This is a genomic window from Rhodococcus cercidiphylli, assembly GCF_033042225.1.
Lineage (GTDB): Bacteria > Actinomycetota > Actinomycetes > Mycobacteriales > Mycobacteriaceae > Rhodococcoides.
In genome coordinates this window covers 519,045-634,387 of record NZ_JAWLKE010000001.1, presented here as the reverse complement: position 1 = coordinate 634,387, position 115,343 = coordinate 519,045, and the positions used below count along the sequence as shown (strand labels likewise).

108 protein-coding genes, 4 tRNA genes and 2 pseudogenes (1 of these 114 only partly in view) are annotated in these 115,343 nt (G+C 65.7%); 40 read left to right on the top strand and 74 right to left on the bottom strand.

Annotated features, from left to right (window positions below; all coding sequences use genetic code 11):
- From R3P95_RS03055 to R3P95_RS02980, 16 genes are all read right to left on the bottom strand, one after another.
- Positions 1-93, bottom strand: the 5' end (the start) of a protein-coding gene (locus tag R3P95_RS03055) for a primosomal protein N' (RefSeq protein ID WP_283347154.1). 1,875 nt of this gene lie to the left of the window's left edge; only the first 93 of its 1,968 coding nucleotides appear in the window; its start codon is at positions 91-93; the stop codon falls past the left edge of the window.
- A 147-nt stretch (positions 94-240) separates the two neighbouring features.
- Positions 241-1,455 carry a methionine adenosyltransferase gene (gene metK, locus R3P95_RS03050; RefSeq protein ID WP_037189390.1) on the bottom strand — a complete coding sequence of 405 codons (1,215 nt, stop codon included), beginning with the start codon at positions 1,453-1,455 and terminating at the stop codon, positions 241-243.
- A gap of 181 nt (positions 1,456-1,636) precedes the next feature.
- Positions 1,637-2,887 carry a bifunctional phosphopantothenoylcysteine decarboxylase/phosphopantothenate--cysteine ligase CoaBC gene (gene coaBC / locus R3P95_RS03045; protein WP_317547271.1) on the bottom strand — a complete coding sequence of 417 codons (1,251 nt, stop codon included), beginning with the start codon at positions 2,885-2,887 and terminating at the stop codon, positions 1,637-1,639.
- 23 nt (positions 2,888-2,910) lie between these two features.
- Complete coding sequence (gene rpoZ, locus R3P95_RS03040) at positions 2,911-3,216, bottom strand: DNA-directed RNA polymerase subunit omega (protein ID WP_032377808.1); 306 nt, start codon at positions 3,214-3,216, stop codon at positions 2,911-2,913.
- Positions 3,217-3,288: 72 nt separating this feature from the next.
- Positions 3,289-3,900 (bottom strand): guanylate kinase, encoded by a 612-nt coding sequence (gmk, locus tag R3P95_RS03035; RefSeq protein ID WP_094641892.1) that lies wholly within the window; start codon positions 3,898-3,900, stop codon positions 3,289-3,291.
- A gap of 5 nt (positions 3,901-3,905) precedes the next feature.
- Complete coding sequence (mihF, locus tag R3P95_RS03030; protein ID WP_008716579.1) at positions 3,906-4,226, bottom strand: integration host factor, actinobacterial type; 321 nt, start codon at positions 4,224-4,226, stop codon at positions 3,906-3,908.
- Between the two features lie 209 nt (positions 4,227-4,435).
- Positions 4,436-5,263, bottom strand: coding sequence for an orotidine-5'-phosphate decarboxylase (gene pyrF, locus R3P95_RS03025; RefSeq protein ID WP_188078620.1), 828 nt, complete (start codon positions 5,261-5,263; stop codon positions 4,436-4,438).
- Positions 5,260-8,601: a carbamoyl-phosphate synthase large subunit gene (gene carB, locus R3P95_RS03020; protein ID WP_317547270.1), complete on the bottom strand. Its 3,342-nt coding sequence runs from the start codon at positions 8,599-8,601 to the stop codon at positions 5,260-5,262. Before carB ends, pyrF begins: the two co-directional genes overlap by 4 nt.
- A complete protein-coding gene (gene carA, locus R3P95_RS03015) occupies positions 8,601-9,731 on the bottom strand; it encodes a glutamine-hydrolyzing carbamoyl-phosphate synthase small subunit (RefSeq protein ID WP_317547269.1) in 1,131 nt (376 codons plus the stop codon). The genes carB and carA overlap by 1 nt, the downstream gene beginning before the upstream one ends.
- Entirely contained in the window at positions 9,728-10,234 is a 507-nt protein-coding gene (locus R3P95_RS03010; protein WP_317547268.1) for a PH-like domain-containing protein, read from the bottom strand. The genes carA and R3P95_RS03010 overlap by 4 nt, the downstream gene beginning before the upstream one ends.
- A gap of 4 nt (positions 10,235-10,238) precedes the next feature.
- Entirely contained in the window at positions 10,239-11,555 is a 1,317-nt protein-coding gene (locus R3P95_RS03005) for a dihydroorotase (protein ID WP_317547267.1), read from the bottom strand.
- Complete coding sequence (locus tag R3P95_RS03000; protein ID WP_149405845.1) at positions 11,552-12,565, bottom strand: aspartate carbamoyltransferase catalytic subunit; 1,014 nt, start codon at positions 12,563-12,565, stop codon at positions 11,552-11,554. The genes R3P95_RS03005 and R3P95_RS03000 overlap by 4 nt, the downstream gene beginning before the upstream one ends.
- On the bottom strand, positions 12,562-13,149 hold the full coding sequence (pyrR, locus tag R3P95_RS02995; RefSeq protein ID WP_094641904.1) for a bifunctional pyr operon transcriptional regulator/uracil phosphoribosyltransferase PyrR: 588 nt from the start codon (positions 13,147-13,149) through the stop codon (positions 12,562-12,564). Before pyrR ends, R3P95_RS03000 begins: the two co-directional genes overlap by 4 nt.
- Positions 13,150-13,288: 139 nt before the next feature.
- Complete coding sequence (gene nusB / locus R3P95_RS02990; RefSeq protein ID WP_149405846.1) at positions 13,289-13,843, bottom strand: transcription antitermination factor NusB; 555 nt, start codon at positions 13,841-13,843, stop codon at positions 13,289-13,291.
- 1 nt (position 13,844) lies between these two features.
- The gene (efp, locus tag R3P95_RS02985) at positions 13,845-14,408 is read right to left on the bottom strand and encodes an elongation factor P (RefSeq protein ID WP_027496978.1); all 564 of its coding nucleotides are present in this window, start codon (positions 14,406-14,408) and stop codon (positions 13,845-13,847) included.
- A 76-nt stretch (positions 14,409-14,484) separates the two neighbouring features.
- Positions 14,485-15,588: a M24 family metallopeptidase gene (locus R3P95_RS02980; RefSeq protein WP_317547266.1), complete on the bottom strand. Its 1,104-nt coding sequence runs from the start codon at positions 15,586-15,588 to the stop codon at positions 14,485-14,487.
- Between the two features lie 106 nt (positions 15,589-15,694).
- Here R3P95_RS02980 and R3P95_RS02975 point away from each other — a divergent pair, with 106 nt between their 5' ends.
- A complete protein-coding gene (locus R3P95_RS02975; RefSeq protein ID WP_317547265.1) occupies positions 15,695-16,354 on the top strand; it encodes a B-4DMT family transporter in 660 nt (219 codons plus the stop codon).
- A 90-nt stretch (positions 16,355-16,444) separates the two neighbouring features.
- Here R3P95_RS02975 and aroB read toward each other — a convergent pair whose 3' ends face one another.
- From aroB to R3P95_RS02910, 13 genes are all read right to left on the bottom strand, one after another.
- Complete coding sequence (gene aroB, locus R3P95_RS02970; protein WP_317547264.1) at positions 16,445-17,557, bottom strand: 3-dehydroquinate synthase; 1,113 nt, start codon at positions 17,555-17,557, stop codon at positions 16,445-16,447.
- 14 nt (positions 17,558-17,571) lie between these two features.
- Positions 17,572-18,123, bottom strand: a complete 552-nt coding sequence (locus R3P95_RS02965) for a shikimate kinase (protein WP_068050563.1) — start codon at positions 18,121-18,123, stop codon at positions 17,572-17,574.
- Positions 18,120-19,307, bottom strand: a complete 1,188-nt coding sequence (gene aroC / locus R3P95_RS02960; RefSeq protein WP_149405850.1) for a chorismate synthase — start codon at positions 19,305-19,307, stop codon at positions 18,120-18,122. The genes R3P95_RS02965 and aroC overlap by 4 nt, the downstream gene beginning before the upstream one ends.
- Before the next feature lie 12 nt (positions 19,308-19,319).
- Positions 19,320-19,892, bottom strand: a complete 573-nt coding sequence (locus tag R3P95_RS02955) for a prepilin peptidase (protein ID WP_262498336.1) — start codon at positions 19,890-19,892, stop codon at positions 19,320-19,322.
- Positions 19,893-20,030: 138 nt separating this feature from the next.
- Positions 20,031-20,870, bottom strand: coding sequence for a shikimate dehydrogenase (locus R3P95_RS02950; protein WP_394855374.1), 840 nt, complete (start codon positions 20,868-20,870; stop codon positions 20,031-20,033).
- Positions 20,845-22,251, bottom strand: coding sequence for an endolytic transglycosylase MltG (locus R3P95_RS02945; protein ID WP_317547263.1), 1,407 nt, complete (start codon positions 22,249-22,251; stop codon positions 20,845-20,847). The genes R3P95_RS02950 and R3P95_RS02945 overlap by 26 nt, the downstream gene beginning before the upstream one ends.
- Complete coding sequence (gene ruvX / locus R3P95_RS02940) at positions 22,248-22,778, bottom strand: Holliday junction resolvase RuvX (protein WP_068050567.1); 531 nt, start codon at positions 22,776-22,778, stop codon at positions 22,248-22,250. The genes R3P95_RS02945 and ruvX overlap by 4 nt, the downstream gene beginning before the upstream one ends.
- A gap of 5 nt (positions 22,779-22,783) precedes the next feature.
- Positions 22,784-25,453: an alanine--tRNA ligase gene (gene alaS, locus R3P95_RS02935; protein WP_317547262.1), complete on the bottom strand. Its 2,670-nt coding sequence runs from the start codon at positions 25,451-25,453 to the stop codon at positions 22,784-22,786.
- Positions 25,454-25,496: 43 nt separating this feature from the next.
- Positions 25,497-26,804 carry a replication-associated recombination protein A gene (locus R3P95_RS02930; RefSeq protein ID WP_262498356.1) on the bottom strand — a complete coding sequence of 436 codons (1,308 nt, stop codon included), beginning with the start codon at positions 26,802-26,804 and terminating at the stop codon, positions 25,497-25,499.
- A gap of 148 nt (positions 26,805-26,952) precedes the next feature.
- Positions 26,953-28,122, bottom strand: a complete 1,170-nt coding sequence (locus R3P95_RS02925) for a protein kinase family protein (RefSeq protein ID WP_317547261.1) — start codon at positions 28,120-28,122, stop codon at positions 26,953-26,955.
- A gap of 155 nt (positions 28,123-28,277) precedes the next feature.
- Positions 28,278-29,177 (bottom strand): transglutaminase family protein, encoded by a 900-nt coding sequence (locus R3P95_RS02920; protein ID WP_317547260.1) that lies wholly within the window; start codon positions 29,175-29,177, stop codon positions 28,278-28,280.
- Complete coding sequence (locus R3P95_RS02915; RefSeq protein ID WP_394855373.1) at positions 29,177-31,870, bottom strand: circularly permuted type 2 ATP-grasp protein; 2,694 nt, start codon at positions 31,868-31,870, stop codon at positions 29,177-29,179. Before R3P95_RS02915 ends, R3P95_RS02920 begins: the two co-directional genes overlap by 1 nt.
- Positions 31,871-31,998: 128 nt before the next feature.
- On the bottom strand, positions 31,999-35,388 hold the full coding sequence (locus R3P95_RS02910) for a transglutaminase family protein (RefSeq protein ID WP_317547331.1): 3,390 nt from the start codon (positions 35,386-35,388) through the stop codon (positions 31,999-32,001).
- A 206-nt stretch (positions 35,389-35,594) separates the two neighbouring features.
- On the opposite strand from R3P95_RS02910, the gene R3P95_RS02905 reads away from it, so the two are divergent.
- Both R3P95_RS02905 and R3P95_RS02900 read left to right on the top strand, forming a co-directional pair.
- Positions 35,595-36,215 (top strand): RDD family protein, encoded by a 621-nt coding sequence (locus tag R3P95_RS02905; RefSeq protein ID WP_317547258.1) that lies wholly within the window; start codon positions 35,595-35,597, stop codon positions 36,213-36,215.
- A 126-nt stretch (positions 36,216-36,341) separates the two neighbouring features.
- On the top strand, positions 36,342-37,451 hold the full coding sequence (locus tag R3P95_RS02900) for a hypothetical protein (RefSeq protein WP_317547257.1): 1,110 nt from the start codon (positions 36,342-36,344) through the stop codon (positions 37,449-37,451).
- 67 nt (positions 37,452-37,518) lie between these two features.
- Here R3P95_RS02900 and aspS read toward each other — a convergent pair whose 3' ends face one another.
- Positions 37,519-39,303 carry an aspartate--tRNA ligase gene (gene aspS, locus R3P95_RS02895; RefSeq protein WP_149405856.1) on the bottom strand — a complete coding sequence of 595 codons (1,785 nt, stop codon included), beginning with the start codon at positions 39,301-39,303 and terminating at the stop codon, positions 37,519-37,521.
- Positions 39,304-39,473: 170 nt separating this feature from the next.
- Between aspS and ypfJ the strand changes: the two genes are divergently transcribed.
- A complete protein-coding gene (gene ypfJ, locus R3P95_RS02890; protein WP_149405857.1) occupies positions 39,474-40,397 on the top strand; it encodes a KPN_02809 family neutral zinc metallopeptidase in 924 nt (307 codons plus the stop codon).
- A 25-nt stretch (positions 40,398-40,422) separates the two neighbouring features.
- Here ypfJ and R3P95_RS02885 read toward each other — a convergent pair whose 3' ends face one another.
- Positions 40,423-41,451: an Rv2578c family radical SAM protein gene (locus R3P95_RS02885; RefSeq protein ID WP_269594187.1), complete on the bottom strand. Its 1,029-nt coding sequence runs from the start codon at positions 41,449-41,451 to the stop codon at positions 40,423-40,425.
- Between the two features lie 124 nt (positions 41,452-41,575).
- Here R3P95_RS02885 and R3P95_RS02880 point away from each other — a divergent pair, with 124 nt between their 5' ends.
- Positions 41,576-42,046, top strand: coding sequence for a DUF3237 domain-containing protein (locus R3P95_RS02880; protein WP_317533092.1), 471 nt, complete (start codon positions 41,576-41,578; stop codon positions 42,044-42,046).
- A gap of 7 nt (positions 42,047-42,053) precedes the next feature.
- Here the strand turns inward: R3P95_RS02880 and R3P95_RS02875 are convergent, their stop codons facing one another.
- The 3 genes from R3P95_RS02875 to R3P95_RS02865 are packed head-to-tail and all read right to left on the bottom strand — an operon-like array spanning position 42,054 to position 44,663.
- Positions 42,054-42,707, bottom strand: a complete 654-nt coding sequence (locus tag R3P95_RS02875) for a hypothetical protein (RefSeq protein ID WP_094688713.1) — start codon at positions 42,705-42,707, stop codon at positions 42,054-42,056.
- Complete coding sequence (gene hisS, locus R3P95_RS02870; RefSeq protein ID WP_269594190.1) at positions 42,697-43,968, bottom strand: histidine--tRNA ligase; 1,272 nt, start codon at positions 43,966-43,968, stop codon at positions 42,697-42,699. The genes R3P95_RS02875 and hisS overlap by 11 nt, the downstream gene beginning before the upstream one ends.
- 2 nt (positions 43,969-43,970) lie before the next feature.
- Complete coding sequence (locus tag R3P95_RS02865; RefSeq protein ID WP_094641933.1) at positions 43,971-44,663, bottom strand: MBL fold metallo-hydrolase; 693 nt, start codon at positions 44,661-44,663, stop codon at positions 43,971-43,973.
- Positions 44,664-44,854: 191 nt separating this feature from the next.
- Here R3P95_RS02865 and R3P95_RS02860 point away from each other — a divergent pair, with 191 nt between their 5' ends.
- Together R3P95_RS02860 and R3P95_RS02855 are read left to right on the top strand one after the other, a co-directional pair.
- Positions 44,855-45,718 carry a peptidylprolyl isomerase gene (locus R3P95_RS02860; RefSeq protein WP_317547256.1) on the top strand — a complete coding sequence of 288 codons (864 nt, stop codon included), beginning with the start codon at positions 44,855-44,857 and terminating at the stop codon, positions 45,716-45,718.
- Positions 45,715-46,512, top strand: coding sequence for a peptidylprolyl isomerase (locus R3P95_RS02855; RefSeq protein WP_317547255.1), 798 nt, complete (start codon positions 45,715-45,717; stop codon positions 46,510-46,512). The genes R3P95_RS02860 and R3P95_RS02855 overlap by 4 nt, the downstream gene beginning before the upstream one ends.
- 71 nt (positions 46,513-46,583) lie before the next feature.
- Here the strand turns inward: R3P95_RS02855 and R3P95_RS02850 are convergent.
- The 12 genes and pseudogenes from R3P95_RS02850 to R3P95_RS02795 form a co-directional block, all read right to left on the bottom strand.
- Positions 46,584-48,839 (bottom strand): annotated as a pseudogene (locus tag R3P95_RS02850) (RelA/SpoT family protein); the annotation flags it as partial.
- Between the two features lie 297 nt (positions 48,840-49,136).
- Entirely contained in the window at positions 49,137-49,676 is a 540-nt protein-coding gene (locus R3P95_RS02845; protein ID WP_149405864.1) for an adenine phosphoribosyltransferase, read from the bottom strand.
- Positions 49,673-51,376 carry an ABC transporter substrate-binding protein gene (locus tag R3P95_RS02840; protein WP_317547254.1) on the bottom strand — a complete coding sequence of 568 codons (1,704 nt, stop codon included), beginning with the start codon at positions 51,374-51,376 and terminating at the stop codon, positions 49,673-49,675. Before R3P95_RS02840 ends, R3P95_RS02845 begins: the two co-directional genes overlap by 4 nt.
- 23 nt (positions 51,377-51,399) lie before the next feature.
- Positions 51,400-52,581: a protein translocase subunit SecF gene (gene secF, locus R3P95_RS02835; RefSeq protein ID WP_394855372.1), complete on the bottom strand. Its 1,182-nt coding sequence runs from the start codon at positions 52,579-52,581 to the stop codon at positions 51,400-51,402.
- A gap of 1 nt (position 52,582) precedes the next feature.
- The gene (gene secD, locus R3P95_RS02830) at positions 52,583-54,385 is read right to left on the bottom strand and encodes a protein translocase subunit SecD (protein ID WP_317547253.1); all 1,803 of its coding nucleotides are present in this window, start codon (positions 54,383-54,385) and stop codon (positions 52,583-52,585) included.
- A 163-nt stretch (positions 54,386-54,548) separates the two neighbouring features.
- Positions 54,549-54,959 (bottom strand): preprotein translocase subunit YajC, encoded by a 411-nt coding sequence (gene yajC / locus R3P95_RS02825; protein ID WP_094641939.1) that lies wholly within the window; start codon positions 54,957-54,959, stop codon positions 54,549-54,551.
- Positions 54,960-55,097: 138 nt separating this feature from the next.
- Positions 55,098-56,126, bottom strand: coding sequence for a Holliday junction branch migration DNA helicase RuvB (ruvB, locus tag R3P95_RS02820; protein WP_052047563.1), 1,029 nt, complete (start codon positions 56,124-56,126; stop codon positions 55,098-55,100).
- Between the two features lie 54 nt (positions 56,127-56,180).
- Complete coding sequence (gene ruvA, locus R3P95_RS02815) at positions 56,181-56,786, bottom strand: Holliday junction branch migration protein RuvA (RefSeq protein WP_068050592.1); 606 nt, start codon at positions 56,784-56,786, stop codon at positions 56,181-56,183.
- Positions 56,783-57,400 carry a crossover junction endodeoxyribonuclease RuvC gene (gene ruvC / locus R3P95_RS02810; protein ID WP_037189428.1) on the bottom strand — a complete coding sequence of 206 codons (618 nt, stop codon included), beginning with the start codon at positions 57,398-57,400 and terminating at the stop codon, positions 56,783-56,785. Before ruvC ends, ruvA begins: the two co-directional genes overlap by 4 nt.
- A gap of 107 nt (positions 57,401-57,507) precedes the next feature.
- Positions 57,508-58,266, bottom strand: a complete 759-nt coding sequence (locus R3P95_RS02805; protein ID WP_094641944.1) for a YebC/PmpR family DNA-binding transcriptional regulator — start codon at positions 58,264-58,266, stop codon at positions 57,508-57,510.
- Positions 58,267-58,353: 87 nt separating this feature from the next.
- On the bottom strand, positions 58,354-58,956 hold the full coding sequence (pdxT, locus tag R3P95_RS02800) for a pyridoxal 5'-phosphate synthase glutaminase subunit PdxT (protein ID WP_094641946.1): 603 nt from the start codon (positions 58,954-58,956) through the stop codon (positions 58,354-58,356).
- Positions 58,953-59,804 carry an acyl-CoA thioesterase gene (locus R3P95_RS02795; protein ID WP_094669040.1) on the bottom strand — a complete coding sequence of 284 codons (852 nt, stop codon included), beginning with the start codon at positions 59,802-59,804 and terminating at the stop codon, positions 58,953-58,955. The genes pdxT and R3P95_RS02795 overlap by 4 nt, the downstream gene beginning before the upstream one ends.
- A gap of 80 nt (positions 59,805-59,884) precedes the next feature.
- Between R3P95_RS02795 and R3P95_RS02790 the strand changes: the two genes are divergently transcribed.
- The gene (locus R3P95_RS02790) at positions 59,885-60,496 is read left to right on the top strand and encodes a nucleoside/nucleotide kinase family protein (RefSeq protein ID WP_317547251.1); all 612 of its coding nucleotides are present in this window, start codon (positions 59,885-59,887) and stop codon (positions 60,494-60,496) included.
- Positions 60,497-60,506: 10 nt separating this feature from the next.
- Here R3P95_RS02790 and pdxS read toward each other — a convergent pair whose 3' ends face one another.
- The 9 genes from pdxS to R3P95_RS02745 all read right to left on the bottom strand — a co-directional run bounded on the left by pdxS (position 60,507) and on the right by R3P95_RS02745 (position 68,681).
- On the bottom strand, positions 60,507-61,448 hold the full coding sequence (pdxS, locus tag R3P95_RS02785; RefSeq protein WP_394855371.1) for a pyridoxal 5'-phosphate synthase lyase subunit PdxS: 942 nt from the start codon (positions 61,446-61,448) through the stop codon (positions 60,507-60,509).
- 178 nt (positions 61,449-61,626) lie between these two features.
- Complete coding sequence (locus R3P95_RS02780) at positions 61,627-62,652, bottom strand: NUDIX hydrolase (RefSeq protein ID WP_149405868.1); 1,026 nt, start codon at positions 62,650-62,652, stop codon at positions 61,627-61,629.
- Complete coding sequence (locus R3P95_RS02775) at positions 62,652-63,776, bottom strand: glycosyltransferase family 4 protein (RefSeq protein ID WP_317547250.1); 1,125 nt, start codon at positions 63,774-63,776, stop codon at positions 62,652-62,654. The genes R3P95_RS02780 and R3P95_RS02775 overlap by 1 nt, the downstream gene beginning before the upstream one ends.
- Positions 63,773-64,678, bottom strand: coding sequence for a phosphatidylinositol mannoside acyltransferase (locus tag R3P95_RS02770; RefSeq protein WP_149405870.1), 906 nt, complete (start codon positions 64,676-64,678; stop codon positions 63,773-63,775). Before R3P95_RS02770 ends, R3P95_RS02775 begins: the two co-directional genes overlap by 4 nt.
- Complete coding sequence (gene pgsA, locus R3P95_RS02765) at positions 64,675-65,358, bottom strand: phosphatidylinositol phosphate synthase (RefSeq protein WP_068050599.1); 684 nt, start codon at positions 65,356-65,358, stop codon at positions 64,675-64,677. The genes R3P95_RS02770 and pgsA overlap by 4 nt, the downstream gene beginning before the upstream one ends.
- A 25-nt stretch (positions 65,359-65,383) precedes the next feature.
- The gene (locus R3P95_RS02760; RefSeq protein WP_032397953.1) at positions 65,384-65,926 is read right to left on the bottom strand and encodes an HIT family protein; all 543 of its coding nucleotides are present in this window, start codon (positions 65,924-65,926) and stop codon (positions 65,384-65,386) included.
- A gap of 2 nt (positions 65,927-65,928) precedes the next feature.
- Complete coding sequence (thrS, locus tag R3P95_RS02755) at positions 65,929-67,989, bottom strand: threonine--tRNA ligase (RefSeq protein ID WP_317547327.1); 2,061 nt, start codon at positions 67,987-67,989, stop codon at positions 65,929-65,931.
- A gap of 102 nt (positions 67,990-68,091) precedes the next feature.
- The gene (locus R3P95_RS02750; RefSeq protein WP_317547326.1) at positions 68,092-68,493 is read right to left on the bottom strand and encodes a TIGR02611 family protein; all 402 of its coding nucleotides are present in this window, start codon (positions 68,491-68,493) and stop codon (positions 68,092-68,094) included.
- Between the two features lie 116 nt (positions 68,494-68,609).
- Positions 68,610-68,681 (bottom strand) — tRNA-Val (locus tag R3P95_RS02745).
- Positions 68,682-68,923: 242 nt separating this feature from the next.
- Between R3P95_RS02745 and R3P95_RS02740 the strand changes: the two genes are divergently transcribed.
- The 7 genes from R3P95_RS02740 to R3P95_RS02710 all read left to right on the top strand — a co-directional run bounded on the left by R3P95_RS02740 (position 68,924) and on the right by R3P95_RS02710 (position 71,299).
- A tRNA-Gly gene (locus tag R3P95_RS02740) sits at positions 68,924-68,995 on the top strand.
- 17 nt (positions 68,996-69,012) lie between these two features.
- Positions 69,013-69,083, top strand: a tRNA-Cys gene (locus R3P95_RS02735).
- Positions 69,084-69,120: 37 nt separating this feature from the next.
- A tRNA-Val gene (locus R3P95_RS02730) sits at positions 69,121-69,195 on the top strand.
- A 126-nt stretch (positions 69,196-69,321) separates the two neighbouring features.
- Positions 69,322-69,606, top strand: a complete 285-nt coding sequence (locus tag R3P95_RS02725; protein ID WP_317547249.1) for a hypothetical protein — start codon at positions 69,322-69,324, stop codon at positions 69,604-69,606.
- Positions 69,599-70,306, top strand: coding sequence for an alpha/beta hydrolase family protein (locus R3P95_RS02720; RefSeq protein ID WP_317547248.1), 708 nt, complete (start codon positions 69,599-69,601; stop codon positions 70,304-70,306). Before R3P95_RS02725 ends, R3P95_RS02720 begins: the two co-directional genes overlap by 8 nt.
- Before the next feature lie 16 nt (positions 70,307-70,322).
- Positions 70,323-70,775, top strand: a complete 453-nt coding sequence (locus tag R3P95_RS02715; protein WP_094641980.1) for a hypothetical protein — start codon at positions 70,323-70,325, stop codon at positions 70,773-70,775.
- Complete coding sequence (locus tag R3P95_RS02710; protein ID WP_317547247.1) at positions 70,772-71,299, top strand: GNAT family N-acetyltransferase; 528 nt, start codon at positions 70,772-70,774, stop codon at positions 71,297-71,299. Before R3P95_RS02715 ends, R3P95_RS02710 begins: the two co-directional genes overlap by 4 nt.
- Before the next feature lie 7 nt (positions 71,300-71,306).
- On the opposite strand, the gene zapE is transcribed toward R3P95_RS02710, so the two are convergent.
- Positions 71,307-72,320: a cell division protein ZapE gene (gene zapE, locus R3P95_RS02705; RefSeq protein ID WP_094641984.1), complete on the bottom strand. Its 1,014-nt coding sequence runs from the start codon at positions 72,318-72,320 to the stop codon at positions 71,307-71,309.
- Between the two features lie 34 nt (positions 72,321-72,354).
- Between zapE and R3P95_RS02700 the strand changes: the two genes are divergently transcribed.
- The 6 genes from R3P95_RS02700 (at position 72,355) to R3P95_RS02675 (ending at position 77,989) form a co-directional block, all read left to right on the top strand.
- Positions 72,355-73,143, top strand: coding sequence for a pyrimidine reductase family protein (locus tag R3P95_RS02700; protein WP_269594204.1), 789 nt, complete (start codon positions 72,355-72,357; stop codon positions 73,141-73,143).
- 46 nt (positions 73,144-73,189) lie between these two features.
- On the top strand, positions 73,190-74,752 hold the full coding sequence (locus R3P95_RS02695; protein ID WP_317547246.1) for an alpha/beta hydrolase: 1,563 nt from the start codon (positions 73,190-73,192) through the stop codon (positions 74,750-74,752).
- Between the two features lie 63 nt (positions 74,753-74,815).
- Positions 74,816-76,054, top strand: a complete 1,239-nt coding sequence (locus tag R3P95_RS02690; protein ID WP_068050607.1) for a glycosyltransferase family 87 protein — start codon at positions 74,816-74,818, stop codon at positions 76,052-76,054.
- A gap of 27 nt (positions 76,055-76,081) precedes the next feature.
- Entirely contained in the window at positions 76,082-76,510 is a 429-nt protein-coding gene (gene msrB / locus R3P95_RS02685) for a peptide-methionine (R)-S-oxide reductase MsrB (RefSeq protein ID WP_068050608.1), read from the top strand.
- Positions 76,511-76,630: 120 nt separating this feature from the next.
- Positions 76,631-77,443, top strand: coding sequence for a polysaccharide pyruvyl transferase family protein (locus R3P95_RS02680; protein WP_317547245.1), 813 nt, complete (start codon positions 76,631-76,633; stop codon positions 77,441-77,443).
- Between the two features lie 87 nt (positions 77,444-77,530).
- Positions 77,531-77,989 (top strand): MaoC family dehydratase, encoded by a 459-nt coding sequence (locus R3P95_RS02675; RefSeq protein WP_045195371.1) that lies wholly within the window; start codon positions 77,531-77,533, stop codon positions 77,987-77,989.
- Here the strand turns inward: R3P95_RS02675 and R3P95_RS02670 are convergent.
- Genes R3P95_RS02670 through hemE form a run of 5 tightly spaced genes read right to left on the bottom strand, consistent with a single transcriptional unit; the run spans position 77,967 to position 84,145 of the window.
- On the bottom strand, positions 77,967-80,288 hold the full coding sequence (locus R3P95_RS02670) for a molybdopterin-dependent oxidoreductase (protein ID WP_317547244.1): 2,322 nt from the start codon (positions 80,286-80,288) through the stop codon (positions 77,967-77,969). The two genes, R3P95_RS02675 and R3P95_RS02670, sit on opposite strands and share 23 nt — an antisense overlap.
- 30 nt (positions 80,289-80,318) lie before the next feature.
- Entirely contained in the window at positions 80,319-81,023 is a 705-nt protein-coding gene (locus tag R3P95_RS02665; RefSeq protein WP_317547242.1) for an HAD family hydrolase, read from the bottom strand.
- The gene (gene hemQ, locus R3P95_RS02660) at positions 81,020-81,715 is read right to left on the bottom strand and encodes a hydrogen peroxide-dependent heme synthase (RefSeq protein WP_032397941.1); all 696 of its coding nucleotides are present in this window, start codon (positions 81,713-81,715) and stop codon (positions 81,020-81,022) included. Before hemQ ends, R3P95_RS02665 begins: the two co-directional genes overlap by 4 nt.
- 4 nt (positions 81,716-81,719) lie before the next feature.
- The gene (locus R3P95_RS02655; RefSeq protein WP_317547241.1) at positions 81,720-83,075 is read right to left on the bottom strand and encodes a protoporphyrinogen oxidase; all 1,356 of its coding nucleotides are present in this window, start codon (positions 83,073-83,075) and stop codon (positions 81,720-81,722) included.
- Positions 83,072-84,145, bottom strand: coding sequence for a uroporphyrinogen decarboxylase (hemE, locus tag R3P95_RS02650; protein WP_269594247.1), 1,074 nt, complete (start codon positions 84,143-84,145; stop codon positions 83,072-83,074). Before hemE ends, R3P95_RS02655 begins: the two co-directional genes overlap by 4 nt.
- A 125-nt stretch (positions 84,146-84,270) precedes the next feature.
- On the opposite strand from hemE, the gene R3P95_RS02645 reads away from it, so the two are divergent.
- The 9 genes from R3P95_RS02645 (at position 84,271) to R3P95_RS02605 (ending at position 93,273) form a co-directional block, all read left to right on the top strand.
- Positions 84,271-84,870, top strand: coding sequence for a DUF3000 domain-containing protein (locus tag R3P95_RS02645; protein ID WP_149405878.1), 600 nt, complete (start codon positions 84,271-84,273; stop codon positions 84,868-84,870).
- 40 nt (positions 84,871-84,910) lie between these two features.
- Entirely contained in the window at positions 84,911-86,191 is a 1,281-nt protein-coding gene (locus tag R3P95_RS02640) for an HRDC domain-containing protein (RefSeq protein ID WP_094688727.1), read from the top strand.
- A gap of 72 nt (positions 86,192-86,263) precedes the next feature.
- Complete coding sequence (locus tag R3P95_RS02635; RefSeq protein WP_068050622.1) at positions 86,264-87,490, top strand: thiolase family protein; 1,227 nt, start codon at positions 86,264-86,266, stop codon at positions 87,488-87,490.
- On the top strand, positions 87,487-89,592 hold the full coding sequence (locus R3P95_RS02630; protein ID WP_269594211.1) for a 3-hydroxyacyl-CoA dehydrogenase NAD-binding domain-containing protein: 2,106 nt from the start codon (positions 87,487-87,489) through the stop codon (positions 89,590-89,592). Before R3P95_RS02635 ends, R3P95_RS02630 begins: the two co-directional genes overlap by 4 nt.
- A gap of 97 nt (positions 89,593-89,689) precedes the next feature.
- Positions 89,690-90,550, top strand: coding sequence for an RNA polymerase sigma factor SigJ (gene sigJ / locus R3P95_RS02625; protein WP_317547239.1), 861 nt, complete (start codon positions 89,690-89,692; stop codon positions 90,548-90,550).
- A gap of 93 nt (positions 90,551-90,643) precedes the next feature.
- The gene (locus R3P95_RS02620; RefSeq protein ID WP_317547237.1) at positions 90,644-91,198 is read left to right on the top strand and encodes an SDR family oxidoreductase; all 555 of its coding nucleotides are present in this window, start codon (positions 90,644-90,646) and stop codon (positions 91,196-91,198) included.
- A 7-nt stretch (positions 91,199-91,205) separates the two neighbouring features.
- Positions 91,206-91,382 carry a hypothetical protein gene (locus R3P95_RS02615; RefSeq protein WP_317547235.1) on the top strand — a complete coding sequence of 59 codons (177 nt, stop codon included), beginning with the start codon at positions 91,206-91,208 and terminating at the stop codon, positions 91,380-91,382.
- A gap of 222 nt (positions 91,383-91,604) precedes the next feature.
- Complete coding sequence (locus R3P95_RS02610; RefSeq protein WP_149405882.1) at positions 91,605-93,002, top strand: sugar porter family MFS transporter; 1,398 nt, start codon at positions 91,605-91,607, stop codon at positions 93,000-93,002.
- Between the two features lies 1 nt (position 93,003).
- On the top strand, positions 93,004-93,273 hold the full coding sequence (locus R3P95_RS02605) for a YciI family protein (protein ID WP_300518421.1): 270 nt from the start codon (positions 93,004-93,006) through the stop codon (positions 93,271-93,273).
- On the opposite strand, the gene R3P95_RS02600 is transcribed toward R3P95_RS02605, so the two are convergent.
- On the bottom strand, positions 93,243-94,610 hold the full coding sequence (locus tag R3P95_RS02600; protein ID WP_317547233.1) for a glycosyltransferase 87 family protein: 1,368 nt from the start codon (positions 94,608-94,610) through the stop codon (positions 93,243-93,245). The two genes, R3P95_RS02605 and R3P95_RS02600, sit on opposite strands and share 31 nt — an antisense overlap.
- Before the next feature lie 214 nt (positions 94,611-94,824).
- Positions 94,825-96,705, bottom strand: coding sequence for a 1-deoxy-D-xylulose-5-phosphate synthase (gene dxs, locus R3P95_RS02595; protein WP_149405885.1), 1,881 nt, complete (start codon positions 96,703-96,705; stop codon positions 94,825-94,827).
- Between the two features lie 179 nt (positions 96,706-96,884).
- On the opposite strand from dxs, the gene glsA reads away from it, so the two are divergent.
- Positions 96,885-98,711: a glutaminase A gene (gene glsA / locus R3P95_RS02590; protein ID WP_149405886.1), complete on the top strand. Its 1,827-nt coding sequence runs from the start codon at positions 96,885-96,887 to the stop codon at positions 98,709-98,711.
- Positions 98,712-98,753: 42 nt separating this feature from the next.
- On the opposite strand, the gene R3P95_RS02585 is transcribed toward glsA, so the two are convergent.
- Both R3P95_RS02585 and R3P95_RS02580 read right to left on the bottom strand, forming a co-directional pair.
- Entirely contained in the window at positions 98,754-99,512 is a 759-nt protein-coding gene (locus R3P95_RS02585; RefSeq protein WP_094642011.1) for an anti-sigma factor, read from the bottom strand.
- Positions 99,509-100,264 carry a sigma-70 family RNA polymerase sigma factor gene (locus R3P95_RS02580; protein WP_149405888.1) on the bottom strand — a complete coding sequence of 252 codons (756 nt, stop codon included), beginning with the start codon at positions 100,262-100,264 and terminating at the stop codon, positions 99,509-99,511. Before R3P95_RS02580 ends, R3P95_RS02585 begins: the two co-directional genes overlap by 4 nt.
- 181 nt (positions 100,265-100,445) lie before the next feature.
- On the opposite strand from R3P95_RS02580, the gene R3P95_RS02575 reads away from it, so the two are divergent.
- Positions 100,446-101,414 carry an ATP-binding cassette domain-containing protein gene (locus R3P95_RS02575; RefSeq protein ID WP_317547231.1) on the top strand — a complete coding sequence of 323 codons (969 nt, stop codon included), beginning with the start codon at positions 100,446-100,448 and terminating at the stop codon, positions 101,412-101,414.
- Positions 101,411-102,250 carry an ABC transporter permease gene (locus R3P95_RS02570; RefSeq protein ID WP_068050632.1) on the top strand — a complete coding sequence of 280 codons (840 nt, stop codon included), beginning with the start codon at positions 101,411-101,413 and terminating at the stop codon, positions 102,248-102,250. Before R3P95_RS02575 ends, R3P95_RS02570 begins: the two co-directional genes overlap by 4 nt.
- 24 nt (positions 102,251-102,274) lie before the next feature.
- Here R3P95_RS02570 and R3P95_RS02565 read toward each other — a convergent pair whose 3' ends face one another.
- On the bottom strand, positions 102,275-102,796 hold the full coding sequence (locus tag R3P95_RS02565; RefSeq protein WP_317547230.1) for a CGNR zinc finger domain-containing protein: 522 nt from the start codon (positions 102,794-102,796) through the stop codon (positions 102,275-102,277).
- Positions 102,797-102,821: 25 nt separating this feature from the next.
- On the opposite strand from R3P95_RS02565, the gene R3P95_RS02560 reads away from it, so the two are divergent.
- Entirely contained in the window at positions 102,822-102,983 is a 162-nt protein-coding gene (locus R3P95_RS02560) for a hypothetical protein (protein ID WP_179272008.1), read from the top strand.
- Positions 102,984-102,996: 13 nt separating this feature from the next.
- Here the strand turns inward: R3P95_RS02560 and R3P95_RS02555 are convergent, their stop codons facing one another.
- Positions 102,997-104,268 carry a class I SAM-dependent RNA methyltransferase gene (locus R3P95_RS02555; protein WP_317532447.1) on the bottom strand — a complete coding sequence of 424 codons (1,272 nt, stop codon included), beginning with the start codon at positions 104,266-104,268 and terminating at the stop codon, positions 102,997-102,999.
- The gene (locus tag R3P95_RS02550; RefSeq protein WP_317532446.1) at positions 104,265-106,262 is read right to left on the bottom strand and encodes an APC family permease; all 1,998 of its coding nucleotides are present in this window, start codon (positions 106,260-106,262) and stop codon (positions 104,265-104,267) included. The genes R3P95_RS02555 and R3P95_RS02550 overlap by 4 nt, the downstream gene beginning before the upstream one ends.
- 176 nt (positions 106,263-106,438) lie before the next feature.
- On the opposite strand from R3P95_RS02550, the gene R3P95_RS02545 reads away from it, so the two are divergent.
- Together R3P95_RS02545 and R3P95_RS02540 are read left to right on the top strand one after the other, a co-directional pair.
- Positions 106,439-107,104, top strand: coding sequence for a potassium channel family protein (locus tag R3P95_RS02545; RefSeq protein ID WP_037190085.1), 666 nt, complete (start codon positions 106,439-106,441; stop codon positions 107,102-107,104).
- Between the two features lie 49 nt (positions 107,105-107,153).
- Complete coding sequence (locus R3P95_RS02540; RefSeq protein WP_068050636.1) at positions 107,154-107,813, top strand: potassium channel family protein; 660 nt, start codon at positions 107,154-107,156, stop codon at positions 107,811-107,813.
- Here the strand turns inward: R3P95_RS02540 and R3P95_RS02535 are convergent.
- Entirely contained in the window at positions 107,787-108,440 is a 654-nt protein-coding gene (locus R3P95_RS02535) for a DUF3159 domain-containing protein (protein WP_068050641.1), read from the bottom strand. The two genes, R3P95_RS02540 and R3P95_RS02535, sit on opposite strands and share 27 nt — an antisense overlap.
- 121 nt (positions 108,441-108,561) lie before the next feature.
- Positions 108,562-108,939: an OB-fold nucleic acid binding domain-containing protein gene (locus R3P95_RS02530; RefSeq protein WP_068050637.1), complete on the bottom strand. Its 378-nt coding sequence runs from the start codon at positions 108,937-108,939 to the stop codon at positions 108,562-108,564.
- Between the two features lie 107 nt (positions 108,940-109,046).
- Between R3P95_RS02530 and R3P95_RS02525 the strand changes: the two are divergent.
- Positions 109,047-109,785: pseudogene (locus R3P95_RS02525) on the top strand (alpha/beta fold hydrolase).
- Here R3P95_RS02525 and R3P95_RS02520 read toward each other — a convergent pair.
- Positions 109,767-110,609 carry a DUF3710 domain-containing protein gene (locus tag R3P95_RS02520; RefSeq protein WP_094669061.1) on the bottom strand — a complete coding sequence of 281 codons (843 nt, stop codon included), beginning with the start codon at positions 110,607-110,609 and terminating at the stop codon, positions 109,767-109,769. The pseudogene R3P95_RS02525 and the gene R3P95_RS02520 sit on opposite strands and share 19 nt — an antisense overlap.
- A 64-nt stretch (positions 110,610-110,673) precedes the next feature.
- Positions 110,674-111,141: a dUTP diphosphatase gene (dut, locus tag R3P95_RS02515; protein WP_068050643.1), complete on the bottom strand. Its 468-nt coding sequence runs from the start codon at positions 111,139-111,141 to the stop codon at positions 110,674-110,676.
- Positions 111,142-111,346: 205 nt separating this feature from the next.
- Here dut and R3P95_RS02510 point away from each other — a divergent pair, with 205 nt between their 5' ends.
- Positions 111,347-111,811: a DUF3093 domain-containing protein gene (locus R3P95_RS02510; protein WP_317547325.1), complete on the top strand. Its 465-nt coding sequence runs from the start codon at positions 111,347-111,349 to the stop codon at positions 111,809-111,811.
- A 72-nt stretch (positions 111,812-111,883) separates the two neighbouring features.
- Here R3P95_RS02510 and R3P95_RS02505 read toward each other — a convergent pair whose 3' ends face one another.
- A complete protein-coding gene (locus tag R3P95_RS02505) occupies positions 111,884-112,186 on the bottom strand; it encodes a DUF4193 domain-containing protein (RefSeq protein ID WP_019664051.1) in 303 nt (100 codons plus the stop codon).
- Positions 112,187-112,730: 544 nt separating this feature from the next.
- Between R3P95_RS02505 and cei the strand changes: the two genes are divergently transcribed.
- A complete protein-coding gene (cei, locus tag R3P95_RS02500; RefSeq protein ID WP_068050645.1) occupies positions 112,731-113,411 on the top strand; it encodes an envelope integrity protein Cei in 681 nt (226 codons plus the stop codon).
- A gap of 15 nt (positions 113,412-113,426) precedes the next feature.
- Here cei and R3P95_RS02495 read toward each other — a convergent pair whose 3' ends face one another.
- On the bottom strand, positions 113,427-114,314 hold the full coding sequence (locus R3P95_RS02495; RefSeq protein ID WP_373455163.1) for an inositol monophosphatase family protein: 888 nt from the start codon (positions 114,312-114,314) through the stop codon (positions 113,427-113,429).
- A 187-nt stretch (positions 114,315-114,501) separates the two neighbouring features.
- On the opposite strand from R3P95_RS02495, the gene ppgK reads away from it, so the two are divergent.
- Positions 114,502-115,323, top strand: coding sequence for a polyphosphate--glucose phosphotransferase (gene ppgK, locus R3P95_RS02490; protein WP_149405894.1), 822 nt, complete (start codon positions 114,502-114,504; stop codon positions 115,321-115,323).
- Positions 115,324-115,343 lie beyond the last annotated feature (20 nt).

The following is a 115,343-nucleotide window of genomic DNA, read 5'->3' as shown; positions in this document are numbered from 1 at the left end:
CACCCGAACTCGGACACCCGGCTGAGCATCATTGCTCACCTCTTCGGGCACGAGGTAGTCGAACTCGCGGTCGAGATGCGGCAGCGGCAACATCGGAAGAATGCGCGCGATCGGGAGATCCGACGCCGCCACCCGCGCTACTCCCGCCACCGCACCTCCTCCTCGATTCTCACCCCACACTCGATGTCGGAGCACCGAGTCGGTGCGAGCAGGGTACGTGCAGAACGGTCGAAACCGAACTCAGAGTCCGGCAGCCTCCCGGAGCTTGCCGGCGCGGTCGGTGGACTCCCACGGAAGATCGATGTCGGTGCGGCCGAAGTGACCGTACGCCGCGGTGGGCGCGTAGATCGGTCGCAGCAGGTCCAGATCACGAATGATGGCACCGGGACGCAGGTCGAACACCTCGCTGATCGCCGCCTGAATGCGCGCGGGATCGGTCTTCTCGGTGCCGAACGTCTCGACGAACAACCCGACCGGGGCCGCCTTGCCGATGGCGTACGCCACCTGGACCTCGATGCGATCGGCGAGACCGGCAGCAACAGCGTTCTTCGCCACCCAGCGCATCGCGTACGCAGCACTGCGGTCCACCTTGGACGGGTCCTTGCCGGAGAACGCACCGCCACCGTGCCGTGCCATGCCGCCGTAGGTGTCGACGATGATCTTGCGGCCGGTCAGTCCGGCGTCGCCCATCGGTCCACCGAGGACGAACTTTCCGGTGGGATTGACCAACAGACGCACGTTGGACGTGTCCAGTGTCGGCACGTCCAACTCGGCGAGCACCGAGCCCAGCACCTTCTCCCGAATGTCGGGGGTGAGCAGGTTGTCGAGATCGATGTCGGCTGCGTGCTGAGTCGAGATCACGACGGTGTCGAGGCGAACGGCATTGTCACCGTCGTATTCGATCGTCACCTGCGTCTTGCCGTCCGGACGCAGGTACGGCAGCACTCCGCTCTTGCGGACCTCGGTCAGTCGCCGAGAGAGCCGGTGCGCCAACGCGATCGGCAGCGGCATCAGCTCGGGAGTGTCGGTGTTGGCGTAGCCGAACATCAACCCCTGATCCCCCGCGCCCTGACGGTCGATCTCGTCGTCGGACAGTCCCTCGACTCGGGCCTCGTGCGAGTGATCGACGCCCTGAGCGATCTCGGGAGACTGCGCGCCGATCGCGACGTTGACACCGCACGAATTTCCGTCGAACCCCTTGGCCGACGAGTCGTACCCGATCTCGAGCACCTTCTCGCGCACGATCTTGGGGATGTCGGCGTATGCGGTGGTGTTGACCTCACCCGCGACATGCACCTGGCCGGTCGTGACCAGAGTCTCCACGGCCACACGGGCACGCGGATCCTCCGTCAGCAGAGCATCGAGAATGGAATCGCTGATGGCGTCACAGATCTTGTCGGGGTGACCCTCTGTGACGGACTCGCTGGTGAAAAGCCGACTACCGGACTTGCTCACGGACTTCCTCTCGACGCATGTTCCTGCCCGACCCGACGCCTCGCGCCGGTCGGGCACTCCACGAAAATTGACGTTCCTTCGGTGTTATCGCCCCTGCCGGAGCCGCGCAAACCTCTACGGCACTACACGTGGTGCCCAGCACGGTAGCCGGTACGACATCGATCGTGCACTCTCGGCATCGTCACGAATTCGACTTCGGTCGAGTACTCCGCGCATCGAGCATCTGCGCCACAGAATCCAGCACGCGGCTCGCGAGGAGTGCTTTCGAGCCCTCGCCCAGCGCCGCTTCGGAACCGTCGGAACCGAGCAGCCAGCCGTCGTTGTGGTCGACCTCGAACGCCTTGCCGTCCCCGACGGCGTTGACCACGAGCAGGTCGCAGCCCTTGCGTTCGAGCTTGGCCCGCGCGTACGTCAGCACGTCTCCGTTCGCGTCCCCGGTCTCGGCGGCGAATCCGACGATGACCGTCGACGGTTCGAGTTCACCGTCGCGGCGAGCGGACACGAGGCCGGCGAGTATGTCGTCGTTGCGGACCAGCGGGATCGACGACGGTTCGTCGGCCCCCTTCTTGATCTTGCTGCCCGCGATGGATTCGGGGCGGAAGTCGGCGACCGCGGCCGCCATCACCACGGCGTCGACACCGACGGCAAGTTTGCGAACGGCCTCCTGCATGTCCGACGCCGTCTTGACGTGCACCACGTCGACCGCGGCCGGAGCGTCGAGGTCGCTGGTGTACCCGGCGACCAACGTCACCTGGGCTCCTCGTTGCGCTGCCACTCGCGCGAGCGCATATCCCTGCTTGCCCGAGCTTCGGTTGCCCAGAAAACGAACCGGATCGAGAGGCTCGCGAGTGCCCCCGGCAGAGACCAGAACACGGCGTCCTTCGAGATCCCGAGGGAGCGCATCCCCTCGCTCGGTCACCAGCATGGAGAGCGCGAAGATCTCGTCCGGCTCCGGCAACCGACCCGACCCGGTGTCTCGCCCGGTCAGACGCCCCGATGCCGGTTCGATCACGTGTGTTCCGCGAGAACGAAGGGTCGCGACGTTGGCGACCGTGGCGGGGTGCTCCCACATCTCGGTGTGCATCGCCGGGGCCACGACCACCGGACACCGCGCCGTGAGCAGGGTGGCCGTCAGAAGATCGTCCGCACGTCCCCCGGCGATGCGGGCCATGAGGTCCGCGGTGGCGGGCGCGACGACGACGAGGTCTGCCTCCTGACCCAGGCGCACATGCGGAACTTCCGGCACATCCGCGAACACCCCGGTGTGTACCGGTTGGCCGGACAACGCCTCGAATGTCGCGCGCCCGACGAACTCCAGGGCGGATGCGGTCGGAATCACCCGGACCTGGTGCCCGCTCTCGGTGAAACTACGGATGAGCGAACAACTCTTGTAGGCGGCGATACCTCCGCCGACTCCGACGACAACGTGCAAGTCAGATGTCCTCTGTGAGGTTCTTATTCGCCTTCGGTGTGCTCGAGCAGGTCCGCGTGGATCTCGCGGAGAGCGATCGACAGCGGCTTCTCCTGCAGACCCGGCTCGACCAGCGGTCCCACGTACTCGAGGATGCCGTCGCCGAGCTGGTTGTAGTAGTCGTTGATCTGGCGGGCACGCTTGGCTGCGTAGATCACGAGGGCGTACTTGGACGAGGTGCGGGCGAGCAGCTCGTCGATGGGCGGATTGGTGATGCCGAGCGGCGTGTCGTAGGCCGGCAGAGCGCTGCGTCCGTCGAAGTCGGAAACGGCCGCTGAAATGCTGCTCACTGATGATCTCCTGAAATTGCATCGTTGGTGCTACGAACTAGCTGGTCGGGGCCTCGTGCGCCGTGAAAATGGTCAGCTGTTGCCGACCGACGACCTACCGACCAACAAGGATACCAACTGTTCGCACGAATGGTCGACATCGGTATTGACAACCACCGTGTCGAACTCGTCCTGTGCGGCCAGTTCCACCCGTGCGGTCTCCAATCTCCGCTCGGTGGCCGCGCTCTCCTCGGTCGCGCGCCCGACCAGACGAGAGACGAGGTCGTCCCACGTCGGTGGAGCCATGAACACCAGCATCGCCTCGGGCTTGGACACCCGCACGGCACGGGCACCGGCCAGATCGAGCTCGAGCAACACCGGGCTACCCGCCTCCAGTGCAGCTTCCACCGGTGCGGCCGGAGTCCCCGACCGTTGCAGACCACCGTGAATGCTCGCCCACTCGAGCAACTCGTCGTCGGCGATCATCCGATCGAACTCATCGGCCGACACGAAGTGGTAATCCTGACCGTCCACCTCACCGGGCCGCGGTGCTCGCGTCGTGACCGACACGCTGAACACCAGCTCGGGCAGCGCAGCACGCACGAGCCGAACGACACTGGACTTGCCGACGCCGGAGGGGCCGGACAACACCACCAACCGGCCGCGCTCGATCTCCGGGACCGAAGTCGCCGCAGTGTCACTCACCGTCGTCAGGCCTCGAAATCGAACTTCGTCAACAGCGCCTTGCGCTGCCGATCTCCGAGACCGCGCAGTCGACGGGTGGGCGCGATCTCCAATTCCGTCATCAGCTCCGCGGCCTTGACCTTGCCCACCTTCGGCAGGGCCTCGAGCAACGCGGAGACCTTCATCTTTCCGAGAATCTCGTCCGTCTCGGCATCTGTGAGCACCTGCTTGAGATCGGTGCCGCCGCGCTTGAGGCGCTCCTTGAGCTCGGCGCGCGCTTTCCTGGCGATCGCTGCCTTCTCGAGGGCAGCGGCACGCTGCTCGGGCGTCAACTGGGGAAGGGCCACTGTCGGTTCCTCCGTCTTCTCGTTCTGGGCGATACGACGTGCACGATCACTGTCGGCACGTCGACCATCGATGTTCCACTGCCACGGACCACGTTCATCGGCGCTCCGCACCGGCGATCCGCACTGTTCGTCGGCAGCGCTAGCGACCGTACCGACGACTGCCGCTCACCGCTAACCCGCCCCCGAATGCCGGAGCGCGGCAGCATCGACTATGCGAGACCGGCTTCGATCTCGTCGCGCAACCGCGTCGCCGCGTCGCGCAATGCCGTCACCGACGGGCCTGCCGCCAGGACACCCCGAGAGGAGTTGGGAAGCAACAGCTCACGCGAATCGCGGAAGATCTCCGCAAGATCTGCAACCGTTGCTCCCTGCGCTCCCAGACCCGGCGCGAGGATGGGTCCGGTGTAGTTCGACAGGTCGAGACCGTGATCACGAGTGGCACCGACGACCAAGCCCACCGTGTCGGCATCGACGCGGTTGCGCTTCCCCGCCGCGTCGACGATCGACTGAGCCACCGTCTCGCCGTCCGAGGTCGCCGCCTGCTGCAGCGCCGAGCCCTCCGCATTCGAGGTCCGAGCCAGCACGAACAGACCGCGCCGGTGTCGCACCGCTCGATCGACGGTCTCCCCCAGTGAATCGAAGCCCAGGTACGGCGACACCGTCACAGCATCCGAGGACAACGGAGAATCGGGTTCCAGCCAGGCCTGCGCGTACGCATCCATCGTGGTTCCGATGTCGCCGCGCTTCGCATCGGAGATCACCATGGTGCCCGCATCCCGAAGCACACCGACAGTGCGTTCGAGCACCGCATACCCGGCAGATCCGTACGCCTCGAAGAACGCCACCTGAGGCTTGACGATGGCCACTTCGCCGACGAACGCCTCGACGCACAGCTCGGCGAACACCTCGAGACCGTCCGCCGAGCGAGGCAGGTCCCACGCCTCGAGCAGCGCCGGGTGCGGATCGATTCCGACACACAGTCGACCACGGGCCGCAACCGCGGCGCGCAACCGATCCGACCAGGTGTGATGGCTCACTCCACTCCCAGCCCCTGCTTCAGACCGGCGTGCAGGTCTTGCAACGAGCGAACACCGATTCCTCCGGCGATGCCGGCTTCGATGCCCTGCACTGCTGCCGACGCACCCTGCACCGTGGTGATGCATGGAATGTTCTGCGCAACTGCCGCGCTACGGATCTCGTACCCGTCGACGCGGGGGCCGGAGTTGCCGTACGGGGTGTTGATCACCATGGCGATGTCACCGGCGAGAATCCGGTCGACGATGGTCCGCTCCCCTGCGGGCACGTCCTCACCGGACTGCTTGTAGACCTGCTCGCATTTGATTCCGTTGCGCCGCAACACATCTGCGGTTCCTTCGGTCGCAAGGATCGTGAAGCCCAGATCCGCCAGTCGCTTCACCGGGAAGATCAGTGATCGCTTGTCCTTGTTGGCCACCGATACGAACACCGCGCCACCCGCAGGCAACGAGCCGTACGCCGCAGTCTGACTCTTGGCGAAAGCGGTACCGAAATCGAAGTCGATTCCCATCACCTCGCCGGTGGACTTCATCTCCGGGCTCAGCAAGGTGTCCACTCCGGTCCCGTCCGCGCGGCGGAACCGGTTGAACGGCAACACTGCTTCCTTGACGGCGATCGGGGATCCGGCCGGGACGGTGCCACCGTCCCCGGTCTCGGGCAGGATTCCCGCGGTCCGGAGTTCGGCGATGCTCTCCCCGAGCATCACTCGGGCGCAGGCCTTCGCGAGCTGTACGGCAGTCGCCTTGGACACGAACGGAACCGTACGGCTCGCGCGAGGATTGGCTTCGAGGACGTACAGGATGTCGTCCTTGAGTGCGTACTGCACGTTGAGCAGACCGCGTACGCCGATGCCCTTCGCGAGCGCCTCGGTGGACCGTCGGACGTTCTCGATGTCGGTCTTGCCCAGCGTGATCGGCGGCAACGCACAGGCCGAGTCGCCGGAGTGGATACCGGCCTCCTCGATGTGTTCCATGATGCCGCCGATGTAGACCTCGGTGCCGTCGCACAGTGCGTCGACGTCGATTTCGACTGCGTCTTCGAGGAACCGGTCGACCAGCACCGGACGGTCGTCCGAGATCTCCGTCGCGTTGGAGATGTACGTGGCCAGCGATGCCTCGTCGTACACGATCTCCATGCCGCGTCCGCCGAGCACGTAGGACGGGCGCACCAGCACCGGGTAACCGATTCCGGCGGCGATCTCACGGGCTCCGTCGAACGTCGTTGCGGTGCCGTACTTCGCTGCCGGCAATCCGGCTGCGTCGAGCACCTTGCCGAACTCGCCCCGGTCCTCGGCGAGATCGATGGCCTCGGGCGACGTTCCGACGATCGGGACACCCGCGGCCTTCAGTCGCTTGGCCAGTCCGAGCGGGGTCTGACCGCCGAGCTGGACGATGACGCCTCGCACCGTGCCAGACGCGGCCTCGGCCCGGTACACCTCGAGGACGTCCTCGAAGGTCAGTGGCTCGAAGTACAGGCGGTCGGCGGTGTCGTAGTCGGTGGAGACGGTTTCCGGGTTGCAGTTGACCATCACCGTCTCGTACCCGGCCTCGGACAGTGTCTGCGCCGCGTGCACACAGCTGTAGTCGAATTCGATGCCCTGACCGATGCGGTTGGGACCCGAGCCCAGGATGAGCACCTTGGGGCGGTCCGGCTGCGGGGCCACCTCGGACTCGGCCTCGGGGTCGAGTTCGTAGGTGCCGTAGTGGTACGGCGTCTTGGCCTCGAACTCGGCGGCGCAGGTGTCGACGGTCTTGTAGACCGGATGCACACCGAGCTCGGTACGCAGCGCACGTACTCCGTCCTCACCGTCGAGTTCGGGGCGCAGAGCCGCGATCTGGCGGTCGGACAGACCGTGATACTTCGCCTGCCGCAGCAGCGCCTCGTCGAATTCGGCCGCCTCGCGGACCTGGACGCCGAGTTCGTGGATCTGCTGGAACTGGTCGAGGAACCAGGGGTCGATCTTGGTCGCCTCGAAGAGCTGCTCGAGGGTGGCGCCCATCGCGAACGCCTTCTCGATCCCGTACATCCGGCCGTCCTGAGGAACGGACAGGTCCGCCAGCAGCGCATCGAGGCTCTCTGCCCCGACCTCGGGGCCGGTCCAGTACCCCGCGCGCTTGGTTTCGAGCGAGCGCATCACCTTGCCGAATGCCTCGGTGAAGTTGCGGCCGATGGACATCGCCTCGCCGACGGACTTCATCGTCGTGGTCAGCGTGCCGTCGGCTCCGGGGAACTTCTCGAACGCGAACCGCGGTGCCTTGACGACCACGTAGTCCAGGGTCGGCTCGAAGCACGCCGGGGTCTCGCGGGTGATGTCGTTGACGATCTCGTCGAGGGTGTAGCCGATGGCCAGCTTGGCGGCCATCTTCGCGATCGGGTAACCGGTTGCCTTCGATGCCAGTGCCGACGAGCGCGACACGCGGGGGTTCATCTCGATGACGACGAGGCGGCCGTCCGCCGGATCCATCGCGAACTGGATGTTGCAGCCACCGGTGTCGACGCCCACCTCACGCAGGATGTCGATGGAGAGGTCGCGCATCTTCTGGTACTCGCGGTCGGTGAGCGTCATGGCCGGGGCGACGGTCACCGAGTCGCCGGTGTGCACGCCCACTGGGTCCACGTTCTCGATGGAGCACACGATGACCACGTTGTCGCGGCCGTCGCGCATGAGCTCGAGCTCGTATTCCTTCCAGCCGAGGATGGACTCCTCGATGAGGACGTTCGCCGTGGGCGAGGCGGCCAGCCCGCCGCCGGCGATCCGGGTCAGATCCTCGTCGTTGTATGCCAGTCCCGAACCCAGACCACCCATCGTGAACGACGGCCGGACGACAACCGGGAAGCCGAGCTCGGCAACGGTCGCACGGACCTCGTCCATCGTGTAGCAGACGGCCGACTTGGCGGATTCGCCGCCGACCTTGGCCACGATGTCCTTGAACTTCTGGCGATCCTCGCCGCGCTGGATGGCGTCGAAGTCGGCACCGATCAGCTCGACGCCGTACTTGGCGAGAATGCCCTGATCGTGCAGTGCGACAGCGGCATTGAGTGCTGTCTGCCCACCGAGCGTGGCGAGCACGGCCTGGATGGGGTGACCCTGCTCGGCCTCGCGGGCGAAGATCTTCTCGATGAATTCCGCGGTGATCGGCTCGACGTAGGTGGCGTCGGCGAACTCGGGGTCGGTCATGATCGTCGCGGGGTTGGAGTTGACGAGGCTGACGCGCAGGCCTTCCTCGCGCAGCACTCGGCAGGCCTGGGTGCCGGAGTAGTCGAACTCACAGGCCTGACCGATGACGATCGGGCCGGATCCGATGACCAGGACGTGGTTCAGGTCTGTGCGGCGTGGCATTACTTCTTCTCCTGAAGGACGCTGGTGAAACGGTCGAAGAGGTAGGCGGCGTCGTGTGGACCGGCCGCGGCCTCGGGGTGGTACTGCACGGAGAAGGCGCTACCGCTGATCAGTTCGACGCCTTCGACGGTGCCGTCGTTGGCGCAGGTATGGCTGATGCGGGCGCGGCCGAAGTCGGTGTCGAACTCCTCGCCCGCTTCGCCTTCGAGTGCGAATCCGTGGTTCTGCGCGGTGATCGCGATGCGTCCGGTGGTGTGCTCGATGACCGGGATGTTCATGCCGCGGTGGCCGAACTTCATCTTGTAGGTGCCACGGCCCAGTGCCCGCCCGAAGATCTGATTTCCGAAGCAGATACCGAACAGCGGCAGCTCACGTTCGAGTACCTGCCTGGTCAACGCGACGCTGGTGTCCGCCGTGGCCGGGTCGCCCGGTCCGTTGGACAGGAAGACACCGTCCGGGTTCAGTTCCAGAACCTGCTCGATGGTGGTGTTCGACGGCACCACGTGCACGCGGATACCGCGCTCGGCGAACATCCGCGGAGTGTTGGTCTTGATACCGAGATCGACTGCGACGACGGTGAACCGAGCATCACCGGACGGCTCGATGGTGTAGCCGGCTCCGGTGGTCACTTCACCGGCGAGGTCGGCACCGAGCATGGACGGCTGACCGACCACCTGCTCGAGCATCTCCTCCGAGGTGCCGAGCGCGTCGCCGGAGAACACTCCCGCTCGCAGCGAGCCGCGGGTGCGCAGGTGCCGTACCAGGGCGCGTGTGTCGATTCCGGCGATGCCCACCACGTTCTGGGCCTCGAGCTGATCCTGCAGAGTTCCGGTCGAGCGCCAACTCGAGGTGCGGCGCGCCGGATCTCGAACGACGTATCCGGCGACCCAGATCTTGTTGGGATCCTGGGCGCTGGCGGCTTCACCGTCCTCCTGGTTCCAGCCGGTGTTGCCGATCTGCGGCGCGGTCGCGACGACGATCTGTCGGTGATAGCTCGGGTCGGTCAGTGTCTCCTGGTAACCGGTCATTCCGGTACAGAACACGGCCTCGCCGAGGGTGCGCCCCTGTGCGCCGAATGTGGTGCCGCGGAATGTCCGGCCGTCCTCCAGAACAAGAACTGCGCTGCTCACGCGGTTTCCTCCTTGGTTTCTCCGGTGGAACTCGCTGTCCACACCGGGTAGATCTGCTTGTCGTCGGCCCGGAAGCCGGTGTCTATCTCGGTCCCCGTCGGGAGCTCCCAACGAATGACCAGAAGCCCGTCCTTGGTCATGACCTTGCCCGCCAACCCGCGCTCGGTGCGGATCGCACGAATCGATTCCGCTGGAATCCAGATGGGAGATTCACCGTCTCGATCGAGCAGAATGCCCTTCTCGTACCGCGACAGTTCGCCGGTCGCGCGATGGCCGATGTCGCCGACGGCGATGCGGTCCTGCCAGCTCGGCGCGATGGTGCTGCCGACGTACAGGCCGGTGGCCGGCTCGATGTGAGTGGCACCCAGATTTTCGGGCACGGCCGGGAATTCACCGATTCGCTCTTCCTGACGCTTCTGCCGTCCTCGCCAACCCCAGAAGATCAGGGCGATCATCAGCGCCCAGAACAGGACGAATCCGATGACGATGAGAACTCTGTCCACGGCTCTACTCTCCCGCTCTGTTCGCCACGACTCCGTCGCGGACGGTGATTCGTCCGCGCAACACCGTCGTGGTCACCTTCGAGGAGAAGGTCATGTCCTCGAACGGCGTGTTGTGTGCGACGCTGGCCAGCTTCTTGCCCGAGACCGTCCAGCTCGAATTCGCATCCACCAGCGTCAGATTGGCGATCTCACCGACCTCGATGGGTCGACCCTGATCGGCCAGTCCGACGATTTCGGCGGGACGCTCGCTCATCACCCGCGCCACGCCGCGCCAATCGAGCAGGCCCGGGGTCACCATCGTGTCGACGACGATCGACAGTGCGGTTTCGAGCCCGAGCATCCCGGGACGGGCGATCGAGAACTCGCAGCACTTGTCCTGTTCGGCATGCGGAGCGTGATCGGTTGCCACACAATCGATCACACCGTCGGCGAGGCCCTTCCGCAGGGCGTCGACGTCGGATTTCTCGCGCAGCGGCGGATTCACCTTGTTGATCGCGTCGTACGTCTCGAGCCGTGAGTCGTCCAGCAGCAGGTGATGCGGGGTGACCTCGGCAGTGATCGAAATACCCTGTCCACGTGCCCATTTCATCAGCTCGACGGTGCCCGCGGTGGACGCGTGGCAGATGTGCACCCGCGCACCCGCATCACGGGCCAGCAGGGCGTCGCGCGCGACGATCGATTCTTCTGCCGCGCGTGGCCAACCGGCCAGTCCGAGCCGCGCCGCAGTGGGCCCCTCGTGTGCGACGGCACCGACGGTGAGCCTGGGCTCCTCGGCGTGCTGAGCGATGAGGACACCGAGCGAACTCGAGTACTCCAACGCCCGACGCATGATCAGTGGATCGTCGACGCAGTGGCCGTCGTCCGAGAACATCTTGACCCGGCCGATTCCCGCTGCCATCGTGGCCATCTCGGCGAGTTGCTTGCCCTTCAATCCGACGGTGATGGCTCCGACCGGGTGGACGTCGACGAGGCCGACTTCCTGTCCCCGACGCCACACGTGATCGGTGACCACCACCGAGTCGGCAACCGGATCGGTGTTCGCCATCGCGAACACCGCGGTGTAGCCACCCAGAGCCGCTGCCGCCGAACCGGATTCGATCGTTTCGGTGTCCTCGCGGCCGGGCTCGCGCAGGTGCGTGTGCATGTCGACGAACCCGGGCAGCAGAATCTGGCCGCGGGCATCGACCACCTCGGCACCGTCGGCGTCGAGGTCCGCACCGATTCCGGCGATCTCTTCGCCGGTGATCAGAACGTCGGTCTCGGGGCCCTCGCCGTACAGCAGCACGCCGCGGAGCAGGACTGAGGTCGCAGGTGCGTTCACGATGCACCCCCGTCCGAACCGACCAGCAATCGGAACAGCACCGCCATCCGCACGTGAACTCCATTCGTAACCTGTTGCAGAACTGCAGTTTTCGGAGAATCGGCCACCGAGGACGCGATCTCCATACCGCGAAGCATCGGACCCGGGTGCAGGACGACGGCGTGCTCGGGCAGCAGGTCGAGGCGGCGCTGCGAGAGCCCGTACGTGATGGAGTACTCACGAGCGGAGGGGAAGAACCCGCCGTTCATTCGCTCGGCCTGCACTCTGAGCATCAGCACCGCGTCCAGACCGGGCAGTTCGGCGTCGATATCGTGCGAGACCCGTACCGGCCAGCCGGTCACTCCGACGGGCAGCAGCGTCGGTGGCGCGATCAGCACCACTTCGGCACCGAGCGTGGCCAGCAGGATCGCATTCGAGCGCGCCACCCGGCTGTGCAGGATGTCGCCGACGATCGCCACCCGACGGCCGGCGATGTCCCCGAGTCGTTGACGAACCGTCAGGGCGTCGAGCAGGGCCTGGGTGGGGTGTTCGTGGGTACCGTCGCCTGCGTTGATCACCGCCGGGCCGCCACCAGGAGTGGAGCCTGCGGAACGACCATCGAGGCCAGGAGTGGAGCCTGCGGAACGACCATCGAGGCCAGTTCCCTGATCGGCGGTCCATTGTGCGATCTGGTGTGCAGCACCCGATGCCGGGTGTCGGACGATGAGGGCGTCGGCACCGGCGGCGCGCAACGTCATCGCGGTGTCGCGGAGCGACTCCCCCTTCGACACCGACGAGCTGCTGGCGCTGACGTTGATGACATCGGCGCTCATCCACTTGCCTGCGACCTCGAACGAGACGCGGGTGCGCGTCGAGTTCTCGAAGAACACCGTCATGATGGTGCGTCCGCGCAGTGTCGGTAGTTTCTTGACCTCGCGGCCGAGAAGCGCCTGCTCGAATCGTTCGGCTTCGTCGAGAATCTCGGTGGCCGATTCGGCCGTCAGGTCGGCGACCGAGAGCAAGTGCTTCATCGAGCGGATCCTCCCTCGGACAGGCTGACCCCGTCGCGGCCGTCGTGTTCGGAGAGCAGCACCGACACGTCCTCGGTGCGCGCTGTGGGGACGTTCTTGCCGACGTAGTCCGCACGAAGCGGAAGTTCACGATGGCCGCGGTCGATGAGGACCGCCAGCTGCACCGCACGGGGGCGACCGAGGTCACGCAGTGCGTCGAGCGCGGACCGTACGGTTCGCCCGGAGAACAGTACGTCGTCCACCAGTACGACCAGTGCGTCGTCGACGCCGCCTGTGGGCACCGAGGTGCGCTCGAGTGGTCGGTGCGGCTTGTTCCGCAGATCGTCGCGGTAGAGAGTGATGTCGAGGGACCCGAGCGGAGGCCGCACGCCCGAAAATGCCTCGATACGTTCTGCGAGTCGTTCCGCCAGCGTGGTCCCACGCGTGGGGATGCCCAGTAGCACCACGCGCGGCGAGTCCGCGGCGTCGAGGGCCGTCTTCTCGATGATCTGATGGGCCATGCGGGAGATGGTGCGTCCCACATCGGCCGAGGACAGCAATTCGCGAACGGCGGGGTTCGCGGACGAGCTTTCGGGCGCAGGCAAACTACGACCTCCTTCTCCGCCTCTCTGGACGGATCGTTAAAGGATGTCTGACAAGAACTGCGTAGAGCCTAGCAACGCTCTGCGAACCGAGACCAGCAGGCTCGCAGAGCGTTCGGTCACACGTGCGTCGACCGTGCGATCACTGCTCGGCGTCGACCGACGCTTCACCGGACGCATCGGACTGCGTACGACTCGAGACGGCCGCGGCCGCGGCGCGTACCTGGGGCGCGACCAGGACGATCTGACCCAGCACGCCGTTGACGAAGCCGGGCGAATCGTCGGTGGACAGCTGTTTGGCCAGCTCGACGGCTTCGTCGACGGCGACGACCGGTGGGACGTCGGTGGCGTGGAACAACTCCCACACCGCAACGCGCAGGATGGCCCTGTCCACCGCAGGCAGACGGGTGAGCGTCCAGTCCTTGAGGTGATCGGCGATCACGCCGTCGAGTCGATCGAGATTCTCGGCTACGCCCTCGACCAAGGTCGAGGTGTATTCACTGACGGGAGCAATCGTGTCGTCGCCGCGTGCGAGTTCGATGCGCTCGGTGGTCAGGTTCACCGGGTCGACGTTGCGCGCCTCCGCCTCGAACAGAAAGTCCACCGCCCGCTTGCGGGCCTTGTGACGCGCACCCAGCTTCTTCGCACCGGGGGCACCGTTCTGCGAGGCGGAGGATGTCGACTTCTTCGATGACACGTTAGGAGTTCACACGCCCGAGGTAGTTTCCGTCACGTGAGTCGACCTTGAGCTTGTCGCCGGTGTTGATGAACAGCGGCACCGAGATCTCGGCTCCGGTCTCGAGGGTCGCCGGCTTGGTGCCGCCGGTGGAGCGATCGCCCTGCAGGCCTGGATCGGTGTGCTTGACCTCGAGCTCGACGGTGACGGGGAGCTCGACGTACAGCGGAACGCCCTCGTGCATGGCGACCTGAACGCGCAGGTTCTCGAGCAGGAAGCGTGCGCCGTCACCGACGGTGGCCTCACCGATCGAGAGCTGGTCGTATGTGTCGGCGTCCATGAACACGTAGTCGCTACCGTCGTGGTAGAGGTACGTCATGTCGCGGCGGTCGACCGTTGCGGTCTCGACCTTCACACCGGCGTTGAACGTCTTGTCGACGACCTTGCCCGAGAGCACGTTCTTGAGCTTGGTCCGCACGAATGCGGGTCCCTTACCGGGCTTGACGTGCTGGAATTCGATGATCGACCACAGCTGGTTCTCCAGGTTGAGAACCAGTCCGTTCTTGAAATCGCTGGTGGAAGCCACTTGCTTCGCGTCTCCTCAATCGTTTGTGCGCGTGACGCGCCGTCGGTCACGTGCGGGATTCGCTCCCGCCCGCGCGCTAGACGGACGTGAGTTCCTTGCTTGTCAGGGTGAGCAGTTCCGGACCCCCGTCGCGAACGACGAGTGTGTCCTCGATCCGAACGCCGCCGCGACCGGAGAAGTAGACACCCGGCTCGACGGTGACCGCTGCACCGCTCAGCAGTGTACCGGTGCTCGTCTTCGCGATTCCCGGCGCTTCGTGGATTTCCAGGCCGACGCCATGGCCGAGCCCGTGGAGGAAGTACTCCCCGTACCCTGCGTCCTCGATCACCGAGCGTGACGCGGCGTCGACCGAGGCGGTGGTCACTCCCGGTGCCAGGGCTTCGCGACCGGCAGTCTGCGACCGCTGCACCAGCTCGTACAGATCGCGCTGCCACTGCGCGGGAGTACCGATGACGAAGGTTCGAGTCATGTCCGAGTGGTAGCCGCCGACGAGTGCACCGAAGTCGAGCTTGACGAAGTCGCCGTCGGCCAACACCGCATCGGTGGGCCGGTGGTGCGGGACCGCCGAGTTGGCACCCGCCGCAACGATGGTCTCGAACGAGATGGCATCGGCACCGTGGTCGAGCATCGCCGATTCCAGCTCGCGGGCGACCTCACGTTCGGTGCGGCCCGCCCGGATACCGCCCCCACCGATCAATCGAGCCAGGGCCTCGTCGGCGGCGCGGCAGGCGTCCCGGAGCAACCCCACCTCGAACTCGTCCTTGACCATGCGCAACGACTCCACGACACCCGGTGCACGCACCAACTCCGCAGCACCGTCGAGCTCGGACCACGCGCGATGGGCGTCGACGGTCACCACATGACTCTCGAAACCGATCCGGCCGCCGCTACCCGACACGCCCGATCGAAGCAGGTGTATCGCCGACGCCCGGTCGATCTCGGCCCGAAGATCCGGCACCTGCTCGGCCACCTGGGTGACGTACCGACCGTCGGTGCAGATCACCGTCCGATCCTCGTCACCGGCCGAATCGGCCACCGAGACCAGTAGCGCGGCGTTGGACCCGGTGAATCCAGTCAGATATCGCACGTTGAGAAGATCGGTGATCAGCATCGAATCGAGTCCGTCGGCGGCCAACAGTTCTCGTAGGGCACCACGACGGGCACCGAAATCGGCAGGCATGAGCCCGACATTACCGGTCGCCCCACAGGCTCCCCCTCCCTCGACCGGCTCGTCGAACTTGTGGGCCCCGACACACAAACTTCGACGTGCGGATATGCTGTGCCGCATGACTGGGTGGGCAGTGCGTGGCATAAGTATGGGATTGGTCAACGTCGTCGTTCGACTGCTGCTGGGGGCAGCAGTGTCGATGTGGCCGCTGAGCGGATCGGCACTGCGCTGGGTGGCATACGCCCTCGTGCTGCTCGTCATCATCGTGTGGGCCGGCATCGATGGAATCCGCGACCGGCGCAAGCATCCCGACCCCGAGGACGGCGAGGACCTCACCATGGTGTGGCTCAAAGCCGCTGTGGTCGGTGGACTCCTCGGTGGTCTCCTGAGCTGGATCGTCGACTTCTTCGTCGATTTCAGCCTGGGTCAGAACGGTCTGGTCTTCGAGCTCACGTCCGGAGCCGCGTTCACGATTCTCACCATCTTCATCGGCGCCAGCGTCGCGGTGTTCGTGGGACGACAGATCGTCAACCGCGAGGCCAAGAAGAAGTTGGCCACCTCGGACGCCGAACGCGCGCACGACCGCCAGCTGGTCAACGCCGGCCAGGAGAACCGTTCGGGTCAGGCAGAGGCGACGCGGACCGAACCCACGCGGACCGACACGCAGTGGGCTCCCGAGCACGGCGACGCCGACACCGAGGTGTTCTCGGCAGTGGACGCGGACGGCAAGCCGCGGCTCGACAAGCGCGGCCGCCACGGCAGCGCCGACGGTTCCTGACTCCCCCTACATCGACCTACGGGCGGTGATCGACGCTGTACGCGTCGATCACCGCCCGTTGTCGTCAGGCCCCGAGACTGGCCGACGGCGTCACAACATGATGGCCGACCCACCTGCGGCCGGGGCCTCGCGGCCGACCGCGGAGAACGCGGCGACGAGCAGAGCCGGATCCGGCCCCTCGAGCCGTCCGGGCTTGGCCAAACCGTCCAGAACCACGAACCGCAGCAGCCCGGCCCGGTTCTTCTTGTCCGTCTGCATGCCCTTGAGCAGATCCGAGAACGCGTGCTCGTCGTAGGTGACCGGCAATCCGACCGATTCGAGAATCGAACGGTGGCGGTCGGCAGTGGCGTCGTCCAGGCGTCCGGCCAGGCGTCCCAGCTCGGCCGCGAACACCAGACCGACCGACACCGCGGCGCCGTGACGCCACCGGTACTGCTCCCGCCGCTCGATGGCGTGCGCAAGCGTGTGCCCGTAGTTGAGAATCTCGCGCAGGTTCGACTCACGCAGATCTGCCGCAACGACCTTCGCCTTGACCTCGACCGAGCGCCGAATCAGCTCCGGGAGCACGTCGCCGGTCGGATCCAGCGCCGCGGCAGGATCGGCTTCGATGATGTCCAGAATCTTCGGATCGGCGATGAATCCGGCCTTGATCACCTCGGCCAGGCCCGACACGATCTCGTTCTTCGGCACGGTCTCCAGGGTCACCAGATCGACCAACACGGCGGCCGGTTCGTGGAAGGAGCCGACGAGGTTCTTGCCGGCATCGGTGTTGATGCCGGTCTTGCCGCCCACGGCCGCGTCGACCATGGCCAGCAGCGTCGTCGGGACGTGGACGATACGAACTCCGCGCATCCAGGTCGCGGCCACGAATCCGGCCAGGTCCGTCGCCGCTCCGCCGCCCAGACTGACGATGGCGTCGCTGCGAGTGAGACCGATTCGGCCGAGAACCTCCCAGCAGAACCCGGCCACGGCCAGATCCTTGCCGTCCTCGGCGTCCGGAATCTCGATGCGATGAGCGTCGATTCCCTTGTCCGCCAACGCCGCTCGCACCGCTTCCGCGGTCTCTGCCAGCGGAGGCTGGTGGAAGATCGCCACGGTGGCCGTTCCGGCGAGCTGGTCGACGAGATCCGTCAACAGACCTCGGCCGATGATCACCGGGTACGGGTTGGCAGTCTCGACCTGGACGCGCACTGGCTCTGTCATCGAATCACCTTCATCTACTGGGGGTTTTTCTCGTTCGCATCGCGCCCGGGAACGGGGGCGATGGCGGTCAGCTTCGACACCAACTGGCCCACGACCCGAGCGGGGCTGCGGCTGTCGGTACGCACTCGCACCGTGGCCACCGATCGATAGAGAGGTCGCCGGTGGCGCATCAGTTCCTGGTACTTCGCACGCGGGTCAGGACCGGCGAGCAACGGCCGAACCGTGTTCGCACCGGTACGCCGAAGCCCCTCGGCCACACTGATTTCCAGGTACACCACGGTGTGACCGGACAGCAGGGCGCGGGTCGCGGGCGACAGCACAGCACCACCACCGAGGGAGACGATCCCGTCGTGCGAGGCCAGAGCACCGGCGACTATCCGCTCCTCGATCTGTCGGAAGGCCGGTTCTCCGTCGTGCGAGAAGATATCGGCGATCGTACGACCGGTGTCTCGCTCGATGGCCACATCGGTGTCGAACAGGTCCAGGTCGAGAGCCTGTGCCAGCCGCCGACCGATCGTCGACTTGCCTGCTCCCGGCGGTCCGACGAGGACCGCGTACGGGGTCATCGTGGAGGTCGGGCGGCGGTGCCCTTCACGTAGTGGTCGACGTTGCTCGTCGTCTCCGCCAGCGAGTCCCCACCGAACTTCTCCAACGCTGCCTGCGCGACGACCAGGGCGACCATCGTCTCGGCCACGACACCGGCAGCCGGAACAGCGCAGACGTCCGAGCGCTGATGAATGGCCACGGCCTCGTCGCCGGTCGTCATGTCGACCGTTGCCAACGCGCGCGGAACCGTCGAGATGGGCTTCATCGCCGCCCGCACTCGCAGGGCCTCACCATTGGTCATACCGCCCTCGATGCCGCCTGCCCGGTTGGTCGAGCGCAACACACCGTCCGGACCGGGCTTGATCTCGTCGTGAGCGACGCTTCCGCGTCGACGCGCGGTCTCGAAGCCGTCCCCGATCTCGACTCCCTTGATGGCCTGGATTCCCATCAGTGCCGCGGCGAGTCTTGCGTCGAGCTTGCGTTCTCCGGAGACGAAGGACCCGAGGCCGACGGGCAGACCGTGCACCACGACCTCGACGACGCCGCCGAGGGTGTCACCGTCCTTCTTCGCTGCTTCGATCTCGGCGATCATCGATTCTTCGGCGGCCTTGTCGAAGGCGCGCACCGGAGATGCGTCGATGGCGTCGAGGTCCGCGCCAGCGGGCGGCGGTCCGACATAGGGGTCGGATGCCCCGATGGAGATCACGTGGGACACGACATCCACTCCGAACGCCTGCTTCAGGAACAGGCGGGCGACGGTGCCGATGGCGACCCGGGCGGCTGTCTCACGCGCGCTGGCGCGTTCGAGCACCGGGCGAGCGTCGTCGAAGCCGTACTTGAGCATCCCGGAGTAGTCGGCGTGGCCGGGCCGCGGCCGCGTCAACGGGGAGTTGCGCGCGAGATCCGCGAGCACTGCCTCGTCGACGGGATCGGCCGACATCACCTGCTCCCACTTGGGCCACTCGGTGTTGCCGACCTCGATCGCGACCGGACCACCCATCGTGCGTCCGTGTCGGACTCCACCGGTGAGGGTCACTTTGTCGGCCTCGAACTTCATGCGGGCACCTCGGCCGTAACCGAGGCGACGGCGAGCGAGTTGAGAGGCAATGTCGTCCGAGGTCACCTCTACTCCCGCGACCATTCCTTCGAGAATGGCGACGAGAGCGGGTCCGTGGGATTCTCCGGCAGTTATCCAGCGCAGCACTCGAACATCTTTTCACGCCAGGGACGCCGCGGATGCCAGCAGGGTGGCCGCGCACATGGACGGGCCGTGCGGGATGCGGGCTCGCCTGTGCCCCAACGCCGCGGTGATCGACCCCACCACGGCAGTTGCCACCGGTGCCGACAGCGCGGCGATCGCCCATCCTCCCCCGCCGCCGACGCACGCGATCGAGCCGACCGACCAGGCGAGTTTGACGTCCCCCGCGCCGAACGCCGCGGGCGCGAGAAGGTGAACGACGAGGTAGATCGCGAACAACAGAGCACCGCCCAGCAGTGCCCCCGGCGAGCCGGTGAGAACGAGCGCGATCGTCACCACGAGCGCCCCGGGGACGGTCAAGGCGTTCGGCAACCGGCGTCGCTGCAGGTCGACCGCGCTGAGTGCGGCGAACCACCACGTCGTCACGCACAACGGAACCGCGTATTCGGTACCGCCGAATCGCCACCAGACCCATCCGGTACCGATCGCAGACAGCAGCGGCAGGAGCCGAGGACTCCATCGGACCAAACATCGGCGCATCGCCAGCCCCACAACGGCACCGACCACGACCGCACCACACACGACAATCATGAGCGAAGGGTGGCACCACGGCAGCGATCGACTGTGACGAAAGCCCAGGTGGGAGATTGCCCTGTGCACAACTCGAAACCTGTGGACAACTCGCGGCCCGTGGACTACTCCGGCCGGTGGACTACCGCCGGCTCGAACTCACAAAGCAGCGAACAGTGCGTCCCGCATTACCCCTCGCGGCGCGGGCCTGCCGGTGAACTGCTCCACCTGCCCGTACGCCTGATTGAGCAGCATCGACAATCCGCTGATGACGGTTCCACCGGCCGCGTCCACGGCAGTTGCCAGGGGCGTCGGCCAGGGATCGTAGATGGCGTCGAGGACCAGGGGTGCCTGGGCGAGATCCGACGCGATGTCGGCGGCCCCGGCCGCGGGCACGGTGCTGACGAGCACAGCGGACTCCGCTGCGACGGTGGCGAGCCGAGGGTCGGTCATGTCCACGAACTCCGCGCGCATCCCCGCGGCGACGGCGCAGTCCAGTGTGTCTCGGGCGCGGTCGGCCGATCGCGCGACGACAGTGACCGCAGTCGCTCCGAGTCCGGCCAGCGCCACGATCGCCGGCCTCGACGTTCCTCCTGCGCCGACCACCGTCACGGTGCGACCGGACAGGTCCTCGATTCCGGCGTCGCGCAGTGCGCCCACGATTCCGTCGACGTCCGTGCAATCGGCGCGCCAGCCCGACTCGGTGCGGACCAGGGTGTTCGCCGAGCCGGCCAGAACTGCCCGCGCGGTGCGCTCGGTCGCGTACGCCAGAGCCGCAACCTTGCCCGGCATGGTGACCGACACGCCGACCCATTCGGGGCCGAAACCGTCGAGCAGGCCGGGCAGCTGCTCACCGGTGCAGTCGATGCGCTCGTAGGTCCAGTCGGCGAGGCCGAGCGCGCGGTACGCGGCACAGTGCAGCACCGGCGACTTCGAGTGTTCGACAGGGCTTCCGAGTACAGCGGCGCGCACGTCAGCGGCCGCTGTCGAGGAAGCCACCCTCGACCTTGGTGATGTTGGCCAGGTGTTCCTCGTAGCTGCGGGTGAACAGGGTTTCGCCCGCCTGGTTGATGGTCACGAAGTACAGCCAGTCACCGTCGGCGGGCATCTCGACCGCCTGCACCGCACCGATACTCGGCGAGGAGATCGGAGTTGCCGGCAGCCCTTCGCTGGCATAGGTGTTCCACGGTGTGACGCGGGCGCGGTCGGCGTCGGTGGTGGCCACCTCGGTCGTATCGAGCGAGTAGTTGACCGTCGAGTCGAACTCGAGCTTCTGCGGCACCGCGAGCCGATTGAGGATCACCCGGGCCACCTTGCTGAAGTCCTGCGGCAGCGACTCCCGCTCGACGAGCGACGCGGCGACGAGGGTGTCGTACGGAGTCAGCCCGGAGTTGGCGCCCGCGGTGAGGATTCCGGTGTCCTCGTAGCGGGTCGCGCTCTCGGACACCAGCTGCTTCAGAATGTCGGTCGGAGCCGCGCTGGGATCGAAGTCCCAGGTTCCTGCGGCGATCAGGCCTTCGAGCTGCCGATCGCGGTCCGGGACTCCCTCGACGCGATCGGTGGCCCAGTCGGGCACGCCCAAGGCGGCCGGGTCGTCCACGGCTCCGGCCACGTTGAGGTCGTCGTAGCTCACGCAGGTGGGGGTTCCACTGCCGGTTCGGTCCACGCAGCTGGCCTCGGAGATCAGGGTGTAGATGCCCTTCTTGACGGCACCGGTGTTCACGTCGCGCGCGTCGTGCAGCTGACGGCCCTCCGAGATCACCATGTTGCCCACCCGGGAGGCGGGGTCGACGAGTTCGTTCACGGCCTGCGAGGCAGGCACGTTGCTGGCGAGCAGATAGAAACCGGGTTGAACCGAGGTGATGGCGTTGTTCAGGAGTGCCGCTTCGAGGAAGGCTCCCGAGCTGGCGACCACACCCTTGTCCGCTGCCTGGGTGCCGATCTGTTGCGCGGTGTCGTTGGGATGAACCTGAATCACCACGCCGTCCCCCGGTGAGCCCGCAGTGAAGTCGGCGTTCGGTGTCGTGCGATTACCGAACTTGTTCATCGCGAAATACGCTCCTCCCGCAACGGCCACGACCAGTACGAGCCCGAGCACCAGAGCGACCAGGCGGCCGCGGCGCTTGCGGCTGGAGGCAGCTCGGTCCTTCCGGGTCGCGGCGCGGCTGCGGCCGACCTCCTGTGGCAACGCTCCGCGCTCGGCCTCGTGTTCCCGATCTGCGTCACGAGAGGACCGGGGATGCGGCTCCTGACGCTGCGGCGGGCCGTGCACAGTGCGGTGGAACTCGCTGCCCTCGTCCACGCGATAGCCGATCGGGTCGGTGTGCGCCTCGTCCGAGCGCGCATCTCGCCGGTCCCGATCGGACCCTTCGTAGTTCACTCGTCGACCTCCGTCGATCCTGAATTGTTCGCTGCACGATCCGATACGGCACGGCGCTCGTCGAGCCAGCCCTGCAGTATCGCGACCGCCGCAGCCTGATCGATCACCGATCGTTGGTTCTTGGCTCGCACTCCACTGTCCCGTAGCGCGCGCGATGCACTCACGGTAGTCAGTCGCTCGTCGGCCATCCGAATCGGCACATCACCCAATCGCCGGTGCAGGGAGCGGCCGAATTTCTCGGCTGCGTCGACGGCATTGCCGCGCTCTCCGCGCAGCGTCCGAGGAAGCCCGATGACGATCTCGACGGCCTCGTATTCGGCGACGATCTCCGCCACCCGCGCCACGTCCGGGGCGTCGGGACCCTTGATCTTCGATCGCGGCACCGTCTCGACCGGCGTGGCGAGTACACCGTCGGGATCACTCGAGGCGATACCGATGCGCACACTGCCGACGTCGATGCCGATACGACGGCCGCGGCCGGGATCGTCGACTCCTGGCCGATCGGGGCCGCGCCCCTGAGCTACCACGATCGTCAGTGGGTGGTGAGTTCGGTCAATCGAGCCCGGGCTGCGTCGATACCGGCTGGGATTCCGGCGACGTCCGATCCCGAACCCTGAGCCAGCTCGGGCTTGCCGCCGCCCCGCCCACCGATGCTCGGACCGAAGGCCCCCACCAGATCGCCTGCGGCAATACCGGCGTCCTGAGCTGCCTTGTTGGTCGAGACCACGAACGGGACCTTGCCGCTCACGGTGCCGAACAGCACCACCACGGCCGGATCCGCGCCCAGCCGTCCTCGGATGTCGGTGACCAAGGTGCGCAGGTCGTTGCCGCCGACGCCGTCCGGTGCCTGCGCGATGACCGCTCGCACGTCGCCGAATCGCTCGGCCTTGCCGACGAACTCACCTGCCGAGGCCAGGACTGCGGCGGCCTTGACGGCGTCGAGTTCCTTCTCCGCGACCCGCAGACGCTCGACCAGGGTCTCGATGCGAGCCGGAACCTCCTCGGACGGCACCTTGAGCGAGGACGCGATGCCGGCCAGCAGCGCGCGTTCCTTGGCGAGATAGCGGTACGAGTCGAGGCCGACGAAGGCTTCGACTCGGCGCACTCCCGAGCCCACGGACGATTCACCGAGAATGGTGACCGGGCCGATCTGCGACGAGTGCTGCACGTGCGTACCACCGCACAGTTCCATCGAGAACGGTCCGCCGATCTCGACGACGCGCACTTCGTCGCCGTAGTTCTCACCGAACAGGGCCATCGCGCCCATCTTCTTGGCACTGTCCAGGTCGGTGACCATGGTGTTGACCGCGAAGTCCGATCCCACCGCGTCGTTGGCGACATTCTCGATGTCGTCGCGCTGCGCGTCGGACAGCGCACCCTGCCACGAGAAGTCGAACCGAAGGTAGCCGGGCTTGTTGAGCGATCCGGCCTGCGTCGCGTTCGGCCCGAGCACCTGTCGCAGTGCCGCGTGCACCATGTGGGTACCCGAGTGGCCCTGAGTCGCACCCTTGCGCCACGCGTGGTCGACGTCGACGTGCACGGTGTCGCCCTCGGTGATCTGACCCGACTCGACCACCGACTTGTGCGTCCAGAGCTTCTTGGCGATCTTCTGCACGTCGTTGACCTTGACGCCGAGGCCGGGTGCGGTGATCGTGCCGATGTCGGCGATCTGGCCACCGGACTCGGCGTAGAGCGGGCTGCGGTCGAGGATGATCTCCACCGAGTCTCCCGCAACCGCGGTCGGAACGCGGACGCCGTTCGAGATCAGGGCCAATACCGTTGCCTCGGAACCGAGTTCGTCGAATCCGGTGAACTCGGTCGGCGAACCGTCGACGAAATCCTTGTAGACCGTGAGGTCGGCGTGTGCGTGCTTGCGGGCACGGGCGTCGTCCTTGGCCCGGTTGCGCTGCTCGGCCATCAGCGAGCGGAAACCGTCCTCGTCCACCGACAGGCCGGCCTCGGCGGCCATCTCGAGCGTCAGATCGATCGGGAAACCGTAGGTGTCGTGCAGCGCGAATGCCTCGGCACCGCCGATCTTCTTCGCACCCGACGCCTTGACTGCCTCCGCTGCGCCCTCGAACAGCCGAGAACCCGAGGTGAGGGTCTTGAGGAACGCCGTCTCCTCCCCCACTGCGACGGTCAGAATGCGATCGAAGTCAGTGACCAGATTCGGGTACGACTCGGCCATCGTGTCTCGTACGACGGTGACGAACTGCGCCATGGTCTCGTCGGGTGCGCCGAGCAGGCGTGCCGATCGGACGATGCGGCGCAGCAACCGGCGCAGCACGTAGCCGCGACCGTCGTTGCCGGGATTTACTCCGTCGGAGATCAGCAGCGCGGCGGTCCGGGCGTGATCGGCGATGACACGGAAACGCACGTCGTTGTCGTGGTCGGCACCGTAGGCGCGTCCCGAGAGTTCCTCGGCCTTGGCGATCACCGGTCGGACGAGGTCGGTCTCGTAGACGTTGTCCACGCCCTGGAGCAGGAAGGCGACACGCTCGACGCCCATGCCGGTGTCGATGTTCTTCTTCGGCAGCGGACCGAGAATCTCGAAGTCGTCCTTGCTGATTCCCTTGCCGCGTTCGTTCTGCATGAACACGAGGTTCCAGATCTCGATGTACCGATCCTCGTCGGCCTCCGGACCGCCCTCGGCACCGAACTCGGGTCCTCGGTCGTAGTAGATCTCCGAGCACGGGCCACAGGGTCCGGGAATGCCCATGGACCAGTAGTTGTCGGCCATTCCTCGACGCTGAATTCGCTCGTCGGGCAGGCCTGCGATCTCCTTCCAGAGCTCGATCGCCTCGTCGTCGTCGAGATACGCGGTGGCCCAGATCCGCTCGGGATCGAACCCGTATCCGCCGTCCTCGACGCTGTCGGTCAACAGAGACCAGGCATGCCGGATGGCGTCCCGCTTGAAGTAGTCGCCGAACGAGAAGTTTCCTGCCATCTGGAAGAACGTGTTGTGCCGGGTGGTGATGCCGACGTTCTCGATGTCGAGGGTGCGCACGCACTTCTGGACGCTCGTCGCCGTCTTGTACGGCGGTGTCTGCTGACCGAGGAAGAACGGCACGAACGGAACCATGCCCGCATTGACGAACAGCAGATTGGGGTCGTCGAGGATCAACGACGCACTGGGTACTTCGGTGTGTCCCGCCTTCACGAAATGGTCGAGGAAACGCCTGCGGATCTCATGGGTCTGCACGGATACAGGTTAGCGTCGTCGGACCCCGCACCGACTCGAGGGCCTATCGGCCTCGGATGATGCGGCGCAGTTTCCCGACCCTGGTCGCGATTTCCCGCTCGGCACCGTGCTCGGTGGGCTCGTAGTAGTTCACGCCCACCAGTTCGTCCGGCGGATACTGCTGCCCCAGTACGCCGCCAGGACTGCTGTGCGGGTACCGATACCCGACGGCGTTCCCCAGCCCTTGCGCTCCCTTGTAGTGGCCGTCGCGCAGATGCGGCGGCACCGACCCCGACTTGCCTGCAGCCACGTCGGCCATGGCGGCACCGAGTGCGCCGATCACGGCACCGGACTTGGGCGCGGTCGCCAGATGAATCGTCGCCTGCGCCAGCGCCAACCGCGCCTCGGGCATCCCGATCATCTGCACGGCGCTGGCAGCGGCCGTCGCGGTCTGCAGCGCCGTGGGATCGGCCATCCCGATGTCCTCGCTGGCGTGCACCACGAGACGTCGCGCGATGAACCGCGCGTCCTCGCCTGCCGTGATCATCCGCGCCAGATAGTGCAGGGCGGCGTCGACGTCGGACCCTCTGATCGACTTGATGAACGCGCTGATGACGTCGTAGTGCTGATCTCCGTCGCGGTCGTAGCGCACGGCGGCCTTGTCGACACTGGCCTCGACCGTCGCGAGGTCGAGCATCCCGTCGGTTGCAGCGCCCGCTGCCGCCTCGAGTGCCGTCAACGCCCGTCGGGCGTCGCCGGCCGCGAGACGCACCAGGTGATCCATCGCGTCCTCGGCGATGGTCACCGCACCGTCCAGGCCGCGCGGATCGTTGGCGGCGCGCGTGAGCAACAACTCGATGTCCTCGGATCCCAGCGGCTGCAACTGCAGAACCAACGATCGGGACAGCAGCGGCGACACCACCGAGAACGACGGATTCTCCGTGGTCGCGGCCACCAACAACACGATCCGATTCTCGACGGCAGCAAGCAGTGCATCCTGCTGGGTCTTGGAGAACCGATGCACCTCGTCGATGAACAACACCGTCTGCTCGCCCGAGAGCAGTCGGCGACGCGCGAGTTCGATGACGTTGCGCACTTCCTTGACCCCGGCCGAGAGGGCCGACAGCGCCTCGAACTTGCGTCCGGTCGCCCCCGAGATCAGCGACGCGAGCGTCGTCTTGCCGGTTCCCGGTGGTCCGTAGAGCATCACCGAGGACGCACCGGAGCCCTCGACGAGGCGGCGCAGTGGAGCACCCGGAGCCAACAGATGAGACTGGCCCACCACCTCGTCGAGGCTCGTCGGACGCATACGCACCGCCAGAGGTGCGTCGGGCCTGACGTAGGTGGACGTGGGACGGGACTCGGCGATCATCGCCTCCGGGGGCGCAGGCGCGTCGAACAGCCCGTCGCCCAACTCGTCGCTCCCCGAGATGTCCCCGCCGGAGAAGTCACTACCGATGCCGCCGCTCACCCGTCGAACGCTACCGATGCGACCGGCGGATGCGCGAACGACGTCTTGCTCAGCGCTCCCACTTGGTGCGCAGAGCGGTACCGACCGACGTCGCGTAGTCGGCGATGCCGGTCTCACCGACACGAGCAGCACTGTCTGCCAGCGCCGTCCACCGCGAGATCAGTGCCTGCGACCGAGGAACCGACAGGTGGTGGGCACGCGCCGCGGCGATGCGCGTGTGGTCGTCGGGCAGGAACCAGTAGGTGCTCAGCCACACCCAGATCAGACGCGCGTCGAGAATCTTGCTCGCCAGCGTGGTGTCGTCGGCCAACGCGGGCCATATGCCCACCACTTCCGAACGCCACGCGTCGATCATCGCCTGCTCTCGAGCGTGCGAGAGGTCGAAGCTGCACAGGCAACCGGGGAACGACGCCAACGCGTAGGTGATGTCGAGGGTGGCGTCACGAAATCCGCCCCACTCGTAATCGAGGAACCGCACGCCTTCGTCGTTGACGATGATGTTGTCGGGACACAGGTCGGACGGGCTGAAGGCGCGGAAGGCACCATGCGCGAACAGCCGTCCGCTGCGAGAGACGCGATCGAGAATTGCATCCGGGGTCGTTCCGACGCCCAGAAGATCGGTCAGCAGCCCGGGGACCTCGGCAAGAGCGTCGGGTATCTGGGCGGAGATCCCGTCGGTGGAGTCGGGTTGTCCCACCCGTCGCAGCAGAGCGGCGAAGTCGTCCTCACGGCCGACGGTGGCGGCGTGCATGCGGCCGAGCGCCTGCGCCATGGCCATCAAGGAATTGGTCACCGCGGCTTCGTCCGAGTTGCGCAGCAGAGTGGTGATGGGACTGGCGTCGCCGAGATCGCTGAGCACCAGCAGTCTCGCGTCGAGGTCGTACGCGTGCAGCTCGGGTCCGGGCCTGCTGTCCGTGGCCAGAGCGTTGGCGAACTGATACGACGCTGCCTCGCGCAGGAAGGCGCTGGAACCGGAGATGTCGGCGAGCTCGGCATGCAGTTCCGATTCGGCGGGCAGGTCCCGGACCTGCTTGATCACCAGGGTGCGGGGCAGCTGAAACGGGTTCTCGGACACTCGGACTCGCAACACGATCGCTTGGCCGCTACCCCCCAGATTCACCGGGTCGATCAACGTCACCGGAGCTCCGGTGCGTTTGGTGAGGAGTCGCTGGGCTGCTGCTACTACCTCTGATACAGGGTCTGCCAGTGTTGCGGTCATCGATATCCAAGCTACCCGTTCGGTGTGTTCTGCTGTGCCGTCTCGGTGACTACGAATGGAGAACGATTGTCCGTTTTGCGGCTTTTCGCACGTTGCATTCGTAGATTCGACCAGATGGTCGGTTACCCCCGAGCCACCGAAGTATGCCGGGTTCGCTACTGCGGTGCAACGTCCACCGATACGGCGATGGTGCTCTCCTCCGCTTCGGTGTAGATCACTCCGCGCAGGGGAGGCACGTCGGCGTAGTCGCGTCCCCATGCCACGGTCGCGTATCGCTCGTCGACCAGCTGATCGTTGGTGGGATCGAAGGCGAGCCACCGATCGTTCGGCATCCACACCGCAGCCCACGCGTGGGTCGCGTCGACACCGATCATCCGCTCCTTGCCGGGCGGAGGCTCGGTTGCGAGGTATCCCGACACGTACCGGGCCGCAAGACCCTGGGACCGCAAGCACGCGATCGCAAGGCGAGCGAAGTCCTGGCACACTCCCGATCTCGCGGCGAGGACGTCGACAACGGTGGTCGAGACCGTCGTCGAGCCGGAGAGATAGCGAAAATCGGTGAAGATCCGATGTGTCAGATCCACGACGACGTCCGCGACAGGACGACCGGGCCAGAAGCTGGGGGCCGCGTAGGCGCGCACCTCGTCGGTGATCTCCGGAGTCGGCAGATCCAGAGCGAACTCCACGGCCGACGCACGGGCCGGATCCGCAGGCACGTTCGCACCGAACAGCGCCATCCGAGCCGACTCCCAGGATGCAGTCGCCGGCCACGACGTCGTCTCGTCCGCCGGACGGGGATAGACCTCCACCAGCGAATCCGCCGTCACCACCAGCTTCTCGTGGTCGTGCGTGACGTGGAAGTACACGTCCTCGTTGCCGTAGACGTCCACGCCGAAGGATTGATCGGTGGGAGCCGGCTCCACCGTCACCGACTTCTCCAGACAGTGCTGCCCGTCCATGTCGCGCGGCGCGAGGAATCCGCGCCCGTAGGACGAGGTGACCCGGTCGGAATACGTGTAGGTGGTGATGTGCTTGATTCGGTACCGACGACTCATCACCGCACCCCGTTCGCAGTTCGGATGTTGGCGCTGCCCCACAGCGGCTGCGTGCCACCGGGCAACGACATGTGCGTGGCGAGGACGACGCGGGACAATTCCTCCAGCGAGTCGTGGATGCCGTCCACCAGCTCGAGCAACTCCACCCGCCTGCCGTTCGCATCGACCGATTCCAGATCGCCCGGGTCAACGCGCCGCAACCGCACCCGCATCTGCTCGACGAGCTGTTCGGGCCGCGACGTACCCGAGGCATCAGGCAACGAACCCAGGTCGTCCCGAAGCCGATCGAGCTGGTAGACCAACGCTCGCGGGTTGCCCTCGTCGAACAACAACAGTTGCGCGACGGCCGCCGGACGTGCGCGCCCGCTGTTGCGTCTGCGGTAGATCACCGAGGACTCGGCCGCGGACAGCACCGAATCGATGACCGCTTGTTCGGTGGAGGGCGTGAGAGCGTGGCTCAGCGTGGCCGAGAGCAGCGCAGTCAGCTGCAGACCACGCTCGATCCGTTTGCCTGCATCCATCAGGTACCAGCCCGCGTCTCGCACCATCGATTCCGATGCCAAGCCGGCCAGCGCAAGCAACCCGCGCAGCACACTCGACTGCGACGACGCCAATTGCGCGCCGTTGTGAACCGGCGACTCGGCCAGCTCCTCGAGCGCGGTGTCGATGCGGTTCAGCACCGCCCAGGTGTCGTTCGAGAGCTGGTCGCGCACCGCGCGCGCCGCTTGCTGCATCCGATCCACCGATTGGGCCAGCGAACCCAGACGTCCCGTCGAGAGCATCAGCGAGCGCATTTCCACGCTCGCATCACTGCGGTTCTTCTCGTCGAGGAACCCCGGCCAGGTCCGCGAGACCTTCGTGACCGCTTCGAGAAGGATCGGCAGACTTTCGCTGCCTTCGAGCCACGGCATCGAGCGATAGTCCTGATTGCGTTCGCGCGCGGCGATGAGCAATCGAGTCATGTCCTCGGCACGCTCGCTGTAGCGGCCGAACCAGAACAGGTCGCCGAGCACACGCGGGGAACTGACGACATCGACGTTGGACGCGGCGTACTGCGGCAACTCCTCCACCGTGGCGGGCGGGGTGTGCGGAGCGGAGTCCGCCGGGGTGACCCGTTCCACCGACTTGACCCACACGTCCTTCGACGCCACCGTGATGAGCGGTTCGGTGACCGGTGCGGTGAGCACCACCTGCCCCAGGCCGCCGCGCATCGGCGTGTACCCGCCCCGCTGGGCAACCGTGAACAGCCGCATCCCCACCTGCGCCGGCGCCACCGACAACTGCGAACCCGAGCCGCCGTCGATCGACGAACCGACCGGAGCCAGTGAGAACTCGGGGACTTCCTGCCCTGTCCACTTCCACGGCTCGGCGAGAATTCGCTTCCACAGCTCCTCCGCGGCGACGTCGGTGAGATCGTGTCCCACCACCGTGCGACGTGAGGTGGTCGAGCGCAGCACCAGCGAACGCATCCGGCTTCCGATGTGCGAGAGCTGATCCGGGTCGCCACCCCAGTAGGTCTGTACCGAACCGAGAATCAGATCCTCGTCCAGCAGGGCACGGCTCAACGCCGGAAGCAACGGAAGCAGAGCCGGGTTCTCGAGCACACCACTACCGAGAGTGTTCACCACGCTCACGGCCCCGCGCCGCAGCACTTCGACCAGACCGACGACTCCCAGATGCGAATCCGGGCGCAGATCGAGTGGGTCGGCGAACTCGGCGTCGACTCGGCGCAGCACCACATCGACCCGGCGCAGCTTGCCGAGCGACCGCATCCACAGACAGCCGTCGCGGACCACGAGATCGGCATTCTCCACTAGAGGAAAGCCGAGAACCGTTGCGAGATAAGCCTGATCGAATGCCGTCTCGGAGTGCGAACCGGGACTGAGCACCACCACGACCGGATTCTCCGCCGATGCGGGCGCCGCATCGCGAAGCGCCAGACGAACCGCCCGAGCGAACGTGGACAGCGGCCTGGGATTGCTGGCCTGGAACAACTCCGGCATCGCGCGCGACATCACCCGCCGATCGGCGAGCGCGTAGCCCACTCCCGACGGTGCCTGCGTGCGGTCGGCGACGACCCGGAATTCGCCGTCGGAACCTCGGGCGACATCGGCGGCATGCATGAACAGCTGATGCGGCCCCGGAACGGTGATCGCATGCGCCGTCCGCAGATAGCCCGGGTTGCCGAAGACCAACTCCGGCGGAATCAACCCCCGACGAACGGTTTCCTGAGCACCGTAGATGTCGGTGAGCATCGCATCGAGCAACATCGACCGCTGAACCAAACCTGCTTCCAGACGGTCCCACTCGTCGGCCGCGACGACCAACGGAACACTGTCCAACCCCCACCGAACAGCACTGGGCAACGCCTCGCTGCCACCCGACGGAATCGGGTTGTACGTGATGCCGTGGTCGTCGACCAAACGGCTCACCCGCGACTGCAACGTTTGCATGGCACCCGAGCCGGCCTCGCGCATACCGTCGACCAAGTCCGCCCAGTGCGGACGGACGGAGTCGTCGGCATCGAGCATCTCGTCGAACCGATCGGCACGACCGGTCACGGCCTCACGCCGACCGCGATACGCGAGCCACGGCGACCCAGCACCACTCGAAACGTCTTCGTTCCTGCCGGCTCCACCCGAAACATCGTCGTTCCTGCCGGCTCCACTCAGGGTGGTATCCACGGGCACCATCGAGCCGTTGTTCCTTCCGTCGGTCGATCACACTCCGCCGCCGGGTGACTCCGCTGCCTGCGGAACCACCCGATACGCGTCGGACCGAGATCGCTACCGGTCGACTCGTTCTCCTGTGCAATCCCGCGTCAGGACGTGATGACTCCGGTCCGGCGCAGGTCGAGCATGCCGGGCGCGGACACATCGATCGCTTGGCGAGCGTGCATCTCGAGCAATCTTGCTACGTCCACCTTGCCCGAGGTGAACCCGCCCTCCTCGAAGCGGCCGTTGCGGCGTGCTTCGGCTTCCACCGAGTTGACCGGAGGCCCCTCGTACGAGCGACCGCCCGGGTGCACGACGTGGTACGAGCACCCGCCGACCGCACGTCCGGTCTGCATTTCCACCAGATCGAAACGCAGTGGACTCTGCACCTCGATCGTCGGGTGCAGAGCGCTCGGCGGCTGCCAAGCGCGGTAACGCACGCCGGCGACCTGCACGTCCTGACGCTCGGTCCGCAACATCGGCACCGGCACCCCGTTGCATGTCACCATGTACCGGCCCGCGTCGGCTCCGGCGACCTGAACCTGGATTCGTTCCACCGAAGAGTCCACGTACCGGGCGGTGCCCGAGGATGTCGATTCTTCGCCGAGGGTGTTCCATGGCTCGATCGCACCCCGCAGCTCGATCTCGGCGTCACCGACCACGGTGGTACCGATTCGAGGGAATCTGAACTCGGTGAACGGATCGAGCCAGCTGGTGTCGAAATCGATGCCGTGCTCGCGGAGGTCCTCGACGACACGACCGATATCGTTGATGACGAAGTGCGGCAACATGTACCGACCGTGCAGATTGGCACCGTGCCGGATGAGAGGTGCCTTCAGCGGGGTGTCCCAGAACCGCGAGACCATCGATCGCACGAGCAGCGACTGCACCATCGCCATCTGATGGTGCGGCGGCATCTCGAACCCGCGCAGTTCGAGCAGTCCCAGTCGTCCGCGAGTGGAATCGGGACTGTAGAGCTTGTCGATGCAGAACTCGGCGCGGTGCGTGTTGCCGGTGATGTCGGTGAGCAGGTGCCGCAGCGCTCGGTCGACGACCCAGGGCGACGCCGATCGGTCGGCCCCGGCCAGTCGCTCGATCTCGCTGAATGCGACCTCGAGCTCGTAGAGCGATTCCTCGCGTCCCTCGTCGGCGCGAGGAGCTTGCGACGTGGTGCCGATGAAGCGGCCCGAGAACAGGTACGACAGCGACGGGTGCCGCTGCCAGTGCGTCAGCAGCGAGACCAACAGGTCCGGCCGACGCAGAACGGGTGAATCCACCGGCGTCACGCCGCCGAGGGTGATGTGGTTTCCACCGCCCGTTCCACGAGTGGTGCCGTCGTTGTCGAATCCCTCTGTGCTCAAACGGGACTGACGCGCCTCGAGGTAGAGACGCTCCATCAGATCGTTCTGTTCCGCCCACGAGGAGGTCGGTTGCACGTTGACCTCGATCACACCGGGATCCGGTGTGACGGTCAGGGTTTGGATACGAGGATCGGACGGCGGACCGTAACCCTCGATCACGACGGGCGTGTCGATGGTCGACGCCGCCTGCTCGACCCGCGAGACGAGATCGACGAAATCGTCCAACCGATCCATCGGCGGCATGAACACGTGCAGGACGCCGTCGCGAACCTCGGCGACCAGTGCGGTGACGGCGGTGCCACCCACCCCGGACGTCTCGTTCACCAACTGCGCGTACCGCGACTCGGCCGGGTTCACCGCTCGCGGCGGTTGCTGAGTCAGCTGCGGTGTGGGCAGATCCGGCTTGGGCGCGGTGGGGTCTGCCGGGTTCTCGACGGGACCGCCGTCCCAGGAGATCGCCCGTAGTGGCAGCCGCAGACCCGCGGGAGAATCGCCCTCCAGCAACACTATTCGGCCGCGGCGCAACTTCCAGTCCGAGCTCTCCCAGCCGGAGCCGTCCTCGGTGCGCGAGATGGGCAGCACGAATGCCGCAGGCTCGTCGGTACTCGCATCGAGCCGTTCGAGCAGTTTCTTTCTGGCATCAGCGGAATCGGCTCCCGGTTCGAGATCCTCGTCGTCGGCGGGCGGATCACCGTAGGGCTGGCGAACCAGGTCCAACAGTTTCACCAACGGGTCCTCGAAGGCGGGACGCGCCTGTGAGGCGGGCAGTCCGAGCGCCTTGACCAACTCGTCGATCAATGCCTGCGACGCCGAATTGTCCACCGGCTCCGGGCGCAGGTCCTCCGCCAACCAGGGATCGGCGATCAGATCGGAGTCGTGCCACAGAGCTTGACCGTCGGTGCGCCAGAACAGTCCCACCTGCCACCGCGGCAGAGGTTCGCCGGGGTACCACTTGCCCTGGCTGCGCTGCACCAGACCGTCCGGTGCGTAGATGGTGCGAAGCCGTTCGGCGAGCACGCTTGCCAGCTTGCGCTTGTGCGGGCCGTCGGCCGTGGTGTTCCACTCGGGCGCTTCCTGATTCTCGATCGCGACGAACGTGGGCTCGCCGCCGACGGTCAACCGAATGTCCTGGTCGAGCATCCGCTCGTCGATCTTCTCGGCTGTGGCCTTGATCGATTCCCACTGCTCGGCGGTGTACGGCAACGTCGTTCGCGGATCCTCGTGGACGCGGACGACAGTGTTCGAGAAGTCGAGTTCGGCCTTGCACTTGCTCGTCGCACCGGAGATGGCGGCGGCAGTCGACGGGTGCGGCGTCGCCGACAGTGGAATGTGGCCCTCGCCGGCGAACAGACCCGATGTCGGGTCCATCCCGACCCAGCCCGCACCGGGGAGATAGACCTCGGTCCAGGCGTGGAGATCGGTGAAGTCCTCCACCGGCCCGGACGGGCCGTCCAGCGACTTGACGTCGGAGGACAACTGCACCAGGTAACCCGAGACGAACCGCGCTGCCAGACCCATCTGACGTAGTACCGACACCAGCAACCACGCCGAGTCGCGGCACGACCCGACAGCGGACGTCAGGGTCAGATCGGGGGTCTGCACTCCGGGTTCCATGCGCACGGAGTACCCGACGTCGCCCATGACGGCTTGGTTTGCCATCACGAGAAAATCGATGGTGCGCAACGACTCTCCGCGTTCGGTGACAGCCGCCTGCAGCTTCTCCACCCAGGCCGAGACCACCGGTCCCGGTCCGGATCCGGCCTTACCCTCGTCCACCGGCCGTAGATACGGCTCGAGGTCGGGAAGGTCGTGCTCTTCGTACGCGAAGCCGTAGTGCTCGGCCCATTCCTCGACGAAGAAGTCGAGGGGATTGATCGACGCCATGTCCGCGACGAGTCCGACAGTGATCGACAGGTGATCGGTTCGCTCGGGGAAGACCACCCGAGCGAGGAAGTTTCCGAACACGTCCTGCTGCCAATTGACGAAATGCTCCGCCGGCTCGATCTTCAGCGAGTACGCCTCGATGGGAGTACGCGAATGCGGTGCCGGTCGCAGCCGAATTTCGTGCGGAAAGATCTTGACGGTGCGGTCGAATCGGTAGCTGGTGCGGTGTTCGAGTGCAACCTTGATGCCCACGGCGAGCCCCTCGTGATAGTCCCGGTATGGGTAGAACACCCAACCCTAGTAGGACCGGGCCCGGTGCGCTCGGCGAGAAATCGTGTCCGAAATGTACTGACCGGGCAGGTGTGTAGTGCTTGACACCCTCTCCGTGGTGGGGTTCGCTCGGCGAGAATCGAGTATTCGTTCGACGCACGCCACACTTTGCAACCAAAGGGAATCTCGTGAGTGACAATTCACCCAACGGACCGCAGTACGGCTCCGATCCGGACCAACCCCAGTACCCCACGAATCCAGCGTCCGGTTACCCACCGCCCGGCAACTACCCACCGCCCGGCAATTACCCGCCCCCGGGCAACTATCCTCCGCCACCGGTAGGCGGAAACGCCGGATTCGGACTGGGCTCGCAGTTGCCCGGCGGCGCGCAGCCCGGCAGCCTCGGATCACGTTTCGCGGCGCGCTTCCTGGACTTGCTCATTCTCGCGATCGTCCAGATCATCCTGTACTTGATTCTCCCCAGCGGGTTCTTCGGAACTTTCCTGATGGGTCTCGCGACTGCGCTCCTCGGCTTCGCGTACTTCACGCTGCTCGAGTCCTCCCGCGGCCAGACTCTGGGCAAGCAACTCCTCGGCCTACGCACCCTCGGCCCAACAGGCGGACTGCCCACTCAGGCCGAGGCGGCCAAGCGCAATGCCTTCCTTCTGCTCAACATCGTGCCGTTCGTCGGCAGTTTCCTGGTGATCGTGGCGTACATCGTCGTTGCGGTGACCATCAACTCCAGCCCGACCAAACAGGGCAAGCACGACGAGATCGCCGGCGGAACCCAGGTCATCAGCATCTCGTAACAACCTGTCCACGCACGAGCGGACCTCCGACATCAGGCGAGGCCCGCTCGTCTGCGTTCACAGTGTTGCGGGGTCTCGGTGCTCCGAACCACCCCACGCGTCCCGACCACAGACCAGGAGAACGACGTGAACGACGATCCGACAGACGAACCGCGGCCCGGCCAGGGTTCCGATCCCGACCGCCCCGAAACGCCGAACACTCCCCCGCCGAACACGGAAAACACCCCGCCGCCTGCCGGCGGTCAGTACCCGCCCCCGCCCGGGAACTATCCGCCGCAGGGCAACTACCCACCGCAGCCACCTCAGGGCGGCTACCCGCCTCCCGGTGGCTACCCACCCCCGCCCGGAAACTACCCGCCCCAGGGCAACTACCCACCACAGGGCGGCTACCCGCCTCCCGGTGGCTACCCACCCCCGCCAGGAAACTACCCGCCTCAGATCGGCGCGCCCGGCAGCTATCCACCGCCACCCAGTGCGTATCCACCCCCGCCCGGCAACTACGCGAACTACGGCAACCAGGGGTACGGGCAGGTGCCGTTGGGTCCCAATCCCGGTCGCCTGGATGTCGGTGCCGCGCTGAGTTACGGCTTTGCCAAGTTCAAGGACAACGTCGGCCCGTGGCTCGCCATCACGGCCATCGTGTGGGCTGTCAGTGCTATCGGAGTCGTCCTGATCTTCGCGTCGACGTTCACCGCGGCGATGGCAGCAGCCGACAGCGGTGACACGACGTTCACGACCACGACATCCGGGGTGGCCGTCGTCGTCACGGCCATCGCCACGTTCGCGTCGTATTTCGTCAACGCCGCCTACGTCCGCGGAGCCCTGGACGAAACCGGTGCTCCCGAGAAACCGTCGTTCGGGCGGTTCTTTCAACTCACCAACGTCGGCCAGATCGCCGTCCTGGCGTTGATCTGGACCGTCGTCAGCGTGGTGCTCGGTTTCATCCCGTTCCTCGGAACGGTCCTTCTGATCGTGATCGGCTTCCTCGCGAACTTCGCCTTGACGTTCCTGATCGATCGCAACCAGTCGGCGATCGAATCCATCAAGTCGAGTGTCGACCTGACCGTCAAGAACTTCGGCCCGCTGCTGCTGCTCCTACTGCTGTTGGCCGCCATCAACATCGCCGGTGCTCTGCTCTGTGGTCTCGGTCTGCTGTTCACCATCCCGATCTCGGTGATCGCGACCAACTACGCCTACCGCGTCCTGACCGGCGGTCCGCTGTCCCCCGCACGCTGACCTGATCCGAACAGAAGAATGTCCCCGTAACGCACTGCGCTACGGGGACATTCGTTTTCGAACCCTTTTAGGCCTCGGCTGGTTCTTCCTTCTTCTCCGGCTTGAAGTCGACGCCCGATTCCTTACGCTGCTGCGGCGTGATCGGTGCGGGCGCGTCGGTCAACGGGTCGATGCCGCCGCCGGACTTGGGGAACGCGATGACCTCTCGGATGGAATCGACTCCGGCGAGCAGCGCGGTGATGCGATCCCAGCCGAACGCGATGCCGCCGTGCGGCGGTGCGCCGTACGAGAAGGCATCGAGAAGGAAGCCGAACTTCTCCTGTGCTTCTTCCTTGCCGATACCCATGATCGCGAACACCCGTTCCTGAATGTCCTTGCGGTGGATACGAATACTGCCGCCGCCGATCTCGTTTCCGTTGCAGACGATGTCGTAGGCGTAGGCAAGAGCAGATCCGGGGTCGGTGTCGAACGTATCCATCGACTCCGGCTTCGGAGAGGTGAACGCATGGTGCACCGCCGTCCACGCACCGGATCCGACGGCCACGTCCCCACTGGCTGTGGCGTCGGACGTGGGCTCGAACAGCGGGGCATCGACGACCCACACGAACGCCCACGCCTTCGGGTCGATCAGATCGAGCTTACGAGCGATCTCGCCGCGCACGGCACCGAGCAATCCACGGGATGCCTTGACAGGGCCGGCGGAGAAGAAGATCGCATCGCCGTTCTTCGCGCCGACATGTGCGGCGAGGCCGTCGCGCTCGGCGTCGGTCAGGTTCTTGGCAACCGGACCACCCAGCGTGCCGTCCTCACCGACGAGAACGTACGCGAGGCCTTTGTGGCCACGCTGCTTGGCGAATTCCTGCCATCGGTCGAGCTGCTTCCGGGGCTGGCTCGCGCCACCGGGCATGACGACCGCACCGACGTACGGGGCCTGGAACACCCGGAAGGTGGTGTCGGAGAAGAAGTCCGTGCACTCGACCAGTTCGATCTCGAAGCGAAGATCAGGCTTGTCCGAACCGTAGCGCCGCATGGCCTCGGCGTAGGTGATCCGGGGAATCGGATCCGTGAAGTGATGCCCGACGAGCTTCCACAACGATGCCAGGATCTCCTCGGCCAGCAGGATGACGTCGTCCTGAGTGACGAAGCTCATCTCGACGTCGAGCTGAGTGAACTCCGGCTGACGGTCGGCGCGGAAATCCTCGTCTCGGTAGCACCGGGCAATCTGGTAGTAGCGCTCGATACCGCCGACCATGAGCAGCTGCTTGAACAGCTGCGGGCTCTGCGGCAGAGCGTAGAAGCTACCCGGCTGCAACCGCGCCGGCACCAGGAAGTCGCGGGCACCTTCAGGGGTGGATCGCGTGAGCGTCGGAGTCTCGACCTCGACGAACTCGTGGTGCGCGAGCACCGAGCGGGCGGCGGCGTTGACGTGCGAGCGCAGGCGAATGGCATGCCCGGGGCCCTCACGACGCAGATCGAGGTAGCGGTACTTCAGACGCGCTTCTTCGCCCGGCTGGTCGTCGAGCTGGAACGGCAGCGGTGCCGCCTCGGACAGGACCTCGATCTCGGAGGCCTCGACCTCGATCGCACCGGTCGGGATCTCGTAGTTGGCGTTGCCCTCGGGGCGGCCCTCGACCTTGCCGGTGACCTTCACGACGTATTCGGCGCGCAGGCGATGGGCCTGCTCGAGTGCTGCTCCCTCACGGAAGACGACCTGGGACACACCGGACGCGTCGCGCAGATCGATGAAGATGACGCCGCCGTGATCGCGTCGGCGGGCCACCCATCCCGTCAGCGTCACGGTTCGGTCGACGTGCTCGGGGCGTAATGAGCCGGCGAGGTGGGTGCGCAGCACGGGTGTCCTTTCGAGAAAAATCCGCTGATCGTGTTCTTCGCTCACCGATCCTACGGAGCACATGACCGTAGAAGGAAACGAGATCGCGACGCGGCATGCGAAGCTATGGCCGACAGCAGCGATGTGCGTTCTCGCCACAGGGTGGGAGCTCGGCGGAGAGGAACTCGGGCATGACCTTCAGAGAAGGTTCGCGGATGGAGCGGGGTCGAGTCTCCGTCGGCGGCAGCGGTGGCGGCGGACGCGGTGGCAAACTCGCAATCGGCGGCGGTGCAGGCGGCCTGATCATCATCGTCATCGCGCTGCTCTTCGGCGGAGATCCCGGTTCGATTCTCAATCAGATCAGTGGCGGTGACAGCTCGGCGGGGCAGGTCGACTCCGGCACCTCGGGGACCCTCGAGGGCTGCGAGACCGAGGCGGAAGCGAACAGCAAGATCGACTGCCGTATCGGATTTACGGTGTCGAGCCTGGACACCGTCTGGGAATCTCAGCTGCAAGCGCAGACCGGCGTCGCCTACGTTCAGCCCGGCGTGAATCTGTTCTCGGGAGCAACCAACACCGGCTGCGGCAACGCCACCAGCGCCGTCGGGCCGTTCTACTGCCCCGCCGATTCCACCGCCTACTTCGACACGAGCTTCTTCCAGGTTCTCGTCGACCAGTTCGGCTCCAGCGGCGGCCCCCTGGCGCAGGAGTACGTGGTGGCCCACGAGGTCGGCCACCACCTGCAGAACCAACTGGGCGACATAGGCCGCGCGCAGGCCGATCCGCAGGGACCCGAGTCCGGTGGCGTCAAGGTGGAGTTGCAGGCCGACTGCTACGCCGGAATCTGGGCACACTACGCAGCCGACACGGTCGATCCGGACACCGGGGTTCCGTTCCTGGAGCCGCTGACCACCACCGACATCGACGACGCTCTCTCCGCCGCGTCGTCGGTGGGCGACGACCGAATTCAGCAGGCATCCACCGGCAGCGTCAACCCCGAGGGCTGGACGCACGGTTCGTCTGCACAGCGACAGGCATGGTTCACCGCGGGCTACGAGACCGGGCAGGTGGCGGCCTGCGACACGTTCTCGGCAGGCGACCTGAACAATCCCTGAACCCGAAGTAGTCAGAACGACGTATTCAGAACAAGGTGAGGGCCGGCCCCGAGGTCACCGACGCTCGGGGTTCGGCAGGCTCGTTGACCGGCAGCGAGCGGGTCTGCTCTGGGGCGAACCCGTACTTGTCGAGCAACGGATCGATGCGGCCACGTAGCCACTGCTTGTACTCCGGAGTCACGTACGCCCCGTGCCCGTAGAGCTGACGGTACCGCCGCACCAACGCGGGGTGCTCCTTCACCAGCCAGCTCATGTACCAGTCTTTGGTGCTCGAACGCAGATGCATCGGCAGGGCCGTCACGGTCGTCGCACCCGCCTCGGCCAGAGCACCGATGAGGCCGTCCAGTTGCTTGGCCCCGTCGGTGAGAAACGGAATGACCGGTGCCACCAGAACTCCGCACTCCAGTCCGGCGTCGCGGACCGCTCGAACGAGGTCCAATCGCGCTCGCGGACTTGGGGTTCCGGGCTCGAGCTGCTTCTGCAGGTCGGCGTCGTGAATAGCGAGGCTGATGCTCACGTGCACGTCGACTTGCTGGGCGGCCAACGTCAACAGAGGTAGATCGCGTCGCAAGAGTGTGCCCTTGGTCAGAATCGAGAACGGAGTGCCGGATTCGGTCAGTGCCCGAATGATGCCGGGCATCAACCGATATCGGCCCTCCGCGCGTTGGTAGGGGTCGGTGTTGGTTCCCAGCGCCACCGGCTCACGCTTCCACGATCGCCGCGAAAGCTCCTTGCGCAGAACGGCCGCGACGTTGGTCTTGACGACGATCTGCGAGTCGAAGTCGTTGCCGGAGTCCAGATCCAGGTACTCGTGCGTCGGGCGGGCGAAGCAGTATCGACATGCGTGCGAGCATCCGCGCATCGGGTTGACGGTCCACGAGAAGGGCACCTGCGATTCGCTCGGGACCTCGTTCAGGGCGCTCTTGCACAGCACCTCGTGGAAGGTGATGCCCTCGAACTCCGGCGTCTGTACGCTGCGGACCAAACCCGACCGCTCGAGCCCCGGTAGCGCCCCGTCGTCCGCGGCGTCGAGAGTCTGGCCCGCCCATCGCATGCACACAGTCGAACATTTGTTCTATGTCGTGTCAAGGCCGGCTCGCCCCGGCCGATCCCCGCTCGGGTGTGGTCATCGGAAGGCGATACCGTAGGCCCCCAGTCGATCCTAGGAGTGCACCGCCGTGACCGCCCCGAACACACCGACCCTCGAACCCATTCTGCGTCTCGGCCTCACACTCGGACCGGGAATCGACATCGGTTCGGTACCCGCGGGCGAGCGGGTCGTCACCACCGTGCTCGGCGGCGCAGCTCCCGGCCCCGACATCGAGGGGACTCTCGCAGCCGGATCGACCGTCGTCAGCGTGACGCGGCCCGACGGATGCACCGAGTTCAGCAGCGACCTCGTTCTGGAATTGGCGACCGGAGGCTACCTCTCGCTGGACTACCGAGGGGTTCAGTTCGGGCCTGCCGAGGTCATCGAAGCTCTGAACGATCCCGAGCGTGAAGTCGATCCCGCCACGTACTACTTCCGCGGCACCCTCCGCGTGTCGACCGCAGTGCCGAAGTTCACCTATCTCAACCGCGCACTCGTCGTCACGTCCGGATCCCGCTCGGCCGAAGCCGTCGTGCTCGACGCCTTCCTGGTCACCTGATCACGGTTCAGTCGAGCAACTGCGCGACCTCGCGGTCGGTCAGCGTCGCCTGCGGAGTTCGCCCTTTGCTTCGAACCAGTTCGACAGCGCGATAGAGCGGCCGCTGATCGAGTCCGGCATCGCGTGCCTCGGCACGCAGCTGATCCACCAGCACCGATGCGATCGCTGCGGCGGGCACCAGCTCGGTGGTCCACAGCGAGTCGGCGAGGCTGCGTAACGCGAGAATCGGCAGCTCACGGCCCCCGTCCCTGGTGTAGAGCGCAAGTGGAACCACGATGTGTGTACGCCCGTCGTAGAGCCGCAGCGAGATCTGATCGATTCCGGCCGTCCGAATGGTCAGTTCGGCCGTCACCACCTCCGGCATCTTCAGCCGGCGAGTGCGCAACCCTCGCGCGCACAGTTGCGGGCCGTCGAGCCACACCCGTCGGCGCAGACCGAGCCAACCCGACAGCACCGCGGGACCGCCGACGATCACCCCGACGAGAACTGCGACCCACACCGGCGCGAACAGCGCCAGGACGACGGCGAGAACGATCCCGATCACGGCCGACCCGACCATTATCTTGCGCAGGCGCGGTGCCAGGAACTCCACCGAGACCAGGTCGAGGGCTACCGGCCCCGCGTTGGACCGAGAGTCACCGGGCCGGGACTCACTGGGCAAGGCGCGCTCCGAGGGCGTCGACCACGTCGGCCATCGGAACGGTGTCCTGCTCGCCGTTCGAAAGGTCTTTCACCAGAACCGATTCCGCAGCCAGTTCCTGGTCACCGAGCATCAACGCGAACCGCGCCCCGGACCGGTCGGCGGCCTTCATGGCACCCTTGATCCCGCGATTGCCGTAGGCCATGTCCACGGCTATTCCTCGTTCGCGTAGCTGAGCCGCGATGTCGACGATCGCCAGCTTGGCGCCGGCACCCATCGGAACGCCGAAGACCTGGCATCGTGACGTCGCGCCCGCGGTCTTGCCTTCGGCGGCGAGGGCCAGCACGGTGCGATCGACGCCGAGGCCGAACCCGATTCCGGAGAGCGCCTGCCCGCCCAGCTGTTCCATCAGCCCGTCGTAGCGTCCACCGCCGCCGATGCCCGATTGTGCGCCGAGCCCGTCGTGCACGAACTCGAACGTCGTCTTGGTGTAGTAGTCCAGGCCCCGCACCATCCGCGGGTTCACCAGGTACGGAACGTTCATCACGTCCAGGTATGCCAGCACTTCGTCGAAGTGTTCCTTCGCCGATTCGGAGAGGTGATCGAGCATCAGCGGTGCGTCTGCGGTCATCGCGCGCACCTCAGGGCGCTTGTCGTCGAGCACCCGCAGCGGGTTGATCTCGGCGCGTCGACGGGTGTCCTCGTCGAGGGGAAGCGCGAACAGGAACTGCTGCAACAGCTCTCGGTACTGCGGGCGGCAGGTGTCGTCGCCTAGCGAGGTGATCTCGAGCCGGAATCCGGTGAGCCCGAGGGTCCGGAAACCGGCGTCGGCCACGGCGATGACCTCGGCGTCCAGCGCCGGGTCGTCGACGCCGATGGCCTCGACGCCCACCTGCTGCAGCTGCCGGTACCGGCCGGCCTGCGGGCGTTCGTAGCGGAAGAAGGGCCCGGCGTAGGCGAGCTTGACCGGCAGCGCTCCCCGATCCAATCCGTGCTCGATCACCGCGCGCATGACTCCTGCGGTGCCTTCGGGACGCAGCGTCACCGATCGATCTCCGCGGTCGGCGAAGGTGTACATCTCCTTGCTCACCACATCGGTCGACTCCCCGACTCCGCGGGCGAACAGCCCGGTGTCCTCGAAGATCGGCAGTTCGATGTGGCCGTAGCCGGCGTTGCGGGCGGCGTCGAGCAGCCCTTCGCGTACGGCGACGAACTCGGCCGAGTTCGGGGGGAAGTAATCGGGGACGCCCTTGGGCGCAGAAAAGGCGGTCGGCTTGCTCACGTTCACAGCTTCCCTTGCTCGGGGTCGGTGAGTCCAACGAGGAACGGATTGGACTCACGCTCCTGGCCTATCGAACTCTGTCCGCCGTGCCCCGGGAGCACCACCGTGTCGTCACTCAGCGGTAGCAGCCGACTCGCGATCGATCGCAGCAGCTGATCATGATCGCCGCCGGGCAGGTCGCTGCGCCCGATCGATCCCGCGAAGAGGGTGTCCCCGGTCAGTGCCAACGGAACCGAGCCGTCGGGCCCGTCTGCATGGGCGAGGAACACGACGGATCCCTGGGTGTGCCCGGGGGTGTGCACCACCGTGAACTCGATTCCGGCGAGCTCGAGCCGGTGACCGTCCGTGAGCTCGATCACCTCGGCCGGTTCGTGGAACTCGAGGTCGCCCAGCACTGCCGCCAACGTCGGGCCCGTTCCCTTGATCGGATCGGCCAGCATGTAGCGGTCCTCGGGTGCGATGTACGCCGGGATGCCGTACTTTGCGCAGATCGGCTCCACCGACCATGTGTGGTCCAGATGACCGTGCGTGAGCAACACTGCGGTGGGGGTGAGCGAGGACTGCGTCAGGAAGTCGATCAGCGGATCCGCGGCGTCCTGACCGGGATCGACGACGACACACTCGGACGCGTCGTCCTGGGCCAGGATGTAACAGTTGGTCTGAAACATGCCTGCGGGGAATCCGGTGACGAGCAAGACAAACGCTCCTAAAGGCTGAGGCCGAAGTACCGAGCAAGCTTAGTGTGGCCGCTCGCGTCGGGTCCCCCCAGCATGCTCTCAGGCAACAGTGGCAAACTCGCGTTGGCCGATTCTCGGCCGGTTACCACACGATCGGTCCGTGCAGCGAGCGGGCGAGGTCGTTTTTCGACAAGCGGGAGGAACACGAATTGCCCAGCAACGAGCAACGGCGCGAGGCTGCCAAACGAAAGCTCGAACGCCAACTCGTACGCCGCGCCGAGCGAGCGCGGCGTCGTAAGCAATTGACGATCGTCGGTTCCGTTCTCGGCGTCGTCGCGGTCGTGGCCGTCGTCTCGGTCGTGTTCGTGGTGACGCGCGGTGACGACGATGCGAGCACCGCGCAGGAATCGTCGACGTCGGCACCTGCCGATTCGATCATCGCAGCGGGACGCACCGAGCCGCTGCCGGAGACGGTGAACTGCTCCTATCCCGCTGCGGCGCAGCCGGCGGCCAAGGAGAACACTCCCCCGCGCACCGACAACGTCCCCACCAGCGACGAGCCGCTGAGCTACAGCATGACCACGTCTGCGGGCAACATCGGTCTGACGCTGAACAATCCCGAGGCTCCGTGCACGGTCAACAGCTTCGTATCGCTCGCCAATCAGGGCTACTTCGACGGCACCACCTGCCATCGACTCACCACGGGCGCGGGCCTGCAGGTGTTGCAGTGCGGCGATCCCACGGGCAGCGGCTCCGGTGGTCCGGGGTACCAGTTCGCCGACGAATTCCCCACCGATACGTATGCCGAAGGCGACCCCGCCGCACAGACCCCGATCGCCTATCCGCGCGGAACGTTGGCCATGGCCAACGCGGGCCCGGGTACCAACGGCAGCCAGTTCTTCCTCGTCTACGGCGATTCCGAACTGCCGCCCGCCTACACCGCGTTCGGCACCATCGACGAGACCGGACTCGCCACTCTCGACGCCATCGCGGCCAAGGGAGTGCAGGGCGGTGCATCCGACGGAGCGCCCGCCGAACCGGTCGACATCACGTCCATGTTGAGCGACCTGTGAACCGCACCTCGGCGCTGACGATCGCGGTAGCGGCCACCGCGCTGGTACTCGCAGGGTGTTCCGGTTCGACCGAACCGGCAGCGGCACCGACCACCACACCGTCGTCCTCGTCGACGATCACGACGACCGAAGCACCCGCGCCGCGTCCTGCACTCGACCTGTCCCGGTTCGGTGCGTTGCCGCCCGTGCCGCAGCCTACGACCGACACGGTGTCCTGCTCGTACCCGGCGGAGTCTCCGGCCGCCAAGGAGGTCGACGCGCCTGCGACCGACAACATCGACGTGTTCGGAAACGTCGACGTGACGTTGTCCACCAATCAGGGTCCGATCGGCATCACCCTCGACCGGACGCAGGCACCGTGCACCGTCAACAGCGTGGTCGGCCTCGTCCAGCAGGGATATTTCGACGGCTCACCCTGCCACCGGCTGACGACGTCACCGGGACTGGAGGTACTGCAGTGCGGTGATCCGTCCGGGTCCGGTCGTGGTGGACCGGGATACACCTTCGCCAACGAGTACCCCACCACCGCGTACACCGACGATCCGGCGCAGGCCGAGAACCCGGTGGTCTACCCCCGCGGAACGTTGGCCATGGCCAACGCAGGCCCCGATACCAACGGCAGCCAGTTCTTCCTGGTGTACGCCGATTCGGTGCTGCCGCCGCAGTACACGGTGTTCGGCACCATCTCGGACGCCGGTCTGCAAACGCTCGACGCCATCGCAGCGGGCGGGGTCACCGGTGGCTCCGAGGACGGTGCACCGGCGAACCCGGTGATCGTGGAGTCCGCCGCCTGAGTTCGCGTTCGAAAGGCGAGAGGGTGAGCAGAGTATCTGCTCACCCTCTCGTCGCTTCCGTGGACTGCCGCTCAGGCCGCAGACGTCAGGCGGTACACGTCGTACACGCCCTCGACGTTGCGCACGACGTTCAGCACGTGCCCGAGGTGCTTCGGGTCGCCCATCTCGAACGTGAACTTGCTGATCGCAACCCGGTCCCCCGACGTAGCGACGGACGCCGAGAGAATGTTGACCTTCTCGTCGGCGAGCGCCTTGGTGACGTCGGAGAGCAGTCTGTGACGGTCGAGTGCCTCGATCTGAATGGCGACCAGGAACACCGACGACGCCGACGGTGCCCACTGAACCTCGATGAACCGTTCGGACTGTTCCTCGAGCGAGCGTGCGTTGGTGCAGTCGGTGCGGTGAACACTCACCGATCCACCACGGGTGACGAATCCGAGGATCTCGTCTCCCGGCACCGGGGTGCAGCACTTGGCGAGTTTCGCGACGACGCCCTCGGATCCGGTGACCAGTACGCCCGCGTCGCCGACCTGACGTGGTCGAGTCGGGATGGTCGACGGTGTCGACCGCTCGGCGAGCTCTTCCTCGACATCGCCGACGCCGCCGAGATGGGCGACCAGCCGCTGCACCACATGGCGAGCGGACACATGATTCTCGCCGACCGCGGTGTAGAGCGCAGAGACGTCGACGTACCGTAGCTCGTGCGCGATTGCCGACATGGACTCGGCATTCATCAAGCGCTGCAAGGGAAGTCCGCCTCGACGGACCTCCTTGGCGATGCCGTCCTTGCCCGCCTCCAGAGCTTCCTCGCGGCGCTCCTTGGCGAACCACTGGCGAATCTTGGTCTTGGCACGCGGTGAGGCGACGAAACCCTGCCAGTCCCGGCTCGGTCCGGCAGTGGCGGCTTTCGAAGTGAACACCTCGACCACTTCACCGTTGTCGAGAGTCCGTTCCAGTGCCACGAGTCGACCGTTGACCCGCGCGCCGATACAGCGATGCCCCACCTCGGTGTGCACCGCGTACGCGAAGTCGACCGGACACGATCCGGCGGGCAGGGTGACCACGTCGCCCTTGGGCGTGAAGACGAAGATCTCCTTGACCGCGAGGTCGTAGCGCAGCGACTCGAGGAACTCTCCCGGATCGGCGGCTTCTCGCTGCCAGTCGAGTAGCTGACGCATCCACGCCATGTCGTCGACCTCGGCATTGTCCTGTGAATGCTTGCCCTTGGTCTCCTTGTAGCGCCAGTGCGCCGCAATTCCGAACTCGGCTGTGCGGTGCATGTCCCGCGTCCGGATCTGCACCTCGAGGGGCTTGCCCTCGGGTCCGATCACCGTGGTGTGCAGCGACTGGTACACCCCGTAGCGCGGCTGCGCGATGTAGTCCTTGAAACGGCCCGCCATCGGCTGCCACAGCGAATGCACCACGCCGACAGCGGCGTAGCAGTCGCGGATCTCGTCGCACAGGATGCGGACGCCCACGAGGTCGTGGATGTCGTCGAAGTCGCGGCCCTTGACGATCATCTTCTGGTAGATCGACCAGTAGTGTTTCGGGCGACCCTCGACGACGGCACTGATGCGCGACGCGGCGAGTGTCGCGTTGATCTCGGCCCGAACCTTTTCGAGGTAGGTGTCGCGGGACGGCGCACGATCGGCCACCAGACGCACGATCTCGTCGTACTTCTTCGGGTGGAGTATGGCGAACGCCAGGTCCTCGAGCTCCCACTTGACCGTGGCCATTCCGAGCCGATGGGCAAGCGGCGCAATGACTTCCAGCGTCTCTCTGGCCTTGCGCGCCTGCTTCTCCGGGGGTAGGAACCGCATGGTGCGCATGTTGTGCAACCGGTCGGCGACCTTGATGACCAACACCCGTGGATCCCGCGCCATCGCGATGATCATCTTGCGGATGGTCTCGCCCTCGGCCGCAGTTCCGAGCACGACCTTGTCGAGCTTGGTCACTCCGTCCACGAGATGAGACACCTCGTCGCCGAATTCCTCGGTCAACTTGGCCAGCGAATACCCGGTGTCCTCGACGGTGTCGTGCAGCAGCGCCGCAACCAGGGTGGTCGTGTCCATTCCGAGTTCGGCAAGAATGTTCGCCACAGCGAGCGGATGCGTGATGTAGGGATCGCCGGACTCGCGCATCTGCGAGGCGTGCAGCTCGTCGGCCACGTCGTAGGCCCGCTGCAGCAACGTCAGGTCGGCCTTGGGGTAGAGCTCGCGGTGCAGGCTGACGAGCGGCTCGAGCACCGGCTTGACCGCCGCGCTGCGTCCAGCGGTGATGCGGCGCGCCAGACGCGCCCGCACCCGACGCGACGCCGAGGTGGGGACAGGTGCCGAATTACGGGTTCCCGATGGAGCCTGCGCATCGTTCGCCACCGGGCCGTGGGGTACCGGAGTGTCGACGGCCGGGCGGGAATCACCGGACGCAGCCTCGTCTGTCGTGACGACGTCGACACCGGTCCGCTCGGTGACCCCGGTCTGATCGGCAACGGGCCGTTCTGGGACGGCAGGCCCATCGGGCAAGGGCTGATCGATGTAACGGGTCACTCTCATCACCTCCTGCCACACGTTCCGCGTTGTCGCCGGAATTATTCGGTCAACGCTTCGTGAAAGAGACTTTAGTCCTCATACTCGAACCAGGCAGCCGAGCGGGTAGCCACTGCACTTGTCGCGCCCACCCAGAACAGCGATCTCGAGAACCACAGCGGCTCCGGCGATCACCGCTCCCTGCTCGGCCAACAACCGAGCCGTCGCATCGACGGTACCGCCGGTCGCCAGTACGTCGTCGACCACAAGCACTCGCTTCCCGGTCACGTCGATCGCAGTCGGGATCTGCAATTCGGCGGTTCCGTACTCGAGATCGTACGACCGTGAATGCACCGGAGGCGGCAACTTTCCCGCCTTGCGCACCGCCAGCACACCGCACCCGAGTTCGAGGGCAACTCCGGCCCCCAACAGAAATCCCCGTGCGTCGATACCCGCCACCAGGTCGACGTCCTCGAATCCCTGCGCCAACTCCGATACGACGCTGCGTAACGCCGGTCCGTCCGCGAACACCGGTGTCAGATCGCCGAAGCGCACACCGGGCACGGGAAAATCGTCGACCCACCGCGTCAGCCTGGCCACGGCAGCGGCCGCACCCACTGCACCGCCTGCATCGTTCATCGAAGAAGCACCCACCGATCCATGTTCCATCCGGCACCAGCGGCCGTCGGGTTGGGGACCACGTCCTGCATGCCGTCACTGACGACAGTCGTCCGCGGCTCGTTGTACAGGGGAAGCGACGGCATGTCGTTCCACAGGATGTTCTCGCCCTCGGTAGCCAGCGCCAGAATGCGCTCGGGATCGTCGGTCACCGCCAATTGATCGACGATGGAATCGATCCTGCCGTTGCTGTATCCGCCGACGTTCAGACCGATTCCAGTGCGCAGCGAATACCGTGCGGTCACCGCGGCAGCCGAACCCGAGGGTCCAGGAAGCGATCCGCTGCTACCCAGAACTGCATCGACCGCCCCGGCCCGCAGGGCGGACGGTGTGAAGTCCGGCGAGCTCGCGTCCTCGACGGTGATGCCCGCGGCGGCACAATCGGCAGCCATGCGGCTCACCACCTGGGCGCGCCGCGCGTCCGGTCCCCGGTAGCCGACACGAACGGTCATTGCATTCTCGCCTGCGGCCTCCAGCTCTCGGCTCGCCTGGTCAAGGTCCGAGCGCTGGTAGCGATCACCCACCACCGCCGCGACCGACGGGTACACCAGCGTGTCGGGCTGGACGAGGCGAGAGTCGACGACACCCGAGCCGAGACCCGCATCTGCCGCCTCGGAACCGGGGTGACCCAGTGTGTCGAACAGATCCGATCTCGGGATGCATGCGGCCACTGCTCGACGTGCGCTCGCCTGGCCCAGCACCCCCTGGGTCGAGAACGTCAACTGCTCGACGCCTCGCGACGGTTCCTCGGTGGTCGTGAATCCCTCGGTGGTCCCGAGTTCGACGGCACCGGCACCGTGGTCGACCACGTCCAGCGAGCCGTCCGCGGACTTCGCCGCCAGGTCGGTGCCCTTGGGCCAGACGACCACCTGTTCGGTCTGAGGCGGGTTTCCCCACCAGGCGTCGTTCGCCACGAGCACGAGACCGTCCTCGGCGGAGTAGGACTCGACCCGGTACGGGCCGGCCGAGGGCAGCAGCGAGAGGTCGATCGAGCCCGGCGTCAGGGTCCATCCGGTGTTCCAGAAGTCGGCGATGCGGCGCACCACGTCGTCGTCCTCGGCCAGGATGGGATCGACGACGTTCGGCACGCCTGCGGCCCGGGCCGCGACATGCGCCGGTAGCAGGTCGGTGGCACCGAACAGCGCTCGCCAGTTCTGGTAGCTGCGGCCGGATGCGAAGACGACGGTGGCTTCCTTGGCCCCCGGAACGCAATCGATGCGCTCGATGTCGGAGTACCCGGCCGTCGACGCCGCGTCGAACATGGGGCGGTCGGTGGCGAACCTTCCGCTGTTCGCCGCCCAGGCCAACACCAGGTCGTCGCAGGCCATAGGCGCACCGTCCGAGTACGTCGCGGCCGGGGCGATGGAGTACTGCACGGTCAGGGTGTCACCGGGTACCACCGATACTGTTCCGATGTCGTTGTCCAACAACGCATCTCCCTCGGGCCCGAGGTAGCTGAAGCCCACCTGCACCCGGGTGAACGCCTGCCGGGCTCCCGACGCCGCGCCGTCGACGGTTCTGGCGTTGTACGTGTTCACCACGTTGTCGAACGAGTAGCCGATCGAGGGCACCTTGTCCTCGGGCGACGAACACGCCGTGATGGACACCGCGCCGACACTCGCTGCCACCAGTGCCGCGATCCACCGTCGTTTCACGTGCACTCTCCGTCCCTGTCGAAGGTGGTCTACCGACGCTTCTTGTTTCGTTTCCCGGTGGGGCGGTTGCCCGGCTGGGGAGCAGAAGACTTCGGAGTGGCCACGCCGACAGCCACCGGCTCAGGAGCGAGACCGGCCGCGCGAGCCGCCGCCTCGGCACGCTTGGAGTGGACCTTGCGGGTGTGGACTGCGACGGGGCCCCACTTCTCCTTGAGCGTCACCAGCAACGGAGTGGCGAAGAAGATCGACGAGTAGGCACCGACGATCATGCCGACCAGCTGTACCAGCGCCAGATCCTTGAGCGTGCCCACTCCGAGTAGCCACACCGCGATGATCATCAGTGCGATCACCGGGAGAACACCGATCACGGTGGTGTTGATCGAGCGCATCAGGGTCTGGTTGACGGCCAGGTTCGCCTGTTCGGCGTAGGTCTTGCGATGCAGGTTGAGGATGCCGCGGGTGTTCTCCTCGACCTTGTCGAACACCACCACGGAGTCGTACAGGGAGAAGCCGAGGATCGTCAGCAGACCGATGACCGTCGCAGGCGTCACCTCGAATCCGACGAGCGAGTACACGCCTGCGGTCACCAGAAGGTCGAAGGCCAGGGCAGCCAGAGCCGCCAACGCCATGTCTCGCTCGTATCGGACCGCGATGTAGATACTGACGATGACCAGGAAGACCACGAGTGCGATCAGGGCTTTCTGGGTGATCTGGCTGCCCCAGGTCTCACTGACGTCGGACACGCTGATGGCGTTCGGGGTCGCGGTACCCGAGTTGTCCTGCGGCTGGAAGGCCTCGAACAACGCCTGGCGAAGGGTGTCCACTTCGGCGGGGTCGAGAGCTTCGGAGCGAATCTGCACCGTTGCTGCGGCACCCGAACCGACGGTCTGAACCGAGACCGGCGGCATGCCGAGCGAGTCGTCGTAGACGGTTTCGACCTGCTCGGTGGAGATGTTGTCGGCGGCGGGCAGCGCGATCCGGGTTCCGCCCTCGAAATCGATACCGAGGGTGAAGCCGCGGACGAGGAAGCTCAGCAGGCACACCAGCACGATGACGCCGGTGAGGATGTAGTAGAACCTGCGACGACCGACGATGTCGAAGGCACCGGTGCCGGTGTACAACCTGGACAGCCAGCTGTGCTTGGGCTGGGTGGATTGATCGACGCCCGAATCGTCGAGGGGCGATGGGGTCGACGTGGTCATATCCGACATGTCATGCCTCCTTCGACGGCGCAGTGCCGGTCTTGACGGCGAGTGCCTTGTTGGCTGCGCGCTTGCGTTCGAGCGCGATCTGCTGGACGGCACCGAGGCCGTTGACCGACGGCTTGGACCAGAACGTGGATTTCGACGCCAGGTACACCAGCGGCCAGGTCACCAGCACCACGACGATGATGTCCAGGATCGTCGTCAGTCCGAGGGTGAACGCGAAGCCGCGGACCTGACCGACGGCCAACACGTACAGCACCGCGGCAGCGATGAAGCTGACCGCGTTGCCGGACAGGATCGTCTTGCGTGCGCGTGCCCAACCACGAGGAACCGCCGACCGGAAGCTGCGGCCCTCCCGGATCTCGTCCTTGATGCGCTCGAAGAACACCACGAACGAGTCCGCGGTCATACCGATACCGATGATCAGGCCTGCGATTCCTGCCAGGTCCAGCGTGAAGCTGATCCATCTACCCAACAGAACGATGATTCCGTAGACGACGAGACCGGCCAGCGCCAACGACAGCGCGGTGAGCAGCCCGAGGGCACGGTAGTAGAGCAGGCAGTAGACCAACACCAGCGCCAGTCCGATGGCACCTGCGAGCAGTCCGGCTTCGAGCGAGGCCAATCCCAGTGTGGCCGAGACAGTTTCGGCCTCGGAGGACACGAAGGAGAGCGGCAGCGAGCCGTACTTGAGCGTGTTGGCCAGCTCCGAGGAGGTCTGGGCATTGAAGTTGCCGGTGATCGAGGTGGCGCTGCCCGCTGGGGTGGCCCCCTGGATGACCGGCGCACTGATCACCTTGGAGTCCAACACGAACGCAGCCTGCTTCTGCAGGTTGGCCGCGGTGAACTGAGCCCAGGTGTTCGAGCCCTCCGTGTCGAACGTCAGGCTCACCTGGAACTGTGCCTGCTGACTGTCGAACCCGGAGGTCGCGTCGGATATCTGCTGACCGTCGATGATCGTCGGACCGAGTAGATAGACGGCCGTTCCATCGGTCGAGCATGCGACGAGGGGAAGAGCAGGATCGTCGTTGCCTGCGAGCGGGTCGGCGGCGTTGCAGTCGAGGGACTGCATCGCGAGTTGTTGAACCTGCTGGTCCTCGCTCTGCCGCAGCGCCTTCGCGTCGGCGATCTCCTGGGCGGCGCGATCGGCGTCGGACAGCGAAGCGTCGGTGGCGGGGTCCTCGGCCGGTGCATCGGCGGCAGGTGCATCAGTGGCGGGGGCATCGGTGGCAGGTGCATCAGTGGCGGGAGCGGGAGTCGGATCGACCGCAGACGGATCCTGCGCCGGGAACACACGTTGCTGCGGAGTGGCCGGATCTGCAGGCGCAGCCGGGTCCGCCGAAACAGCCGGGTCTGCCGGTGCAGCAGGATCGACCGGCGCGGCCGGGTCGGCCGGGGTCTGCTGCGTGCCTGCACCCTCGCCCGTCGACGGAGCAACGGATCCGATCACGGGACGGATGAACAGTCGCGCGGTCTGCCCGAGGGTGCGGGCCTGGGAGCTGTCGTCGCCGGGCACCGTGATGACGAGGTTGTCGCCGTCGATGACCACCTCGGAGCCGGAGACACCGAGACCGTTGACGCGGGTCTCGATGATCTGCTGCGCCTGCTGCAAGCTGTCCTGCGTCGGTGCGTTGCCGTCGGGGGTCCGCGCGGTGAGTGTCACGCGCGTGCCGCCCTGCAGGTCGATTCCCAACTTCGGCGAGGGGTCTTTGTCTCCGGTGAAGAAGACCATGGCGTACACCGCTGCCATCAGCACCGCGAAAACGGCGAGATAGCGGGCGGGTTGCACCGGTCCGCTGGAAGGTGCCACGGTGTGTGTTTCTCCTCTGAGGCGATGGAAAATGTCGGTTCCTGCAGGGCCTGGCGGCCCGCTGTGTCAGCGGTGAGCGGTGCGATTGTGCACCACATCGGTCACCGCAGAGAAAACCGCTGCCGGATACTGTCTCCGACAGCGGTTGTCGATCACATCGAGCTCACTCTTTTTCGAGCCTCTTCGCCGTCTGCTCGACGGTCTCGTCCGGCCGGGCCGCGTCTGTCTTGCTCAGCGACGGTCCCGCGGTGTTGTTCGAGCCGAGGGCTGCGATGTCCGCCTCGGTGGTGGCGTCGATGTCTGTGTCGTCGAACTCGGAGTCGTCGGGTAGGACCTCACGCACGACTGCGCGCGACCACGTGGTGATGACGCCGTCGGCGATCTCGAGGTCGATCGTGTCGTCCTCGACCAGGACGACGCGGGCGTACAGACCGGCGGTGGTGACGACCTCGTCGCCGATCTTCAGCGAGTCCTGCATTTCCGTGGTCTTGGCCAACACCTTCTTCTGTCGACGCGCATTGAGAAACAGCGGTACCAGAAGGGCCACGATCAGCAGCGGAAACAGCAAATCCATCGGAAGGTCAGTCCTCGAAGTCGGGTTCGATATACGTCATTGTCTCGTGCGAGAACGCCGCCGGTGCGGGCCTCGCAGCTACCCAGTGTGCCATTACCTGGAACCGGTCCGGTCCGTTCGTGTCCTGTTGTGCCCGATTCATTCGAATAATCCCTGCTGGACCTCCGAGGATCGGACCGAAATCCCACCCACTGCGAGGTCCGGTGGCGGTGTCAGACCGAGGTGTTGCCACGCAGCAGCGGTCGCCACGCGCCCGCGGGGGGTGCGGGCGATCATTCCGGCACGCACCAGAAACGGCTCGCACACTTCCTCGACCGTCGACGGTTCCTCGCCGACGGCGACGGCCAATGTCGATACACCTACCGGCCCGCCGCCGAAGCTTCGGATGAGCGCGCTGAGTACCGCGCGGTCGAGTCGGTCGAGCCCGAGCTTGTCGACGTCGTAGACCACCAGGGCGGCCTTCGCGGTGTCCTGGGTGACGGTGCCGTCGCCGCGCACGTCCGCATAGTCGCGAACTCGCCGAAGCAGTCGGTTCGCGATTCTGGGGGTGCCGCGCGAGCGCCCGGCAATTTCCGCGCAGCCGTCCCGGTCGATCGGTACGCCCAGAATTCCCGCCGACCGCATGAGGATGCGCTCGAGTTCGCTGGGCTCGTAGAAATCCATGTGCGCCACGAATCCGAAGCGATCTCGCAGCGGCCCGGTGAGCGCACCCGACCTGGTGGTGGCACCGACAAGGGTGAACGGTGCCACCTCGAGTGGAATCGACGTCGCTCCCGGCCCCTTGCCGACGATGACGTCGACGCGGAAATCCTCCATGGCCAGGTACAGCATCTCCTCGGCCGGACGAGCGATGCGATGGATCTCGTCGATGAACAGCACGTCCCCCTCGACCAGGTTGCTGAGCATCGCCGCAAGATCGCCTGCCCGCTCGAGCGCCGGACCCGACGTGAGCCGCAGCGAGGTTCCCAGCTCCGCGGCGATGATCATTGCCATGCTGGTCTTGCCGAGTCCCGGCGGACCGGACATCAGGATGTGATCGGGGGTGCCGCCGCGCATCTTGGCACCCGACAACACGAGCTGGAGCTGCTCTCGCACGCGCGGTTGACCGATGAAATCGGTGAGATTCTTCGGACGCAGACTCGTCTCGACATCCAGATCGTCGGACATCGCGTCCGCACCGACCTGGGATTCGGCGAATTGGTCGTCCTCGGTCACCCGGGCCTACCTGGACTTTCCGAGATACGCCAGCGCCGACCTCAACGCGGTCGAGGTCGTGGCCTCGGGCTGCTGGGCGAGCACCGCGTCGGTGGCTTCCTCGGCCTGCTTGGTGGGGAATCCGAGACCGATCAGCGCTTCGACGATCTGGTCTCGCATCGAGTTGCCGGCACCGGACCCCGGCACGGCTGCGCTTCCGGCGCGTCCGACCACCGCGTCGACCTTGTCGCGCAACTCGACGACCATTCTCTCCGCGCCGCGCTTGCCGATACCTGGCACCCTGGTCAGAGCTCCGATATCACTGTCCGCCAACGCAGTTCGCAGCGCATCGGGCTCGTGTACGGCAAGAGTCGCCATGGCGATTCGCGGGCCGACGCCGGTCACGGTGAGGAGCAACTCGAACAGCTCACGCGACTCCTTGTCGGGGAACCCGTACAGCGTCTGCGAATCCTCGCGCACGATCATGGTCGTCAGGAGGGTCGCTTCGCTTCCCCGGTGCAGCGTGGCCAGCGTCGCCGGAGTGGCGTTGACCCGGTACCCGACGCCCGCGGCCTCTAGCACAGCGTGATCGAGCGCGATGTCCACCACCGAACCCCTGATCGACGCGATCATCGTGCGCCCGCCTCCTTCTTGGCCATTTTCTCGATCCTGCGTGCCACGACGGCGCGAGCCTTGCGCTCCTCGGCCAGACGCGCGTCGTACTTGCGTTTCTGCTCGGCGGCCATGGCTTCGGCTTTCGCCATCCGGGCGATCATGGGTGCTCGCCAGCAGTGACAGATACCGAGGGCCAATGCGTCGGCCGCGTCGGCGGGAGTCGGTGCAGTCTGCAGTCCGAGAATGCGCATGACCATGGCGGTCACCTGAGCCTTGTCGGCCGAACCGTTGCCCGTGACGGCCGCCTTGACCTCACTGGGAGTGTGAAAGCAGACGTCGACGCCGCGCCTGGCCGCTGCGAGGGCGATGACGCCACCGGCCTGGGCCGTGCCCATGGCCGTACGAACGTTGTGTTGAGCGAACACTCGCTCGATCGCCACCACCGAGGGCTTGTGGGTATCGAGCCAGTATTCCGCGGCCTCGGAAATCCGCAGAAGACGCTGCGCGAGGTCCATGTCCGCGGGCGTTCGCACCACATCGACATCGAGCGCGACCACCGTTCGGCCCACACCGCCCTCGATCAGACTGAGCCCACACCTGGTGAGACCGGGGTCGACACCCATCACCCGCACGCCACCACACCTTCCGCTTACGAACTGTTGTTCGATAGCGTAGCGGAGCCCACCGTCGGATCAGGGATACGACACCCGGTCGATCACGTCGTCGGATGCGAGGGGCGTCAGTCCTCGGCGTCGAGCTCGGCCATGACCTCGTCGGAGAGGTCGACGTTGGACCACACGTTCTGGACGTCGTCGCTGTCTTCGAGTGCATCGATGAGCTTGAACACCTTGCGTGCACCGTCCGCGTCGACCGGGACGTTCACCGACGCCTGGAAGCTCGCCTCGGCCGAGTCGTAGTCGATTCCGGCCTCCTGCAGAGCGGTGCGCACGGCGACCAGGTCGGTCGGCTCGCTGACGACCTCGAACGTGTCGCCGTTGTCGTTGACTTCCTCGGCACCGGCTTCGAGAACGGCCATCAGGACGTCGTCCTCGCTCTGACCGTTCTTCTCCAGGGTCACCACGCCCTTGCGCGAGAACAGGTACGACACCGAACCCGGGTCGGCCATGTTCCCGCCGTTACGGGTCATCGCGACACGGACCTCGCCTGCGGCGCGGTTGCGGTTGTCGGTGAGGCACTCGATGAGGATGGCAACACCGTTGGGTCCGTAGCCCTCGTACATGATGGTCTGCCAATCGGCCCCGCCGGTCTCTTCGCCTGCACCTCGCTTGCGCGCCCGCTCGATGTTGTCGATGGGCACAGAGGTCTTCTTCGCCTTCTGAATGGCGTCGAAGAGCGTTGGGTTGCCGGTGGGGTCACCGCCACCCGTGCGGGCCGCCACCTCGATGTTCTTGATGAGCTTGGCGAAAGACTTGCCACGTCGGGCGTCGATCACCGCCTTCTTGTGCTTGGTGGTGGCCCATTTTGAGTGGCCGCTCATGCGATAGGGCCCCTTCCTGCTCGAAATCAGTGTTGTCGACTTTACTCGCCCGGTACCGCGCTCGGCACCGACCGACCGTCGAAGGTTCTAGCGGCTGCGCACCATGTCGACGAAGAGTGCGTGCACTCGATCGTCGCCGGTGACCTCGGGGTGAAAACTCGTCGCGAGAACGGAGTTCTGGCGAACGGCCACCACGCGTCCGGCGGCCGGTCCGTGCGGCACGGTGGCGAGCACCTCGACGTGCTCGCCCACCCGCTCGACCCACGGCGCGCGGATGAACACCGCCCGCACCGGCCCACCGTCGATACCGGTGACGTCGAGGTCGGTCTCGAACGAATCGACCTGACGACCGAAAGCGTTGCGCCGCACGGTTATATCGAGGCAATCCAGATGTCGGGCGTCGGGCCTGGTGTCGAGAATCTCGGACGCCAGCAGAATCATGCCCGCACAGGAGCCGTAGGCGGGCAGTCCCTCCGCCAACCGCGCGCGCAGCGGGTCGAGGAGCTCGAACACGCCGAGCAGGTTGCTCATCGTCGTCGATTCCCCGCCGGGGATGATCAATCCGTCGATCTGCGCCAGTTCGGCGGGACGCCGCACGGTGACTCCGCGCGCACCGCTCGACTCGAGCGCAGCCAGGTGTTCGCGAACGTCGCCCTGCAGCGCGAGAACACCGATGGTCGGAGCGGTCACTTGCGGCCGAAGGGATCGACATGAGGCGCGTCGGGGTCCCGCTCGTAACGCATCAGCCCTTCTTGCACCACCGCGGCAACCATGCGTCCGGACGTGTCGAAAATTCGCCCCTGAGCCAGTGCCCGGCCGAAATCGGCCGAGGGCGATGTCTGGTCGTAGAGCAACCATTCGTCTGCCCGGAACGGCCGCAGGAACCACAGCGCATGATCGAGCGAGGCCGTCTGGGTGACGGCGTCCGGGTGCGGCACCTTGGCGGAGCCGATCAACGTCATGTCGCTCATGTACGCGAGTGCGCAGACGTGGAACACCTGATCGTCGGGCAACGTATCGCGATAGCGGAACCACACACGTTGCTGCGCAGCGAAACTGGGATGCTTGACGGTCTGGTCATCAGGAATGAGACGGATGTCCCATTCCGACCACTCCTTGTAGTACGAGTGGTCGTATTCGGCGAGGGTGGTGGGATCGGGCAGGCTGTCCGGTCCGACGACCTCGGGCATGACGTCCTGGTGCGAAATGCCGTCGTCGTCGCCGTGGAACGAGGCAGACATCGTGAAGATCGCCTTGCCGTGCTGAATTCCGGTGACGCGGCGTGTGCAGAACGACCGGCCGTCGCGGATCCGATCGACCATGAAGACGGCCGGTTCGTTCGGATTGCCCGGACGCAGAAAGTAGCCGTGCAGCGAGTGCACACGAAACTCGGGAGCCACTGTGCGCACCGCCGCGACGAGCGCCTGGCCCGCCACCTGACCGCCGAACGTACGGGGCAACCGAGAAGGGAAAGTCCGTCCCCGATAGATGTCGTTCTCGATCCGTTCCAATTCGAGAATGTCCTCGATGCTGGCCATGGCTGGTGTCCACCTTTCTGTGACAACGGCTCAGGCTAACAATGGATGGACCAGGCAAGATGGTCGGTGTGGGTCAACCGATGCCGATATTTCCCGATCTTCTCGTCGAGTCGATCGTCGACTCGTGCCCGGACGGGGCCCGCTCGATCGTCGTGATCGACGGTGCCGATGCCGCGCGACCGGTCGACTTCGCCACGCGCACAGCCGAACACGCCCGCTCTCGGGGCCGTCCGGCTGCCGTCGTCGACCTGCACGACTACGTCCGACCTGCGTCCATTCGATTCGAGTACTCGCGAACCGACGAATTGAGCTATCGCACACTGTGGTTCGACTACGACGCCCTGGTTCGAGAGGTCATCGCCCCGCTGGGGCCCGGTGGCGGAGGTCACTTTCTACCGCGACTGTGGGATGAGGCCACCGACCGCTCGGCTCGGGCCCGCACCACCTCGGCGGCGGCGAATCAGATCGTCCTGATCGCGGGACCCATGCTGCTCGGCCGGGGATTGAACGTCGATCTGTCGGTGCAGCTACGCCTGTCCGCGAACGCTTTACGCCGCAGAACGAGCGCCCCCGATCAGTGGACCTGCGCCCCGTTGCTCGAGTACTACGAGAGCCTCGACGGCTCGGCCGAGCGGCCGGATCTTCTGGTCCGATGGGACCATCCCGACCGCCCGGCACTCGAACGCTACTGACGCAGAACCGTCACCAGCCACGCTCGGCGAGACGGTGTCCGACGGGGAGGTCGTCGACGTTGATGCCGACCATGGCCTCACCGAGACCGCGGGAGACCTTGGCAAGCACATCGGGGTCGTCGAAGAACGTGGTGGCCTTGACGATCGCCTCGGCGCGCTCCCTGGGGTTGCCGGACTTGAAGATTCCCGATCCGACGAACACGCCCTCGGCACCGAGCTGCATCATCATCGCTGCGTCCGCGGGAGTGGCGATGCCACCGGCGGTGAACAGTGTGACGGGCAGTTTGCCGGCCCGGGCGACCTCGACGACGAGGTCGTACGGGGCCTGCAGTTCCTTCGCCGCCACGTACAGCTCGTCCTCGGGAAGTGAGGTGAGGCGACGGATCTCGTCGCGAATCTTGCGCATGTGCGTCGTCGCGTTCGAGACATCGCCGGTTCCGGCCTCGCCCTTGGAGCGAATCATGGCCGCTCCCTCGGTGATTCGACGCATCGCCTCACCCAGGTTGGTGGCACCACAGACGAAGGGAACGGTGAAGTTCCACTTGTCGATGTGGTTGGCGTAATCGGCCGGGGTGAGGACTTCGGACTCGTCGATGTAGTCGACGCCGAGGCTCTGCAGGATCTGCGCTTCGACGAAGTGGCCGATGCGGGCTTTCGCCATCACCGGGATGCTGACCGAGGAGATGATGCTGTCGATCATGTCGGGATCGCTCATCCGCGACACCCCACCCTGAGCGCGAATGTCTGCGGGGACGCGCTCGAGGGCCATGACGGCCACTGCTCCGGCGTCTTCGGCGATCTTGGCCTGATCGGCGGTGACCACGTCCATGATGACGCCACCCTTGAGCATCTCGGCCATCCCCCGCTTGACGCGCGCGGTGCCGATTCCGTTCTCGCCCGAACCGCCTTCGGCAGATCCAGCGGGTGTAGTGGATGCGTGTGGGGTACTCAAGCCGACTCCTGTGTTCTGGGCACCGTTCGTGGCGCACCGGACTGATATGTGCAACTACGTCCATCCGCGCAATCGATCACGCGCGGCGCGAAGTCGCGCCCAGAACTGTAGGCCTCCTGGCGACGGTTTCCCATAACCACTTCACGATTGCTGGACTGCTCGAAAAGGGTCCAGATTGCTAGCGGATAGCGCGCACGTCCGGGTCGCCGCGTCGAGCGAGAGCCACGTTGACCTCATCCAGCAGTTCCGCGAGGTCCTGGGGATAGACGTTCTCGCCGACAGCGCTGAGCGCACGGATGTCGGCCTCGGTGCACCACTGATGGCCGGTCACGGTGCGGCGCTCGAAATCGGTGAACCCGGCGCTGTGCGGCTCGAACTCCTGCGTTCGGATCGCGAAGAACAGTTCCTCGGAACGGATCAGGGTTCCGTTGAACGGGAACGTCGCGACCCGTCGCCACAGTGGACCGCGCAGATCTGCCGCCGCGACGGTCAGGCCGGTTTCCTCGTGCACCTCGCGCACCGCTGCTTCGCGGAGCGACTCGCCCTTCTCCACTGCCCCACCGATGGTGAACCAGAAGAAGGTGTCGGGCACCGTCGGATCGTGTCCGCGCAACAGCAGAACGCGGCCCCGTTCGTCGAGCAGCACCACCCGAGCGGATGTTCGCGGAGTGGCTCTGTTCTCGCTGCCGAACGTCGCGGCAGCAGACCGCTCGGCGATCTCGAAATACGACGGCAGGGCCGCGGTACCGCCCAGATGCAACCACCGGACCGGGCGTCTGACCCGCAGCGCCAGAGTGTCACGGACGGCGTCGTTGTGGAAGCGCCGTGCGATCAGCACGCGGGCCTCGGCGTCGGCCAGTTCGGCGACCAGTTGCGGGGGCAGGGCATTCGGCTCGACGACGGCAAGAGCCATGGACACCGCGTTCTCGGCCTCTTCCCGCTGCGACCGGTCGGCGCGTTCGGCCCGATCGGCCAGTGCGGCGAGTTCTCTGCTCGACGAGGCCGTGTCGCGGGTGGCAGCGGACACCGCTCGCGCGACGACGGCGCGGCGGGCCAGTGCTGCATCGAGTGCCTGCCAGGCAAGGTCGGTACGCACGTGTAAGCGGTCCAGTCGGTTCGCCGTGCCGTACGCCCACAGGCCGACGACGAGAATCAGTACCGCGACCAGACCGAGTACCAGGATCGTGAGCGCCGAGAGGGTCATCAGTTCGCCGCCCGCACTTTCTGGCCCCCGAGGGTGACGGTTTCGTAGACCCGCAGGATCTGCTCGGCGACGACGGGCCAGTCGTAGGCGGCCACGGCGACCGAGGCGGCATCGACGAGTCGAGCACGAACGGCGTCGTCGGAGAGGATCGCGGTCACTGCGGCGGCGACGGCATCGGAATCGTCGATCGGAACCAGCAGTCCGCAGGTGCCGTCCTTGAGCACCCGCCGGAATGCGTCGAGTTCGCTTGCCACCACCGGAGTTCCGGCGGCCATGGCCTCGACGAGGACGATGCCGAAGCTCTCACCGCCGAGGTTGGGTGCGCAGTAGACGTCGGCGCTGCGCATCGCCGATGCCTTGGTCGCATCGTCCACCTGCCCCAGGAACGTCAGGTGCGAGGCGAGTGCGCCTGCGTCCTTGCGGAGCTTGTCCTCGTCGCCGCGGCCGACGATGAGAATCTCGATGTCGGGATGGGATTCGACGAGGGCGGGCAGTGCCCCGAGCAGGACCGCCATTCCCTTGCGTGGTTCGTCGAAGCGGCCGAGGAAGAGCACCGTGCGACCGGCACGTGGATAGCCCTCCAGCACAGGGGCGTCGGCGAAGGCAGGAACGTCGACTCCGTTGGGGATCTCGACGGCGTCGGAGCCGAGGGCCTCGACCTGCCAGCGTCGGGCGAGTTCCGAGACGGCTATACGTCCGCTGATCTTCTCGTGATAAGGCCGCAGCACACCCTGAAAGGTGCTGAGCACCAAGGACTTCGTCGTCGAGGTGTGGAAGGTTGCCACGATCGGTCCGTCCGCGGCCTTGAGCGCCAACATCGACAGGCTGGGCGCGTTCGGTTCGTGGATGTGCAGCACGTCGAAATCGTTGTCGGAGATCCACTTACGGATTCGGGAATACGTGATCGGCCCGAATCGAAGCCGCGCGACGGATCCGTTGTAGGGAATGGCGAGCGCCTCGCCCGCCGAGACCACGAAATCCGGCAACTCGACGTCGTCCGACGCCGGAGCCAGGACACTGACGCGATGTCCGCGTTCGATGAACACCTCGGCCAGCTGCTGAACGTGCGCCTGCACTCCACCGGGAACGTCGAACGAGTACGGGCACACCATGCCGATCTTCACGCGCCCTCGATTCGGGCACGTCGCTCGGCCGACCAGTCGCTCATCCACAACGGTTGCAGCATGTGCCAATCCGCCGGATGCGCTCGGATGCCGGCAGCGAAATGATCGGCCAACGTCTGGGTGGCAGGCCCGACTCCGGCCGAGACGTCCACTGCAGGCGAAATATCGAAGCCCCAGCCGTCGCCGTCGAAATAGCCGTGTACCGGCAACAGCGTCGCTCCGGTGTCGATCGCGAGTTTCGCGGCACCGGCGGGCATCCGGGTCGGTTCACCGAAGAAGGTGACCGGTACCCCGTGCTTGGCGAGATCTCTTTCGCCGAGCAGGCAGACCACCTTGTTCTGGCGCAGTCTCTCGGACAGTGCGATAAGCGGCGGTTGCTCGCCGCCGCTGAGCGGAAAGATCTCGAAGCCCAGGCTTTCCCGATAGGCGACGAATCGCTGGTATAGAGATTCCGGCTTCAGCCGTTCGGCGACGGTCGAGAGCCCACCGTGCGTGCGCACCAGCCACATTCCGGCCATGTCCCAATTGCCGCTGTGCGGCAACGCCAGCACCACTCCCTTACCGGCGGCGAGTGCACCCTCGAGATGTTCCTTGCCGTTCACGCACCGATCGATGACGGCGGCCTGCGCAGCCAGATCCATCGACGGCAACCGAAACGCCTCGCGCCAGTAACGGGCGTAGGAGCGAACGCTGTCGCGGATCAGCTCGTCGGGCACCTCGGCGGGAGTGGTCCCCAGGACTCGAGCGAGATTGCGACGCAACTGTTCCGGGCCACCGCCTCGCGTCGCTGCGAAGTCGGCACCGCGATCGAACAGGCGTCGCGCCACCGGCTCGGGTAGAGAACGGACGAGTCGCCAACCGGCCGCGTAGCCCGCGTCGCTCGCCCTGTCGGAGAGATTCACGACGCGGCCACGTCGCCGTCGCCGGATGCCGGTGCCACCGGAGGCACGATGATGTCGCGAGCACCCTCGGATCCGCGGACCGCGAGAACGCGCTGGAACACGGTCACGACACTGAGCACGGCGAGAATCCACATTGCCGGGTAGATCACGCTGTCCAACCACGGAATGTCGAAATGCCGCCCGACACCGGTGAATCCGGCACCGACGAGCACGATGACCAGGCGATCGGGACGTTCGATCCACCCCCCGTCGGCCGAGAGTCCGCTGGCCTCGGCGCGTGCCTTGGCGTACGAGATCACCTGGGAGGTGACCAGACAGATCAGGGTGGCAACGAGCAGTAGTTTGTCCTGCTCGGAGTACACCGCCCACCAGGCCAAGCCGCCGAAGATCGCACCGTCGGCCACTCGATCGCACGTCGCGTCGAGGACGGCACCGTACTTGGTGCCACCGCCCCGTGCCCGCGCCATGGCCCCGTCGAGCATGTCGAACAACACGAACAGGGTGATGACGACCGAACCCCACCACAGGTAGCCGGCGGGATACATCGTGACCGCGGCCGTGACGGTGACGACGGTGCCGATGATCGTCACGGAGTTGGGGGTCAGCCCGGTGCTGTTGAGGGCACGCCCGAGCGGGGCGGTCACCTTCGACACCGGCGCACGGCCAAAAATGCTCAGCACGGCGCGTGCTCCTCTCGCCTGTGGTTCATTCGTTCCAGGCCGACGCGAGCAGGGCCCGAGTGTCACGGAGCAGCTGCGGCATCACCTTCGCACCGCTGATCACGGTGATGAAGTTCGCGTCGCCGCCCCACCGGGGCACGATGTGCTGATGCAGGTGCTCGGCCAGCGATCCGCCTGCGGCAGCACCGAGATTGAGTCCGACATTGAAGCCGTGCGGACGCGACACTCGCTTGATGACGCGAATCATCTGCTGCGTGAATGCCATCAACTCGGCGCTCTCCGCAGGTGTGAGGTCTTCCAGTGCCGCGACGCGGCGGTACGGCACGATCATCGCGTGGCCGGGGTTGTAGGGGTACAGGTTGAGTACCGCATAGACCGATTCGCCTCGTGCGACGACCAGTCCGTCCTCGTCGCTCATCTTGGGAATGTCGGAGAACGGCTCGTTCGACTTCGCCGAGCCCTGCGGAGCCTCGGCGATGTAGGACATCCGGTGCGGTGTCCACAGTCGCTGCAGCCGATCGGGCTCACCGGCCCCGGTGACGACGATCGACTCGTCCTGTTCCGACATGATCAGCTCACTCCTGCGGGGTCGGTCTGCACGAGCTCGGCGGTCGGTGATGCGTTGTTGCGCTGAGAGATCCAGTCGGTCACGACCGTGATGGCCTGCGCCACGGGGACGCCGTTGACCTGGGTGCCGTCCCGGAATCGGAAGCTCACGGCTCCGGCTTCGACGTCGCGTTCGCCGGCGAGAAGCATGAAGGGGACCTTCTGCGCCGTCTGGTTGAAGATCTTCTTCTGCATCCGATCGTCACTGGCATCGACCTCGGCGCGCACTCCACGCTTCTTCAGCTCGTTCACCACCGCGAACAAGTGATCCTGGTAGACCTCGGCAACCGGGATGCCGACGACCTGAACCGGTGCGAGCCAGGCCGGGAACGCGCCCGCGTAATGCTCGGTGAGCACCCCGAAGAAGCGCTCGATGGAACCGAACAGAGCTCGGTGGATCATCACCGGGCGTTCCTTGGTTCCGCCCGAGCCGGTGTATTCGAGCTCGAAGCGCTCGGGCAGGTTGAAGTCGAGCTGAATGGTCGACATCTGCCAGGTGCGCCCCAGCGCATCCTTGGCCTGCACCGAGATCTTCGGTCCGTAGAACGCGGCACCGCCCGGATCTGGCACCAGGTTCAGGCCCGACGCCGCCGCCACCTCGGCGAGGGTGTTGGTTGCCTCTTCCCAGACCTCGTCGCTGCCGACCGACTTCTCCGGATTGCGAGTGGAGAGTTCGAGGTAGAAATCGTCGAGGCCGTAGTCCTTGAGCAGCCCGAGAACGAATTCGAGGGTGCTGGTGAGCTCGCCGCGCATCTGCTCGCGGGTGCAGAAGATGTGCGCATCGTCCTGGGTCATGCCGCGCACGCGGGTGAGACCGTGGATGACGCCGGACTTCTCGTAGCGGTAGACCGAGCCGAACTCGAACAAACGCAACGGCAGTTCACGGTACGAGCGGCCGCGGGAACGGAAGATCAGGTTGTGCATCGGGCAGTTCATCGGCTTGAGGTAGTAGTCCTGGCCGGGCTTGCGCACGTCACCGTTCTCGTCGAGCTCGGCGTCCAGGTGCATCGCCGGGAACATGCCGTCCCGGTACCAGTCGAGGTGACCCGAGACCTCGTAGAGATGGCCCTTGGTGATGTGCGGGGTGTTGACGAACTCGTAGCCCTCTTCGATGTGCCGCTGACGGGAGTAGTTCTCCAGCTCGTTCCGGATGACGCCACCCTTGGGGTGGAACACCGGCAGACCGGAGCCCAGTTCGTCGGGAAAGCTGAACAGGTCCAGCTCGGATCCGAGCTTGCGGTGATCGCGACGCTCCGCCTCGGCCAGCAGTTCGAGATGCGCGTCGAGCGCTTCGGTGGATTCCCACGCAGTTCCGTAGATGCGCTGCAGTCCGGCGTTGTCCTGATTGCCTCGCCAGTACGCAGCCGAACTACGGGTGAGCTTGAACGCGGGCACGTACTTGGTGGTGGGGATGTGCGGTCCGCGGCACAGATCGCCCCAGATCCGCTCGCCGGTCCGGGGATTGAGGTTGTCGTAGGCGGTCAGCTCTCCCCCACCGACCTCCATGACCTCGGGATCGTCGATGCCGGACTTGTCGTCGATCAGCTCGAGCTTGTACGGCTCGCCGGCCAACTCCTCGCGGGCCTGCTCCACCGACTCGTACACCCGACGCGAAAAGCGCTGTCCGGCTTTGACGATCTGCTTCATCTTCTTCTCGAGTGCCGTCAGATCCTCGGGAGTGAACGGCTGCTTCACGTCGAAGTCGTAATAGAAGCCGTCCTTGATGAACGGTCCGATGCCCAGCTTGGCGTCGGGAAAGAGCTCTTGAACGGCCTGCGCCAACACGTGCGCGGCCGAATGCCTGATGACGCTTCGTCCGTCCTCGGTGTTCGCCGGAACGGGTTCGACCTCGGTGTCGCCCTCCGGTGCCCACGACAGGTCACGGAGCTTGCCGTCGGGATCGCGTACCACGACCACTGCGTCGGGTCCCTTGTTCGGCAGGCCGGTCTCGCGGAGCGCCGTACCTGCCGTGGTTCCGGCCGGCACCATGATGCGGGCGGGCGAAACGGCGGCGACAACGGGCATGCTCACAGCGATGTACTCCTCGATCGGTTCTTCTGGCCAGGAAGGCCTCCGACAGCCTATCGGCAACGGTCCACTCGATTGGCCTCAGCGCGACGGGTGACGTCAGATCGGGCTCTCGAGCCACGTCCACTCGAGTCCGATCCAGCCCCCGACCAACGCGAACGTGCCGAGCAGCCACAGCGTGGCCAGCACGACGACCGTGGTGAACAGAACTCCGAGACCCTTGACGAACATCGATTGCTTCGAGAACCACGCCATGAATGCGTCGTATCTCTTGCGGACGAACCGCAGCGCACTCTTGGCCCAGGCGAATTCCGACGCCAGGATGCCCAGGCCGGCAAACACGATCAACCAGCCGGGCCCCGGGTAGGGAATGGCGAGTACACCCAGCACCAACACCACTGCTCCGACGACACCGACCGTGATTCGGTACGCGAGATCGAGGGACTTGTTCTCGGCGATGCGCGCCCGGAAGCGACGGTGCTTCACCTTTGCTGTGTCCATCGGACCCTGGTCGGCGACGGCCTGCGGCTTCGATTCTTCGGTGCTCACCGGCTCAGGCTACCGGCCTCGAACGCAAGAAGGCCCGCACCGACGGGCGGTGCGGGCCTTCTTTTCTGTGGTCCCGGCTGGGATCGAACCAGCGACCTTCCGCGTGTGAAGCGGACGCTCTCCCACTGAGCCACGGGACCGAACGAGGCAAAACATTAACACGAGGTGCCGCGACGAACCGAATCGCCTGCCCGATCACCGAATTCGTCCACGGACTGCCTTCGCAGGGCTCCCATCGCCTCTGCTTTCACATCTTTCACAGCGCCGATCGTTCGAATTCCGGGGCTGACCACGAGATTTGTGAGTTTCACTCCCGTTGGGTTAATGTTTTCCCCGCACCACGGAGACAACAACTGCCCAGCAGTGAGCGCCTCCGGGGTATGCGGATGTGGCGCAGTGGTAGCGCATCACCTTGCCAAGGTGAGGGTCGCGGGTTCGAATCCCGTCATCCGCTCGAGGGTCTCGACCCATGGTGGAGTGGCCGAGTGGTGAGGCAACGGCCTGCAAAGCCGTGCACACGGGTTCGATTCCCGTCTCCACCTCGCTAGTGCATCGGTCGCAAGACCGTTGCGAGGACACGCGCGATTAGCTCAGCGGGAGAGCGCTTCCCTGACACGGAAGAGGTCACTGGTTCAATCCCAGTATCGCGCACCACAGCAAGACAAATCAGGCCCCCTTTCGAGGGGGTCTTTTTTGTGCTTCACGAATCAATTGTGGTGATTCGCGCCATAGAAGTGCACAGTGGAGACGACGCACACACTTCGATGGAAGGACACACACGTGTCGGACGATGCTCAGAGCGAACCCACAGTCGACGACGCCACCCTGGAGGAGGCGAAGAAGTCCGTGGAGGGCCTCGACGATCGCTATCGACCCGGTGCCCGGCCCACCGTCGCACTGCCGGGAACCAACGGCACCGTCGCCGGAACCGCCTTCGCGGACATGGTCGACGACAACGGCGAGATGGTGGACGCCGATGACCGGGACTCCACCGACTCCGGCGGCTCTGCTGACACCGATCACGCCGACACCCAGGAAAAGGTAACGTCCTCGAACGATGCCTGAACTCGATGGTCCCGACGCCCCCGCCGACATCGATCTCGGCGGGGGCGTCGCATTTCTGCACACACCCTCCATACCGTCACGAGGCGGCCTCGCTCTCACGCACGGTGCGGGCGGCAACTGCGAGTCGCCGCTGCTGCAGCGCATCGCGTCGGTATGGGCGGCAGCCGGATTCACGGTCCTGCGTTTCGACCTTCCGTTTCGAGTACGCAAACCCAAGGGGCCGCCGCACCCGTCGAGGGCGGCCGAGGATCGGCTCGGAATCGCGTCGGCGGTCGACCGCCTCCGCGCCGAGACCTCTGGATTCATCGCATTCGGTGGGCATTCCTACGGTGGCAGGCAGGGCTCGATGATCGCGGCCGAGCGACCGGGTCTCGTCGACGGACTCGTCCTGACCTCCTATCCCCTGCACCCGCCGGGCAAGCCGGACAAGGCTCGTACACAACACCTTCCCGAACTTCGAACACCGACGGTGGTGGTGCACGGCACGAAGGATCCGTTCGGCACCACGACCGAATTGAGCGCTGCGCTCGCGCTCGTGCCGGCCCCCACCGAGCTCGTCGACATCGAGGGCGCGGGCCACGACCTCGCTCCGATGAAGTACGACGCAGCGACGAAAACCCTTGCCGGAGCCGCCTCGTTGTTCGGTGCCCCGACGCCCGATTCGTCGGTTGTCGTCCCGCTCTTCGACCCGTCGCGCTGAAGTGGTCTACTAAGGCATGCCGACCTGGGGATGGTTCATCGTGGCGTTGGTCCTCGTCGACGCTGCAGTGCTCGCGGCGTGGCTGTTGGCCCGCAAGAAGCCGGGCTCGTCCCCGGAGACCTCGCGCAACATCAGGCTCATCGGTCTCGACGAGAGCGCCCGCGCAGACATTCATTCGCTACTGGCCGCGAACAAGAAGGTTCAGGCCATCAAGGTCTTTCGTGAACGAACGGGTGCCGGACTCGCCGACGCGAAGAACGCGATCGAGAGCGTCCAGCGCGGCGAGCCGTTTCCGTCCTCCGCCACCATCGTCGACGCGGCACAATCCGGTCCGACACCCTGGGACGATCTGATCCCGCGACTGCAGTCACTGAAATCCGAGGGTAAGGCGATCTCTGCCATCAAACTGCTGCGCGACCGAACCGGGCTGTCGTTGCGCGATGCCAAGAACGCGGTCGATCTGCTGTGACCGTGCGCGTGGCAGCACGTGCCGATGCACGTCGCGTCGCCGAGGTGGCCGCGTCGACCTTTCCCCTCGCCTGCCCGCCGGGAACCCGACCCGAGGACATCGAGCAGTTCGTTTCGAACGTGTTGTCGGCCGAGCACTTCGAGAACTACATCGCCGACGCGGCCAGAACGGTGCTGATCGACGAGACAGCCGATGCCGACGTCGTGGGCTACGCGATGCTCGTGTCCGGGCCGCCTGCGGACCCCGGAATTCGCGCGACACTCTCGCCCGAGCCGACCATAGAAGTAAGCAAGCTCTACGTGCAGCCGACCCAGCACGGCAGCGGGGCCGCGGGGCGATTGATGTCGTCGTCACTCGACCATGCTCGCCATTCCGGTTGTGCGACAGCATGGTTGGGCGTCAACCAGCAGAACGTGCGGGCGCAGAAGTTCTACGCCAAACACGGATTCGAGATCGTGGGCACCAAGACGTTCGTCGTCGGCGTCCAGACGCACGACGATTACGTCATGCAGGTGAGGCTGTGACGACCGCTCAGCCGACTGCAGCGAAACGAGACAGTGCCAGCAGACGCGAGGTGGCGCGCAGGTACTTCTTGCGGTAACCGCCGGCCAGCATCTCCTCGGTGAAGATCTCGTCGAGCTTGCCGCCCGAGGCCGTCACCGGGATGCCCGCGTCGTACAGGCGGTCGGCGAGGACCACCAGGCGCAGAGCGATGGCCTGATCCGATGCCGGGTGCACGTTCTTCAGGAACACTGCCGGAATGCCGTCGAGCAACTTGCCGTAGCGGGAGGGGTGCAACGTGCTCAGATGCGCCAGCAGCTCGTCGAAATCGTCCAGGGTTGCACCCTCGACGGTATCGGCGCGGTCGATCAGCTCGGACTCCGAGGTGGGCTCGGGAGCCGGAGGTAGATCGCGGTGGCGGTAGTCGGGACCGTCGACCCGGATGGACTCGAAGATGGAGCCGAGTTTCTTGATCTCCCGCATGAAGTCCTCGGCGGCGAAGCGCCCCTCACCGAGCTGCCCGGGCAGGGTGTTGGACGTCGCGACGATGGATACCCCGCGCTGCGAGAGCTCGGAGAGCAACCGCGAGACCAACATCGTGTCGCCGGGATCGTCGAGCTCGAACTCGTCGATGCACAGCACGCTGTGGCTCGAAAGTTCCTCGAGTGCCTTGTTGAAGCCGAGAGCACCGACCACGTGGGTGAGTTCGACGAACGTGCCGAACGCCTTGGGCTCGGGAACGCTGTGATAGATCGACGCAAGCAAGTGAGTCTTGCCGACACCGAAGCCGCCGTCGAGGTACAGGCCTGCACCGATGGCCGGGGTCTTCTTACCGAAGAGACCGCGCTTGCCCTTGCCGCGGATCTTCTGCACCTTGCTCGCGAACTCCTCGGCCTTCGCAACCGCAGCAGCCTGCGTCGGCTCCTTGGGGTCGGGAATGTACGACGAGAAACTGACGTCGTCGAACATCGCCGGCGGGACCATCTGCGCGATCAGCTGATCGGATGGAACCACGGGATTTCGGTCGACAAGGCGTGCGGGCATTTGCCGAGCGTAACGACGTGGTCTGATCTCTCTCATGCAGCTTCTCCATATTGGGACCTACTTCACATCGGAGCAGGCACCCGAGTCCGTGCCCAGCGTCGGATCGACACTCGACGACGATGCCGTCCGCGCCCTGCACGCGTATCCCACCGACGTGGACCGACCGTGGATTCGCACGAACTTCGTCGCCAGCATCGACGGATCGGTGACCGCGAACGGTAAGTCGGCGGGCCTGGGAACCCCCGCCGACGCCCGCCTGTTCGGCATCCTGCGAGAACTGTGCGACGCCGTCCTGGTCGGTGCCGGAACCGCGCGCGCCGAGAACTACGGCGGCGTCTCGCTGTCCACCGAAGCGAAGGCACGTCGAGTAGCGGCCGGGCTGGCACCGGTTCCGACGATCGTCGTGGTCACCGCCTCCGGTTCGATCGACGCGGACTCTCGATTGATCACCGACACCGAAGTGCAGCCGGTGGTGCTGACCTCGGCGGCGGCGGACGGCTCGAAGGTGGCCGCGCTTCGGGCAGCAGGAGCGACGGTGATCGAGGTGACCGGCGAATCGGTCTCGACCGGCGACATCGTCGCGACACTGAGCGACCTCGGATTTCGCCGCATCCTGTGCGAGGGCGGACCGGGACTGTTCGGACAGCTCGTGTCCGACGGGGCGGCGGACGATCTGTGTCTGACGATCTCGCCGATGTTGGTCGCCGGCGAGGCGGGTCGTATCGCCCACGCATCCGACGCCGCCGACGCGCCGATGCACCGGGTACACGTTCTGGGCGATGCCGACGGAACGCTGCTCACGCGCTGGGTGCGTCGGCCATGAGCACTGCGCGGCCCGGCATCGATCGAAAAGTCGATAGCCTCGCACGGTGACGCAGAAATCAACGTTGCTCGCCGCGGTCCTCGTCCTCGCCACGATGTGCGCGGCCTGTGGTGCCGGCCCGTCGATCCGACCCGACGTCGCGGTGGAACAACGCTCCCCCGGTCAGCCCGCCGAGTCCTCGGCAGAAGCGCCACCGGAACCGGTCGCACTTGCCGTTCCGGCCACCGATCTGGCCTGGGCCGACTGCACTGCAGCCACACTCGGGACGTTCGGGCTCACCGCCACCACTCCCGGCCTGACACTCGAATGCGCAGAATACGAAGCCGACGTCGATGCGAGTGGACAGATGTTCGGCACGTTCGCCGTCGGCGCGTTGCGAGCGCGGCTGGACAGAACGCCCGCCGACGCGGGACCGCTGGTGCTGACGTCCGGTTCGGATCGGTCCTCGACAGCCACGTTGGCCACGATGGCCGCAGGCCCGCTCGCGACACTGCTCGAGGCTCATCCCATCGTCGCGGTGGATCGACGCGGCATCGGCCGATCCACTGCCGTGGACTGCATCGACGCAGAGACCAAAACTGAGGTCGACGCGCTGGGGCAGTTCACCAGATCCGATGCCGACACGGTCGACCGCGCCGTCGACGCCGGTCGTGACGCCACGATCGAGTGCACCGACACGTTGCAACCGCAGGAACTCGCGTTCGGAACCACCTACGCGGCGGACGATCTGGAGCGCCTGCGGCAACTCTGGGGTGTGGAACAGATAGGCCTGATCGGATCGGGCAACGGCGCACTCACCGCGTTGGCCTACACAGCGAAGTTTCCGGCCAACATCTCGCGTCTGATCCTCGATTCACCGACCGGAGTCGGCGCCGACCAGATCACGTTGGCCGAGCAACGGACACAGGGCAAGGAAGCAGCCTTCGCAGCGTTCGCGCAGCGATGCGTCGCGCTGAACTGCTCCCTCGGCAGCGATCCGACGGCGACCGTCACCCAGCTGCTCCTACGCGCCGCCGGTGGCGAATTCTCGCCGCTGTCCACGCACGAGATTCTCGACGGCATCACCTTCGCCCTGGCATCCACCGCAGGCGACGCGTCGTCCCGCGCCACCGGGCTCTCCACCGCCCTGTCCTCGGCCGCCGGGTCCGACACCACCGCGCTGGCAGCGCTCGCCGAGCGGGGTCGGAACGCCTACGGCACCGACGGTCAGTTCGTGTCCCGGTGCACGGACGGCCAACAGTGGCCGTCGCCGCAGGGCGTTCGCGACCTGTCGTCGCAGTGGAACGACCGCTATCCGATCTACGGCACCGACGCTGCCCTGACGGCTCTACTGTGCTCGTCCTGGCCGACTGCTCCGTCGACTCCGCTGCCCACCTCTCTGGACGTCCCGGTGTTGGTGCTGGCCAACGCAGGCGACCCGATCGTCGGCAACGGCGGGCTGTCCTCGGTCACCGGGTTGGTCGGGGCAACCGGAGCGGCCGTCGCCTCGGCCGCGTGGCAGGGCAGCGGACATCCGAGTCTGGGCGGATCTCAGTGTCTGCAGGGCGCCGCGGTGAACTACGCACGCGACACCGCGCTTCCGACCGACGGCACCGTCTGCCCCGCCTGAGTCGGGTACACATCGCGGGGTGTCCTTCGCCGGTACGGTCAGCGCCTCGGGTACCGTTCCCGGGTGTCACTTAGCTTTCTGGAGCCGCGGTCAGGGCGGACGACCGCCGAGGTAATCAAGTACGCCCTGTGGCCGATCGCCATCATGACCGTCATCCAGCGCGTGGTGATCAAAGCGGTCAACGGAGACATCACCAACGATTTCAACCCGGTGTACAGCGCCGCCCTGGCATTCCTCAACCGCCAGCCGGTGTACACGGCGAACTTCGACTCGGTCGATCCGCACTACCTGTATCAACCGAGCGCGACGATGCTGCTTTCCCCCATCGCCGTCATCGACCCCGAGCGATCCCGCTGGCTGTTCATCATCGCCAGCACGGTCGCGATACTGCTGGCCTTGTACATCCTGTTGCGCATCTTCGGATTCCGGCTCGATTCGGTCGCGGCCCCCGCGCTGCTGCTCGCCGCCTTCGTCAGCGAGACGGTGACCAACACGTTGGTGTTCACCAACTTCAACGGCTTCGTACTCCTCGGCGAGGTCGCCTTCCTCGGGTTCCTCCTCCAGCGCAAGGACCTGTCGGCCGGCGTCGCCATGGGGCTGACTCTGGCGATCAAGCCGATGCTCGCCCCGCTGCTGTTGCTTCCGCTGATGACGCGTCAATGGAAGGTCTTCATCACCTCGATCGCCATCCCCGTCGTGATGATGGCCATCGCCTGGCCGCTGTCGGTGGATCCGATGAACTTCATCGACCGGACACTGCCGTATCTGCTGCAGACCCGCGACTACTTCAACAGCGCCGTCGTCGGTAACGGCCGGTACTACGGTGTTCCCGAACTCCTCACCCTCGGAATCCGAGCGGTCCTGGGAATCATGGTTCTGATCTCACTGTGGCTGCTCTACCGATACTGCCGCGAGGACCGCCTGTTCTTCTTCGCGACCACCTCGGGCTTGATCCTCACCGCACACTGGCTGTTGGGCTCGCTGGGTCAGATGTACTACTCCATGATGCTGTTCCCGCTGCTGATGACCGTCGTGCTGAAGAACTCGCTGCTGCGCAACTGGCCCGCCTGGCTCGCGATCTACGGGTTCATGAACTACGACCGATGGCTGTCGGGTCGCTGGATCGAAACCGGGCGCGCCTTGGACTACCTGCGCACCACTTTCGGCTGGGCCCTGCTCATCGTCGTCATCTTCGGCGTGCTCGTCGGACGCTATTTCGCCGCCCGAAGCGAAGGACGACTCGACGACGGAATCGAACCGAGCTACCTGCTGCCGAGCGCTCCACCTGCGAAAACGGCATAGCCCGACAAATCGTATTAGCGTGTGAGCATGAGTTCAGCAACCGACAACAATTCCGCCCCGGCCGTCCAGCTCACCGACGCACAGTGGCGCGAGAAGCTGACCCCCGAGGAGTACGCGGTGCTGCGGCAGGCAGGCACCGAACGCCCCGGCGTGGGCGAATACACCGACACCACCACCGAAGGTATCTACGAGTGCCGCGCCTGCGGAGCCGAATTGTTCCGCAGCACCGAGAAGTTCGAGTCTCACTGCGGCTGGCCGTCCTTCTTCGACCCGGCCGACAGCGACGCCGTCATCCTGAAGGAAGACACCACGCTGGGAATGCGCCGAGTCGAGGTCGTCTGCCGCAGCTGCCACAGCCACCTCGGGCACGTCTTCGAGGGTGAGGGTTACCCCACCCCGACCGATCAGCGGTACTGCATCAACTCGATCTCGTTGACGCTCAAGCCCGCATCCTGATCGGACAGGACGCTCGGATGTCGCCGCGCTGAACGCGCCACGAGCTACAGATTCGTCGAAATGGAGCCCAGACCGGCAAATTTACCTTTGATTACCTATGCATAAGGTAAATTTGCCGTCATGGCCACTTCGATCAAAACATTCTGGTGGCGTCAGGTAAAACTCACCGGCGTCAGACCCAATTTCGGCGACGAATTGACGCCCGAACTGGTGAAATCACTGTTCGGGCAGAAATGTTCCTGGCGTCGTGCGAAGCGAAGCGACATGATCGGGGCAGGTTCCACTCTCGAAATGGTCCAGCTCATGCAGGCGCGGAAGGATCTCAAGGTCTGGGGTTCGGGATTCATGCTCAGCGAGACTGCCCACGAAAAAGACTTCAGCTACCCCGAATTCGACTTCTACGCTGTGCGCGGGCATCTGTCATCGAATCGCATCAAGTCCGCGCGCAAGGTCGCGGTCGGGGACCCCGGGCTGTTGGCGAACAGGGTCTATTCACGCTCCCCGCGGGTACCTGGTCGAATCGGTCTTGTCTACCACTGGGTGCACAAGAAGGATCCCGTAGTGCTCGCGCTTGCGCGAGAAAAGAACGTGACGTTGATCGACCCGTCCCGAAAGCCGGCCAAGGTCATCGCCGACATCACCGCATGTGACTTCGTGATGTCCACGAGTCTGCACGGCTTGATCGTCGCTGACTCCTTCGGCATCCCCAACGCGTGGATAGAGCTGACGCAGGATATCGGCGGCAACGGATACAAATTCGACGACTACTACTCCGTTTTCGACCGAGAAGCAGTTCAGCATTCGTCGGACCTCGCGCGCGATCACGACAAGATCGCGCAGCTTCGCAGCGAATATCGACCGGTCCCGAATCTGACGGAAATCCAGGACAATCTGATCGCCGCTTTTCCGTTCGCGTCGCGCTGTACGGCCTGAATTCAGCAGACCGACAACGAAGCCGAACATCGCGCGCCGCGCTCGTTCACCTTCGAGCGTCCTACTACGACGGTGCATACTGTGAGCATGCGCACTTTCACCTCACCAGAGCAGATCAAAGCAGCCGTCGGGGAAGACCTCGGCACCAGTGACTGGCTGCAGATCACCCAGGAACGGGTCAACACCTTCGCCGACGCCACGGGCGATCACCAGTGGATCCACGTCGACGTCGAGCGGGCGAAGAAGGAGAGCCCGTTCGGCGCACCCATCGCCCACGGATTTCTGAGCCTGTCCCTGGTGTCGATGCTCAACTGGCAGATCTACACCATCGAGAACACCAAGCTCGGAATCAACTACGGCTCCAACAAGGTTCGCTTCATCAACCCGGTGAAGGTGGGCGCTCACGTGCGCCTGCAGACCACCCTCGTCTCCGTCGAAGAGGTATCGGGCGGGGCGCTACAGATGGTGACAGCAGGAACGTTGCAGATCGAGGGCGAGGACAAGCCGGCCCTGGTCGCCGAGATCATCTCTCGGGTCGTGTTCTGACCTCGGACCGAGCAGGTGGATCGAACGCGGTGATCGGCGGCAACGGCTCGTCGTAGCGTTCGATCTCCACCAGCACGTGCTGGCCGGTGCAGCCGCGCGCGAGCGCCGACGAGCCCTCGTCCGCGGTGAGCACGTTCACGCTGCCGTGTACGCACATCGAATCGGGATCTGCCGGATCGAGCGGGTCGTACCAGGCCCCGGTGGACAACTGAACGACCGATTCCAGCATCGCGTCGTCGACAACCACACCGGCCAGGCACGAGCCGCGGTCGTTGAACACCCGTACGACGTCACCGTCCGACACTCCCCTGGCCCCGGCCGACGACGAGTGCATTCGTATCGGCTCTCTACCCTCGATCTTCGAGTTACGGCTCACCGCACCGTGATCGAGCTGACTGTGCAGCCTGGTGCGCGGCTGGTTGGCGATCAGATGCAACGGAAACTGCTGGGCGCGTGGTCCACCGAGCCATTCCTGCGGCTCGAACCACATCGGATGCCCACGGCAGTCCTCGTAGTCGAACCCCGCCACGGTCGCCGAGAAGATTTCGATCTTTCCACTGGGGGTGCGCAGAGCGTTGCCCACCGGGTCGCGTCGAAAATCCTCGAAGAACGTCAGATCGTCCTCAGTCTTCATCCGAAACGAACCCTCGCGACGGAAATTGTCGTACTCCGGCGTAGCGACACCCCCGGCGCGCAGATATCCGCGCCACTGCTCGTACAGATGCTCGAGCCACTGTTGCGAGCTACGCCCCTCGGTGAACTGTCGACCCACACCGAGTTTCGTAGCCAACTCCGCGAACGTGTCGTAGTCGTCGCGGGAGTCCGCGTACCGCGGGGCGGCCGGCTCCATCGCGACGAGCAAGGGATCGTTGCGTGTGCAGCTCAGATCCGATCGTTCCAACGACGTCGTCGACGGGACGACGATGTCGGCGTGCTTGGCCATCGGTGTCCAATACGGGTCGTGCACAACGACGGTGTCGGGCCTACCGAGAGCGCGACGCAGCCGCCCCAGATCCTGGTGGTGGTGGAACGGATTTCCGCCGGCCCAATAGACGATCTTGATATCGGGATAGGTCAATCGCCTACCGTCGTAGTCGAATTCGGCACCGGGATTCAGCAGCATGTCCGAGACCGCGGCGACCGGAATCAGGTCGGGAACGGGATTGACACCCTGCGGCAAGGTCGGCAACGGATACGGAACCGGTGCCAGACCCGGCTCGTTCATCGACCCGTAGCCGTGCCCGAATCCCCCACCCGGAACGCCGATCCGGCCCAGCATCGCCGCGAGTGTCACGCCCATCCACGGGGCCTGCTCACCGTGTCGCGTCCGCTGCAGCGACCAGGTGACCGTCACCATCGTGCGTTTCGACGCCATCTCCCGGGCGAGTTCCGCGATCACGGCGGCCTCGATGCCGCAGATCGCCGACGCCCACTGCGGTGTCTTGGGAATTCCGTCCGTGATGCCGAGCAGATATCGCTCGAACTCGGGGTAGCCCTGGCAGTACTTCTCCAGAAACTCTGTGTCGTGCAGCTTTTCGTCGGCAAGCACGTGAGCCAGAGCCAGCATCATCGCCACGTCGGTACCGGGCCGCGGGGCGATCCAGCGCGCGTCGCCGTTCATGTCGTTGCGGAGCGGACTCACGGTGACGATCTGCCCACCGCGGGCGCGCATCGCGTCGAGCGAATCGACGGTCGGATGATCCGACGTACCGCCGTGATTGATGCCGGTGTTCTTCACCGGAACTCCGCCGAACGCCACCAACAACTCGGTGTGTGCGGCGATCACGTTCCAGGAGGTGGAGCGCGAGAACATCTTCCAATGCGCACCGAGGACGTGCGGCATGATGACCCCGGTCGCGCCCAGTGAGTAGCTGTGGACCGATCGCGTGTAACCGCCGATGCAGTTGAGAAAGCGATGCACCTGACTCTGCGCGTGATGGAAGCGTCCGGCACTCGCCCACCCGTACGACCCGCCGTAGATGGCCTTGTTGCCGAATGCGTCGACGACTCTGTGTAATTCGCCTGCCAGCAGATCGGTGAGCTCGTCCCACGAGACGTCGACGAACTCGTCGCTGCCACGGGTGTCGGTCGGCCCCGGCCCGTGCTCGAGCCAGCCCCGGCGCACCGCCGGTGACGTGACACGGGACCGATGAGTCACCGAACCGACGAGGTTGCCCAACACCGGGGAGGGATTGCTGTCCGTCGACTGGGGATGGACTGCAGTGACATCGCGTCCGTCCGACTCGGCGCGGAACATGCCCCAGTGGCCCATGTGCTGGACGCCGGCCACGCCAGTCATCGAACCACTCCGGTCATCGAACCACTCCGGTCATCGAATTCCGAACTCGCGCAGCGCCTTCAATAGTGCATCGGGGCGCTGCGACGTCGGCGCCGGATCGACGAGAGCGAAGTGGCATCCGATCTCTCGTGCCGCACCGTCGGCCTCGTCGCTGTCGCCCACCATCAGCGTCACCGCGGGGTCCACACCCAACGCCGTCACTGCGTGCCGGAAGATCTCGGGCTGCGGCTTGACGTGACCGACCTCGAACGAGAGCACGAATTCGTCGACGAACCTGTCGAGACCGCGATCGACGAACGCGGGACGGATGTCGAATGCGATGTTGCTCAGGACACCGATCCGAATCGATTCGGCAGCAAGCTTTTTCAGCACTCCTTCGGTATCCGGGTACGGCGTCCAAGAATCTGCGTCGATCACGCGACCGTAGACGGATTCTGCGTGCACCGGATCGGTGACACCGGACTGCGCGAGCACATGCAGATAGGCCTGCCGGTGCAGGGCCGGATCGAGGTCTCGGTTTCGCCACGCATGACGCGTCGCGTCGTCGAACTCGACCGTCTCCCCCACCGGTGCCGTCATACGGCGCATCAGTTCCGCCGCTCCCGCACCGTCGACGGGGGTGCCGTCGGCGTCGTTGATCCCGTCGAACCAGGAGGGATGTTCCTCGAGCCTGAACAACGTGCCCGAGAAGTCGAACAGAACGGCCTCGATCGCGGGTGCGCCCGTCGTCGTCACGGCAGGGATTCGACGAGCGCGTCCACCTCGACCCGAGGGCCGGTGAAGAACGGGGTCTCCTCGCGCACGTGACGCCTCGCCTCGGTGGCCCGCAGGTCGCGCATCAGGTCCACGATGCGATCGAGCTCCGGGGCCTCGAAGGCCAGGATCCACTCGTAGTCGCCGAGTGCGAACGACGGCACGGTGTTCGCCCGCACGTCCTTGTAGTCGCGTGCGGCCTTGCCGTGATCGGCGAGCATCGTGCGACGCTCGTCGTCGGGCAGCAGGTACCAATCGATCGAGCGGACGAACGGGTAGACGCAGATGTACGCGCCCGGATCCTCGCCGGCGATGAAGGCCGGGACATGGCTCTTGTTGAATTCGGCGGGGCGATGCAGCGCGGTGTTGCTCCACACCGGAGTACTCGCCTTGCCCAGCGCGGTGGTGCGACGGAAATCGGAGTACGTCGCCTGGAGGTCCTCGATGCGCTCGGCGTGCGTCCACACCATGAAGTCGGCGTCGGCGCGCATACCGGCGATGTCGTAGACCCCGCGCACCGCGACACCCTTGTCTTCACGACCTTCGAAGAACACCTTCGCTTCCTTGGCGGCCGCGGCCCGATCCTCGCCGAGAACGCCGGGCGTGACCTTGTAGACCGAGAACATCAAGTAGCGAAGAGTCGAGTTGAGCGCTGAGTAATCGAGGCGTGCCATGGCCCTATCGTGCCACTTCGATCAGACGGGCGGCAGCGGTGGTGGCGGACGCAATACACGCGGGCACCCCGACACCGCGCTGCCAGGCACCGGTGACCTCGAGACCGGGTAGGTCGGCGACTCCTGCCTCGATGGCGGCGACGCGATCGAGGTGCCCCGACGCGTACTGCGGCAGGCCTCCCGGCCAGCGCTGCACAGTCGCAGCGAGCGGCTGCGCATCGATGTTCGCCACTGTCGCGAGATCCGCGAGTGCGATCTGGATCGACTCCGCGTCGGATCGGTCCGACGCCGTCGTGTCACCGAAACGGCCGAGCGAGGCCCGCAGCAGTACCGCGTCACGCTCCTCCAGATGCGGCCACTTGCGGCTCGACAGGGTAAATGCCTTCACATCCAAGCCCGCGTCGGTGGCCACCAGGATTCCCGAATTCTGCGGCAGCTCGGTCGTCTTGGGAAAAGCGAGCGCGACGACGACCGAGGACGCGAGATCGATGTTCCGCGCGGCCTGCGACGCCGCGGGCGCCACCTCGGCGATGAGCCGACCGAGAATCGGCGCAGGGACCGCCAGCACCACGCCGTCGACGCGTCCGACGCCGTCGACGAACCATCCGCCGGACTCGCGGCGGATTTCACCGACGCCTGCACCGACCACCGTCCGGGCATCGGTTGCAGCGACGAGGGCATCGAGCAACACCGCGTAACCGTCGCGCAGCCCGCCGAACACCGGCCCCGGCGACGGGGTGGGCAGCGCTGCCAGCACTGCCTCGGTCAGGTTGGCTGCTCCACCGTCCAACGCGGCAGCCAATGTGGGCAGTGCCGCGCGGACGCCGATGGAGCTCGCCGAGCCGGAGTACACGCCGCCGAGTAACGGGTCGACCGAACGGCTGACCACCTGGGAGCCGAACCGGCTGCCCACGAGATCGGCCACACTCACGTCCGAACCCGCGGTCCATGCGAAGGGCCGCGCGGTCTCGGTCTCGATGAAGTGCAGGTCTTCGGGGTCCACCAGATCCCGTACCGACTCGGCGGACGACGGGATGCCCATCAGGGTGCCGAGAGGAAGCGCGTGTGTTCGTCCGCCGGAGTAGACCAGCGGACGCGCCGACGAGGGGTGCACCAGCTGATCCGACAGGCCCAGCTCGGCGAGCAGAGCCGGCACTTCCGGACGTCGACCGATGAATGCCTCCGCACCGACGTCGAGCGAGTCCGTGCCGACTGCGGTGGTGCGCAGCGTGCCGCCGATCCGCGACGAGGCCTCGACGAGAGTGATCTCAGCGTCCGGTCCGCAGGACTGTCGAAGGCGATACGCCGCGACGAGGCCGGAGATTCCGCCGCCGACCACGGCGTACCGCCGAACCGTCACAACGAATGCACCAGCGAGACCACCCGGGTCAGAATCTCCGGATCGGTGTCGGGGAGCACTCCGTGGCCCAGGTTGAACACATGTCCGCGAGCACCGGCCGCCAGCGCGCGATCCGCCTCGGCGGTGATGCGTCGAACTTCGGCCTCGACCGCATCCCAGCCCGCGAACAGCACCGCCGGGTCGAGATTTCCCTGCAGCACCTTGCCGCCGCCCACGCGATGCACGGCGTCGTCGAGTGGGATTCGCCAGTCGACACCGACGACGTCGGCACCGGCTTCACCCATCGCCCCGAGCAACTCGCCGGTTCCGACGCCGAAGTGGATCTTGGGTACACCGGCCGAGGACACGGCGTCGAACACGCGCGTCGAATGCGGCAGCACGTACTCGCGGTAGTCGGCGAGCGACAGCGCACCCGCCCAGGAGTCGAACACCTGCACTGCGTCGACGCCTGCGGCGAGCTGAGCCTGCAGGAAGGTGATCGTCGTGGTGGCCAGTGCGTCGAGCAGGGCGTGCCAGGTCGCCGGATCGGACCGCATAAGAGCCTTGGTCTTCTCGTGATTACGACTCGGGCCGCCCTCGACCAGATACGACGCGAGGGTGAACGGTGCGCCCGCGAAACCGATTAGCGGTGTACCGGCGAGCTCACGGGTGAGGATCCGCACCGCATCGGCCACCGGCTCCACCTGATCCGAAGTCAGGATCGGCAGTGCGGCCACATCGGCAGCCGACCGCACCGGCTGCGCGACGACCGGCCCGGTGCCTGCGACGATGTCGAGATCGATACCGGCGGCCTTGAGCGGAACGACGATGTCCGAGAACAGGATTGCCGCATCCACGTCGTGCCGACGCACAGGTTGCAGGGTGATCTCGGCCACGAGGTCGGGTCGGAAGCACGAATCCAACATGCCGATGCCGGCGCGAATCTTGCGGTACTCCGGCAGCGATCTACCGGCCTGGCGCATGAACCACACCGGCCGACGCGAGGGAGCTCGACCTGCGATCGCGGCCAGGAACGGCGCGTCCGGGAGTTCTCGACGGGCGGGGGCTGTGGCGTGCGGTTCGGCGTTCATCGGGTTCCATGCTGCCACGCGCGAGGAAAGCTCCTGCCATCAAGGGCGACACACCGACTTCGGTTGCATCACGGCCCGGCGCGCCTCCGCGTCCAGGCAACGTGACGCGTCTAACGTCCGGTGACGTGACCGAACCCCAATCCACCGCCGAACCTGCGCCGTTCCGCGCCGCCATCGACGCGATGCATCGGGCTCAGGTACACCCGGCGATCGAAATCGGTCCGATCCGGCCGCCGCAGCGACTCGCCCCCTACAGTTACGCGATCGGGGCCGAGGTCAAGCATCCGGAATCCGACCAGATCGACGAACAGAGCGACGGCGACGCCTTCGGCCGCCTGATCCTGCTGTACGACCCCGACGGTGCCGAAGCCTGGAACGGCACCCTCCGACTGGTCGCGTACATCCAAGCGGACGTGGACGAATCCCTCGCCGACGATCCTCTGCTCCCCGAGGTCGGCTGGAGTTGGCTGGTCGACGCACTGGAGTCGCGGTCGGAACCGCTCAACGCACTGGGCGGCACGGTCACCTCGACCAGCTCGGTGCGCTACGGCGACATCGCCGGGCCACCCAAGGCCCACCAGCTCGAACTACGCGCCTCGTGGACGGCCACGTCCGAGGACCTCTCGACGCACGTCGAGGCGTTCTGCGAGGTGCTCGCCTACGCCGCCGGTTTGCCGCCCGCGGGCATCACCACCCTCGGCCAGCGCAGTTCCAGCCGGACATAGTGGGCGGTCCTTCCACCCGCAGGGCTTAGAGTCACATCTCATGTCAGCCGAGAGTTCTCCCGAGACCACGCCGGACGACGAGGCGAACGAGCCTGTCGCCGTTCCGCTACTGGCCCCGGCTGACGGCGTACCCGACGTGGTCGACACGCCGGACGCCGTGCGCGCGGCTGCCGCCCTTCTCGCATCGGGTCACGGCCCGCTCGCCGTCGACGCCGAACGTGCGTCGGGCTTCCGCTACTCCCAGCGCGCCTACCTCCTGCAGTTCCGTCGCCGCGGCGCAGGCACGGTTCTGCTCGATCCGATCCCGGTCACCGGCGACCTCGCTCCGCTCGCCGAGGTGATCAACCCGCTCGAGTGGGTACTGCACTCCGCCGATCAGGACCTGCCGGGACTCGCCGAACTCGGCCTGGTACCCGCCACGCTCTACGACACCGAACTCGCAGGCCGCCTCGCCGGATTCGATCGGGTGGGGCTCGGAGCCATCGTCGAACGCACCCTCGGACTGGCCTTGCAGAAAGGCCACGGAGCGGCCGATTGGTCCACCCGGCCGCTACCCGACACCTGGCTCAACTACGCAGCACTCGACGTCGAGGTTCTGCTCGAACTGCGCGACGCAATGGCCGAAGAGCTCGAACAGCAGGGCAAAACCGAATGGGCCGCACAGGAATTCGCCCACATCCTCACCCTCGGGCCACCCAAACCCAAGACCGACAGGTGGCGTCGGACATCGGGGATCCATGCGATCAAGTCTCCCCGCACTCTTGCTGCCGTTCGCGAATTGTGGAGCACCCGAGACGAACTGGCGGCCAAGCGTGACGTGGCACCGAGCCGGGTGTTGCCCGACTCGGCCATCGTGGCGGCCGCAACGGCGGACCCGAAATCCGCGCGCGAGCTCGAGCAGCTACCGGTCTTCGGCGGTCCACGTCAGCGCAGATCGTCCCGATTGTGGGCCTCGGCCCTGACCCGTGCGCGGGCGCTCCCGACATCCGAACTGCCCTCGATGGCAGCGTCTTTCGACGGTCCACCCCCGGTCAATCGGTGGGCTCGCCGCGATCCCGATGCAGCAGCGCGACTCGCCGACGTACGAGCCGCGATGACCGAGCTCAGCGAATCGGTGTCGGTGCCGGTCGAGAATCTGTTGATGCCGGATCTGCTGCGCCGCCTGGTGTGGGATTGGCAGAGTCCGGTCGATCCCGACGTCGACCCGGCCGAGCTGATCGAGGCCCGACTGGCCGACGGCGGGGCCCGGCCCTGGCAGCGAACGCTGGTGGTGCCGGTACTGACGAAGGCACTGCACCCTTCCCAAGTTACCGACGGGTAATACCCGCTACAGTAGGGGTCGCGTCCGGGCACCCGGGCGAGTCGTCCGCATCTGTCGGGAGGATCGAAAAGCGTGTCTGTACCCGCGTCCACCAGCTCACAGAGGAATGTTGTCTTCGTCGACGGCATCCGTACCCCGTTCGGCAAAGCAGGCCCCAAGGGCATGTACGCCGACACTCGCGCAGACGACCTCGTCGTCAAGGCAATCCGCGAACTCCTTCGCAAGAACCCCAACCTCCCTCCCGAGCGCATCGACGAGGTCGCGATCGCCGCGACCACGCAGACCGGTGACCAGGGCCTGACCATCGGCCGTACGTCCGCACTGCTCGCCGGCCTCCCCCGCAGCGTCCCCGGATTCGCCATCGACCGCATGTGCGCAGGCGCGATGACCTCGGTGACCACCACCGGCTCGGGCATCGGCTTCGGCCAGTACGACGTCGTGATCGCCGGTGGCGTCGAGCACATGGGCCGCCACCCGATGGGTGAAGGCGTCGACCCCAACCCGCGTTTCCTCGCCGACAAGCTGGTCGATCCCAGCGCGCTGGTGATGGGCAACACCGCCGAGAATCTGCACGACCGGTTCCCGAGCATCACCAAGGACCGCACCGACGCGTACGCCGTCGCCAGCCAGAACAAGTACGACGCGGCCAAGAAGGCCGGCTTCATCGCCGACACTCTCGTGCCCGTCGCCACCAAGTCCGCCGCAGGATGGGGCCTGGCCACCGAGGACGAGCCGCCTCGCCCCGGCACCACCGTCGAGGACCTCGCCAAGCTCAAGACGCCGTTCCGGCCCGCCGGTCGCGTGACCGCAGGCAACGCGGCAGGACTCAACGACGGCGCCACCGCCGCGATCCTGGCCGGCGAGGACACCGCGCACGAACTCGGCCTGAACATCGGCATGCGCATGGTCGGCTTCAGCTTCGCCGGCGTCGACCCGGCCGTCATGGGCATCGGACCGGTCCCCGCGACCGAAAAGCTCCTCGGCCGAACGGGATTGAGCATCGACGACATCGGCCTGTTCGAGATCAACGAGGCCTTCGCCATCCAGGTGCTCGCCTTCCTCGAGCATTACGGCATCGCCGACGACGACCCACGCGTCAACCAGTGGGGCGGGGCCATCGCGTGTGGCCACCCCCTCGCATCCTCGGGCGTCCGCCTGATGACGCAGCTGAGCCGCCAGTTCGCTCAGCAGCCCGACGTCCGGTACGGCCTGACGACCATGTGCATCGGTCTCGGTATGGGCGGCACCGTCATCTGGGAGAACCCCAACCACGCTGACTATTCAGGAGCGAAGGCATGAGCGACATCACCACAGCGTTCAGCGACGAGGTAGTCACGAACGCGTTCACGAAGCTTGTCTCCGTACCGGGGCTCGACGGCTCCATCGCCCTGGTGACCTTGGACAACGGCTTCGATCACACCAAGCCGTCGACCTTCGGTCCCGGTGGACTGGCCAAGTTCGACGCCGCCCTCGACGAGGCATTCGCAGCGAACCCGGTTGCCATCGCCGTCACCGGTAAGCCATTCATCTTCGCCGTCGGTGCCGACCTCAACGGTGTGCCGAACATCAAGACCAAGGACGAGGCGCTGCAGATCGGGCAGCTCGGTCACAAGGTCTTCCGACGCCTGCGCGAGTCGACCGTTCCGACGTTCGCCTTCATCAACGGTGCCGCACTCGGTGGTGGCCTCGAAGTGGGACTGCACTCGCACTACCGGACCGTCGCGGAGAACGCTGCCGCACTCGGTCTTCCCGAGGCTTTCCTCGGCCTGGTGCCGGGATGGGGTGGAACTCAGTTGCTGCCCAACATCATCGGAGCCTCCAACGCCGTCACCGTCGTCATCGAGAACGCACTGAACCAGAACCGCGTCCTCAAGCCGCAGCAGGCACTCGACCTCGGTATCGCCGACGCGCTCTTCGGCGGAGCCGACTTCCTCGAGCAGTCCCTCGCGTGGGCTGCTCAGGTCGTCAAGGGCGAGATCACCCCTGCCCGACCCGAGATCGACCGCGGGCAGGCCTGGGACGACGCCATCGCCCGCGCCAAGGGCATCGTCGCGGGCAAGACCAACAACTTCGCCCCCGGCCCCGTCGCCGCGGTGGAGCTGCTCGAGCTCGCCAAGAGCACCGACATCACCGACTCGGCCTCACTCGACAAGGCCTTCGCGGCCGAGGACGAGGCCCTGTCCACGTTGTTGGTCAAGGACGAGCTTCGCGCCGGGCTGTACGCCTTCGATCTGGTGCAGAAGCGCGCCAAGCGTCCCGCCGGTGCACCCGACAAGTCGTTGGCGCGCAAGATCTCCGGCGTCGGCATCGTCGGTGCCGGCCTGATGGCCAGCCAGCTGGCACTGCTGTTCGTTCGGCAGCTGAAGGTGCCGGTGATCCTCACCGACATCGATCAGGAGCGCATCGACAAGGGCGTCGGCTACGTCCACGGCGAGATCGACAAGCTGCTCGGCAAGAAGCGCCTGTCCCCCGATGCCGCAAATCGGTTGAAGGCGTTGGTGTCCGGCTCGATCGACAAGTCCGCGTTCGCGAACACGGATTTCGTCATCGAGGCCGTGTTCGAGAACCTGGACGTGAAGAAGAAGGTGTTCGCCGAGGTCGAGGAATTCGTCTCTGCCGAAACGATCCTCGCGACCAACACGTCGTCGCTGTCGATCACCAAGATGGCTGCAGACCTGAAGCACCCCGAGCGCGTCGTGGGCTTCCACTTCTTCAACCCCGTTGCGGTCCTGCCACTGCTCGAGGTCGTCAAGGGTGAGAAGACCGACGATGCCACTCTCGCAACGGCATTCGCGACGGCCAAGACCCTCAAGAAGTCGGCCGTACTGTCGGCGGATCTCCCCGGATTCGTCTTCAACCGTCTCGTCACTCGCGCGTCGAACGAGATCATCAGCGCCATCGACGAGGGCACCCCGTTCGATGTTGCCGACGGCGCTGTGGGCGAACTCGGCATGCCGATGAGCCCGCTCACGTTGCTGGCACTCGTCGGACCGGCCGTGGCACTGCACACTGCCGAAACCCTCGCCGAGGCATACCCGGAGCGATTCAAGGACTCCGCCGGATTCCGTGCACTCGTCGAGGCGAAGAAGCCGGGTGTGTGGACCTACGGACCCGAGGGCCAGGTCGTCGATCCCGAGGTCGCCGCACTCTGGCCGCAGGGCGATTCGCCGTCGACCGCCGAGCAGGTGCTCGAGCGCACCCGCAACGCGATCGCCGACGAGATCAAGATCATGCTCGACGAGGGCGTCGTGGCAGCAGCCGAGGACATCGACCTCTGCCTGCTCCTCGGCGGCGGATTCGGCTTCTGGAACGGCGGCATCACTCCGTACCTCGACCGTAGTGGGGCCTCCGAGGCCGCCACCGGTCAGCGCTTCCTCGCACCGGGCGTAGCCAGCGTCTAGCACTGCCCGCCGAGTTCGAGGTCGTGGACGGATTTCTCCGGATTTTCGTCCATGACCTCGAACTCGGCTTTTTCGTGTCGAGATAGGGTCTGACCCGATGAACAGCGAACGCAGTCGGTTGATCGGAATCGGCTACCGCATGCTGGGTTCCTACAGCGACGCCGAAGACGCCGCCTCCGAGGCTCTCGTTCGCTGGTACCGACTCACCGACGCCGAACGTGACGCCATCGACGTCCCGGCGGCGTGGCTCACCCGAGTGGTAGGTCGCATCTGCCTCGACGTACTGAGTTCCGCTCGCGCTCGACGCGAGAACTACGTCGGTCAGTGGTTGCCGGAACCGGTCCCCGGCGCCGATTCCCGCGACGCGACCACGATGGACCCGGCCGACCGAGTAGTGCAACAGGATTCGGTGACCCTCGCGCTGCTCGTCGTGCTCGAGTCACTCGGTCCGGCGCAGCGAGTCGCCTTCGTACTGCACGACGCGTTCGCCGTCCCGTTCGACGAGATCGCCACCGTCCTGGATCGATCACCGGCCGCCTGCCGCCAACTCGCCTCTGCCGCACGAGCTCACGTGCATTCCCGTCACCGCTCCGTCGCCGACCCCATCGACCACGACCGCGTCGTGCGGGCTTTCGCGTCGGCCTCGGCGGGCGGAGATCTCGCATCCCTCGTCTCGGTGCTCGCGCCCGACGTCGCCCTCGTCAGTGACGGCGGCGGCCACGTCTCCGCGGCCCGCAACGCCGTCCTCGGATCCGATCGAGTCGCTCGGTTCGTTTGCGGCATCACCGCCAAGTCGACCGACCTCGAGTGGTCCATCGAACCCGTCAACGGCCTGTCGGGTATCGCGATGCGGCGCGACGGCGTGGTGTTCGGCGTCATCGGGTTCGACGTGGCCGACGGCGTGGTCTCGCGCGTCTGGATCGTGCTCAATCCGGACAAACTCCGGCACTGGGTCTGATGCGCGACATACATTCGGCGCGGCTGCGTCGTCAGAGAGTAGAGGCCCGCCACACGCGGTCCGATCAACTCTCGAGAAACAGGTGGATACGCGATGAAGCTAGCCGTAGCCGGGGGAACCGGAACAGTCGGAGTGCACGTGGTCGAGGTTGCGCGTGAACGCGGCCACGACGTGGTCGTTCTGTCGCGATCTGCGGGTGTGGATCTCGTCACCGGGTCAGGACTGTCCGACGCCATGGCCGGAGTCGAGGCGGTCGTGGACGTCGCGTCGACGCGGACAGTCTCGGCGAAAGAGTCGACGGCGTTCTTCGCCGCCGTCACGCGAAACCTGCTCGAGGCGGAGAGCGCGGCCGGTGTCGACCATCACCTGGCGCTGTCGATCGTGAGGATAGACGAGGCACCGCACGGCTACTACGCCGGAAAGGTGGAGCAGGAGAGCCTCGTTCGTGCTGGAGCAGTGCCCTGGACGATTCTTCGAGCCACCCAGTTCCACGAGTTCGCCGGCCAGATCCGCGCGCAGGCGTCGTTCGGTCCGGTGAGCATCATCCCGAAGATGGTCTCGCAACCGATCGCCGCCCGCGAGGTCGCTGATCGACCTCGCGGAGCGGTCCCCGGCAGGTCGGGTCGCCGATCTCGGTGGACCACGTGAAGAACGCATGGCCGAGATGGTTCGGCGCTACGCACGAGCCATCGGTGCTCGCGGCCTGGTGCTCGAAGTCCCGATCCCCGGCGCATACGGTCGCGCGATGCGAGACGGAACGCTGGTCACCACGACCGAGTCGGATCACGGTCTCCAGACCTTCGATCAATGGTCGGCCACCCAGGCGCGCTAGCCACCTGCCGCCGAACTCGAAGCTGTGGACGACTTTAGGCAGTTTTCCGTCCGCAACTTCGAGTTCGACAGCCGGGATATCGGACAATTCACCTTTTTCGGCGAGCCGATTCCTGTACGCCACGAATATCGAGTCGATTTCGCTCCCATTCCGTCGGTGCGAGGACGATGATGGCGATCGACCACCAAGGATGCTGGTTCACCTCGAAAGCTGGGTCACGTGATGACGCAATCCACCGATCGGCACACTGCCAAAGTCATCGGAGTCACGATTGCCGCCGCTGTCGGCGGTTTCCTGTTCGGGTTCGATTCGTCCGTCGTCAACGGCGCGGTGGACTCCATCCAGGAGAACTTCGCACTGTCGTCGTTCGTCACCGGCTTCGCGGTGGCCATCGCACTTCTCGGTTGCGCGGTCGGTGCCTGGTTCGCCGGCCGACTCGCCGACAGCTGGGGCCGAAAGAAGGTGATGCTGCTCGGTTCCGCACTGTTCACCATCTCGTCGGTGGGATCCGGGTTCGCGTTCAGCGTCCCGGATCTCATGCTCTGGCGTGTACTCGGCGGCCTGGGCATCGGCATCGCATCGGTGATCGCGCCCGCATACATCTCGGAGATAGCCCCGGCCCGCTATCGAGGTGGATTGGCCTCGCTGCAGCAGCTGGCCATCACCATCGGAATCTTCGCTGCCCTGCTGTCGGACGCGGTGCTACAGAACGCGGCAGGTGGGCCGTCGAACGACCTGTGGTTCGGGCTCGAAGCCTGGCGATGGATGTTCCTGGTCGGTGTCGCACCGGCACTCGTCTACGGTTTTCTCGCCACGCTGATTCCCGAGTCGCCCAGATACCTCGTCGGAAAACATCTCGACGAGGAAGCGGCCCGCATTCTGGGAGACATCACCGGGGAGGTGAACCCGAACGAGAGGGTGAAACAGATCCGACTGACTTTGCGTCGGGAATCGAAATCATCTTTCGCCGATATCCGTGGACCGAAGTTCGGGCTGCAACCGATCGTCTGGGTCGGTATCACCATGGCCATCCTGCAGCAGTTCGTCGGAATCAACGCGATCTTCTACTATTCGACGACTCTGTGGAAGTCCGTCGGCTTCAGCGAGAATCAATCGTTCGTCACCTCGGTCATCACTTCGGTCATCAATGTCACGATGACATTCGTCGCCATCTTGTTCGTCGACCGATTCGGCCGACGAAATCTGCTCATGATCGGCTCGATCGGAATGTTCGTCGGCCTCGTACTCGCGGCCGTCTCGTTCAGCCAGGCAGTGGGTAGCGGGGACCAACTCGAATTGCCGTCGCCCTGGGGCCCTGTGGCTCTCGTCGGTGCCAACCTCTTCGTCGTGTTCTTCGCCGCAACCTGGGGCCCGATCATGTGGGTGATGCTCGGAGAGATGTTCCCCAACCGAATGCGAGCAGTCGCACTCGGTATCAGTACTGCCGCGAACTGGATTGCCAACTTCGCCATCACACTCGCGTTTCCGCCGTTGTCCGACACCATCGGACTCGGATTCATCTATTCGTTCTTTGCGTTCTTCGCGATCGTGTCCTTCTTCTTCGTCAAGTACAAGATCAAGGAAACCAAAGGAATGGAGCTCGAGGACATGGAGATCTGACATTCCGATGTTCGTCGTCGAATACGCGTACACCCCCGAGACCTCCTCGGGCCGTGACGATCACCGCACCGATCACCGCGCCTGGTTGCGAGAACTCGAGCGCCGCAAGATCCTCCGATCGTCGAGCCCGCTCGCCGATCACAGTGGTGCCACGATGATCGTCGAAGGCACCGACAAAGCAAGTGTGGAGCGGATGTTCGCACACGACCCCTTCGCCCTGGCCCATCTGATAGATCGCGTTCAGATCGAAGAATTGGTCGCTGGGACGTAACGGATCGTCGAGTCCTTGCGCAAACCTGTCGCCGCGACCGCCAGAACGATCACGTAGACAACGCAATACGCGTTCCGCAGTCCTCCGTCGAGAATCGGCGATACGGACTGCATGAACGTGCCGATCACCACCACATCGGCCTGAGTGCGATACCAGGCCACGAAAGGCGCTGTGGCGGCGAGTACTCCGAGAACGCGGAGGACGCGGTGTCGTGTGCTCGACCGCGAACACGCGTCGAGTCCGATCACCAGCAACGGAACGCACCACACCCAGTGATGGCCCCAGGAGAACGGCGAGACCATCGGGGCCGTGAGACCGCACAGCGTTATCGCGAGCAGTGTTCTACCCGCCCGGTGAGCTCGATACGAGACCCACATCCCCGCGGCAAGGATGAGCACCGCCACCGGCAACCACACGAACACAGGCGGATGCTCGGTTCCCCACGCCCGCGCCACCATCCCCCGAACCGACTGGTTCGCGGGAGACGTGGTCGACCCCACCCGGTCCGAGGCGAGGATCGCGGAGGTCCAATAGCGCCACGCGTCGGAGAACACGACCACGAACCCGATCAGCACCGTGACAAGACCGGTGACGGCCGCGGTCCATGCCGTTCGCCACTGCTTCTGCACGATCGACATGACGACGAACAGGCCCGGCGTCAGCTTCAGACCGGCCGCAATTCCGACACCGAACCCTCGGAACCTACTGCCCTCGGGCCGACCGAGATCCCACAGCACCAACACGAGCAACAGCAGATTGATCTGGCCCAACCACAGCGACATGCGCACCGGCTCGAGCCACGAGCAGCCCACTGCAAGAGCCACACTCACCACCTTGGTCCGCGTGCTGTTCTCGTAACCGAGTCGACGCCAGCTGAGATAGACCACTCCGTAGAGCAACACGACGTTGGATATGTTCACCAGCAATCCGGTGGCGGTATCGGACAGCAAGCCCAGAGGCGCGAACAGCACCGCGGCGAACGGCGGATACGTGAACGGCAGCGTGCCGAACAACGAGAACGAGTACAGCCCTTCGCCACTGAGCACGGTTGCGCCGCCGTGCCGGTAGACGAGAGCGTCGACACCGTTGCCGAACAATCCGTACAACGAGTCGAACGACAGCAAACGATCGTGAGCGGCGAATGCCACCACACCGATCACTGCCGACATTGCCACGAACCACCGCGAATGCCGTCGCTCCACCCCGTCGTTCCGGGAATCCAGCGCAGGAGCGTCATCCACGCATTCGACGGCCGCCCAGTCGGAATCACCGGCACCGAGAGCCGGATCGACTCGGCTGTCCGAGACGTCGGTTCTACCGTCGAAGACGAGGGTCATGGACAAAACATGCCAGTCGTCCCGGTTTGTCCAGCAACGACACACCAGTCACACAGGTCACATATTCGCAAAGAAAATTATCGTCACTCGGCAACGCAACGGTGGGAACCGTCGGTGCTCTTCTCACTCGTGATGACGGTACCGATGGCAGTCGCGGGCGCGGTGACCGGACGCCGCGCGTTCTACGGCGTCGACGTCCGGCGAGAAGCCGGCGTCAGAGGCTCTTGACCCAGTGCGAAACCCGCTGCACGACGTCCTCGCAGGTGAGACCGAGTTCGTGGTGAAGCTGCTCGCGCGATGCATGGTCCAGGAATCGTTGTGGCACACCGAGATCGCGACACGGGGTGTCGACACCTGCCGCGCGAAGAGCCGCGGACAGAGTCGAACCGATACCACCGTGCAGGCCACTGTCTTCGAGGGTGACCACCATCCGGTAGTCCTCCGCCAATTTCAGCAGCGCCTGCGGGATGGGCAGCACCCATCTGGGGTCGACAACGGCCGCCGAGATGCCGTCCTGTCGGAGTTTCTCCGCGGCGTGCACGGCCAGCGGACCGAACACTCCGACGGCCACGATCAGCACATCGCCCGTGGCACCCGACGGCTCGCTCAGTACGTCGACGATTCCGTCCAGTCTGCGTACTGCCGGTACGGTCTCGGTCACTGCGCCCTTCGGAAAGCGCAGGGCAGTGGGTCCGTCGGACGTGGCGATCGCCTCGGCCAACTCTTCTCGCAGAGTCTCGGCATCGCGCGGTGCCGCCACCTTCATGCCGGGAACGATGCCGAGCAGAGACATGTCCCACATGCCGTTGTGGCTGGCACCGTCGGCCCCGGTGACACCGGCGCGGTCCAGCACCACGGTGACCGGCAGTCCGAGCAGCGCCACGTCCATCAGCAACTGGTCGAACGCTCGATTGAGGAAGGTGGAGTAGATCGCGACCACCGGATGCATGCCACCCAGCGCCAGCCCGGCAGCCGACGTCATCGCGTGCTGCTCGGCGATTCCGACGTCGAACAATCGGTCGGGGAAGCGAACTCCGAACGCGGCGAGACCGGTGGGCGCGGCCATCGCTGCGGTGATCGCCACGACGTCTTCGTTCTGCTCGCCCTGCTCGATCAATGCCGCCGAGAACACCGAGGTCCAGTCCGGTGCCGACTTGGATCGCGCCAGTCCGGTCAACGGATCGATGATCCCGGTGGCGTGCATCTGGTCTGCGACGTCGTTCTCGGCGTGCACGTAGCCCATGCCTTTACGCGTCACCGCGTGGACGATGACCGGACCGCCGTACGCCTTGGCTCGGCGCAGTGCCGATTCCATCGCGTGCTGGTCGTGGCCGTCGACAGGACCCAGGTATTTGATGCCGAGATCGGTGAACATCACCTGCGGGCTGATGGCGTCCTTCACCCCGGCCTTCATGCCGTGCAACATCGCGTAGGCCGTGGGCCCGACGATCGGAATGCGACGAACGATACGACGACCGTTGTCCAGCACCTTCTCGTACCCGGGCTGGAGCCGTAGAGCCGCCAGATGATCGGCCAGGCCCCCGATGGTCGGGGCATAGGAGCGACCGTTGTCGTTGACGACGATCACCAGGGATCGGTCGCGGCCTGCGGCGATGTTGTTGAGGGCCTCCCAACACATTCCGCCGGTGAGCGCACCGTCGCCGACCACGGCGACGACGTGCCGGTCGGTCTCGCCCTTCAGAGCGAACGCTTTGGCCAGGCCGTCGGCGTAGGAGAGAGAGGCCGACGCGTGCGAGGACTCGACCCAGTCGTGTTCGCTCTCGACCCGCGACGGGTAGCCGGACAGGCCGCCCTGCTTACGAAGCGTGTCGAACAGACCGGTGCGCCCGGTCAGCATCTTGTGCACGTATGCCTGATGACCGGTGTCGAAGATGACGGGATCACGCGGGGAGTCGAAGATGCGATGAATCGCCAGTGTCAGTTCCACCACACCGAGATTGGGACCGAGGTGGCCACCGGTAGCGGACACCTTCTCGACGAGGAACGCACGGATCTCGCGGGCCAGTTCGGCCAGCTCCGCACTGCCGAGGTCGCGCAAGTCCTCGGGCGTCTGAATTCGAGCTAGGACACCCAACGAGATCGCTCCCTCCGGCCGGAAAACACAATGGAAATTTCAGTCTACGGAGTTATCGAGCACTGCTGCTCCGCCCAGCATCGTGACGCCGACAGTACCGTCGAACGTCGAGATGCCCTGGGTCAGCCGCCCCTAACCTGGGCAGTGACGAAACGGACATCACACATACAGTGTGGCCTATGAGCAACGTGGTCGATGCCATCCTGCGCCGAGTTCACGAACTGTGTCGCGACGATACGTCCGGGCAGGTGGCGGACTACATTCCCGAGCTCGCTGCCGTCACGCCGGACGGGTTCGGTATCGCGCTGACGACCACGGACGGTTACGTCTACGAGGTCGGCGACACTCGACTCCCTTTCACGATCCAATCGATCTCCAAGCCGTTCACCTACGCGTTGGCGTTGGCCGACCGGGGCCTGGACGTCGTGGCGAGCAAGATCGACGTCGAGCCGTCCGGTGAACCGTTCAACGAGATCAGTCTCGACCCCGTCACCGAGCGACCACGCAACCCGATGATCAACGCCGGTGCCATCACGTCGGCGTCGCTGATCGTCGGGCGAAGTGCCGAGGATCGATTCGAGCGCATTCGAGCCTCGTACTCGCGGTATGCGGGACGGTCTCTGACGTTCAACGACGCCGTCTACCGGTCGGAGGCCCGCACCGGCAATCGCAACCGCGCAATCGGGTACATGCTCCGTTCGTTCGACATCATCGACCACGATCCCGACGCCGCTGTCGATCTGTACTTCCGCCAATGCTCGATCGACGTCACCGCCGCGGACCTCGCCATGATGGCGGCAACGATGGCCAACAACGGCGTCAATCCGCGTACGCGTGAACGCGCACTGGCACCTGCCCTGGTCGAACGAGTGCTGTCGGTCATGACCACATGTGGGATGTACGACGGCGCAGGCGACTGGGTCGCGAGGGTAGGCCTGCCGGCCAAGAGTGGGGTGGGAGGCGGGATCCTGGCGGTACTCCCGGGACAGATGGGCATAGCCGTCTACTCTCCGCGGCTCGACTCGCACGGGAACAGCGTGCGCGGAGTCGCCGCCTGCCGAGAACTCTCGACACGGCTCGAACTGCACTTTCTGCACGTCACCCGAGCGGCGAAATCCTCGATACGGCGCCGATACGTGGTCACCGAGGCACCCTCACGCAAACGGCGATCGGAGGTGGAACAGGCCACCTTGGCTGCCGTGGGCGATCGCGCCCGCGTGTACGAACTGCACGGGGATCTACTGTTCTCCGGTGCCGAGACTGCCGTCCGTGAGATCGGCGACCTCGATCGGGAACTCGATGCCCTCGTCATCGATGTGCGGGGCGTCGACGAGGTCAGTGACATCGCCCGGGCGATGTTCGAGGATCTACGTCAGGATCTCGCGGAGCACGGCTGTGTGGTGGGTCTGGTGGATCCCAGGGCGATCATGGGTCACACGACGTCGAGTCTCGACCCGGCGGACCCCGCGGGCCGAACCTACTCGAGCCTGGGTGCGGCCATCCAGTGGGCCGAGAATCTGTTGCTCGATCGTCATTGCGCGGGTGTGCGACAACCGACCGTGGTCACCACGGCCGAGCATCCGTTGCTGGCCGGGCTGTCCGCCGCGCAGTTCGACGCGGTGACTCCGTATCTGGAGAAGCGGCACTACGCGCGCGGAGATGTGATCGTTCGCCAGGGAGATGCGGCTGCGGGCCTGTTCCTGATGCTGCGTGGTGAGGTGACGTCCACGGCCGTCGCCGCCGACGGTGGCAAGCACCGCATCACCACACTCTCCCCCGGGATGAGCTTCGGTGAGATGCCTCTGCTGATGTCGGTACCGTTCCTGCTCGACATGGTCGCCGACACACCGGTCGATCTCGTGGTGGTGTCGGCGGCGCACTTCCGGGCTCTCACACGCGACGCACCGGAGGTCAAGTTGGCGCTGCTGGAAAATCTCGCCACCGGAGCCTACGGCCAGATGGCAGCGGTGATCAGAACGCTCGGGCGGTTCGACATCGGCCTCTGACCGAACGTCGAACCGCCCGAGGCGACTGTGCGTGGGCCGTGCTCAGGCACCCAGCGTCAGCATCGTGAGCACCTCGGTGGGCTGCGCAGACCCGCCCGCGGGTTCGAGCGAGAACGCGAAGTTCGTCGACGACCCGAGACCGTCGACCACCGTGCCGTCCTCGGAGGTGAGCTGATCCTCGGTCACCACGCCGGCAGAGCGAGGTGAACCGTCCACGAACCACATTTGGTAGACGCGGCCGGGTGGTGGCTGCGGGACTCCGTCGAGATCGACGACGACCGCGTTCTGGGACAGCGAGTACGCCACGGTCGCCGAGCCGCCACCGGGGAACTCCGCCGTCACCTGTCGTGAATCGGGCGCGGCCACGATCTGATCCGCCTGAGTCGGCTGCGCATCGTTGCCCATGGTCTGGCTGACCACCACTACGCCGCCGACGGCGACGACCACCGCGGCCGCAGCCGAGACCATCGAGTACCGCCAGGCCTTCGAGCGTTCCCGCCGATGCCGGTGCAGTGGCGTGACGTTCGGTGGCAGCTTGTGGACCGTGGGCTCCTGATCGCTGACGGCGACCTGATCGAGCACCCGTTGCCGGAGGCGCTCGGGTGCAGGAGCGGCGTCGGCCGCCGCTGCCAAGGCCAGCGTCTCGTGGATCTCGCCCACGAGGACGTCGAACTGGGCGCGTGCGGTCTCGTCGACGCGCAGCCGTTCGGTCTCGATGTCGCGTCGTTCGGCTTCGGTGGTCGCGTGCAGGGCATAGACCACCGCGTCGTCGAGCAGTCGTTGTCGTGACGATTCGTTCATTGCGGGATCACCCCCAGGCATGTCTTCAATTTGATCAATCCGTCTCGTATGCGCGACTTGATGGTAGGAACCGCGACCCCGAGCCGCTCCGCAACTTCGCGATAGGTGTAACCGCTGTAATAAGCCATTCGGACCGACTCGCTCTGCGTATCGGTCAAAGTATCGAGACAGGCAACCACGGCCTCGGATTCGAGCCGCTGCGTCACCGTCTCGAGTACCTCGTCGTGCTCCGGTGTGTGACTGACTGCGCCGTACGCGGCCTCACGGTCGGTACCCGACTGCTCGCTCCGAACGCGATCGACGGCGCGACGGTGCGCCAGCGTCATGATCCAGGCCAGTGGACTGCCCTGGTTCGGGTCGTAGTTCGGTGCCGCACGCCAGATCTGAAGGAAGACCTCCTGTGCGGTCTCCTCGCTGTACCCCGGGTCGCGAAGCACCCGCAGCACCATGCCGTACACCCGCGACGACGTCGCGTCGTACAACTCGGCGAACGCCGCCCGATCGCCCTGTGCGACCGACGCCATCAACCGACGGAGACGATCCGTTTCGTCGGCACGCAGGTTCTTTAGCTGTGGACTGGGAACAGCGCACACCGCATCCTCTGCCGCGTAGTTCTCCGAGGCATCGGACGTCGGCCGGTCACGGCCGGTATCCGACGATCCGGACGCATCCGACAACGGCGCGCTCATCGGAAGGTCGTCCCAACAGACGGGTTCATGATCGAGTTCATCGATCACGACACTAGTGGTCATATCGCTCTCATATCGAAACCTCCGCGTTTTCCCGCCGCAGTACATATTCGGAACAAACCGACCGGAGGATGGTTCGGAACCGAAATTCGTTTGCGGAGTTGTGGACCGCGTTTCATCCTTGGTGGAGAATCGGACAATCGCGGGGAATCGGGCGACCGGCCCACCGGAGGGAACGAGAGACATGGCGGCGATCGAGACACACGGTCTGGTCAAACGTTTCGGCACGAACATCGCCGTCGACGGAGTCGACCTGTCCATCCCGTCCGGTGGTGTCTACGGCGTGCTCGGGCCCAACGGCGCAGGCAAGACGACGACCATCCGGATGCTGGCCACCCTGCTTCCGATCGACGGAGGCAACGCCCGGGTCCTGGGCCACGACGTCGCGAACGAACCGGAGGCCGTACGGCAGAAGGTAGCTCTGACAGGACAATTCGCTTCCCTGGACGAGGATCTTACCGGTACGGAGAATCTGGTGCTGCTCGCTCGACTGCTCGGCTACTCACGGCCTGCCGCCCGATCACGAGCCGAGCAGTTGCTGACGGCGTTCGACATCGCCGATGCCGGACCGCGGCAGGTCAAGACCTACTCCGGCGGCATGCGCCGTCGCATCGACATCGCCGCCAGCATCATCGTCACTCCCGAACTGATCTTCCTCGACGAGCCCACCACGGGACTCGACCCTCGCAGCCGAAACCACGTGTGGGAGATCGTCCGTGCGTTGGTCGCAGGCGGAACGACGGTGTTACTGACGACACAGTATCTGGACGAGGCCGATCAACTGGCCGGGCGTGTCGCAGTCATCGATCGAGGCAAGGTCATCGCCGAAGGGACGACGGGCGAGCTGAAGGCATCGGTGGGATCGAATTCACTGCACCTGCGAGTTCTCGAAACGTCCCAGCGAACGGCCGCTGTACGGATCCTGCGAGATCTGCTCGGCGACAACGTCACCGAGGACCCGGATCCGTTCACCGTGACCGCACGTTTGGACAATCCGGCACAGGCCGCGCCCGTGCTGCCTGCACTCGAGACCGCAGGCATCCCCATCGCGTCGTTCACGCTGGGGCAACCGAGCTTGGACGAGGTGTTTCTCGCCCTCACCGGCCATGACGCCGGCACCACAGTCGAATCCGACCGGGAGGTTGCGTCATGACGACCGAAGCCCAGCAGTCGACGCCACAGGCGTCGACCATCATCGACGTGCTCGGTGCCGCCGGGCCTCGTCCGCCGCGTCCGTCGTCGTTGTCGACGTCGTTGAGCTTCGGGTGGCGTGCGCTGCTCAAGATCAAGCACGTACCCGAGCAATTGTTCGACGTGACGGCCTTTCCCATCATGTTCACGTTGCTCTTCACCTACCTGTTCGGTGGCGCACTGGCCGGGTCGACCGAGGCGTACATCCAGTTCCTGCTCCCCGGCATCCTCGTGCAGACCGTGGTGATGATCACGATGTACACCGGCGTGACCATGAACAAGGACATCGAGAAGGGCGTGTTCGATCGATTCCGTTCGCTGCCCATCTGGCGTCCGTCGCCCCTGGTCGGTGCGCTGCTCGGTGACGTCGTTCGCTACACACTGGCCTCGGTGATCGTGCTGATCCTCGGGTTGGTCCTCGGCTTCAGGCCGCAAGGTGGTGTCCTCGGCGTCGTGGCGTCCATCGCTCTGCTGCTGGTGTTCTCGTTCTGCCTGTCCTGGATCTGGACCATGATCGCGATGATCGTGCGCACCGAGGCCGCGGTCATGGGCGTGTCGATGTTCATCCTGTTTCCGCTCACCTTCGCGAGCAACATCTTCGTCGACCCCAGCACGATGCCCGGTTGGCTGCGCGCGTTCGTCGACGTCAACCCGGTCAGCTTCCTCGTCACGTCACTGCGCGGACTGATGCAGGGCGATGTGGACACCGGTCGGCTGGGAGTGACGCTGATGCTGTGCGCGGTGTTGCTGGCGGTCTTCGGGCCCATCACGATGCGCCTGTACAACCGAAAGTCCTAGCGAACACGGTGCGCATCGCCTCGATCACGAGGCCGCGCGTGCTCGATGCCTGCGGACCGCGTCGCGATTGGAGCACACCGTTCCGCAGTAGCGTTGCCTGCCGGTCCTCGAGGTGTCGGCGAAGGCAAGCGTGCAGTCGGCGGCGGCGCAGCGATCGAGGCGAGACATTCCGCGTCCGGTCAGATGCAACGCTGTGCCGACGCTCACCAAGGCCCTGATGACGCCGCCGAGTTCGATGTTGGGATCGCGATAGTGCATGTGCCAGCCGTCGTCGGCATGGTTGGTCAGCCGCGGGTACGCCGACGCCTGTGCCAACAGCGCATTGAGCTCGTCGGCCCGATCGTTCTCGGTGGTTGCGTCCACCACACGGGCCCAGTCACGCAGGAACTCGAGGGTGTCGAGGAGATCGGCGTCGGTTGCTGTCCAGTCCGGTACGAGGCCGGCGTCGACGCAGCGGTTGCCCAGTTCGGTCGCCGACGAGGGCGGTGAATTGAGCAGGTCGATACCGAGTTTCACCGCATATTCGCCGTAAGGGTTGATGTGCACAAGACCATTACATCACGATGGACGCATGCACACCGAACACACCACACACACCTGGACCACCCACTCCACCCACGACACGAGCGAGGGACTCGTCGGATATCAGGGGTGCACATGCGGCGCACAGCGCATCGTGACCGTTCCCACGCACACCTTCGCCCCGGTCGCCGAAGTTGCGTACCGGGCCTGATCGGTCGCCGCCCTCACCGACGAACGAAACGGCCGATGCATTCGACGTGGCTGGTCGAAGGAAAGGCGTCGAAGGCGCGCATGTCGATCAATTCGTATCCCACAGCTCGATACAAGCTCACATCCCGTGCGAACGAGGCCGGATCACATCCGATGTGCACCACCGAACGCGGAGACCTGACGGCGAGGGCTTCGATCACGTCCCGTCCGGCACCCGCCCGAGGTGGATCGAGCACCGCAACCGCCGCCGGCTCGGTCAACGTCTCGAACGACCGCTCGACCCGACCCGGCACGAACGAGACCTGCGGTAGATCCTGCAGCGCCGAACGGCCGTCCTCGGCGGCGCGACGGGAGAATTCGACGCTGGTGACTCGGCCGCTCGGACCCACCCGATCGGCCAGCGCGGCGGCGAACACACCGACACCGCCGTACAGATCCCACGCACCGTCACCGGCTGTGGCGTCCGCCCAGTCCCCCACAACGTCGGTGTACACCTGCGGCGCGCCGCGGTGGGCCTGCCAGAATCCGGTGGCGTCGAGGGTCCACGCCCTGTTCGAGACGTGTTCGGTGACCCGACCCGATCCGATCACGGCCTTCTCCGGCCGGGACCGCGACGACGCAGCCCTACGCGCGGCCGCGCCACGACGCCCCGGCGATCGGCGTCCGGTGGGCGAGAGCTGCGCAGGCGCGATCTCCACCACGTGCCGCTCACCTTCCCCGTCGAGCACCACCTGCAGCTCGGCACCCGGCCGCCATTGCTGATCCGCCAGACCCTCGAAGGCCGTGGAATCCATTTGCGGACACGTCAGTTCGGTGACGATCGAGCTACTGCGATAGCGGTGATAGCCGGGCCGTCCGCCGGAATCCACGGCGAGTCGCACACGGGTTCGCCACCCGGTGCCGTCGCCGGACCCCGGTAGTTCCTCCACCTGCACCTCACGCTCGATTCCGGCGACGCGGCGAAGTTGTTCGGAGACGACGAAGGACTTCAGTCGCCGTCCGGCATCGGCACTCGCGTGGGAGTAATCGCAACAGCCCGAGCCGCCGGGTCCGGAGATGGGACAGCGCGCGTCCACCCGGTCCGGAGAGGCCGACAGAATCTCCACGGCATCGGCGCGACAGAACGATCCGCCCCGGTCCTCGGTCACCTTGGCCAGGACCCGTTCACCGGGCAATCCGTGACGCACGAACATCACCCGGCCGTCGTGGCGGGCCACACAGAACCCGCCGTGCCCTGGCGCGCCCAATTCGACCTCGAGCAGCAGCCCGAACCAACTCTCGCTCACTTGCCGGCCGGAGGCTCGTAGCCGCGACGCGACGCACCGGGCGCATTGCCGAGCACCTCACGCTTGGCCTTCTCGGACGACCGAAGCTGCCACGGCACGCTGGTGACCATCACGCCCGGCTGGAACAGCAGTCGGGATTTCAGTCGCAGCGCGCTCTGATTGTGCAGAACCTGCTCCCACCAGTGACCGACCACGTACTCGGGAATGAAGACCGTGACGACGTCCCGAGGCGAATCGCGGCGAACACGCTTGACGTAATCGAGAACCGGTTTGGTGACCTCTCGGTACGGCGACTCGACGACCTTGAGCGGCACCGAAACGTCACTCGCCTCCCACTCCCGAACCAGCGCACGCGTGTCGGCTTCGTCGACATTGACGGTCACCGCCTCGAGCGTGTCGGGCCTGGTCGCCCTGGCATACGCCAACGCGCGCAGGGTCGGCATGTGCAGCTTCGAGACCAACACGATCGAGTGCGTCCGGCTGGGCAGCACTCCGTCCCATTCCTCGTTCTCGAGTTCGCGGGCCACGGTGTCGTAGTGCTTTCTGATCATGCGCATCAGGACGAAGATCGCCACCATCGCCACGATCGCGATCCACGCACCGGCGGCGAACTTGGTGATCAACACGATGACCAGCACCGTTCCGGTCATGCCGAGACCGACACCGTTGACCACCCGCGAGCGCTGCATGCGCCGGCGTTGCTCGGGATCGGTCTCGGTGGCCAACAGCCGCGTCCAGTGCCGAACCATGCCGGTCTGACTGAGGGTGAACGAGACGAACACACCGACGATGTAGAGCTGAATGAGCTTGGTGACCTCGGCACCGAACACGACGACGAAGGCGATCGCGGCACCGGACAGGAAGAGAATGCCGTTGCTGAAGGCCAAGCGGTCACCGCGAGTGTGCAACTGGCGCGGGAGGTAGCGATCCTGTGCCAGCACCGAACCCAGGACCGGGAAACCGTTGAACGCAGTGTTGGCCGCAAGAACGAGAATGAGGGCCGTGACGGTGGTGATGAAGAAGAACCCGATGGGGAATCCGCTGAAGACCGCCTCCGCCAACTGCGCGATGAGCGTCTTCTGTTGGTAGCCCTCCGGCGCTCCGACGAGTTGGTATTCGGGATCCATCGCGTATTTGATACCGATCTTCTGCGCGAGCAGGATGATGCCCATCAGCAGTGTGATCCCGATGACTCCGAGCAGCAGCAGCGTCGTCGCGGCGTTGCGCGACTTCGGCTTCTCGAATGCCGGCACCCCGTTGCTGATCGCCTCCACCCCGGTCAGTGCCGCACAACCGGACGAGAACGCTCGCGCGATGAGGAATGCGAAGGCGATGCCGTACAGGTGCGAATCCTCGGCCCGCAGATCGAAGGCCGCCGACTCGGCATGGATGTCGTCGCCGAGAACGTAGACCCGGAACAGGCCCCACCCCAGCATCAGGACCATGCCACCCATGAAGGCGTACGTCGGGATGGCGAACGCAGTTCCGGACTCCCGGATGCCGCGAAGATTGACGGAGGTGACCAGGACGATGGCCACGACGGCGAACAGCACCTTGTGCTGGGCCACGAACGGCACCGCAGACCCTATGTTCGACGCGGCCGCCGAGATGGACACGGCCACGGTCAACACGTAGTCGACCAACAGTGCGCTGCCGACCGTCAATCCGGCTGCGGGGCCCAGGTTGGTGGTCGCGACCTCGTAGTCACCACCGCCGGAGGGATAAGCATGCACGTTCTGCCGGTAGCTGGCCACGACGACGGCCATCACCACGCAGACGGCGAGACCGATCCACGGGGTGAACGCGACTGCCGAGATGCCCGCGACCGACAGCACCAGAAAGATCTCCTCGGGTGCATACGCAACCGACGACATGGCGTCCGAGGCGAACACCGGCAACGCGATCCGCTTGGGAAGCAACGTATGACCGAGCTTGTCGCTGCGGAACGGCTTACCGAGCACTAGCCGCTTGGCGGCAGTCGAGACCTTGGACACGCACAGAAGCGTAGGCCGTCCTCCCACGGGCGTCTCAACCACGCGCCCGAAACTGCGTCGGAGCGCACCCTCGATCCGTACGGTGGCCGATCCCCCGATACGTTGGTGCACGCCTGCCGGTCATGGCAGTGTCGGTCGGCAGTGGTCGACCATCGAGATCGGGACGGAGCTGGGCGTTGTACGTAGTTGTGATGGGATGTGGCCGCGTCGGCGCATCGCTGGCCGGGGCGCTCGAACGCATCGGACACGAGGTAGCGATCATCGACCGCGACGAAACAGCCTTTCTGCGTCTGGACCCCGACTTCGCCGGACATCGCGTCGTCGGCATGGGGTTCGACCGAGATGTGTTGGTGAGCGCGGGAATCGAGAAAGCCGAGGCCTTCGCGGCCGTGTCTTCCGGCGACAACTCCAACATCATCTCCGCCCGCGTCGCACGAGAGACGTTCGGCGTCGACAAAGTGGTCGCGAGGATCTACGACGCCAAGCGCGCCGCCGTCTACGAACGCCTCGGCATCCCGACCGTCGCCACCGTCCCCTGGGCCACCGATCGTTTTCTGCACAACCTGCTGCGCGACGACCCCACCACCAAGTGGCGCGATCCGTCGGGCAGCGTCGCCGTCGTCCTGCTCGACTTCCACGACGCCTGGATAGGCAAGAAGCTCTCGGTACTCGAGGAAGCCACCAACTCGCGGGCCGCGTTCGTCATCCGTTTCGGCAGCGGACTGCTACCGGACAAGCGAACCGTGATTCAAGCCGGTGACGAGGTGTACGTCGCCGCGGTCTCGGGAACCGTCGCCGAAGCCATTGCACTGGCGGGCAACCCGCCGCCGTCGGACGACTGATGCACGCGCGCACATTCCCCACCTCCCCCATCGACCCGAACGGGAAGCCATGAAAGTCGCTATCGCCGGAGCCGGCGCAGTCGGCCGATCCATCGCACGCGAATTGATCCGCAGCGAACACGATGTGATGCTCCTCGAACGCAAACTCGACCACGTCGATCAGGCCGCCATCCCGGAAGCGGAATGGGTGCTGGCCGACGCGTGCGAGTTGAGTCTGCTCGAAGCCGCCCACCTAGAGAATTACGACGTGGTGATCGCTGCCACCGGTGACGACAAGGCGAACCTGGTGCTCAGCCTGCTGGCCAAGACCGAGTTCGGCGTCAATCGCGTGGTGGCCCGGGTCAACGATCCACGCAACGAATGGCTGTTCGATGCCGCCTGGGGCGTCGACGTCGCGGTGTCGACGCCGCGAATGCTCGCGTCCCTGGTCGAAGAAGCCGTGTCGGTAGGCGACCTCGTTCACCTGATGACGTTCCGCAAGGGTCAGGCGAACCTCGTCGAGATCACGCTGCCGGAGAACACTCCCCTGGCAGGAAAGCCGGTCCGCAAGCTCCAATTGCCCAGGGACGCAGCGTTGGTGACGATTCTGCGCGGCGGTCGAGTGATCGTTCCACAGCACGACGATCCGCTCGAAGGCGGCGACGAGCTGCTGTTCGTCGCGGCCAAAGAGGTGGAGAACGAACTACGCTCCGCTGTCGGCCTGATCTGACGACAGCCGATCCCGACTGCGGTCCGCGCTCGACGCAGCGTCGAGCGCGCGATCGGCAGCACGCACGGCCCAGAGCGTGACCAACAGCGCCACTCCCGTCAGCGGCCAGCCCATGCCGATGCGGGCAACGGCGAGCCAGCCCGTCTGGTCGGAGTCGTAGAGCTGCGACTGAACGATGTATCGAGCACCGAACACCGATGCCCAGGCGATGGTGGCCACGTCGTAGTAGCGCACAGCCGACCGGTGGCCACGCCACGACGTTCCCTTGCCGTTGAGGTATCCCCAGATGATGCCGACCAACGGCCAGCGCGCGAGCACCGACAACACGAAAGCCGCACCGTAGGCGAGCGAGGTGTAGATGCCGAACAAGAAGTAGCCCTTGGCATCTCCCGTCCGGTATGCGATGAACGCGCAGATCCCGACTCCGAAGAATCCCGAGATAGCGGGTTGAATCGGGCTACGACGAACCAAGCGCCACACCAACACCGCGGCGGCAACTCCCAGAGCGGACCAGAGGGCGACCGACAGGTTGACGTAGCTGTTCACCGGAACGAACACGACGACGGGCAAGGTGGAATAGACGAGCCCGCTCAGACCGCCGAGCTGTTCGAGGACGGTGGGAGCCACCTTCTCGACGCGGTCCGTGGTCGACGCGTCGGTCGTGGGTTCCGGCGTGTTCGATGTCGGCGTGGGCGGCACGGAATCGTCGCTGTTGGTCACGACAACGAGAGTGCCATACCGGCGACGATCAGCTGTCGTCGCGCAGTTCGTAATAGGGGTTGTAGACGATCTTGCGTCCGTCGCGTTCGCCGACACGTCCGCGCACGAGCAGAGTCTTGCCGGGCTCGATGCCGGCGATCTTGCGGCGCCCGATCCAGAGCAGCGTCACCGTGTCGGTGCCGTCGAAGAACTCGGCTTCGATGTTCGCATTGGCCGCCTTCGAGCAGGCTTCGACACTGCGCAACCGACCGAGCATGGTGACTTCCTCGCCTCGCAAGCAGTCACACGCTCGCCGAGCCCCGGAGGCTTCGGAGGTTTCGGCCATCTCCTCGGCATCGAGCTGATCGATGTCCTCTGTCAACTTCCGCGTCAAGCGGCGAAAGTATCCTGCGGCAGCGGGTGCCATTGTGCGCTCCAGCGGTGGGGGTCGTTCCCTCGTCAGGGTGGGTACTTCGCCACTGTAGACCCGAAGTGTCACGCTGACCAACCGCCGCTACGGAGGTGTCGGAAGGCGTGCACAATCGTGTCGTGCACAGCCGATTCGACACCCGCACCGCGATCGTTCTACCGGGAACGGGGTCCGATGCCCGGTTCGCCGCCGACGCGTTCTCGGCCGCATTCGAGAGTGTGGGATTGACCACCATCGCGGTCGAACCCGACCCGGCCGCGGTGGTCGAGAGCTACCTGAACGCCCTCGACGACGCCGCGCACCGACACGGACGCATCGTGATCGCGGGGATATCCCTCGGGGCCGCGGTAGCGGTTCGATGGGCCGCAGACCACGCATCGAACACTGCGGCTGTTGCACTCGCGCTCCCGGCGTGGACCGGAGACCCGGCCGGCTCCCCCGCGGCCCTGAGCGCGGAGTTCACTGCTCGATCCCTGCGTGAACAGGGGCTCGACGAGGTCACCGCGACAATGGCAGCGTCGAGCCCCCCCGTGGCTCGCGCGCACGCTGCGGAGGTCATGGGCTGCCCAGTGGCCCGCGCTTCCGGACGCGCTGGAGGAGGCGGCTCGGCACCGCAGCCCCGAACTCCACGAGCTCGCTCGGCTGGAGCTGCCTGCCGTCGTCGTGGGAGCAGTGGACGACGCGGTCCATCCGATCGAGGTGGCTCGACAGTGGGCGCGGGCGCTACCGAACTGCGCGCTGCGCACCGTGACCCTGGACGGCATCGGACGCGACCCGGGATGCCTCGGCCGAGCGGCGGTCGACGGTCTCGACGGTCCGCAGGCTCAGCCGCCCAGCTGCTGAATCGCCGATCCCGACGCGCCCCGACGCGGCGCGCGGTCACGCTCGGCGGCGGTCGGCTGCGGCGTCGAATCCTGCTGCGGCACAACAGGTTCGGCGGTGGGTACCGCGGCCTGGGGCTGCGCGGCCTGTTGCGCAGCGTTCTGTTGCGCTGCCGCCTGCTGCTGCGCGGCTGCAGCAAGTTGCTCGGCCAGTACCTGCGGCAACACCACCGGCAACGGGGTCCGAACGGGATGCGGCTCGGTACCCCGATCCACCACGGTCTGCCGAAGGATCGTGTGCGCCAGCCGCACAAGCGGTTGGCCCTCTCCCACCGCACCCGACGGACCCGCCAGCACGCAGCGGACCATCCAGCGATAGCCGTCGACTCCGATGAAGCGCAGGTCGGCGTTGGCCGTGACACCGAGGAGTTCGCGTCCCCACGGACCCGTCTCGACTGTCGTCTCGGCCTTGTCGTTGCGCAGAGACGACGCCAGATCGGCAGCCACTTCGCGCCATTGACCGGGCGACTTGGGTGCCGCGTAGGCAGCGATGGTGATGCGCCCGAACTGCGTCACGATGTGCACTGCCTGCGGGCTACCGGCCTGCGACATCTCGACCTGGAGTTGACCGCCCTCCGGCAGCGGAATCAGCACCGAGCCGAGGTCGAGTCGCGTCTTGGCGACGGTCTCGCGATCGTCGTCGAGGTCCTCGAGATCGTGGGGTCCGTCTGCGGTCGTGTCCGCGGCCTCGACATCGTCGTCTTCGTCTTCGACGCTGTCGACGAATGGCTCCGCACCGGGCGCGGAGGCACTGCCGGCGTCGTTCTTCTTACGCCGTCCGAACATGTTCAGCTCTCTTCTTCTCGGTTGCTTCCACTGTGCCTGCCACCGGTGAACGTCGTGGCGGAACTCACTGCTTCAGACTCGCATGGCCACCGGTCGAACCGTGACCACCGGCCCCTCGAACGGTGTCGTCCAACTCGTCCACCTCGACGAACGTCACCAACTCGACTCGCTGCACGATCAGTTGGGCGACGCGGTCGCCCCGCTCGAGTTCGATCGGAGTGTGCAGGTCGTGGTTGATCAGACAGACCTTGATCTCCCCGCGATAGCCGGCATCGATGGTGCCCGGGGTGTTGACCACCGACAGGCCCGACTTCGCCGCCAACCCCGACCGCGGATGCACCAGCCCGACGGTTCCCAACGGGAGAGCGATCGCGATTCCGGTCCCCACCAGGACGCGTTCGCCCGGTGCGATGGTCACCGGAGCCGTGATTCGCAGATCCACGCCCGCATCACCGTCGTGCGCACGCGTCGGCACCGGAAGCTCGGGATCGAGCCGGCGTACCAGGACCTCGGACACCGGATCGGAAGGCAGGCGCGGGGTGGGGGGTCGATCGACGGATGGTTCGCTGCCGGACTCGGTGACTTCGTCGCTCACGTCGTACGAGACTACGCTGGCCGGCTTCCGTCTCGGTGTGGCGACTACCCTGGGACTCGTGACTGCAGATCGACAGGCCGAACACGCGTCGGAGTCCGGCGACTCCACTCCCCACACGGGTTCCACAGCACCCGCGAACTCCGTGCTGTACTCGGAGCGACTCTGGGTGCCGATCTGGTGGTGGGCGGCGGGTGCGGCCGTGGCGGTCTTGCTGGCTGCGGAGATCCACATGGGGGCACCGGGCATCCGGGCCTGGCTGCCCTACGTCGTGTTGCTCCCGCTGATCGCCTGGGCGTTGTTCGCCTTCAGCAGGCTGCGCGTCGAGGTGGGCAACGGAGCGACCGGCACCGAGCTACGCGTCGGGTCTGCTCATCTGCCACTCGATGTGGCATCCAAGGCCGCGATCGTTCCGGCGACAGCAAAAAGTGCGGCGCTGGGAAGGCAACTCGATCCATTGGCCTTCGTGCAGCACCGCACCTGGGTGAAACAGATGGTGATCGTGGTCCTCGACGACCCGGACGATCCGACGCCCTACTGGCTCGTCAGTACCAAGCGCCCCGAAGAGCTGCTGGCAGTCCTGACCGCACACGGCGTCGAAGCGCGCTGATCCACCCATCGATCGACGGTCGGAACCGTCGACACAGACCTGACCCGCTGTATCAGGTCTGTGAGGAAAAGGTCACGCCGCGCAGTCGCGGCACACCAGTACACCGTTGGCGTCACTGGCCAGCCGGCTGCGGTGATGGACCAGGAAGCAGCTCGAGCAGGTGAACTCGTCGGCCTGCTTGGGAACGACCCGAACCGAAAGTTCCTCGCCGGACAGATCTGCACCCGGCAGCTCGAACGATTCCGCGGTGTCGGATTCGTCCACGTCCACCACGGCGGACTGAGCCTCGTTGCGTCGGGCCTTCAGTTCTTCCAGCGAGTCCTCCGACACATCGTCGGATTCTGTTCTTCTCGGTGCGTCGTAGTCGGTTGCCATTGTCTTCGTACCCCTCATCTTCGTGCGTGTGTGTGGTGAAAGCTGCCGATGTGGTCGGCTTGTGGCCGTCGGCTGTGAAGAGGGCGCTTGCTCGCTCCCACCGATGTTCGTATCTGTTCAAACCGTTCGTCTTCGCGCGGTGCCCGAAACTACACCGGGTAGTTCCCAGAACTCGCCGGTTGAAACCCGATCGAGACCTCGCTCACCTGATCGATCGTGCACCGGTGTCCGATTCTTGAAGCACCGCGGCCGCCAGACAATAGCCGAAGCCGGTCGCAAAGCAGAAACCGAATCGCCGACTGGTCCTTCACCTGGCTGCACGCCGCATCAACACCGGGATGTGCGGCTTCATTCCTTGCATCGCAGAACACTTCTCGTCGCCGGTTTCGGGCTCCGAATCGGGCGTCGCGCACGGGATCGGAGGAGGTGCCGGCCGAGTGTGCCGCCCCCACCGACCGCGGGCATCTACAGTAGGCACCGCGTCGGTGTGAACCGACTCTGTGGACCGGTCTCGGCAACTGCCGACGGAAAGGCGAAGATCACCGTGGTTTCTCTGATCACCGAAGGCCATTCGGTCGACGGTCGAGGTCGTCCGTTCCGTCGACGCCGCGCGTTTCCGATGATCGCGGTCTTCGCCGTGCTGGCCCTGCTCGGAGTGCTGGTGTGGGTCAAGGTGTTCACCACCTCCGAAGCCGCCTCCGCAACGGCCGAATGCAACGTGCCCACCACCACCGCCGCGACGGACGGGACGCAGCCGGCACCTCTCGGCGAAGAAGTGGACCCGACGACACTGCTCGACGTCGAGCCTGCCGCCCTGTCCGCGTCGAAAGTGCGCGTCTTCAACGCGAACGGTGAGCGCGGTCAGGCAGCTCTCGTCGCCGCCCAGCTCATCGATTACGGTTTCGCCAGCGCACCGGACGTCCAGGTCGGCAACGATCCGGTCTACGTCGATCAGAACATGCAGTGCCAGGGCCAGATTCGGTTCGGCCCGGCCGGCCTGGCGGCAGCCAGTGCCGTGTCACTGGTCGCGCCGTGCGCCGAACTGATTCAGGATGCCCGCGCCGACGACTCGGTCGATCTGGCTCTCGGTACCTACTTCAGCGAGATCCAGCCCAACGACGACGCCGAGGAAGTGTTGCGCACGCTCGCCGGTACCGCACCCGGTGCCGCCCCTGCGCCACTCGACGCCGATCTGCTTTCGGCAGCACGCGAATCGCGCTGCTGACCGACCGGCGGCGCGTCAGCCGGGGATCGGATCGAGTGCACCCGCGCTGCGCAGTACCGCCAGAAAGGCGTTCGAGACCCCTGGGGCAGCGGCCACCGTCACCGCACCCTGAGCGCTGGTGCTGTCGGCAGCAGGCAGCCTGACCGTCGCGCCAGCCTCGGCTGCGATCAGCCCACCCGCCGCCCAATCCCACGGACTGAGCCCGTGCTCGAAGTGGGCGTCGACAACTCCGGACGCGACCATGCACAGATCGAGCGCAGCCGAACCGATCCGGCGGATGTCACGCACCTGAGGCAGCAGTTCGGAAATGATCGCGCCCTGCACCGCGCGACGACCGGATCCGTAGCCGAATCCGGTGGCCAACAACGTCATCGACACATCGGTGACTCCCGAACAGTGCAGCTGCTCCTGGGTACCGTCGGCTCGCTCCACGGTCGCCCCGCGCCCGAGAGCGGCCGAGTAGACGAGCTCGCGGGCGACGTCGACCACGGCCCCCGCAACACTGACACCGTCGATCTGAACCGCGACCGACACCGCGTACGCCGGAATTCCGTACATGAAGTTCACGGTTCCGTCGATCGGGTCGAGCACCCACCGCACGCCGTCGAGCGAGTCGTTCTCGCTGCCTTCCTCCTCGCCGAGAATGGCATCCTGCGGCCGAAGCCGCGCCAGCAGCTCGCGGAGGACGCTCTCGGTTTCGGTGTCCACGATCGTCACCGGATCGGTCGGCGTGCTCTTCGACTGCACCGCGCCGTCACCCTCGATCGGTTCGCCGCCGAAGACCTCCGGGCGGCGTCGCCTGACGTGCTCGGCGGCTCGCGTCGCGACCCGTACGGCGACCTCGCGCAGCACGTCCACCTCGCGGGTGTTCGATCCCTCTGCTGCCACCTGCTCTTCCGGCAATTGTGTACTGGCGGTGTCGGTCTGCGATCGGTCTGGTTTCGGCACACGTACATCGCAACACACACCGACGTTCGAGCACCACCGCAGCGACCGCCGGTGACGTCACCGTCCCGCGAACGCCGAAACACACTATTGTTCGGAACCGACGGCATCACACGGATTCGATCACGCCAGGAGCGGCATCCACATGACACAGGCAGGTTCGGACAACACCACCGCTGCGGCAGCGCGCCACGGGTTCGGCGTCGACGTCGGCGGCAGCGGCATCAAGGGCGGAATCGTGGACTTGAGCACCGGTGAGCTCGTCGGCGACCGCTACAAGATCGAGACGCCGCAACCGTCGACCCCCGATGCCGTCGCGCGCACCGTGGCCGAGATCGTCGCGCACTTCGAGTGGACCGGCTCGGTGGGCGTCACCCTGCCCGCGGTGGTGACCAACGGTGTCGCTCGCTCGGCCGCCAACATCGACAAGTCCTGGATCGACACCGACGCCCGCGCGCTGTTCGCGAAGGCCATCGGCACCGAGAACGTCACCGTGCTCAACGATGCGGATGCAGCCGGAGTGGCCGAGGACAAGTACGGCGGCGGCAAGGGCAGGGACGGCGTCGTCGTGCTGTTGACGTTCGGCACCGGGATCGGTTCGGCCGTGCTGCACAACGGCGTTCTGCTTCCCAACACCGAATTCGGCCACATGGAGATCGACGGCAAGGAGGCCGAGCATCGTGCGGCGTCGTCGGTGAAGGAGAACCAGGGCCTGTCCTACAAGGAGTGGGCCAAGGAGGTCTCGAAGGTTCTCGAGACGTTCGAGGCGCTGCTGTGGCCGGATCTTTTCATCGCCGGCGGCGGCATCAGCCGCAAGAGCGAGAAGTGGATTCCGCACCTGACCAATCGCACACCCGTGGTTCCGGCAACCCTGCTGAACACTGCCGGGATCGTCGGTGCCGCACTCGCAGCGGACTCCGCCGTACCGTCCGCCGAGACCGGTACGTCCGCGGGATCGCTGGGCTGACACGCGGGTTGCCACCTGCG

Bases quoted from the DNA above. Each gene is read 5' to 3' on its own strand.
- aroB (WP_317547264.1), bottom strand. From the start codon at position 17,557: ATGACAGAGCCAGTGCGCGTCCAGGTCGAGACTGCCAACCCGTACCCG.
- ruvB (WP_052047563.1), bottom strand. From the start codon at position 56,126: ATGTCCGACGATCTGGATGTCGAGACGAGTCTGCGTCCGAAGAATCTC.
- R3P95_RS02560 (WP_179272008.1), top strand. From the start codon at position 102,822: ATGCACACCGAACACACCACACACACCTGGACCACCCACTCCACCCAC.
- R3P95_RS02615 (WP_317547235.1), top strand. From the start codon at position 91,206: ATGGCCGAGATGGTTCGGCGCTACGCACGAGCCATCGGTGCTCGCGGC.
- R3P95_RS02920 (WP_317547260.1), bottom strand. From the start codon at position 29,177: ATGAGTCGTCGGTACCGAATCAAGCACATCACCACCTACACGTATTCC.
- msrB (WP_068050608.1), top strand. From the start codon at position 76,082: ATGAGTTCAGCAACCGACAACAATTCCGCCCCGGCCGTCCAGCTCACC.
- R3P95_RS02975 (WP_317547265.1), top strand. From the start codon at position 15,695: ATGACTGGGTGGGCAGTGCGTGGCATAAGTATGGGATTGGTCAACGTC.
- hemE (WP_269594247.1), bottom strand. From the start codon at position 84,145: ATGAACGCCGAACCGCACGCCACAGCCCCCGCCCGTCGAGAACTCCCG.
- R3P95_RS02520 (WP_094669061.1), bottom strand. From the start codon at position 110,609: ATGTTCGGACGGCGTAAGAAGAACGACGCCGGCAGTGCCTCCGCGCCC.
- R3P95_RS02610 (WP_149405882.1), top strand. From the start codon at position 91,605: ATGACGCAATCCACCGATCGGCACACTGCCAAAGTCATCGGAGTCACG.
- R3P95_RS02700 (WP_269594204.1), top strand. From the start codon at position 72,355: ATGCAGCTTCTCCATATTGGGACCTACTTCACATCGGAGCAGGCACCC.
- R3P95_RS02570 (WP_068050632.1), top strand. From the start codon at position 101,411: ATGACGACCGAAGCCCAGCAGTCGACGCCACAGGCGTCGACCATCATC.
- R3P95_RS02760 (WP_032397953.1), bottom strand. From the start codon at position 65,926: ATGTCGGAACAGGACGAGTCGATCGTCGTCACCGGGGCCGGTGAGCCC.
- R3P95_RS02795 (WP_094669040.1), bottom strand. From the start codon at position 59,804: ATGGCCAGCATCGAGGACATTCTCGAATTGGAACGGATCGAGAACGAC.
- R3P95_RS02980 (WP_317547266.1), bottom strand. From the start codon at position 15,588: ATGCCTGCCGATTTCGGTGCCCGTCGTGGTGCCCTACGAGAACTGTTG.
- R3P95_RS02675 (WP_045195371.1), top strand. From the start codon at position 77,531: ATGCGCACTTTCACCTCACCAGAGCAGATCAAAGCAGCCGTCGGGGAA.
- ruvA (WP_068050592.1), bottom strand. From the start codon at position 56,786: ATGATCGCGTCGATCAGGGGTTCGGTGGTGGACATCGCGCTCGATCAC.
- R3P95_RS02925 (WP_317547261.1), bottom strand. From the start codon at position 28,122: ATGACCGCAACACTGGCAGACCCTGTATCAGAGGTAGTAGCAGCAGCC.
- R3P95_RS02720 (WP_317547248.1), top strand. From the start codon at position 69,599: ATGCCTGAACTCGATGGTCCCGACGCCCCCGCCGACATCGATCTCGGC.
- R3P95_RS03000 (WP_149405845.1), bottom strand. From the start codon at position 12,565: ATGAAGCACTTGCTCTCGGTCGCCGACCTGACGGCCGAATCGGCCACC.
- R3P95_RS02715 (WP_094641980.1), top strand. From the start codon at position 70,323: ATGCCGACCTGGGGATGGTTCATCGTGGCGTTGGTCCTCGTCGACGCT.
- thrS (WP_317547327.1), bottom strand. From the start codon at position 67,989: ATGCCCGTTGTCGCCGCCGTTTCGCCCGCCCGCATCATGGTGCCGGCC.
- ypfJ (WP_149405857.1), top strand. From the start codon at position 39,474: ATGACCTTCAGAGAAGGTTCGCGGATGGAGCGGGGTCGAGTCTCCGTC.
- R3P95_RS02790 (WP_317547251.1), top strand. From the start codon at position 59,885: ATGCCGATATTTCCCGATCTTCTCGTCGAGTCGATCGTCGACTCGTGC.
- R3P95_RS02580 (WP_149405888.1), bottom strand. From the start codon at position 100,264: ATGACCACTAGTGTCGTGATCGATGAACTCGATCATGAACCCGTCTGT.
- R3P95_RS02640 (WP_094688727.1), top strand. From the start codon at position 84,911: ATGTCAGCCGAGAGTTCTCCCGAGACCACGCCGGACGACGAGGCGAAC.
- R3P95_RS02540 (WP_068050636.1), top strand. From the start codon at position 107,154: ATGAAAGTCGCTATCGCCGGAGCCGGCGCAGTCGGCCGATCCATCGCA.
- R3P95_RS02585 (WP_094642011.1), bottom strand. From the start codon at position 99,512: ATGAACGAATCGTCACGACAACGACTGCTCGACGACGCGGTGGTCTAT.
- R3P95_RS02620 (WP_317547237.1), top strand. From the start codon at position 90,644: ATGAAGCTAGCCGTAGCCGGGGGAACCGGAACAGTCGGAGTGCACGTG.
- glsA (WP_149405886.1), top strand. From the start codon at position 96,885: ATGAGCAACGTGGTCGATGCCATCCTGCGCCGAGTTCACGAACTGTGT.
- R3P95_RS02600 (WP_317547233.1), bottom strand. From the start codon at position 94,610: ATGACCCTCGTCTTCGACGGTAGAACCGACGTCTCGGACAGCCGAGTC.
- ppgK (WP_149405894.1), top strand. From the start codon at position 114,502: ATGACACAGGCAGGTTCGGACAACACCACCGCTGCGGCAGCGCGCCAC.
- carB (WP_317547270.1), bottom strand. From the start codon at position 8,601: ATGCCACGCCGCACAGACCTGAACCACGTCCTGGTCATCGGATCCGGC.
- R3P95_RS02630 (WP_269594211.1), top strand. From the start codon at position 87,487: ATGAGCGACATCACCACAGCGTTCAGCGACGAGGTAGTCACGAACGCG.
- yajC (WP_094641939.1), bottom strand. From the start codon at position 54,959: ATGGATTTGCTGTTTCCGCTGCTGATCGTGGCCCTTCTGGTACCGCTG.
- R3P95_RS02885 (WP_269594187.1), bottom strand. From the start codon at position 41,451: ATGCGATGGGCGGGCCAGACTCTCGACGCCGCGGACGACGGGGCGCTA.
- hemQ (WP_032397941.1), bottom strand. From the start codon at position 81,715: ATGGCACGCCTCGATTACTCAGCGCTCAACTCGACTCTTCGCTACTTG.
- R3P95_RS02915 (WP_394855373.1), bottom strand. From the start codon at position 31,870: ATGGTGCCCGTGGATACCACCCTGAGTGGAGCCGGCAGGAACGACGAT.
- R3P95_RS02530 (WP_068050637.1), bottom strand. From the start codon at position 108,939: ATGGCACCCGCTGCCGCAGGATACTTTCGCCGCTTGACGCGGAAGTTG.
- R3P95_RS02505 (WP_019664051.1), bottom strand. From the start codon at position 112,186: ATGGCAACCGACTACGACGCACCGAGAAGAACAGAATCCGACGATGTG.
- secF (WP_394855372.1), bottom strand. From the start codon at position 52,581: ATGTCGGATATGACCACGTCGACCCCATCGCCCCTCGACGATTCGGGC.
- zapE (WP_094641984.1), bottom strand. From the start codon at position 72,320: ATGCCCGCACGCCTTGTCGACCGAAATCCCGTGGTTCCATCCGATCAG.
- R3P95_RS02965 (WP_068050563.1), bottom strand. From the start codon at position 18,123: ATGACCCCGTACGCGGTCCTCGTCGGACCGCCGGGAGCAGGCAAGTCG.
- R3P95_RS02780 (WP_149405868.1), bottom strand. From the start codon at position 62,652: ATGACCCTCTCGGCGCTCACGATCCTGGTACTCGGTCTGGTCGCGGTA.
- R3P95_RS02750 (WP_317547326.1), bottom strand. From the start codon at position 68,493: ATGGACACAGCAAAGGTGAAGCACCGTCGCTTCCGGGCGCGCATCGCC.
- R3P95_RS02680 (WP_317547245.1), top strand. From the start codon at position 76,631: ATGGCCACTTCGATCAAAACATTCTGGTGGCGTCAGGTAAAACTCACC.
- R3P95_RS02955 (WP_262498336.1), bottom strand. From the start codon at position 19,892: ATGATTGTCGTGTGTGGTGCGGTCGTGGTCGGTGCCGTTGTGGGGCTG.
- R3P95_RS02845 (WP_149405864.1), bottom strand. From the start codon at position 49,676: ATGAACGATGCAGGCGGTGCAGTGGGTGCGGCCGCTGCCGTGGCCAGG.
- R3P95_RS02930 (WP_262498356.1), bottom strand. From the start codon at position 26,804: ATGATCGCCGAGTCCCGTCCCACGTCCACCTACGTCAGGCCCGACGCA.
- R3P95_RS02670 (WP_317547244.1), bottom strand. From the start codon at position 80,288: ATGACTGGCGTGGCCGGCGTCCAGCACATGGGCCACTGGGGCATGTTC.
- R3P95_RS02575 (WP_317547231.1), top strand. From the start codon at position 100,446: ATGGCGGCGATCGAGACACACGGTCTGGTCAAACGTTTCGGCACGAAC.
- sigJ (WP_317547239.1), top strand. From the start codon at position 89,690: ATGAACAGCGAACGCAGTCGGTTGATCGGAATCGGCTACCGCATGCTG.
- R3P95_RS02805 (WP_094641944.1), bottom strand. From the start codon at position 58,266: ATGAGCGGCCACTCAAAATGGGCCACCACCAAGCACAAGAAGGCGGTG.